The 115343-nt window shown below is 57.1% G+C and carries 96 protein-coding genes and 1 tRNA gene (1 of these 97 cut by a window edge); 36 read left to right on the forward strand and 61 right to left on the reverse strand.

Annotated elements, in window-relative coordinates:
* The first annotated feature begins 22 nt into the window (after positions 1-22).
* Positions 23-98: transfer RNA gene (locus IPZ49_RS01700), tRNA-Lys, on the forward strand.
* A gap of 137 nt (positions 99-235) precedes the next feature.
* Positions 236-577: a FlxA-like family protein gene (locus IPZ49_RS01705; protein ID WP_017383471.1), complete on the forward strand. Its 342-nt coding sequence runs from the start codon at positions 236-238 to the stop codon at positions 575-577.
* Here the strand turns inward: IPZ49_RS01705 and IPZ49_RS01710 are convergent.
* The gene (locus IPZ49_RS01710; protein WP_058689120.1) at positions 568-1509 is read right to left on the reverse strand and encodes a LysR family transcriptional regulator; all 942 of its coding nucleotides are present in this window, start codon (positions 1507-1509) and stop codon (positions 568-570) included. The genes IPZ49_RS01705 and IPZ49_RS01710 overlap by 10 nt on opposite strands.
* An 89-nt stretch (positions 1510-1598) precedes the next feature.
* On the opposite strand from IPZ49_RS01710, the gene IPZ49_RS01715 reads away from it, so the two are divergent.
* Positions 1599-2594: a bile acid:sodium symporter family protein gene (locus IPZ49_RS01715; protein WP_015572227.1), complete on the forward strand. Its 996-nt coding sequence runs from the start codon at positions 1599-1601 to the stop codon at positions 2592-2594.
* Here the strand turns inward: IPZ49_RS01715 and IPZ49_RS01720 are convergent.
* From IPZ49_RS01720 to zipA, 3 genes are all read right to left on the reverse strand, one after another.
* Positions 2591-2806 (reverse strand): DUF3820 family protein, encoded by a 216-nt coding sequence (locus tag IPZ49_RS01720; RefSeq protein ID WP_003861328.1) that lies wholly within the window; start codon positions 2804-2806, stop codon positions 2591-2593. The two genes, IPZ49_RS01715 and IPZ49_RS01720, sit on opposite strands and share 4 nt — an antisense overlap.
* A gap of 1 nt (position 2807) precedes the next feature.
* Entirely contained in the window at positions 2808-4823 is a 2016-nt protein-coding gene (gene ligA, locus IPZ49_RS01725) for an NAD-dependent DNA ligase LigA (protein ID WP_017383473.1), read from the reverse strand.
* 68 nt (positions 4824-4891) lie between these two features.
* Positions 4892-5887 (reverse strand): cell division protein ZipA, encoded by a 996-nt coding sequence (gene zipA, locus IPZ49_RS01730; RefSeq protein ID WP_015572226.1) that lies wholly within the window; start codon positions 5885-5887, stop codon positions 4892-4894.
* A gap of 229 nt (positions 5888-6116) precedes the next feature.
* Here zipA and cysZ point away from each other — a divergent pair, with 229 nt between their 5' ends.
* The 5 genes from cysZ to crr all read left to right on the forward strand — a co-directional run bounded on the left by cysZ (position 6117) and on the right by crr (position 10911).
* Positions 6117-6878, forward strand: a complete 762-nt coding sequence (cysZ, locus tag IPZ49_RS01735; protein ID WP_006811452.1) for a sulfate transporter CysZ — start codon at positions 6117-6119, stop codon at positions 6876-6878.
* A gap of 163 nt (positions 6879-7041) precedes the next feature.
* Positions 7042-8013 (forward strand): cysteine synthase A, encoded by a 972-nt coding sequence (gene cysK, locus IPZ49_RS01740; protein ID WP_006811453.1) that lies wholly within the window; start codon positions 7042-7044, stop codon positions 8011-8013.
* Between the two features lie 317 nt (positions 8014-8330).
* Positions 8331-8588: a phosphocarrier protein Hpr gene (ptsH, locus tag IPZ49_RS01745; RefSeq protein WP_000487600.1), complete on the forward strand. Its 258-nt coding sequence runs from the start codon at positions 8331-8333 to the stop codon at positions 8586-8588.
* A 45-nt stretch (positions 8589-8633) separates the two neighbouring features.
* On the forward strand, positions 8634-10361 hold the full coding sequence (gene ptsI / locus IPZ49_RS01750; protein ID WP_006811455.1) for a phosphoenolpyruvate-protein phosphotransferase PtsI: 1728 nt from the start codon (positions 8634-8636) through the stop codon (positions 10359-10361).
* A gap of 40 nt (positions 10362-10401) precedes the next feature.
* Entirely contained in the window at positions 10402-10911 is a 510-nt protein-coding gene (gene crr, locus IPZ49_RS01755) for a PTS glucose transporter subunit IIA (protein ID WP_003861316.1), read from the forward strand.
* 44 nt (positions 10912-10955) lie between these two features.
* On the opposite strand, the gene pdxK is transcribed toward crr, so the two are convergent.
* The 10 genes from pdxK to IPZ49_RS01805 all read right to left on the reverse strand — a co-directional run bounded on the left by pdxK (position 10956) and on the right by IPZ49_RS01805 (position 19302).
* Positions 10956-11792: a pyridoxine/pyridoxal/pyridoxamine kinase gene (pdxK, locus tag IPZ49_RS01760; protein WP_015572224.1), complete on the reverse strand. Its 837-nt coding sequence runs from the start codon at positions 11790-11792 to the stop codon at positions 10956-10958.
* 5 nt (positions 11793-11797) lie between these two features.
* Entirely contained in the window at positions 11798-12709 is a 912-nt protein-coding gene (gene cysM / locus IPZ49_RS01765; protein WP_032671795.1) for a cysteine synthase CysM, read from the reverse strand.
* Positions 12710-12827: 118 nt separating this feature from the next.
* On the reverse strand, positions 12828-13922 hold the full coding sequence (gene cysA / locus IPZ49_RS01770; RefSeq protein ID WP_017383477.1) for a sulfate/thiosulfate ABC transporter ATP-binding protein CysA: 1095 nt from the start codon (positions 13920-13922) through the stop codon (positions 12828-12830).
* Positions 13912-14787, reverse strand: a complete 876-nt coding sequence (cysW, locus tag IPZ49_RS01775; protein WP_003861305.1) for a sulfate/thiosulfate ABC transporter permease CysW — start codon at positions 14785-14787, stop codon at positions 13912-13914. The genes cysA and cysW overlap by 11 nt, the downstream gene beginning before the upstream one ends.
* Positions 14787-15620 (reverse strand): sulfate/thiosulfate ABC transporter permease CysT, encoded by an 834-nt coding sequence (gene cysT, locus IPZ49_RS01780; protein WP_017383478.1) that lies wholly within the window; start codon positions 15618-15620, stop codon positions 14787-14789. Before cysT ends, cysW begins: the two co-directional genes overlap by 1 nt.
* Positions 15620-16633, reverse strand: a complete 1014-nt coding sequence (locus IPZ49_RS01785) for a sulfate ABC transporter substrate-binding protein (RefSeq protein WP_032649009.1) — start codon at positions 16631-16633, stop codon at positions 15620-15622. Before IPZ49_RS01785 ends, cysT begins: the two co-directional genes overlap by 1 nt.
* Positions 16634-16809: 176 nt before the next feature.
* Positions 16810-17709, reverse strand: a complete 900-nt coding sequence (locus tag IPZ49_RS01790; RefSeq protein ID WP_017383480.1) for a Dyp-type peroxidase — start codon at positions 17707-17709, stop codon at positions 16810-16812.
* 92 nt (positions 17710-17801) lie between these two features.
* Entirely contained in the window at positions 17802-18377 is a 576-nt protein-coding gene (locus IPZ49_RS01795; protein WP_058689123.1) for an RpoE-regulated lipoprotein, read from the reverse strand.
* 63 nt (positions 18378-18440) lie between these two features.
* The gene (locus tag IPZ49_RS01800) at positions 18441-18890 is read right to left on the reverse strand and encodes a DUF2919 domain-containing protein (RefSeq protein ID WP_058689124.1); all 450 of its coding nucleotides are present in this window, start codon (positions 18888-18890) and stop codon (positions 18441-18443) included.
* Positions 18877-19302 carry a GNAT family acetyltransferase gene (locus tag IPZ49_RS01805; RefSeq protein ID WP_003861292.1) on the reverse strand — a complete coding sequence of 142 codons (426 nt, stop codon included), beginning with the start codon at positions 19300-19302 and terminating at the stop codon, positions 18877-18879. Before IPZ49_RS01805 ends, IPZ49_RS01800 begins: the two co-directional genes overlap by 14 nt.
* A 212-nt stretch (positions 19303-19514) precedes the next feature.
* Between IPZ49_RS01805 and amiA the strand changes: the two genes are divergently transcribed.
* Together amiA and hemF are read left to right on the forward strand one after the other, a co-directional pair.
* Positions 19515-20390, forward strand: coding sequence for an N-acetylmuramoyl-L-alanine amidase AmiA (gene amiA / locus IPZ49_RS01810; protein ID WP_058689125.1), 876 nt, complete (start codon positions 19515-19517; stop codon positions 20388-20390).
* Positions 20390-21289 (forward strand): oxygen-dependent coproporphyrinogen oxidase, encoded by a 900-nt coding sequence (gene hemF, locus IPZ49_RS01815; protein WP_033487426.1) that lies wholly within the window; start codon positions 20390-20392, stop codon positions 21287-21289. Before amiA ends, hemF begins: the two co-directional genes overlap by 1 nt.
* 84 nt (positions 21290-21373) lie before the next feature.
* Here hemF and maeB read toward each other — a convergent pair whose 3' ends face one another.
* Positions 21374-23653: an NADP-dependent oxaloacetate-decarboxylating malate dehydrogenase gene (gene maeB, locus IPZ49_RS01820; protein ID WP_063932830.1), complete on the reverse strand. Its 2280-nt coding sequence runs from the start codon at positions 23651-23653 to the stop codon at positions 21374-21376.
* A 286-nt stretch (positions 23654-23939) separates the two neighbouring features.
* Here maeB and tal point away from each other — a divergent pair, with 286 nt between their 5' ends.
* Together tal and tkt are read left to right on the forward strand one after the other, a co-directional pair.
* Positions 23940-24890 (forward strand): transaldolase, encoded by a 951-nt coding sequence (gene tal / locus IPZ49_RS01825; RefSeq protein WP_015572217.1) that lies wholly within the window; start codon positions 23940-23942, stop codon positions 24888-24890.
* Between the two features lie 19 nt (positions 24891-24909).
* Positions 24910-26898, forward strand: a complete 1989-nt coding sequence (gene tkt / locus IPZ49_RS01830) for a transketolase (protein WP_023295116.1) — start codon at positions 24910-24912, stop codon at positions 26896-26898.
* 93 nt (positions 26899-26991) lie between these two features.
* On the opposite strand, the gene IPZ49_RS01835 is transcribed toward tkt, so the two are convergent.
* The 3 genes from IPZ49_RS01835 to aegA form a co-directional block, all read right to left on the reverse strand.
* The gene (locus tag IPZ49_RS01835) at positions 26992-28035 is read right to left on the reverse strand and encodes a DUF1176 domain-containing protein (protein ID WP_032671798.1); all 1044 of its coding nucleotides are present in this window, start codon (positions 28033-28035) and stop codon (positions 26992-26994) included.
* 106 nt (positions 28036-28141) lie between these two features.
* On the reverse strand, positions 28142-28735 hold the full coding sequence (nudK, locus tag IPZ49_RS01840) for a GDP-mannose pyrophosphatase NudK (protein ID WP_063932831.1): 594 nt from the start codon (positions 28733-28735) through the stop codon (positions 28142-28144).
* A 67-nt stretch (positions 28736-28802) separates the two neighbouring features.
* The gene (aegA, locus tag IPZ49_RS01845) at positions 28803-30779 is read right to left on the reverse strand and encodes a formate-dependent uric acid utilization protein AegA (RefSeq protein WP_072204071.1); all 1977 of its coding nucleotides are present in this window, start codon (positions 30777-30779) and stop codon (positions 28803-28805) included.
* A 152-nt stretch (positions 30780-30931) separates the two neighbouring features.
* Here aegA and narQ point away from each other — a divergent pair, with 152 nt between their 5' ends.
* A complete protein-coding gene (narQ, locus tag IPZ49_RS01850) occupies positions 30932-32626 on the forward strand; it encodes a nitrate/nitrite two-component system sensor histidine kinase NarQ (protein ID WP_058689130.1) in 1695 nt (564 codons plus the stop codon).
* 141 nt (positions 32627-32767) lie between these two features.
* Positions 32768-35881 carry a multidrug efflux RND transporter permease AcrD gene (gene acrD / locus IPZ49_RS01855; protein ID WP_058689131.1) on the forward strand — a complete coding sequence of 1038 codons (3114 nt, stop codon included), beginning with the start codon at positions 32768-32770 and terminating at the stop codon, positions 35879-35881.
* Between the two features lie 109 nt (positions 35882-35990).
* Here acrD and ypfM read toward each other — a convergent pair whose 3' ends face one another.
* On the reverse strand, positions 35991-36050 hold the full coding sequence (ypfM, locus tag IPZ49_RS01860) for a protein YpfM (RefSeq protein ID WP_015572204.1): 60 nt from the start codon (positions 36048-36050) through the stop codon (positions 35991-35993).
* 387 nt (positions 36051-36437) lie between these two features.
* Here ypfM and IPZ49_RS01865 point away from each other — a divergent pair, with 387 nt between their 5' ends.
* From IPZ49_RS01865 to IPZ49_RS01875, 3 genes are read left to right on the forward strand one after another with little or no spacing between them, the layout of a single operon-like run.
* Entirely contained in the window at positions 36438-36794 is a 357-nt protein-coding gene (locus IPZ49_RS01865; protein WP_015572203.1) for an ArsC family reductase, read from the forward strand.
* 3 nt (positions 36795-36797) lie between these two features.
* Positions 36798-37925 carry a succinyl-diaminopimelate desuccinylase gene (dapE, locus tag IPZ49_RS01870; protein WP_017383496.1) on the forward strand — a complete coding sequence of 376 codons (1128 nt, stop codon included), beginning with the start codon at positions 36798-36800 and terminating at the stop codon, positions 37923-37925.
* A 24-nt stretch (positions 37926-37949) separates the two neighbouring features.
* Entirely contained in the window at positions 37950-38147 is a 198-nt protein-coding gene (locus IPZ49_RS01875; RefSeq protein ID WP_000383991.1) for a YpfN family protein, read from the forward strand.
* Positions 38148-38186: 39 nt separating this feature from the next.
* On the opposite strand, the gene ypfH is transcribed toward IPZ49_RS01875, so the two are convergent.
* From ypfH to dapA, 6 genes are all read right to left on the reverse strand, one after another.
* A complete protein-coding gene (gene ypfH, locus IPZ49_RS01880) occupies positions 38187-38882 on the reverse strand; it encodes an esterase (protein ID WP_023295120.1) in 696 nt (231 codons plus the stop codon).
* Positions 38883-38955: 73 nt separating this feature from the next.
* A complete protein-coding gene (locus IPZ49_RS01885) occupies positions 38956-40902 on the reverse strand; it encodes a tRNA(Met) cytidine acetyltransferase TmcA (protein WP_063932832.1) in 1947 nt (648 codons plus the stop codon).
* Entirely contained in the window at positions 40902-41771 is an 870-nt protein-coding gene (locus tag IPZ49_RS01890) for a neutral zinc metallopeptidase (protein ID WP_001303362.1), read from the reverse strand. Before IPZ49_RS01890 ends, IPZ49_RS01885 begins: the two co-directional genes overlap by 1 nt.
* Before the next feature lie 120 nt (positions 41772-41891).
* On the reverse strand, positions 41892-42605 hold the full coding sequence (gene purC, locus IPZ49_RS01895) for a phosphoribosylaminoimidazolesuccinocarboxamide synthase (RefSeq protein WP_001171626.1): 714 nt from the start codon (positions 42603-42605) through the stop codon (positions 41892-41894).
* Positions 42606-42714: 109 nt separating this feature from the next.
* The gene (gene bamC / locus IPZ49_RS01900) at positions 42715-43749 is read right to left on the reverse strand and encodes an outer membrane protein assembly factor BamC (protein WP_017383500.1); all 1035 of its coding nucleotides are present in this window, start codon (positions 43747-43749) and stop codon (positions 42715-42717) included.
* Between the two features lie 16 nt (positions 43750-43765).
* Positions 43766-44644, reverse strand: a complete 879-nt coding sequence (dapA, locus tag IPZ49_RS01905) for a 4-hydroxy-tetrahydrodipicolinate synthase (protein WP_003860542.1) — start codon at positions 44642-44644, stop codon at positions 43766-43768.
* 145 nt (positions 44645-44789) lie between these two features.
* Between dapA and IPZ49_RS01910 the strand changes: the two genes are divergently transcribed.
* Together IPZ49_RS01910 and bcp are read left to right on the forward strand one after the other, a co-directional pair.
* Positions 44790-45359 (forward strand): glycine cleavage system transcriptional repressor, encoded by a 570-nt coding sequence (locus IPZ49_RS01910; RefSeq protein WP_000213743.1) that lies wholly within the window; start codon positions 44790-44792, stop codon positions 45357-45359.
* Positions 45359-45829 carry a thioredoxin-dependent thiol peroxidase gene (gene bcp, locus IPZ49_RS01915; protein ID WP_015572198.1) on the forward strand — a complete coding sequence of 157 codons (471 nt, stop codon included), beginning with the start codon at positions 45359-45361 and terminating at the stop codon, positions 45827-45829. The genes IPZ49_RS01910 and bcp overlap by 1 nt, the downstream gene beginning before the upstream one ends.
* A gap of 139 nt (positions 45830-45968) precedes the next feature.
* On the opposite strand, the gene IPZ49_RS01920 is transcribed toward bcp, so the two are convergent.
* Complete coding sequence (locus IPZ49_RS01920; RefSeq protein ID WP_003860546.1) at positions 45969-47033, reverse strand: AI-2E family transporter; 1065 nt, start codon at positions 47031-47033, stop codon at positions 45969-45971.
* A gap of 220 nt (positions 47034-47253) precedes the next feature.
* Here IPZ49_RS01920 and bepA point away from each other — a divergent pair, with 220 nt between their 5' ends.
* Both bepA and arsC read left to right on the forward strand, forming a co-directional pair.
* A complete protein-coding gene (bepA, locus tag IPZ49_RS01925; protein ID WP_015572197.1) occupies positions 47254-48717 on the forward strand; it encodes a beta-barrel assembly-enhancing protease in 1464 nt (487 codons plus the stop codon).
* Positions 48718-48730: 13 nt separating this feature from the next.
* Positions 48731-49087 (forward strand): arsenate reductase (glutaredoxin), encoded by a 357-nt coding sequence (gene arsC / locus IPZ49_RS01930; RefSeq protein WP_017383503.1) that lies wholly within the window; start codon positions 48731-48733, stop codon positions 49085-49087.
* Here the strand turns inward: arsC and IPZ49_RS01935 are convergent.
* Entirely contained in the window at positions 49084-49908 is an 825-nt protein-coding gene (locus IPZ49_RS01935; protein WP_063932833.1) for a hypothetical protein, read from the reverse strand. The two genes, arsC and IPZ49_RS01935, sit on opposite strands and share 4 nt — an antisense overlap.
* Positions 49909-50053: 145 nt before the next feature.
* On the opposite strand from IPZ49_RS01935, the gene celB reads away from it, so the two are divergent.
* From celB to IPZ49_RS01950, 3 genes are read left to right on the forward strand one after another with little or no spacing between them, the layout of a single operon-like run.
* The gene (celB, locus tag IPZ49_RS01940; RefSeq protein ID WP_063932834.1) at positions 50054-51373 is read left to right on the forward strand and encodes a PTS cellobiose transporter subunit IIC; all 1320 of its coding nucleotides are present in this window, start codon (positions 50054-50056) and stop codon (positions 51371-51373) included.
* Between the two features lie 3 nt (positions 51374-51376).
* A complete protein-coding gene (locus tag IPZ49_RS01945) occupies positions 51377-52333 on the forward strand; it encodes a N(4)-(beta-N-acetylglucosaminyl)-L-asparaginase (RefSeq protein ID WP_063134558.1) in 957 nt (318 codons plus the stop codon).
* Complete coding sequence (locus IPZ49_RS01950; protein WP_063932835.1) at positions 52333-53751, forward strand: M17 family metallopeptidase; 1419 nt, start codon at positions 52333-52335, stop codon at positions 53749-53751. The genes IPZ49_RS01945 and IPZ49_RS01950 overlap by 1 nt, the downstream gene beginning before the upstream one ends.
* Before the next feature lie 86 nt (positions 53752-53837).
* Here the strand turns inward: IPZ49_RS01950 and IPZ49_RS01955 are convergent, their stop codons facing one another.
* The 4 genes from IPZ49_RS01955 to IPZ49_RS01970 all read right to left on the reverse strand — a co-directional run bounded on the left by IPZ49_RS01955 (position 53838) and on the right by IPZ49_RS01970 (position 58281).
* Positions 53838-54539: a DnaA inactivator Hda gene (locus tag IPZ49_RS01955; protein ID WP_211482948.1), complete on the reverse strand. Its 702-nt coding sequence runs from the start codon at positions 54537-54539 to the stop codon at positions 53838-53840.
* Between the two features lie 96 nt (positions 54540-54635).
* Positions 54636-55925, reverse strand: a complete 1290-nt coding sequence (gene uraA / locus IPZ49_RS01960) for a uracil permease (protein WP_017692944.1) — start codon at positions 55923-55925, stop codon at positions 54636-54638.
* Between the two features lie 82 nt (positions 55926-56007).
* Positions 56008-56634, reverse strand: a complete 627-nt coding sequence (upp, locus tag IPZ49_RS01965; protein WP_063932836.1) for a uracil phosphoribosyltransferase — start codon at positions 56632-56634, stop codon at positions 56008-56010.
* Between the two features lie 216 nt (positions 56635-56850).
* Positions 56851-58281: a 6-phospho-beta-glucosidase gene (locus IPZ49_RS01970; protein WP_058689135.1), complete on the reverse strand. Its 1431-nt coding sequence runs from the start codon at positions 58279-58281 to the stop codon at positions 56851-56853.
* 266 nt (positions 58282-58547) lie between these two features.
* Between IPZ49_RS01970 and purM the strand changes: the two genes are divergently transcribed.
* From purM to ppx, 4 genes are all read left to right on the forward strand, one after another.
* Complete coding sequence (gene purM, locus IPZ49_RS01975) at positions 58548-59585, forward strand: phosphoribosylformylglycinamidine cyclo-ligase (RefSeq protein WP_017383509.1); 1038 nt, start codon at positions 58548-58550, stop codon at positions 59583-59585.
* Entirely contained in the window at positions 59582-60223 is a 642-nt protein-coding gene (purN, locus tag IPZ49_RS01980; RefSeq protein ID WP_006811493.1) for a phosphoribosylglycinamide formyltransferase, read from the forward strand. Before purM ends, purN begins: the two co-directional genes overlap by 4 nt.
* A gap of 228 nt (positions 60224-60451) precedes the next feature.
* Complete coding sequence (gene ppk1 / locus IPZ49_RS01985; protein ID WP_032669402.1) at positions 60452-62512, forward strand: polyphosphate kinase 1; 2061 nt, start codon at positions 60452-60454, stop codon at positions 62510-62512.
* A gap of 3 nt (positions 62513-62515) precedes the next feature.
* Positions 62516-64054 (forward strand): exopolyphosphatase, encoded by a 1539-nt coding sequence (gene ppx / locus IPZ49_RS01990; RefSeq protein WP_063932837.1) that lies wholly within the window; start codon positions 62516-62518, stop codon positions 64052-64054.
* Between the two features lie 4 nt (positions 64055-64058).
* Here ppx and IPZ49_RS01995 read toward each other — a convergent pair whose 3' ends face one another.
* Complete coding sequence (locus tag IPZ49_RS01995) at positions 64059-66299, reverse strand: EAL domain-containing protein (RefSeq protein WP_063932838.1); 2241 nt, start codon at positions 66297-66299, stop codon at positions 64059-64061.
* Positions 66300-66649: 350 nt separating this feature from the next.
* Between IPZ49_RS01995 and IPZ49_RS02000 the strand changes: the two genes are divergently transcribed.
* The gene (locus tag IPZ49_RS02000; RefSeq protein ID WP_032654440.1) at positions 66650-66838 is read left to right on the forward strand and encodes a YfgG family protein; all 189 of its coding nucleotides are present in this window, start codon (positions 66650-66652) and stop codon (positions 66836-66838) included.
* Positions 66839-67178: 340 nt separating this feature from the next.
* On the opposite strand, the gene iolB is transcribed toward IPZ49_RS02000, so the two are convergent.
* From iolB to IPZ49_RS02050, 10 genes are all read right to left on the reverse strand, one after another.
* Positions 67179-68003, reverse strand: a complete 825-nt coding sequence (iolB, locus tag IPZ49_RS02005) for a 5-deoxy-glucuronate isomerase (protein ID WP_032654443.1) — start codon at positions 68001-68003, stop codon at positions 67179-67181.
* Positions 68004-68012: 9 nt separating this feature from the next.
* Entirely contained in the window at positions 68013-68903 is an 891-nt protein-coding gene (gene iolE, locus IPZ49_RS02010; protein ID WP_058700737.1) for a myo-inosose-2 dehydratase, read from the reverse strand.
* A gap of 11 nt (positions 68904-68914) precedes the next feature.
* On the reverse strand, positions 68915-70819 hold the full coding sequence (iolC, locus tag IPZ49_RS02015; RefSeq protein ID WP_063932839.1) for a 5-dehydro-2-deoxygluconokinase: 1905 nt from the start codon (positions 70817-70819) through the stop codon (positions 68915-68917).
* Between the two features lie 12 nt (positions 70820-70831).
* Positions 70832-71965, reverse strand: a complete 1134-nt coding sequence (locus IPZ49_RS02020; protein WP_063932840.1) for a Gfo/Idh/MocA family protein — start codon at positions 71963-71965, stop codon at positions 70832-70834.
* Between the two features lie 8 nt (positions 71966-71973).
* The gene (locus IPZ49_RS02025) at positions 71974-73002 is read right to left on the reverse strand and encodes an ABC transporter permease (protein WP_032669397.1); all 1029 of its coding nucleotides are present in this window, start codon (positions 73000-73002) and stop codon (positions 71974-71976) included.
* An 11-nt stretch (positions 73003-73013) separates the two neighbouring features.
* Positions 73014-74561: a sugar ABC transporter ATP-binding protein gene (locus IPZ49_RS02030; RefSeq protein WP_063932841.1), complete on the reverse strand. Its 1548-nt coding sequence runs from the start codon at positions 74559-74561 to the stop codon at positions 73014-73016.
* Positions 74562-74609: 48 nt separating this feature from the next.
* On the reverse strand, positions 74610-75539 hold the full coding sequence (locus IPZ49_RS02035) for a substrate-binding domain-containing protein (RefSeq protein ID WP_032654457.1): 930 nt from the start codon (positions 75537-75539) through the stop codon (positions 74610-74612).
* Between the two features lie 31 nt (positions 75540-75570).
* Entirely contained in the window at positions 75571-76557 is a 987-nt protein-coding gene (gene iolG, locus IPZ49_RS02040) for an inositol 2-dehydrogenase (RefSeq protein WP_032669395.1), read from the reverse strand.
* Between the two features lie 300 nt (positions 76558-76857).
* Positions 76858-78783 (reverse strand): 3D-(3,5/4)-trihydroxycyclohexane-1,2-dione acylhydrolase (decyclizing), encoded by a 1926-nt coding sequence (gene iolD, locus IPZ49_RS02045; protein WP_063932842.1) that lies wholly within the window; start codon positions 78781-78783, stop codon positions 76858-76860.
* 11 nt (positions 78784-78794) lie between these two features.
* Positions 78795-80300, reverse strand: coding sequence for a CoA-acylating methylmalonate-semialdehyde dehydrogenase (locus IPZ49_RS02050; protein ID WP_058686518.1), 1506 nt, complete (start codon positions 80298-80300; stop codon positions 78795-78797).
* A gap of 291 nt (positions 80301-80591) precedes the next feature.
* On the opposite strand from IPZ49_RS02050, the gene IPZ49_RS02055 reads away from it, so the two are divergent.
* On the forward strand, positions 80592-81422 hold the full coding sequence (locus tag IPZ49_RS02055; RefSeq protein ID WP_032654464.1) for a MurR/RpiR family transcriptional regulator: 831 nt from the start codon (positions 80592-80594) through the stop codon (positions 81420-81422).
* Positions 81423-81477: 55 nt separating this feature from the next.
* Here the strand turns inward: IPZ49_RS02055 and guaA are convergent, their stop codons facing one another.
* Together guaA and guaB are read right to left on the reverse strand one after the other, a co-directional pair.
* On the reverse strand, positions 81478-83055 hold the full coding sequence (gene guaA / locus IPZ49_RS02060; RefSeq protein WP_006811514.1) for a glutamine-hydrolyzing GMP synthase: 1578 nt from the start codon (positions 83053-83055) through the stop codon (positions 81478-81480).
* A gap of 67 nt (positions 83056-83122) precedes the next feature.
* The gene (guaB, locus tag IPZ49_RS02065) at positions 83123-84589 is read right to left on the reverse strand and encodes an IMP dehydrogenase (protein WP_003860601.1); all 1467 of its coding nucleotides are present in this window, start codon (positions 84587-84589) and stop codon (positions 83123-83125) included.
* Positions 84590-84748: 159 nt separating this feature from the next.
* On the opposite strand from guaB, the gene xseA reads away from it, so the two are divergent.
* The 3 genes from xseA to IPZ49_RS02080 are packed head-to-tail and all read left to right on the forward strand — an operon-like array spanning position 84749 to position 87550.
* On the forward strand, positions 84749-86122 hold the full coding sequence (gene xseA / locus IPZ49_RS02070; RefSeq protein ID WP_032654466.1) for an exodeoxyribonuclease VII large subunit: 1374 nt from the start codon (positions 84749-84751) through the stop codon (positions 86120-86122).
* Between the two features lie 58 nt (positions 86123-86180).
* Positions 86181-87200 carry a M4 family metallopeptidase gene (locus IPZ49_RS02075; protein WP_032654468.1) on the forward strand — a complete coding sequence of 340 codons (1020 nt, stop codon included), beginning with the start codon at positions 86181-86183 and terminating at the stop codon, positions 87198-87200.
* Positions 87200-87550 (forward strand): protealysin inhibitor emfourin, encoded by a 351-nt coding sequence (locus tag IPZ49_RS02080; protein ID WP_006811517.1) that lies wholly within the window; start codon positions 87200-87202, stop codon positions 87548-87550. Before IPZ49_RS02075 ends, IPZ49_RS02080 begins: the two co-directional genes overlap by 1 nt.
* On the opposite strand, the gene IPZ49_RS02085 is transcribed toward IPZ49_RS02080, so the two are convergent.
* The 17 genes from IPZ49_RS02085 to IPZ49_RS02165 form a co-directional block, all read right to left on the reverse strand.
* The gene (locus IPZ49_RS02085; protein WP_015572176.1) at positions 87547-87768 is read right to left on the reverse strand and encodes a zinc ribbon domain-containing protein; all 222 of its coding nucleotides are present in this window, start codon (positions 87766-87768) and stop codon (positions 87547-87549) included. The genes IPZ49_RS02080 and IPZ49_RS02085 overlap by 4 nt on opposite strands.
* 50 nt (positions 87769-87818) lie before the next feature.
* Complete coding sequence (locus IPZ49_RS02090; protein WP_063932843.1) at positions 87819-88853, reverse strand: Gfo/Idh/MocA family oxidoreductase; 1035 nt, start codon at positions 88851-88853, stop codon at positions 87819-87821.
* A 61-nt stretch (positions 88854-88914) separates the two neighbouring features.
* Positions 88915-90456, reverse strand: coding sequence for a peptide MFS transporter (locus IPZ49_RS02095; RefSeq protein WP_015572174.1), 1542 nt, complete (start codon positions 90454-90456; stop codon positions 88915-88917).
* 299 nt (positions 90457-90755) lie between these two features.
* Positions 90756-92228, reverse strand: coding sequence for a ribosome biogenesis GTPase Der (der, locus tag IPZ49_RS02100; protein ID WP_022648998.1), 1473 nt, complete (start codon positions 92226-92228; stop codon positions 90756-90758).
* A gap of 112 nt (positions 92229-92340) precedes the next feature.
* Positions 92341-93519 carry an outer membrane protein assembly factor BamB gene (gene bamB / locus IPZ49_RS02105; protein ID WP_017383525.1) on the reverse strand — a complete coding sequence of 393 codons (1179 nt, stop codon included), beginning with the start codon at positions 93517-93519 and terminating at the stop codon, positions 92341-92343.
* A gap of 10 nt (positions 93520-93529) precedes the next feature.
* On the reverse strand, positions 93530-94150 hold the full coding sequence (locus tag IPZ49_RS02110) for a YfgM family protein (protein WP_017383526.1): 621 nt from the start codon (positions 94148-94150) through the stop codon (positions 93530-93532).
* Positions 94151-94163: 13 nt separating this feature from the next.
* Positions 94164-95438, reverse strand: a complete 1275-nt coding sequence (gene hisS / locus IPZ49_RS02115; RefSeq protein ID WP_017383527.1) for a histidine--tRNA ligase — start codon at positions 95436-95438, stop codon at positions 94164-94166.
* A gap of 81 nt (positions 95439-95519) precedes the next feature.
* Entirely contained in the window at positions 95520-96638 is a 1119-nt protein-coding gene (gene ispG / locus IPZ49_RS02120; RefSeq protein ID WP_017383528.1) for a flavodoxin-dependent (E)-4-hydroxy-3-methylbut-2-enyl-diphosphate synthase, read from the reverse strand.
* Positions 96639-96664: 26 nt separating this feature from the next.
* A complete protein-coding gene (gene rodZ / locus IPZ49_RS02125) occupies positions 96665-97675 on the reverse strand; it encodes a cytoskeleton protein RodZ (protein ID WP_063932844.1) in 1011 nt (336 codons plus the stop codon).
* A gap of 291 nt (positions 97676-97966) precedes the next feature.
* Entirely contained in the window at positions 97967-99133 is a 1167-nt protein-coding gene (locus IPZ49_RS02130; RefSeq protein WP_003860623.1) for a bifunctional tRNA (adenosine(37)-C2)-methyltransferase TrmG/ribosomal RNA large subunit methyltransferase RlmN, read from the reverse strand.
* Between the two features lie 147 nt (positions 99134-99280).
* Entirely contained in the window at positions 99281-99712 is a 432-nt protein-coding gene (ndk, locus tag IPZ49_RS02135; RefSeq protein ID WP_003860625.1) for a nucleoside-diphosphate kinase, read from the reverse strand.
* 124 nt (positions 99713-99836) lie between these two features.
* Positions 99837-100712 carry a 4Fe-4S binding protein gene (locus IPZ49_RS02140; RefSeq protein WP_047741450.1) on the reverse strand — a complete coding sequence of 292 codons (876 nt, stop codon included), beginning with the start codon at positions 100710-100712 and terminating at the stop codon, positions 99837-99839.
* Positions 100712-101491 (reverse strand): DmsC/YnfH family molybdoenzyme membrane anchor subunit, encoded by a 780-nt coding sequence (locus IPZ49_RS02145; RefSeq protein WP_047741451.1) that lies wholly within the window; start codon positions 101489-101491, stop codon positions 100712-100714. Before IPZ49_RS02145 ends, IPZ49_RS02140 begins: the two co-directional genes overlap by 1 nt.
* Positions 101484-102113, reverse strand: coding sequence for a DMSO/selenate family reductase complex B subunit (locus tag IPZ49_RS02150; protein WP_015572168.1), 630 nt, complete (start codon positions 102111-102113; stop codon positions 101484-101486). The genes IPZ49_RS02145 and IPZ49_RS02150 overlap by 8 nt, the downstream gene beginning before the upstream one ends.
* Entirely contained in the window at positions 102110-104488 is a 2379-nt protein-coding gene (locus IPZ49_RS02155; RefSeq protein WP_058689175.1) for a DMSO/selenate family reductase complex A subunit, read from the reverse strand. The genes IPZ49_RS02150 and IPZ49_RS02155 overlap by 4 nt, the downstream gene beginning before the upstream one ends.
* A gap of 88 nt (positions 104489-104576) precedes the next feature.
* On the reverse strand, positions 104577-106904 hold the full coding sequence (pbpC, locus tag IPZ49_RS02160; protein WP_063932845.1) for a peptidoglycan glycosyltransferase PbpC: 2328 nt from the start codon (positions 106902-106904) through the stop codon (positions 104577-104579).
* A gap of 1 nt (position 106905) precedes the next feature.
* On the reverse strand, positions 106906-111858 hold the full coding sequence (locus IPZ49_RS02165) for an alpha-2-macroglobulin (RefSeq protein WP_063932846.1): 4953 nt from the start codon (positions 111856-111858) through the stop codon (positions 106906-106908).
* Positions 111859-112144: 286 nt separating this feature from the next.
* Here IPZ49_RS02165 and IPZ49_RS02170 point away from each other — a divergent pair, with 286 nt between their 5' ends.
* The 3 genes from IPZ49_RS02170 to sseA all read left to right on the forward strand — a co-directional run.
* Positions 112145-113689 carry a PTS transporter subunit EIIC gene (locus IPZ49_RS02170; protein ID WP_017692920.1) on the forward strand — a complete coding sequence of 515 codons (1545 nt, stop codon included), beginning with the start codon at positions 112145-112147 and terminating at the stop codon, positions 113687-113689.
* A gap of 12 nt (positions 113690-113701) precedes the next feature.
* Complete coding sequence (locus IPZ49_RS02175; protein WP_063932847.1) at positions 113702-115069, forward strand: 6-phospho-alpha-glucosidase; 1368 nt, start codon at positions 113702-113704, stop codon at positions 115067-115069.
* An 89-nt stretch (positions 115070-115158) separates the two neighbouring features.
* A protein-coding gene (sseA, locus tag IPZ49_RS02180; protein ID WP_063932848.1) for a 3-mercaptopyruvate sulfurtransferase crosses the window boundary here: on the forward strand, positions 115159-115343 show its 5' portion. The gene runs 661 nt beyond the window's last position; only the first 185 of its 846 coding nucleotides appear in the window; the start codon lies at positions 115159-115161; its stop codon lies beyond the right edge, outside the window.

Here is a 115343-nt window from a genome sequence, read left to right on the forward strand (position 1 = left end):
GCCCGTCATCGCCCACCATTTCGGGTCGTTAGCTCAGTTGGTAGAGCAGTTGACTTTTAATCAATTGGTCGCAGGTTCGAATCCTGCACGACCCACCAATGTAAAAAAGCGCCCTAAAGGCGCTTTTTTGCTATCTGCGATATAGCACATCCCCATTGCAGCCAGATCGCTTGTTTTACTCAAGCTCACGCCTTCTTTGCCGATACCTCTATTTTATGGCGAAAAGGATCTCAATATGACAACTCTTAAGCCCGTTTCTCTGTCGGCGATGGAAATCGGCAGCGTAGATAACAGCTCCGGCGGAAACGACATTGCTTCTCAAATCACCCGTCTGACCAAACAGATAACGAAAGTCACTCAGCAGCTCAAAGAAGTGGCCATGGGTGATGCCACAGCAGAAGAGAAGCAAAAGCAGCAGGAATTACTCGAATCTCAGCTGGCTATGTTGCAGGCACAACTGGCGCAATTGCAGCGTCAGCAGGCAGAAGAGGCGATGCCAAAACAGGAAAAAGGTCAGGCAGTCGCGGAAGGCATCAATAAGCCCTCCGCGGAGCATCAGATTAATATCTACATCTGATTATTGGTTTCGTTAAAAAGTGGATCGCGTGTGCGGGCCTCCATCAAACGTTCGGCCTGCATACGCACCACATCCCAGCAGGCATGCGCCGCGCCGGAAAGTGACCTGTTTTTACGGCGTACCAGCATCAGCTGGCGTTCGACACAGGGTACGAAACGCTTCACCGTTAAACGACTCCCCTGCGGAAGTGGCAGCGCCAGCGCCGGCAGAACGCTGATGCCAATCCCCGCTTCGACCATCGGGAAGAGCGTGGCAGGATGCCCGATCTCCTGCACAATGGTTGCCTTAACGCCCTGCGCGGCCAGTGCGGCATCTATCAGCGGACGGCTGCCTGATGCATAATCCTGTAACACCAGGTTCGCCCCCTGCAAGGCCAGCCAGGCCACCTGTGGCAGCGATGCCAGCGGATCATCATCGCGGCAGAGCAATAAAAAGGGCTCCGAGAGCACCACTTCACATTCCAGGTCGCTTACCGCTCCGGGATCAATAACGATGCCAAAATCTACATCCCCCTGACGGATACTCTCCAGTACCCACTGCTGCGGCCTGTCGTGCAAAACAAAATCGATATCCGGATAGCGGTGATTACTTTCAGCGATACACTGGGGAATAAGATGCGCTGAAATCGTCTGGCTCGCCGCCACTCTCACGGTGCCGGAAAGCTGTTGTCCGATCCGGCCGACATCCCTGAGCGTACTGTTCAGTTCATCCAGCAGCCTCTCCAGACGCATTGCCAGTTGCTGTCCCGCTTCGGTGAGTACCACTTCTCGCGTCGTACGGTCGAGCAGCTTCACTCCCGTTTGCGTTTCAAGCTCCTTAACGCTATGGCTCACCGCCGACTGGCTGAGGCCAATGATCTCCCCTGCCCGGCTAAAGCTGCGGGCCTGCGCGACGGTGACGAAAACGCGAAGCTGACGTAACGAATAATTCATCTGTTTAATTCATGAATGGATGCAATAAATCAATTTTATTTCTCAAAGGGAAGAAAGCACAATAGCGGCATCTGTTTTCAGGAGTGATTATGAAACTTTTTCGTATCCTTGATCCGTTTACGCTGACCCTGATTGGTGTCGTCTTGCTGGCCTCGTTCTTCCCGGCGCGGGGCAGTTTCGTTCCGGTTATTGAAGGACTGACCACGGCAGCCATTGCCCTGCTGTTCTTTATGCATGGCGCCAAACTCTCACGGGAAGCCATTATTGCAGGCGGTAGCCACTGGCGACTGCACCTGTGGGTAATGTGCAGCACCTTTATCCTCTTCCCGGTTTTGGGCGTGCTGTTCGCCTGGTGGGCGCCGGTGAATGTCGATCCGGCGCTGTATACCGGTTTCCTTTATCTGTGCATTTTGCCGGCCACCGTGCAGTCCGCTATTGCCTTTACCTCGCTGGCGGGCGGTAACGTCGCGGCGGCGGTTTGTTCTGCTTCCGCTTCCAGCCTGCTGGGGATCTTTGTTTCACCGCTGCTGGTCGGTCTGCTGATGAATATGCACGGGGCGGAAGGTAATCTGGAGCAGGTGGGTAAAATTTGTCTGCAACTGCTGCTGCCGTTTGTGCTCGGACACTTATCCCGTCCCTGGATTGGGGCGTTTGTGGCAAAACATAAAAAATGGATCGGGAAAACGGACCAAAGCTCAATTCTGCTGGTGGTTTACACGGCCTTCAGCGAAGCCGTGGTGAACGGCATCTGGCACAGGGTGGGCGCTGGATCGCTGCTGTTTATTGTGGTGGTAAGCATCGTTTTGCTGGCCATTGTCATCGCGGTTAACGTCTTTGTGGCCCGCAAATGCGGCTTCAACAAGGCCGATGAAATCACCATTGTATTTTGCGGATCGAAAAAGAGCCTGGCCAACGGGATCCCGATGGCCAATATTCTGTTCCCGACGTCCGTCATTGGGATGATGGTGTTGCCGCTGATGATTTTCCATCAGATCCAGCTGATGGTGTGTGCGGTACTGGCGCGGCGTTACAAGGCGCAGACAGAAAAGCTGGCGCAGGAAGAGACCCGCGCCGCGAAAGTTTAAGGACGTTTCAGGGGCTGAACCAGCTGGGTCAGCCCCTCTGTTTTGATCAGTAACGTGATAGCCATCAGCTCGCCCAGACGCCCGGCGGGGAACTCATCCTTACGGGCAAACCACAGCAGATACTCTTCCGGTAAATCAATCAGCCTGCGACCCTTATATTTACCGAACGGCATCTCCGTATTGGCGATCTCAACGAGCTGCTCTTTTTCCACGTCACTCTCCTAACAGGCGCATCATTTCCGCTTCGTCGATTACCTCGATGCCAAGCTCCTGCGCTTTTGCCAGCTTCGAACCGGCCGCTTCCCCGGCAATCACCAGGTCGGTTTTCTTCGATACGCTGCCCGCCACTTTTGCCCCCAGTGCCACCAGGCGCGCTTTCGCGTCATCGCGCGAAAGCTGGCTCAGGCTGCCGGTCAGCACCACCGTTTTACCGGCAAACGGGCTGTCGATCTCTTCGGCATTAACCACTACCGGTGCAGGCCAGTGAATGCCCTGTTCCAGTAATTTACCGATCACTTCACGGTTGCTCTCTTCGGCGAAGAAGTTGAAAACGTGGGTGGCGACCACAATGCCGACATCAGGGACTTTCTGTAGCTCGTCGATGGTGGCTTTCTCCAGCGCGTCCAGCGTGCCGAAATACGCCGCCAGCCCTGCCGCTGTCGCCTCTCCGACTTCACGAATGCCAAGCGCGTAAAGGAAACGGGCAAAGGTGGTGTTTTTGGCCGCCTCGAGCGCGTTAACGATGTTCTGGGCAGATTTTGGCCCCATACGATCAAGACCGGTCAGCTTACCTGCCGTCAGGGTAAAGAGGTCCGCTGGCGTATGGACGTACTCTTTCTCAACTAACTGGTCGATAATCTTGTCACCCATTCCGTCGACGTCCATCGCCCGGCGGGAGACAAAGTGCTTCAGGGACTCTTTACGCTGCGCGCCGCAGATTAACCCGCCCGTACAGCGCGTTACCGCTTCACCTTCCACGCGCTCAACGTCCGAACCACATACCGGACAGTGGGCTGGAAACTCGATGGCACGGGTATCGGCAGGACGTTCAGACTCAACAACGTTAACCACCTGTGGGATCACGTCGCCCGCGCGGCGAATCACCACTTTGTCACCAATGCGCAGGCCCAGGCGGGCAATTTCATCGGCGTTATGCAGCGTGGCGTTACTTACCAGCACGCCAGCCACCTGCACAGGCTCCAGACGCGCCACAGGCGTAATCGCCCCCGTACGCCCTACCTGAAACTCCACGTCGCGAACGAAGGTCATCTGCTCCTGCGCCGGGAACTTAAAGGCTACCGCCCAGCGCGGCGCACGGGCCACAAATCCTAACTGTTCCTGCAACGCCAGCGAGTTAACCTTGATCACCACGCCATCAATATCAAACCCGAGCGTGGGACGATCCTCTTCAACCTTGTGATAGAACGCCAGCACCGCCTCCGGAGAGTCGCAGAGCTGCACACGGTTGCTAACCGGTAACCCCCACTCTTTGAACTGCATTAAACGACCCAGGTGGGTATCTGGCAGGTCACCGCCTTCCAGGATCCCGACGCCGTAGCAGAAGAAAGTAAGCGGTCGCTTCGCGGTGATTCGCGGATCGAGCTGACGCAGCGAACCTGCCGCCGCGTTACGCGGGTTTGCAAACACTTTCCCACCCGTACGACGCGCTTCTTCGTTGATCTTCTCGAAGCCCGCCTGCGGAAGGAACACTTCCCCGCGCACTTCCAGCCGGGCGGGAATGTTATCGCCACGCAGTTTCAGCGGGATCGCACGAATAGTGCGCACATTAGTGGTGATGTCTTCCCCGGTAGTGCCGTCGCCGCGCGTTGCGGCACGCACCATCACGCCGTTCTCATAAAGAATGCTAACGGCCAGACCATCCAGCTTTAGCTCGCAGCACCAGCTCAGATTGTCGATGCTCTTCAGGCGATCCTGCACACGCTTGTTGAAAGCCAGAAAACTCTCTTCATCAAACACGTTATCCAGCGACAGCATCGGCACTTCATGGCGCACCTGGCTGAAAGCGCCCAGCGGTTCCGCGCCGACGCGCTGCGTTGGGGAATCGGGCGTAATCAGTTCGGGGTGCTGCGCTTCCAGCTCGCGCAGTTCACGCATCAGGCGGTCATATTCCGCATCCGGCACTTCCGGTGCGTCCATAACATGATAGAGATATTCATGATGGCGAAGCGTGGTTCGCAGTTCAGTAAGTTGTTGTTCGATTGAGTCCATATCGCACCATCAATGAGAAAAACCCCCGACAGGCGGGGGTTGAGGAGGAGGTGAAGTTAACGCGACGATTACGCGTTCGCTTCCTTAACTTCGCGGATGCGGTCCTGATACTCGCGCAGTTTCTGCGGCGTCATCATTCGACGCTGATCGTCGAGCACCACACCGCCCACTTCGTCGGCGATGTGCTGAGCGGACTGTAGCATCAGCTTAAAGTTTTGCAGCTCGTCACCGTAGGACGGCACCTGCATAAAGATCGTAACCCCCGGCGTGACGAAATCACCGGTCATTTCCGGGTCAAACGTGCCTGGATTGACCATATTGGCCAGGCTAAACAGCGCCGGACCGCTACCGTCAGGACTCAGGTGGCGATGGAAAATATTCATGTCGCCGAACTTGAAGCCTGCCTGTTGGATGCTGTTAAGCAGCACGTCACCGTTCAGATGGGTGCCATGATGAGCAGCCACGTTCATGATGATCACCGCTTCTTTACGCTGCGGCTTTTCAACAACCGGTTCTGGCTCTGCGACCGGCTCTGGCTCAACGCGCGGAGCGGGCTGTGGCGCAGGCGGTTCAGGCTGCGGCTGCGGTTGTTGTACCGGCTGCGGCTGCTGAACAGGCTGTGGCTGATGCACTGGCTGTGCAGGCTGTTGCACAGGTTGCGGCTGTACAGGCTGTGGCGCAACGGGCTGCTGTTGCACAGGCTGCTGCGGCGGATGACGAACAGGTTCTTCCACTGGCGGCGGCGCTGGCTGGCGCGGCTGGGCAGAGGCATACGGTGGTTGATACTGGTGCTGCGGAGCGCGGGGGGCTTCATGCTCTCCATGCGCTGCGCCGGGCGCAGTATTGACCCGATGAACACGAACTTCACCCACGCCGTCGTCGTCAGGACCGTCGATGTCGTCTTCAACGTCATCGTCGTCACGACTGGACTTCATGCGCTTCAGTGGACGATCGCGAAACATAGAGGAACGCTCTTTACGGCTGGTCCAGAAACCATGTACCAGTAAAGCGATTATGGCGATCGCGCCAACAATGATTAATATCAGACGCAAATCCTGCATCATTATATTCTCTGTTGTTCTAACACCTTGCCACCACGGCAAACATTTACTCACTAAGAGTATTTGCCGTTTACGTCAAGTGCAAGTGTATGCAGAGCATTCACAGCATAAAGATGAACTAAATCGTGCTTTTTGCTGGTTTTTCGAACATTTCCGAACTGGTCATTGGCCCGTAACTGGATAATATAGGCGGGCAATTCCACTGGTTGTGTAAAAAGGAGTACAGCCTGGTATGGTTTCAACATCTTCTTCTGCCCCACGCAGCGGGGTCTGGTACTTTTCTCAGGGCTGGAAACTGGTCTCCCTGCCGGGCATTCGACGCTTCGTTATTTTGCCGTTACTGATCAACATTATTCTGATGGGCGGGGCCTTCTGGTGGCTGTTCACCAGACTGGAAAGCTGGATCCCTTCCCTGATGAGCTATGTGCCGGACTGGTTACAGTGGCTAGACTACCTGCTCTGGCCGATTGCGGTTATCTCCGTGCTGCTGGTTTTCGGCTATTTCTTTTCGACGATAGCAAACTGGATAGCCGCGCCGTTCAACGGTCTGCTGGCCGAACAGCTGGAAGCGCGCCTTACCGGTGCGACGCCACCTGACACGGGCGTACTCGGGATCGTGAAAGATCTCCCCCGCATCATGAAGCGTGAATGGCAGAAGTTCGCCTGGTACCTGCCGCGGGCGATTGTGCTGCTTATTCTTTATTTTGTACCCGGGATTGGCCAGACGGTCGCGCCCGTGCTGTGGTTCCTGTTCAGCGCCTGGATGCTCGCTATCCAGTACTGTGATTATCCGTTCGATAACCACAAAGTGCCGTTTAAAGAGATGCGCACTGCCCTGCGCACTCAGAAGGTTGCCAACATGCAATTTGGCGCGCTGACCAGCCTGTTCACCATGATCCCTTTCCTGAATTTGTTCATCATGCCCGTTGCCGTTTGCGGCGCGACGGCGATGTGGGTGGACTGTTACCGTGCTAAGCACGCGTTATGGAAGTAATGCAAAAATGTGTAAAAGAGGGGTGGCTTATGCCGCCCCTTATTCCATACTGATCCCCATTATTTCCTTGCAGCATATAGATATGCGATTTCCTTACTTCCCCATACCTGTTCAACAGGTATGCTGGGTCGGTATCCCAATTTCATACAGTTAAGGACAGGCCATGAGTAAGATTTATGAAGACAACTCGCTGACTATCGGTCATACGCCCCTGGTTCGACTGAACCGTATCGGTAATGGACGCATTCTGGCGAAGGTCGAATCTCGTAACCCAAGCTTCAGCGTTAAATGCCGTATCGGTGCGAATATGATTTGGGATGCTGAAAAGCGTGGCGTGCTGAAACCTGGCGTTGAGCTGGTTGAACCCACCAGCGGCAATACCGGTATCGCTCTGGCCTATGTTGCGGCGGCGCGTGGCTACAAGCTGACGCTGACTATGCCTGAAACCATGAGCATTGAGCGTCGTAAGCTGCTGAAAGCGCTGGGTGCGAACCTGGTCCTGACCGAAGGCGCAAAAGGCATGAAGGGCGCGATTCAGAAGGCCGAAGAAATTGTTGCCAGCGATCCGGCAAAGTATCTGCTGCTCCAGCAGTTCAGCAACCCGGCCAACCCGGAAATTCATGAGAAAACCACCGGCCCGGAAATCTGGGAAGATACCGACGGTCAGGTTGATGTGTTTATCTCCGGCGTAGGCACCGGCGGTACGCTGACCGGTGTGTCTCGCTATATTAAAGGCACGAAAGGTAAAAAAGATCTGATTACCGTTGCCGTTGAGCCAACCGACTCACCGGTTATCGCTCAGGCGCTGGCAGGCGAAGAGATCAAACCTGGCCCACACAAAATCCAGGGTATCGGCGCTGGCTTTATTCCAGGCAACCTGGATCTGAAGCTGATCGATAAAGTCGTCGCCATTACCAATGAAGAAGCCATCTCCACGGCGCGTCGCCTGATGGACGAGGAAGGCATTCTGGCGGGTATCTCTTCCGGTGCGGCGGTTGCGGCAGCCCTCAAACTGCTGGAAGATGAAACCTTTACCAATAAGAACATTGTGGTTATCCTACCGTCTTCGGGTGAGCGTTACTTAAGCACAGCACTGTTTGCCGATCTCTTCACAGAGAAAGAACTGCAACAGTGATGCCAGCATGTTAAAAACGCGTAAAAAAGCACCTTTTCAGGTGCTTTTTTGTGGCCTGCTTCAAAGTTTTACCCCTCCTGGCATTGCTTCACCCCGTTGGGTCTGGTATTTAAACCAGCAATTATTTTGATGCGCGAAATTAATCGGTGAACGAAATAGCGCTGCTGAATCGATTTTATGATTTGGTTCAAGTCTTGCTTTCACTGCATAATGTTTAATGACGATTGAAACGTCAGCGCTAACTATACAGGCTAAAGTTAAGTCGCCAGGCTAGACTTTAGTTCCACAACACTAAACTTATAAGTTGGGGAAATACAATGTTCCAGCAAGAAGTTACCATTACCGCTCCGAACGGTCTGCACACCCGCCCTGCTGCTCAGTTTGTTAAAGAAGCGAAAGGCTTCACTTCTGAAATCACTGTGACTTCCAACGGCAAAAGCGCTAGCGCAAAAAGCCTGTTCAAGCTGCAAACTCTGGGCCTGACTCAGGGTACCGTTGTTACCATCTCCGCTGAAGGTGAAGACGAGCAGAAAGCAGTTGAGCATCTGGTTAAGCTGATGGCTGAACTCGAGTAAGTTTACCGGGTTCTTTTCAATATCAGTCACAAGTAAGGTAGGGTTATGATTTCAGGCATTTTAGCATCCCCGGGTATCGCTTTCGGCAAAGCATTGCTGCTGAAAGAAGACGAAATCGTCATTGACCGGAAAAAAATTTCTGCCGACAAGGTTGATCAGGAAGTTGAACGTTTTCTGAGCGGTCGTGCCAAGGCATCTGCGCAACTGGAAGCGATTAAAACTAAAGCTGGCGAAACTTTCGGTGAAGAAAAAGAAGCCATCTTCGAAGGGCACATTATGCTGCTCGAAGATGAGGAGCTGGAGCAGGAAATCATAGCCCTGATTAAAGATAAAGGCATGACGGCCGACGCGGCTGCGCATGAAGTTATCGAAGGTCAGGCATCTGCCCTGGAAGAGCTGGACGATGAATACCTGAAAGAACGTGCGGCTGACGTACGTGACATCGGTAAGCGCCTGCTGCGCAACATCCTGGGTCTGGCCATCATCGATCTGAGCGCGATTCAGGACGAAGTCATCCTGGTTGCCGCTGACCTGACCCCGTCTGAAACCGCACAGCTGAACCTGAACAAGGTGCTGGGTTTCATTACTGATGCAGGTGGACGTACCTCCCACACCTCAATCATGGCGCGTTCTCTGGAGCTGCCAGCCATTGTGGGTACCGGTAGCGTTACCTCCCAGGTTAAAAACGACGACTATCTGATTCTGGATGCCGTAAACAATGTGGTTTACGTCAACCCAACTAACGATGTGATCGAGCAGCTGCGTTCCGTTCAGGAGCAGGTTGCTACCGAGAAAGCGGAACTCGCTAAACTGAAAGATCTGCCAGCTATCACGCTGGACGGCCATCAGGTTGAAGTGTGCGCTAACATCGGTACCGTACGTGACGTTGACGGCGCTGAGCGCAACGGCGCGGAAGGTGTAGGTCTGTATCGTACTGAATTCCTGTTCATGGATCGCGACGCTCTGCCAACGGAAGAAGAGCAGTTTGCAGCGTACAAAGCGGTTGCGGAAGCGTGCGGCTCGCAGGCTGTAATCGTCCGTACCATGGACATCGGTGGCGACAAAGAGCTGCCGTACATGAACTTCCCGAAAGAAGAGAACCCGTTCCTGGGCTGGCGTGCCGTGCGTATCGCCATGGATCGCAAAGAGATCCTGCGTGACCAGGTTCGCGCTATTCTGCGTGCCTCCGCTTTCGGTAAACTGCGCATCATGTTCCCGATGATCATCTCTGTTGAAGAAGTGCGTGCACTGAAGAAAGAGATCGAAATCTACAAACAGGAACTGCGCGACGAAGGTAAAGCATTTGACGAATCCATTGAGATCGGCGTGATGGTGGAAACACCGGCAGCCGCGACCATTGCGCGTCATTTAGCCAAAGAAGTTGATTTCTTTAGTATCGGTACCAATGATTTAACGCAGTACACCCTGGCAGTTGACCGTGGTAATGATATGATTTCACATCTCTACCAGCCAATGTCACCGTCCGTACTGAATTTGATCAAGCAAGTTATTGATGCTTCTCATGCAGAAGGTAAATGGACTGGCATGTGTGGTGAGCTTGCAGGCGACGAACGTGCTACACTTCTGTTGCTGGGTATGGGTCTGGACGAATTCTCTATGAGCGCCATTTCCATCCCGCGCATTAAGAAGATTATCCGTAACACGAACTTCGAAGATGCGAAGGTGTTAGCAGAGCAGGCTCTTGCTCAACCGACAACGGACGAGTTAATGACGCTGGTTAACAAGTTCATTGAAGAAAAAACAATCTGCTAATCCACGAGATGCGGCCCAATTTACTGCTTAGGAGAAGATCATGGGTTTGTTCGATAAACTGAAATCTCTGGTTTCTGATGACAAGAAAGACTCCGGAACTATTGAGATTGTTGCTCCGCTCTCCGGCGAGATCGTCAACATCGAAGACGTGCCGGATGTAGTGTTTGCTGAGAAAATCGTTGGTGATGGCATTGCTATCAAACCAACTGGCAACAAAATGGTTGCTCCAGTTGACGGCACCATCGGTAAAATTTTTGAAACCAACCATGCGTTCTCTATCGAATCCGATAGCGGTATCGAACTGTTCGTTCACTTCGGTATCGACACCGTTGAACTGAAAGGTGAAGGCTTCAAGCGTATCGCAGAAGAAGGCCAGCGCGTTAAAGTTGGCGACCCGGTAATTGAATTCGATCTGCCGCTGCTGGAAGAAAAAGCGAAGTCTACCCTGACTCCGGTTGTTATCTCCAACATGGACGAAATCAAAGAACTGATCAAACTGTCTGGCAGCGTCACCGTGGGTGAAACCCCGGTTATCCGCATCAAGAAGTAATTCTTGCCGCACAGAAAAATGGCGCCTTCGGGCGCCATTTTTGTTTATGCCGGCAGGATAAGCTCGTCATAGCCTTTCGACTGCGTATAGATCATAACGTCAGTCACCCGATCGCCCGCCATGCGAATGGCATCGGCAACGGTTTTCCCTCCCACAATGCCGCTGACCAGCTCCGAACAGAACAGATCGCCCGTTCCTTTCAGATCCGTCTCTACGCGCGGGTGCGCGCTTACGGTAACACCTTCTTCGCTCACCAGCACAACGTGGATATTCTGCGGATCGTCAGACACTGGCGCACTGGTGATCGCTACCCATTTCAGCGAGTCGGACAGCAGCCCCTGCGCGGCGGCAATGGCGCTCTCCGGCGTACGGCACGGTTTGCCGCTCAGCACTTCAAGTTCATACACGTTGGGCGTAATGCCCTGGGCCAGCGGGAGCAGATGCTCACGGTAGGCTTCAGGAATATCCGGCTTCACGTACATCCCGCTATCGATATCCCCAATTACCGGGTCGACCAGCACCAGCAGATCGGGATGTTGCACTTTGATTGCCTTCAGCCACTGCGCCAGCAGCGCGATCTGGCTGGCGCTGCCCATATAGCCGGTGGTGACCGCTTTAAGCTCGCGCAGGATCTCGCGCTCTTCCAGCGCCTTAAGGTAGCCGCTGAACCACTCGTCCGGGATCACCCCGCCGTAGAAGGTGTCGTAGTGAGGCGTATTGCTGAACAGCACCGTTGGCACGGCGGTAACGTTCAGCCGGTGGGTGCGAATATTCGGCACCGCGATGCTGTTTCCCACGCTGCCGTACACCACCTGCGACTGTACGGCGACAATATCGGTTTGCTGCGCCCGGGTGTTATCCCGGAATAAAATCATCTCCATGACGCTTAAATCCCCGCCCCCTGCGAATAACTCTCTTCACCAAAGACGCCGGTAGACAGATAACGGTCGCCGCGATCGCAAATAATCGCTACGACCACCGCCCCCGGCGTGGACTCAGCCACCCGGATCGCACCCGCTACGGCACCGCCAGAGCTGACGCCGCAGAAGATACCTTCACGCACGGCCAGCTCACGCATGGTATTTTCCGCCTCGCGCTGATGAATATCCAGCACCTGGTCCACAAGCTGCGCATTAAAGATGCCCGGCATATACTCCGCCGGCCAGCGGCGGATGCCCGGAATGCTGCTCCCCTCTTCCGGTTGCAGGCCGACAATCGTCACCGGCTTCTCCTGTTCGCGCAGAAAGCGTGACACACCGGTGATCGTGCCCGTGGTCCCCATGCTGGAGACAAAGTGGGTGATGCGCTCGTCGGTTTGCTGCCAGATTTCCGGGCCGGTGGTGGTGTAGTGCGCGTACGGGTTGTCCGGGTTGTTGAACTGGTCGAGAAGCTTGCCTTCCCCGCGCTCCGACATCGCTAACGCTAAATCTCGCGCCCCTTCCATCCCCTGCTCTTTGCTCACCAGAATCAGCTCGGCTCCATAGGCGCGCATGGCGGCCCGGCGCTCCTGGCTCATGTTATCCGGCATCAGCAGCTTCATGCGGTAGCCTTTCAGGGCGGCAATCATCGCCAGCGCAATTCCGGTATTTCCGCTGGTGGCCTCAATGAGCACGTCGCCTGGCTTAATTTCACCGCGCTTCTCGGCCTGGACAATCATCGACAGTGCCGCCCGGTCTTTCACCGACCCCGCCGGGTTATTGCCTTCGAGTTTGACCCAGATTTCGCTGCCGTTATCAGGCCCCATGCGCTGAAGTTTGACCAGAGGGGTGTTGCCGATGGTGTGTTCGAGTGTATTCACGATTTTTACTCAATAAAAAAGCCGGGTGGCGCTTAGCTTACCCGGCCTACAAGACGCAGTGATAACTGTAGGCCCGGTCAGCGCAGCGCCACCGGGCGATAAACATACTAATAACCTATCAGGCTGACTCCGCCAGAGCAATATCCTCGCGCGTTTCAATGCGCTCGTTACCGTGATAAATGCGCGCGTGTTGCAGCCCGACAAACAGGCGCTCCCCCCGGTGCGGCGGCACGTCGTCACGCATAACCACGGTCAGCGGCTCGGTGTACCAGCCCAGGGGCTGTACCACCAATTGGGTGTAGTGCCCTTTAGGGCTAGCTTCCAGCACCTGCACCGGAAGCGGTGAATCCAGGCTGGTACGGCGGCTGACGTCCACTTCCCACGGACGCAGGAACAGATCCACCGGCCCCTGATGCGCGGAGGTATACCCCAGCGGCCAGCGGTGCGCGCCAACGTGGAACTGACCGCCGCGAATGGTGCCCTGAAGGCGGTTTACTTCCCCCATAAACTCCAGCACAAAGCGGGTCGCCGGTTCACGCCAGAGCTGCTCTGGCTCGTCAACCTGCTCAATGTTGCCCTGACTCATTACCACCACGCGATCGGCCACTTCCATCGCCTCTTCCTGATCGTGGGTCACGAAAACGCTGGTGAACTGGAGTTCCTCATGCAGCTGACGCAGCCAGCGGCGCAGCTCTTTTCGCACCTGCGCATCCAGCGCGCCAAACGGTTCGTCCAGCAGCAGGATTTGCGGTTCAACGGCTAACGCACGCGCCAGCGCCACGCGCTGCTTCTGCCCGCCGGAAAGTTGAGCCGGGAAGCGGTCCGCCAGATGCGCAAGCTGCACCATCTCCAGCAGTTTGGTCACTTTCGCTTTGATGGCGGCGGCATCTGGACGTTCACGACGCGGCAGCACGGTCAGGCCAAACGCGATGTTGTCGAATACCGTCATGTGGCGGAACAGCGCATAATGCTGAAATACAAAGCCCACTTTACGGTCGCGGGCGTGCAGGCGGCTAACGTCCGTACCGTGGAAGCGAATATGTCCGCTGGTCTGGTGTTCAAGCCCGGCGATAATACGCAGCAGCGTGGTTTTACCGGAGCCAGACGGCCCCAGCAGCGCCACCATTTGTCCGGAAGGGATATCCAGCGAGATATCATTCAGCACCTGGGTGCGACCAAAAGACTTCTTAATATTGGCAATCTCAATGCTCATGATTTCCCTCCTGATGCTGACGTTTTTCCTGATTCTCTAAACGCCACTGCACCACACTCTTCAAAAACAGGGTCAAAATCGCCATCAGCGTCAGCAACGCTGCGGCAGTAAAGGAACCGACGGTGTTGTAGTCCTGTTCCAGTAATTCAATCTGTAACGGCAGCGACAGGGTTTCGCCGCGAATCGAGCCGGATACCACCGACACCGCGCCAAACTCACCGATCGCACGGGCGTTGGTCAGCACCACGCCGTAAAGCAGTGCCCAGCGGATATTCGGCAGCGTGACGCGGCGGAACATCTGCCAGCCGGAAGCGCCGAGCAGCACCGCGGCTTCATCTTCATGGCTGCCCTGGCTGAGCATCACCGGCACCAGCTCGCGCACCACGAACGGACAGGTGACAAAGACGGTCACCAGCACCATCCCCGGCCAGGCGAACATGATTTGCAGGTCGTGCTCATCCAGCCAGCCGCCCAGCGGGCCATTGGAGCCGTAGAAGAGCAGATAAACCAGACCCGCCACCACCGGAGACACCGCAAACGGGATATCCAGCAGGGTCAGCAGCAGCTGACGCCCCGGGAAGTTAAAGCGCGTTACCAGCCAGGCCAGCAATACGCCAAACACCAGATTCACCGGGACGGTGATCAGGGCAATCATCACCGTCAGCCAGATGGCGTGGAGCATGTCCGGATCGGCCAGGTTTTGCAGCGCGGGCATAATCCCTTTGCTGAAGGCCTGCACGAAGATGTACACCATCGGCACGACGAGAATGAATGCGGAGACCAGCACGCCGGTACCAATCAGAAACCATTTGCCCCAGTTGATGCGGGGCGCGTCATAGCGCTTCAATTGCGTAACTTCCGCCATCAGTGACCTACCACACGTCGACCAAAGCGACTTTGCAGAGTGTTAATCGAAAACAGTAGCAGCAGCGACGCGGCAAGGATCACCGAGGCAATCGCGCTCGCGGCCGGATAATCAAACTCCTGCAAACGGACAAAAATCATCAGCGAGGTCACTTCGGTTTTCCACGCGATGTTCCCGGCAATAAAAATGACCGCGCCAAATTCACCGAGGCTGCGGGTAAAGGAAAGCGCCACCCCCGCCAGCAAGGCCGGAGAAAGTTCCGGCAGCACAACCTTACGGAAACTCTGCCAGCGCGTGGCGCCCAGGGTCTCCGCAGCCTCTTCGTATTCGGGGCCTAACTCTTCCAGCACCGGCTGCACGGTACGTACCACAAACGGGATGCTGGTGAAGGCCATCGCCACCGCGATACCGATCCAGGTATAGGTCACTTTAATATCAAACTTCGCCAGCCATTCGCCGTAAAAGCCGTTCACGGAGAACAGCGACGCCAGCGTCAGACCGGCCACCGCCGTCGGCAGGGCAAACGGCAGATCCATCAGGGCGTCGAGCAGCGTGCGGCCCGGGAAGCGATAGCGGGTTAAGATCCATGCCATCAGCAGGCCAAACACGCCGTTAAAAATCGAGGCCACGAATGCAGACAGCAGCGTGACCTTGTAGGCCGCCACCACCTGCGGGTTGGTGACCACTTCCCAGTACTGGGACCAGCTCATCTCAGCGAGCTGCATCACCAGAGCGCTGAGCGGTAACAATAAAATCAGACAGACGAACAGCAGGCTGGTCCCGAGGCTTAAGGTAAAACCCGGCAGCACACGTCTTGTTGATCCTGCAAACATTACTTACGCCCCGCCGCCAGCAATTTGTCTAACTCACCGCCGCTGGCAAAATGCGTTTTCATCACCTCAGGCCAGGCGCCGAAATGATCTTCCACGCGGAACAGCTCGGTCTGCGGGAATTTGTCTTTCAGCTTGTTCATCACGTCCGGATTATTAACGCGGTAGTAATAGTCAGTAATCACCGTCTGCGCCTGCGGGCTGTACAGATAGTTGAGATAGGCTTTTGCCGCTTTCTCTGTGCCGTTGGCTTTGACGTTTTTATCCACCCACGCCACCGGGAACTCGGCCAGAACGTTGGTTTTCGGGATAACCACTTCGAAGCCCTGCGCTTCGTACTGTTTACGAATATTGTTCACTTCGGATTCAAAGCTGATCAGCACATCGCCCAGCCCGCGCTCGGCGAAAGTGGTGGTTGCGCCCCGGCCGCCGGTGTCAAACACTTCGACATTTTTCAGGAACTGGGTCATAAACTGTTCGGTTTTCGCTTTATCGTTACCGTCAGCTTTGTCCGCCGCGCCCCACGCCGCCAGATAGGTATAACGCGCGTTGCCGGAGGTTTTCGGATTCGGGAAAATCAGCTTGACGTCAGAACGCACCAGGTCGTTCCAGTCGTGAATGTTTTTCGGGTTGCCCTTGCGCACCAGGAAGCCCATGGTGGAGTAGAACGGCGAACTGTTGTTCGGCAGGCGGCTTTGCCAGTCCGCCGGGATCAGCTTGCCTTTGTCGTGCAGGATCTGCACGTCCGTGACCTGGTTGTAGGTCACCACATCCGCTTTCAGCCCCTGCAAAATGGCCAGCGCCTGCTTGGATGAGCCAGCGTGCGACTGTTTGATGGTCAGCTTGTCGCCGTTGTTCTCTTTCGCCCACTGCTGTTCAAATGCGGGATTAAGGGCGGCAAACAGCTCGCGCGAAACATCATAAGAACTGTTCAGCAACTCGGTTGCCTGCGCCTGCGCCACCAGCAGTAAACCTGCCAGTGCCAGCGATCCTTTTTTCAGTACAGTAACGGCCATTGCGCACCCTTATAAATGTGATGACTATCTTATAGTCATAATATTTATAACGGAGTCTAAAGGAGTAACGGTTTTATATACCGTTTGGTGATTTAGAAGCAGAAAAGGGAATAAGGGGTGCGGGAGAAATTGCCGGGTGGCGCTAACGCTTACCCGGCCTACGAATGGAGAGCGATTTACAGCGCCAGCAGGCGCTCAACGGACGGCGCAAAGTAGTAGCCGCCGGTCACGGGACGGGTGAAGCGCAGCATGGCGTCACGCTTGCCGTCGGTATCGCCAAACATGCTCAGCAGCTGCTGTTCGATGTTGTAGAGGCGCGCACAGTAAGCGCAGAAGTACAGGCCGTGCGTACCGCTCGCGGTGCCGTACGGCAGGCTCTGGCGAACAATCTTCAGCCCCTTACCGTCTTCTTTAAGGTCAACGCGGGTCAGGTGGGACGTGACCGGACGCGCATCGCCGTCAATCTCTTCATTGGCGTCTTTGGTGCGGCCAATCATCATCTCCTGGTCATGCACGCTCATGCGGTTGAGCTGCCTGAGGTTATGCTCCCAGCGCTGGACGAACACGTAGCTGCCGCCCGCGTCCACGCCATCCTTGATTACAGCCACCTCGCGACGCGTCTCTTCCCCGGCCGGGTTTTCGGTGCCGTCGACGAAGCCGCTCAAATCGCGCTCTTCCACCCAGCGGAAACCGTGGATCTCTTCCTGCACGTCGATGCTGTCACCAAAGGCCTCAATCGCTGCCTGAGCGACGGAGAAATTCACGTCATGGCGCAGGGAGAGGATATGGATCAGGACGTCATACTGGGTGGCGGGCGCAAGACCTTTGCCATAAGGAATAAAGTCTTTCAGCTCTTCTGCGCCTTCGCCGCCGCTCAGCTGACGCCAGACGGTGTTGCCAAAGGCAACCACCGCGCCCAGATGGGCTTCGGGGAATTTGGCCTGAAAGGTGGCCAGTTTATCAACGAAAATTTTGCTGGCCGCGCGCAGGGCATCCACGTCCCCTTTGACGTTGGCTTCAATCCAAATCGCCGCGCGGCAATGTTCTGGCAAAATGCCACTCTGAACCTGAGACATCGCTCCTCCTGAAAAAAAGATGCCACGACAGCGTGGCATTGATGGCGGCTATTATACCTGGATTACAGCGAGGCGGCTTGCTCAGGCGCAAATTACTGCTTCCAGATAATTTTGCTCACTTTCCACTTTTTCAGGGTGTCGTCAGAGGGCATTAACCCTTCCGGACCGTTCCAGGTGCCGCTGAATACATAGCTAATGTGCTGGCTGCCGTCGGCCTTACACTCGACCGCCACGCTATCATCCGACGGCACGCTGGCGCAGTGGCCAAACGCTTTCTGGTAGAGCTCGCCAAACGGCGTACCTACCTTCACGCCACCTGAGGTCGGGATCTCTTCATCCATCACCGCAATGCGGTTGACCGTACCTTTATCGCCGTTGATGATCATCGCCACCTTGTCGTCTTTCAACGCTTCGAAATAGCGCACGATGTTGCCGTTCTCGGTTTTCATGCCGCTGCGCAGGCGATAATCACTGCCGATGGCCTCCTGAATGGCATCCTGATCCAGCGCCGTCGAGGCGGTGATTTTGCCCACGCCCTGCTCGGTCACTTCCGTTAAGGAGCCAAACCAGTTCCACGGATAGGCCGCAGACCAGTTGATGGATGAGAGCGTGGAACAGCCGGTTAACGCCAGCGGGAGAGCGCATAAAAGTAAACGCAGCGATTTCATTGAGACGTCCTTACGTAGTAAATCAACGCTTGTTGGAGTGCAGTATCGGCAAAAAGTGCCGTTTTAATCTGACTCTTGCGTAAAACAGGCGCGTAAACGGGGATTCGTGACCAGCCACAGCAGCGCGACAATATCCGCCACCACCAGCGCAATCCCGATACCGGAAAGCGGCTCGCCGTACAGCCAGAGCACGGGCTGCCAGACCAGGAGCACAACCTGCGCCAGAATCAACAGCCAGCGAAGTGCGCGCCAGAAGCGCGGGAGGAACTGCCGCCGACCGCTGCACAGGAACGCCAGCACCGCCGGTACACCGGGCAGTAACCCCAGCCAGAACGCATCGTGATCGGGATAAAAGAGATTCAGTAGCGTATCGCCCTGCCCGCGTGACGCGCCAGCCATCACGAACAGCACCCAGGTGCGGGCCTGCAACAGCAGAACGCACCAGAATAAAAAAGGCAGACGCAGACGACCGTGAGCATCATAGTCGCCAGGGTGGAACTCAGTACTCTTCATCTTCGATCAGGCGCTTACCCAGCGTCAGTACATCCGCGTGCTCGTAGCCCAGACGTTCATACATGCCCAGCACCACGTCGTTATCTTCCCGCACCATAATCTGGATTTTCGGGCAGCCACGGGCGATCAGTTTCTTTTCCAGACGGTTAAGCAGCGCGTTGGCGATGCCGCGCGCGCGATATTCCGGGTGCACGCCCAGATAGTAGGCCGACCCGCGGTGGCCGTCGTACCCGCCCATTACCGTCCCGACCACCTCGCCGTTGACCTCAGCGACCAGAAACAGACTGACGTCGTGATTCACCTTCCGTTCGATGTCCATTTCCGGATCGTTCCACGGACGCAGCAGATCGCAGCGCTCCCAAAGGGTGATCACCTCTTCGAAATCTTCCTGGCGAAAAACGCGTATCTCCATGGTATTAACCGCCTTTTCGGGTTTAAAAACAGTGATTATGGCGTGAACAGGGCATTTAGCCAATAACCGGGGAAAAACTCGCCAAAATTTGGCATAATGTCACTTTGTCACGTATTGAAATGAAAAGTAAAACAATTCTCAATAAGGAATGTCGTCACGCAAAACGCGATACGATATAACACCAGGACCCCAATTTTTACAATTCAGGCCGCATGAGCACATTCAAACCATTAAAAGCACTCACATCGCGTCGTCAGGTTCTCAAAGCGGGGCTGGCGGCCTTAACGTTAACAGGCATCGCAAAGCAGGTTCAGGCAAAAGAAGAGAGCTCGCTTAAAACCAGTAACGGACACAGCAAGCCGAAAACCAAAAAAGCCGGCGCAAAGCGTCTGGTCATGCTCGATCCGGGCCACGGCGGGATCGACACCGGCGCCATTGGCGGAAACGGGTCGAAAGAAAAACACGTCGTGCTGGCAATTGCAAAAAATGTGCGCGCAATTTTACGCAGCAACGGCATTGACGCCCGCCTGACGCGCACGGGCGACACGTTTATCCCGCTGTACGATCGCGTGGAAATTGCCCATAAGCACGGCGCCGACCTGTTTATGTCCATTCACGCGGATGGCTTCACAAACCCTTCCGCCGCAGGCGCATCGGTGTTCGCCCTCTCCAACCGTGGCGCCAGTAGCGCCATGGCGAAATACCTCTCCGATCGCGAAAACCGGGCGGATGAAGTGGCCGGGAAAAAAGCCACCGACAAAGACCATCTGTTGCAGCAGGTTCTGTTTGATCTCGTGCAGACCGATACCATCAAAAACAGCCTGACGCTCGGCTCGCATATCCTTAAACGGATTAAGCCCGTGCACCGTCTGCACAGTAAAAGCACCGAGCAGGCCGCGTTTGTGGTGCTGAAGTCCCCGTCCATTCCGTCCGTGCTGGTTGAAACCTCGTTCATTACCAACCCGGAAGAGGAGCGTTTACTCGGCACCACGGCGTTTCGTCAGAAGATCGCGAACGCTATCGCCTCCGGGGTCATCAGTTATTTCAACTGGTTCGATAATCAAAAAGCGCACTCCAGGAAACGTTGATGAAACCGAATGCACAACTGGTCAAAACTTTCCTGATGCAGTTACAGGACGCGATTTGCCAGAAACTGGCCGCCGCAGACGGCGGTGAATTTCAGGAAGATGCCTGGCAGCGCGAAGCGGGCGGCGGTGGACGCAGCCGCGTGCTGCGTAACGGTGGCATTTTTGAACAGGCCGGGGTCAACTTCTCCCACGTCCACGGTGATGCAATGCCGGCGTCCGCCACGGCGCATCGGCCTGAACTGGCGGGCCGCAGCTTCGAGGCGATGGGCGTCTCGCTGGTGGTGCATCCGCATAACCCGTTTGTGCCAACCAGCCACGCCAACGTGCGCTTTTTCATCGCGGAAAAACCGGGGGCCGATCCGGTCTGGTGGTTTGGCGGCGGTTTCGACTTAACGCCTTACTATGGCTTCGAAGAGGACGCCGTGCACTGGCACACCACCGCGCGCGACCTCTGCCTGCCGTTTGGCGAAGACGTTTACCCGAAATACAAAAAGTGGTGCGATGATTATTTCTATCTGAAGCATCGCGACGAGCAACGCGGCATCGGCGGGCTGTTCTTTGACGATCTCAACACGCCGGATTTTGATACCGCGTTCAGCTTTATGCGCGCAGTGGGTAAAGGCTTTACCGATGCCTATCTGCCGATTGTCGAACGCCGCAAAAACACCGACTACGGCGTTCGCGAGCGTGAGTTCCAGCTGTACCGCCGCGGGCGTTACGTGGAGTTTAACCTGGTATGGGATCGCGGGACGCTGTTTGGCCTGCAAACCGGTGGGCGCACGGAGTCCATTCTGATGTCGATGCCGCCGCTGGTGCGCTGGGAATACAGCTTTGAACCCAAAGAAGGCAGCCCGGAGGCTGCCTTGCGTGAGTTTATTCGGGTTCGGAACTGGGTGTAACCCCCTCACCCCTGCCCTCTCCCAAAGGGAGAGGGAGTATAAATTCCCTCTCCCTTTGGGAGAGGGTTAGGGTGAGGGTAAAAATTACAGCGGCTGCGTCTGTGCCTCAACCACCGCCAGCGCTACCATGTTGACGATACGACGCACGGAGGCAATCGGCGTTAATACATGTACCGGTTTTGACACCCCCATCAGCACTGGCCCTACGGTCACCCCTTCAGAACTCGACACGCGCAGCAGGTTATAGCTGATACGCGCCGCTTCTACGTTCGGCATAATCAGCACATTCGCGGAGCCTTTCAGCGGGCTGTCCGGCATACGTTCATTACGAATGCTCTCCACCAGCGCGGCGTCGCCGTGCATCTCGCCGTCGATCATCAGTTCCGGCGCACGCTCGCGCACCAGGTCCAGCGTCTGGCGCATTTTGCACGCCGCCGCGGATTTGGATGACCCGAAGTTAGAGTGCGACAGCAGCGCCACTTTCGGCTCGATACCAAAGCGGCGCACGGTTTCCGCCGCCATCACGGTGATTTCCGCCAGTTCGTCCGGGGTTGGATCGTCGTTAACGTAGGTATCGGCGATAAAGGTGTTACCGCTTGGCAGCAGCAGCGCGTTCATTGCGCCGGCAGTATGGACCCCCTCGCGATAGCCGAAGATCTCCTGCACCACGCTGAAATGCTCATGATACTCGCCGATGGTGCCGCAGATCAGCGCATCCGCCTCACCGCGATGAACCATGATCGCGCCGATCACCGTGGTGTTGCTGATCACCGCCCGCTGCGCCTGCTCCTGGGTGATCCCCCGACGCTTCATGATCGAATAGTATTCGTTCCAGTACTCTTTGAAGCGCGGATCGGATTCGTTATTGACGATCTCAAAGTCGACGCCCGGCTTAATTTGCAGGCCCAGCTTCTGGATACGCATCTCGATCACGCTCGGACGACCAATCAGGATCGGTTTCGCCAGCCCTAAGGTGATCAGCTCCTGCGTGGCGTGCAGCACGCGCGCCTCTTCCCCTTCCGCCAGCACCACGCGCTTCGCGTCAGCGCGCGCCTGGGAGAAGATCGGCTTCATAAACAGGTTGGTTTTGTAGACGAACTCGGTGAGTTTATCGACGTAGGCATCGAAATCTTCAATCGGCCGCGTCGCCACGCCAGAGTCCATCGCCGCTTTGGCCACCGCTGGCGCGATCTTCACGATCAGACGCGGGTCAAATGGTTTAGGGATAATGTAGTCCGGGCCGAAGCTCAGATCCTGATCGCCGTAGGCGGAGGCCACCACTTCGCTCTGCTCGGCGTGCGCCAGCTCTGCGATAGCATGAACGGCGGCGAGCTTCATCTCTTCGTTGATTGCCGTAGCGCCGACGTCCAGCGCACCGCGGAAGATGAACGGGAAGCAGAGCACGTTGTTCACCTGGTTCGGGTAGTCCGAACGTCCGGTACAGATGATCGCGTCTTCACGCACTGCCTTCGCCAGCGGCGGCAGAATTTCCGGCTCCGGGTTCGCCAGGGCCAGGATCATTGGCGCGCGCGCCATCTTCTGCACCATCTCCTGGGTCAGTACTTTCGGGCCTGAACAGCCGAGGAAAATGTCGGCACCTTCAATGACGTCTTCTAGCGTGCGCTTGCCGTCGTCTGCCACCGCATAGGCCGCCTTGGTTTCCGCCATGTTTGGCTCGCGGTCTTTGTAAATCACGCCTTTGGAGTCGCAGACCACGATGTTGTGTTTCTGCATGCCCAGCGCCACCAGCAGGTTCATACAGGCGATGGCCGCGGCGCCAGCGCCGGAGACCACCATGCGCACGTCGGAGAGGTTTTTCTCCACCACACGCAGACCGTTCAGAATGGCGGCGGTACTGATAATCGCCGTGCCGTGCTGGTCGTCATGGAACACGGGAATGTTCATACGCTCGCGCAGCTTCTGCTCGATATAGAAACATTCCGGCGCTTTGATGTCTTCCAGGTTGATGCCGCCGAAGGTCGGCTCCAGCGCCGCCACCACGTTGATGAATTTATCCGGGTCCAGTTCGTCCACTTCGATATCGAAGACGTCGATACCGGCAAATTTCTTAAACAGAACGCCCTTCCCTTCCATCACCGGCTTACCGGCCAGCGCGCCAATGTTCCCTAACCCCAGTACCGCCGTACCGTTAGAGATAACGGCCACCAGGTTGCCACGGGCGGTGTATTTGTACGCTGCCAGCGGATCTTTTTCGATTTCAAGGCACGGGGCAGCTACGCCTGGCGAGTAGGCCAGCGCCAGATCGCGCTGGGTCGCCAGCGGTTTGGTCGGGGATACCTGGATTTTACCCGGAACAGGAAACTCGTGAAAATCGAGAGCGCTTTGTTTTAACTGATCATCCATCTTGTTATTCCTTTCACGTTTCGGTCAAAAAGGGTGATGTTGACGTTCCTATGCACACCCTGGTGTGCCGCATAGTATCGCCGCAGGCAGGCTCCTAAACTTTGAAGGCTGCCAAACTCTCACCATTGCAGAATAAAAATTGTTATCAATTTATAACAGCCATGTTACCCGTCTCAGACAGCAATGCCTCCCCCGTCTGCTATGCTTTTTTGTTAAGTCCATCATGATTTTCTCAGAAGTGTGACCTGACGCACTCGACTAACTCTTTTATTTCCAAGGAGTAATTATGAACCAGCTAGACGGCATCAAACAATTTACCACCGTGGTTGCAGACAGCGGCGACATCGAATCGATTCGTCACTACCAGCCGGAAGACGCGACCACCAACCCCTCGCTGCTGCTCAAGGCGGCCGGTCTTGCGCACTTTAGTCATCTGATTGATGACGCCCTTGCCTACGGCAAACAGCGCGGTAAAACGCAGGAGCAGCAGGTCGCCGAAGCCAGTGACAAGCTGGCGGTCAATATCGGTGCGGAAATTCTTAAAAGCATACCGGGACGCGTCTCCACCGAAGTGGATGCCCGCCTCTCATTCGACCAGGAAAAGAGCATTAGCAAGGCTCGCCGCCTGGTGGAACTCTACCAGGAGCAGGGGATCGATAAATCACGCATCCTGATCAAGCTTGCCTCCACCTGGGAAGGCATCCGCGCGGCGGAAGTGCTGGAGAAAGAGGGGATCAACTGTAACCTGACGCTGCTGTTCTCCTTCGCCCAGGCGCGTGCCTGCGCCGAAGCGGGCGTGTTCCTGATTTCACCGTTTGTCGGACGTATCTACGACTGGTATCAGGCGAAACAGCCGATGGATCCGTATGTGGTGGACGAAGATCCCGGCGTGAAATCGGTGCGTAATATCTACGATTATTACAAGCAGCACCGCTACGAGACCATCGTGATGGGGGCCAGCTTCCGCCGCACCGAGCAGATCCTCGCGCTCGCGGGCTGCGACCGGCTGACCATCTCCCCTGACCTGCTGAAAAAGCTTCAGGAGAGTGAAGAGACGGTGATCCGCAAGCTGGTGCCAACCTCCACCGTTCTGCCAAAACCAAAACCCATGACCGAAGCGGAATTCCGCTGGGAGCACAATCAGGACCCAATGGCCGTGGAAAAACTGGCGGACGGCATCCGCCAGTTCGCCGTCGACCAGCGCAAACTCGAAGATCTTCTCGCCGCCAAACTTTAACCTTGCCACGGAGTGAACTATGTCCCGTAAAGAGCTCGCCAACGCCATTCGCGCCCTCAGCATGGATGCCGTACAAAAAGCCAATTCCGGCCACCCTGGCGCCCCCATGGGTATGGCTGATATCGCCGAAGTGCTGTGGAACGACTTCCTGAAGCACAACCCGACCGACCCGACCTGGTACGACCGCGACCGTTTTATTCTTTCCAACGGGCACGCCTCGATGCTCCTCTACAGCCTGCTGCACCTTTCCGGCTACGATCTGCCGCTTGAGGAATTAAAAAACTTCCGCCAGCTGCACTCCAAAACGCCGGGCCACCCGGAGATCGGCTATACGCCGGGCGTTGAAACCACTACCGGCCCGCTGGGCCAGGGGCTGGCGAATGCCGTTGGCCTGGCGATTGCCGAACGTACGCTGGCCGCGCAGTTCAACCAGCCCGACCACGAGATTGTCGATCACTACACCTATGTCTTTATGGGCGACGGCTGTCTGATGGAGGGGATCTCCCACGAGGTCTGTTCTCTGGCGGGCACCCTGGGGCTGGGCAAGCTGATTGGCTTCTACGATCACAACGGCATCTCCATTGACGGGGAAACCGAGGGCTGGTTTACCGACGATACGGCGAAACGCTTTGAAGCCTATCACTGGCACGTGGTGCACGAGATCGACGGTCACGATCCTGAGGCGGTGAAAAAAGCGATTCAGGAAGCGCAGAGCGTGAAGGACAAACCGTCCCTGATCATCTGCCGCACCACCATCGGCTTCGGCTCGCCGAACAAAGCGGGCAAAGAGGAGGCGCACGGCGCGGCGCTGGGTGAAGAGGAAGTGGCGCTGACCCGCCAGAAACTGGGCTGGAAACACCCGGCCTTTGAGATCCCAAAAGAGATCTACAAGGCCTGGGATGCTCGCGAAACAGGTGAAAAAGCGCAGCAGGCCTGGAACGAGAAGTTTGCCGCCTACAAAAAAGCGTATCCGGAGCTGGCGGCTGAGTTTACCCGCCGCATGAGCGGCGGCCTGCCGGAAGACTGGGAAGAGAAAACTCATGCGCTGATTGAGAACCTGCAATCCAACCCGGCGAAAATTGCCACCCGTAAGGCATCACAAAACACCCTGAACGCGATTGGCCCAATCCTGCCCGAACTGCTGGGCGGCTCGGCGGATCTGGCGCCAAGTAACCTTACCATCTGGTCCGGCTCTAAATCCCTGAAGGAGGACATTGCCGGGAACTACATCCACTACGGCGTGCGCGAGTTTGGGATGACCGCCATTGCCAACGGCATCGCCCACCATGGCGGCTTCGTGCCGTACACCGCCACCTTCCTGATGTTTGTCGAATATGCCCGTAACGCGGCGCGTATGGCGGCCCTGATGAAGGCGCGGCAAATCATGGTGTACACCCACGACTCTATCGGGCTGGGTGAAGATGGGCCGACGCACCAGGCGGTAGAGCAGCTGGCGAGCCTGCGCTTAACGCCAAACTTCAGCACCTGGCGTCCTTGCGATCAGGTGGAAGCGGCAGTGGGCTGGAAGCTGGCCGTAGAGCGTCATAACGGACCCACGGCGCTGATCCTGTCGCGCCAGAACCTGGCGCAGATCGAGCGCACGCCGGAGCAGGTGAAAAATATCGCCCGCGGCGGGTACATCCTGAAAGACAGCGGCGGTAAGCCAGACGTGATCCTGATCGCCACCGGTTCCGAGGTGGAAATCACAGTAAAAGCGGCGGAGAAACTGACCGCCGAGGGTCACGCGGTGCGCGTGGTTTCCCTGCCTTCAACGGATATCTTTGATGCCCAGGATGAGGCGTACCGCGAATCGGTGCTGCCTTCAAACGTCGCGGCGCGCGTGGCGGTTGAAGCTGGCATTGCCGACTACTGGTACAAATACGTGGGTCTGAAAGGGGCAATTGTCGGGATGCATGGTTACGGTGAATCCGCCCCGGCCGACAAGCTGTTCCCGTATTTCGGCTTTACCGTTGAGAACGTGGTGGAGAAGGCGCTAAGCGTGCTGTAGTGCGATCTGCGTTGCCCGGTGGCGGCTACGCCTTACCGGGCCTACGGTTCTAAAAAGTAGGCCGGGTAAGCGACAGCGCCACCCGGCAAAACCCTACCTTGTGATCCACAGCGTGGGCCAGGCATCTGGCCCATTCCAGTTATCACAGCTTGGCTCTTCCGCGTAGCGTACCAGGCGGAAGCGCTGGCCGTTAAAACGCCAGCGGGTCTGGATCCCACAGTCGCCAATCCCGCGTCCCAGCGCCAGCGTGGTCAGCTCGCGCGTTTTTTCGTCGAAGCTGGCATTCATCAGCTCCATGTCGCTACTCTGGCTGGAAGGGGTAAACGGCAGGCGCAATCTCACGCTCCTGGCCGAAAATGGTTTTTTACGCGACACCAGCCACGCCAGGTCGACGGTGTTGTACGCCCCCGCCTCACAGCTGATGATCATCAGCGCTTTGTCATCGGTCAGCGCGGTCACGCGCACTTCACGCCGGTTCGGATCGAGAGAGCACTGGCTGTGGTTCATGCGCCAGGTACCGTAATCCAGCAGATCGTTGAGTTCGTTATGCGTCAGCGGCGTTGGCGTGGGGTTCACCACCGCCACCTTTTTTAATGCCGGCGCAGGCGGCACGCTCAGCGGTGGACTATCCCCTTTTTTAATCCACGCCGTTTCACTTCCGACGCGTTTTTGCTGGGCATCGATAAACAGCAGCGCCGCTTTCAGACCGGCCAGAGAAATTGTCTGCTTCCCCCCGCGCAGGGTCAGCGCCTGCCCTTCCTGAATGGTTTTCAGAAACGTGGTGATGGTGGCCGTATCGTCTGTTTTAAGATGCCAGGGGGCTAACTGCCAGTGTTGCGACGTGAACGTAAGCGGCACATTGTCGAGCAGCAGGCGCGGGGCGATGTCAGGCTCTTTCACCGGTGGCGCCGAAAGCCCGCCGAGATCGATGCGCAGGCTGGCGTCCGTTTTTGCCCCCGCACTGCGGCTCAGCGTCATGACCAGACCGCGATGCTCGCCGGTATTGCGCGCTACGCAGAAGTTCTGGTTATTGCAGGTCACCTGCCAGTCTGAAAAAGACTGCTGCGCAGGCGCAGCCCACACCAAAGGCGCGGGAAGCACGCAAATGAAGAAGAGAAGATAAACGCAGTAGCGCATGAACGGCACAGCCCCGGAAACGAATAGGTCAATCTGGGGCGTATCTTCGTGCCCATGGCGGGCTGGCTCAATCGGATTTATCGGATAGATTTATCTGAAATACAACTTATCGCGCTTCCGCCGCCGCATTCATCAGCCCGCTGGTTTGCAGATACTGCAACAGGATCACCGCTTTACCGTCGCGGATCTCGCCGCGTTTCACCATGTCGACAGCCTGAGCGAAAGGCATTTCCAGCACTTCAATGTCTTCATCGTCCACGCCGCCGCCCCGGTGCGTGCGCTGAGCATCGGTATATTCCGCAATGAAGAAGTGAACCAGCTCGGTAACCCCGCCAGGTGACATAAACAGCTCATAGACTTTCTGCACCGCACCCACTTCAAAACCCGTCTCCTCAATGGCTTCTTTGCGGATACACACTTCCGGCTCATCGTCATCAAGCAGACCTGCACAGGTTTCAATCAGACGTCCGTCCGCGTTGCCATTGACCCATGTCGCGATGCGAAACTGGCGGATCAGCACCACGCTTTGCTTTTCACGGTTATACAGCAGGATGGTTGCACCATTGCCCCGGTCGTAGACTTCGCGTTTATGGCGAATGACGTCCCCGTTCTTACGGGTGAGATCGTAAGTGATGTTACGCAGGACAAAGTAATTTTCAGAAAGGATTTTGTCTTTAATAACGGTAATGTTCAGGGACATACGGGCTCCACGGCAAAATGAGTCTGTTTATACTACGCCGTGAAGCCCGCTTTGTCGCCCGTCTGCATTAATGCATGTTGCGCGGCGGCACGCCAAGCCAGTCCATGATCCCCTGCGCGGCATGACGCCCTTCCGCCATCGCGGTGACCACCAGATCCGCACCGCGTACCGCATCACCGCCAGCAAAAATCTGCGGATTCGAGGTCTGGTAGCGATAACGGCTCTCCACGGAGGCCCTGATGCGCCCCCAGTCGTCGGTGTCGACGCCCTGCGCCTGAAGCCACGGCATGGCGTGCGGATTAAAACCAAACGCCATGATCACCGCATCCGCTGGCATGACAAACTCACTGCCCGCCACCGGGACAGGACGCCGCCGCCCCTGCGCATCCGGCTCGCCCAGCCTGGTGCGCAGCATCCGGATACCGTTAACCTTCCCGTCGGTATCCAGCGTGAGCTCAACCGGCTGGACATTAAATTCAAACGCTGCGCCCTCTTCTTTCGCGTTTTTAACCTCTTTCTTTGAGCCCGGCATGTTGGCCTCGTCCCGCCGATAGGCGCAGGTGACTTTCGCCGCGCCATGCCGCAGCGCGGTGCGCACGCAGTCCATCGCCGTATCGCCCCCGCCGAGCACCACCACGTTTAAACCCTGTGTGTCGATAAACGGTTCGTCTGCGGCAGGATCAAGGCCCATCACGTTCCGCGTGTTTGCCACTAAAAACGGCAGCGCGTCGTACACGCCCGGCGCGTCTTCGTGAGGGATACCCGCTTTCATGGAACGATAGGTCCCTACGCCGATGAACAGGGCATCGTAGTCGTTTTGCAGTTGGGCCATCGACACGTCTTTTCCCACCTCGCAGTTCAGCTCGAAGCGGATGCCCATCGCGCTGAATATCTCTCTGCGCCGCGCTAACAGGGATTTATCCAGCTTGAAGGCCGGAATACCAAAGGTCAGCAATCCGCCGATTTCCGGATGGCGGTCGTAGACCGTCACGCCGACGCCGCTGCGCACCAGCACGTCGGCGCAGGCCAGCCCTGCCGGACCGGCGCCGATGATGGCGACGCGCTTACCGACCGGCTTAACGTGGCTGACGTCCGGCGTCCAGCCCATCGCCAGCGCCCGATCCGAGATATACCGTTCGATATTACCGATGGTTACTGCTCCTGACGCATCCCGCAGGGTGCAGGCGCCTTCACATAATCGATCCTGTGGGCAGACGCGGCCGGTAATTTCCGGTAAACAGTTAGTCTGGTGAGAAAGCTCAGCCGCACCGACGATATCCCCCGCCCCGATCCGCTCAATCCACTGGGGAATGTGGTTATGCAGCGGGCAGGTCCACTCGCAAATGCTGTGCTCGCCACATTTCAGGCACCGGGAAGCCTCGCGCTGCGCCTGTTCCGGGCGAAACGGCAGGTAGATCTCGTTAAAATGGTATGCGCGTGCTTCGGGGCTGAGCTTATCCGGCTCACCGCGCGCCGGGGTGTTTTGCATCTGTTGCCGTTTGGTTTGCGGAGGGACTGACTGAACCGCCTCGCTGTGCCACGGCAGCGCGTCCAGCCTTGCGCTGCGCTGTCGGCGCTGTTTAACCAGCTTATCCAGTACGGCTGGGGTGGCGAGCGTAAGCACCGCCGCCGGGCAGTTTTCCACGCAGGCCGGGCCTTGCGGCCTTTCCAGGCAGAGGTCGCATTTGTGCGCCGAGGCCTTTACGCTGTCGTTTTGCAGCGGGGCGATCAGCATGTCCATCGTGCCAAACGGACAGGCCACCACGCAGGCTTTACAGCCAATGCATTTTTGTTGATTGACCTGTACGCTGTCGCTGTGTTGCGTGATGGCTCCGTTCGGGCAGCTTTGCGCGCAGGGCGCGTTTTCACAGTGGTGGCAGGTCACGGGGCTTTTTCGCAAGCCTGAGGTAAGGACCGTAATGCGGGGATGAAAATGGCGCTCGCTCAGCGCGTGCTGCTCCCCGTTGTGCGCCATCACACAGGCAACTTCGCAGGCGCGACAACCGATACACTGCTGAGCATTGGCCATAATAAAACGATTCATAACAACACCTGTTTTTGGTTCAATAACCTTATTCTTTCTATTGTTATCGTATTTACCCACAGCGGCATGGCGACGCAATGTTCAAATGCCCAGGAAGCCGAACTATTTCCAGTGAACCTGTGGCAGATCAATTTAATTCAGGAAGCTGATGAGTGACCGTTAAACGCCCCGTATCGGGAAGCCTGGCTCGGGCTTTCTTTTCGATGATTGTCTTGTCCGTTCTGATCAGCGCCATTGCGCTGGTCACACTCGCCAGCAGCCAGCGCGACGCCGAGGCGATTAACATCGCCGGCTCGCTGCGTATGCAGAGCTACCGCCTGGGCTACGAAATGCAGCGCGCCGGCCCATCGCTGGCAGAGCACCGCGCGGTCTGGCAAAAAACGCTGAGCGCGCCTGCGTTGCAGAAGCTAAACCGCTGGTATGTGCCAGAGGACGTCAAACAGCGTTACCAGCAGTTGCACCTTGGCTGGCAGGAGATGGACACGCGCATCGCCAGCGGCGATACCGGATGGTATCAGAACCACATAGAGGATTTCGTGGGCCGGATAGATGCCTTTGTGCTGGCGCTACAGCACTACACCGAACATAAAATTCAGCTGGTGATTTTCATGTCGCTGACGGGCGGCCTGGGCATCCTGCTGCTGGCGGTGGTGACCCTGCGGCGCATCCGCCGTCAGGTTGTGCTGCCGCTGAATAATCTGGTGGCGGCGAGCGAGCGTATCGAACAGGGGCAATTCGACACTCCCGCGCCGGATACTACGCTTCCCAACGAGCTGGGCCAGCTTTCCCGCGCCTTCAACCATATGTCGGCGGAATTACACACCCTGTACCGTTCACTTGAGCGCTCCGTTGCTGAAAAAACCCGCCACCTGAATGAAGCGCATCAGCAGCTCGAAATGCTGTTTAAATGCTCACAGGCGTTGAATACCGGGCAGATAGACAGCCACTGTTTCCGGCATATTTTGCAGATTGTGCATGACTATACGCAGATGAATTACCTGCAATTGCGCACCAGCGACGACTGGCAGCTTTACGAAGGACAGGAGTCCCCGGGCGAGAAAATGCACAATTTACCGGTGTTAATGCAGGACACCCTGTACGGCGAACTGCGCTGGCAAAGCGCGACCGGGGATGTTCCGCTGCCGCTCATGGAAAGCGTGGCGACGATGCTGGGCCGGGGGATCTATTTCAATCAGGCGCAGAAACATTATCAGCAGCTGCTGCTGATGGAGGAGCGCGCCACCATCGCGCGCGAGCTGCATGATTCGCTGGCGCAGGTGCTCTCCTATTTGCGTATTCAGCTTACGCTGCTGAAGCATGCCGTGCCCGGCGACAATGCTCCGGCGCAGACCATCATTACGGACTTCTCCCGCGAGCTGAATAATGCCTGGCATCAGCTACGCGAGCTGCTCACCACCTTCCGCCTGACGCTCAATCACGCCAATCTTCCTGCCGCGCTACAGGAGTCTCTCGACGGGTTGCAAAGCCAGACCCGCGCGAAGCTGGTGCTCGACTGCCGTCTCTCATCGCTGGCGCTGGACGCACAAAAACAGGTGCACCTCTTACAGATTGTGCGTGAGGCAGTGCTGAATGCGATTAAACATGCCGACGCGAGCGAGATTGTGGTCAGCTGCGTCACCACCGCGGACGGCACTCACACGGTCACGATCCGGGACAACGGCATTGGTATCGGCGACGCCAGTGAACCGCCGGGGCATTACGGGCTGAATATCATGCGCGAACGCGCGGGACGGCTCGGCGGGACATTACATTTTTCTCAGCCGCCACAGGGCGGGACACAGGTCAGCGTAACGTTCCGGACGCCTGCGGCCCAGGCTGAAAAATAGCGAGAAAGAAGGCGCGCTGAAAAAAGCGCATGATAATTTACATTATCTCCTTTATTTCTCCACGTTTGACCTGGGCCTTACCGCTAAAGTTAGGCGGGCAATAAACAATAATGACGTGCAGCAAAACGAGGTCACACTTTAATGGCGAATTTTTTCATCGATCGCCCCATTTTTGCCTGGGTGCTTGCAATCCTGTTGTGTCTGACGGGTGTCCTGGCGATTACGTCCCTTCCTGTTGAGCAATACCCTGACCTCGCGCCCCCCAACGTGCGTATCACGGCGAACTACCCTGGCGCCTCGGCACAGACGCTGGAAAATACCGTCACCCAGGTTATCGAGCAGAACATGACGGGTCTCGATAACCTGATGTACATGTCCTCACAGAGCAGCGCCACGGGCCAGGCGACCGTAACACTGAGCTTTACGGCGGGCACGGATCCGGATGAAGCGGTGCAGCAGGTGCAAAATCAGCTGCAATCGGCCCTGCGTAAACTGCCTCAGGCGGTGCAGAACCAGGGGGTGACCGTGCGTAAAACCGGTGACACCAATATTTTGACCATCGCGTTTGTTTCAACCGATGGCTCAATGGATAAGCAGGACATCGCGGACTACGTCGCCAGTAATATTCAGGACCCGCTCAGCCGTATCAACGGCGTGGGTGATATCGACGCCTACGGCTCGCAGTACTCCATGCGTATCTGGCTGGATCCCAACAAGCTGAACAGCGTGCAGATGACCGCCAAAGATGTCACCGACGCTATCGAATCGCAGAACGCCCAGATTGCCGTGGGGCAGCTCGGCGGTACCCCGTCCGTGGATAACCAGGCGCTTAACGCCACCATCAACTCCCAGTCGCTGCTCCAGACACCTGAACAGTTCCGCAATATCACGCTACGCGTGAATCAGGACGGTTCGGAAGTGCGTCTGGGGGATGTCGCCACCGTGGAAATGGGGGCGGAAAAATATGACTACCTGAGCCGCTTTAACGGCAATGCCGCTTCCGGGCTGGGGGTGAAACTGGCCTCCGGCGCCAACGAAATGGCGACCGCGCAGCGGGTGCTAGAGCGTCTGGATGAGCTGTCGCATTTCTTCCCGCACGGACTGGAGTACAAAGTCGCCTACGAAACCACCTCGTTCGTAAAAGCCTCCATCGAAGATGTGGTGAAAACCCTGCTCGAAGCTATCGCGCTGGTGTTCCTCGTGATGTACCTGTTCCTGCAAAACTTCCGCGCCACGCTGATCCCCACTATTGCGGTGCCGGTGGTGCTGCTGGGTACCTTTGCAGTGCTGTATGCCTTCGGTTACAGCATCAACACCCTGACCATGTTCGCCATGGTGCTGGCCATCGGCCTGCTGGTGGATGATGCCATCGTGGTGGTGGAAAACGTTGAGCGCATCATGAGCGAGGAAGGGCTTTCGCCCCGCGAGGCCACGCGCAAATCGATGGGACAGATTCAGGGCGCGCTGGTCGGTATCGCCATGGTGCTGTCGGCGGTATTTATCCCGATGGCGTTTTTTGGCGGCACCACGGGCGCGATTTATCGCCAGTTCTCGATCACCATCGTCTCTGCAATGGTGCTCTCCGTACTGGTGGCGATGATCCTTACCCCTGCCCTGTGCGCGACGCTGCTGAAACCGCTGCATAAGGGCGAACACCACGGTCAAAAAGGCTTCTTCGGCTGGTTTAACCGCATGTTTAACCGCAATGCGGCGCGCTATGAAGCGGGCGTGGGTAAAGTTCTGCACCGCAGCGTACGCTGGATGGTGGTTTATGTTCTGCTGCTCGGCGGCATGGTCTTCCTGTTCCTGCGGCTGCCAACCTCGTTCCTGCCGCTGGAAGATCGCGGCATGTTTATCACCTCCGTACAATTACCCAGCGGCTCGACCCAGCAGCAGACCCTGAAAGTGGTGCAGAAGGTTGAGAACTACTTCCATACTCAGGAGAAAGATAACGTGATCTCCGTCTTCTCCACCGTCGGCTCTGGCCCTGGCGGTAACGGGCAGAACGTGGCGCGTATGTTTGTGCGCCTGAAAGACTGGGACCAGCGCGACAGCGATACCGGCTCCTCCTTTGCCATCATTGAGCGTGCAACCAAAGCGTTCAACAAAATCAAGGAAGCGCGCGTTTTCGCCAGCAGCCCGCCCGCCATCAGCGGCCTGGGCAGCTCAGCCGGGTTTGATATGGAGCTTCAGGATCACGCTGGTGCCGGGCATGACGCGTTGATGGCTGCTCGCGACAAGCTGCTGGAGCTGGCCGGGAAAGATCCGCAGCTTACCCGCGTTCGTCATAACGGTCTGGATGACAGCCCTCAGCTACAGGTGGATATTGACCAGCGTAAAGCGCAGGCGCTGGGCGTCTCCATCGACGACATTAACGACACCCTGCAAACGGCGTGGGGCTCAAGCTACGTGAATGACTTTATGGATCGCGGCCGCGTGAAGAAGGTCTACGTTCAGTCTGCCGCCAAATACCGCATGCTGCCGGACGATATCAACCGCTGGTATGTGCGCAATAACACCGGCGGCATGGTGCCGTTCTCGGCGTTTGCGACGTCACGCTGGGAGACCGGTTCACCGCGTCTGGAGCGTTACAACGGCTATTCGGCGCTGGAGATTGTTGGTGAAGCCGCGCCGGGCGTCAGTACCGGTACCGCAATGGACATTATGGAAAAACTGGTTCAGCAGTTACCGACCGGCTTTGGCCTGGAGTGGACAGCGATGTCCTACCAGGAACGGCTTTCCGGCGCTCAGGCGCCTGCCCTGTATGCCCTTTCGCTGCTGGTGGTGTTCCTCTGTCTGGCGGCGCTGTATGAAAGCTGGTCAGTGCCGTTCTCGGTGATGCTGGTGGTGCCTCTCGGGGTCATCGGCGCGCTGCTGGCAACCTGGATGCGCGGCCTGGAAAATGATGTCTATTTCCAGGTCGGACTCCTCACCGTAATCGGATTGTCGGCGAAAAACGCCATTCTGATCGTCGAATTTGCCAATGAGATGAATGCCAAAGGTCACGAACTGATGGCCGCCACGCTGCACGCCTGTCGTCAGCGCCTGCGTCCGATCCTGATGACCTCTCTGGCGTTTGTGTTTGGCGTCCTGCCGATGGCCACCAGCTCCGGCGCAGGCTCCAGCAGCCAGCACGCGGTGGGAACGGGCGTTATGGGGGGAATGATTTCGGCGACGATTCTGGCTATCTATTTCGTACCGCTGTTCTTTGTGCTGGTACGCCGTCGTTTCCCGCTGAAGGATAAGCCGGAATAACACGTTGAAATAAAAAAGGCGGCTTTACAGGCCGCCTTTTTATTGTGTGATTCTTTCACACTATGGTTATTTTAGTTAATTAAGTGCTCTTGCATTTCTTACCGGAAATTCATTTACGAAGCATGCCTTCGATAAAATCTTTCCAGTTCCCCAGTTCACGTTCAATCATAACAACCTCTCTTATTATTATGTGCATTCTACGAAAACGTATCATCATTGTGAAGCCACTTTAACCGATTGCTGTGATTGAGCCCCGCTGTGCTGGTAGGTTTAGGATCACTATGAGCGTTGTCGGGTAAATTTTATGTGACCTACAGCAATATTTTGAAATAGTCGGAAAAATAACAGCATTTTTAATTTCCCCCTGAGTTTATTGGCAATTTAAACAGGGTGGACAACTATGCTTAAAAGATGAAAGACTATTCAGCTTACAGCTGTTCGTTGAATTATGGAGAATTGTAAATCCCGAAAAATTCCGAATGTGTTATATTCCACTTAAGGATATATCTTCGAAAATATTGAACATTTAATCCACAAAAGAACAAAAGGATTCACTATGGTTGTGATGTACGGCATTAAGAATTGCGACACGATTAAAAAAGCCCGCCGCTGGCTGGAAGCACACAACATCGACTATCGCTTCCACGATTACCGTGCCGACGGGCTTGACCCCGCGTTTCTCCATTCCGCCATCAACGAACTGGGGTGGGAAGCGCTACTGAATACCCGCGGGACCACCTGGCGAAAACTGGATGAATCTCTCCGGGCCACGATCAACGACGCCGACAGCGCAGCCAAACTGATGCTTGAAATGCCGGCAATCATCAAACGCCCATTGCTCTGCAAGCCAGGTCAGCCTATGCTGCTGGGTTTCAGTGAAACCCTTTATTCAGATTTATTCGTTGAGGTGTAGTCTATGTCATGCCCGGTCATTGAGCTGACTCAGCAGCTTATTCGCCGTCCTTCCCTTAGCCCGGACGACGCAGGTTGTCAGGCATTAATGATTGAGCGCCTGCGTGCCATCGGTTTTACCGTGGAGCACATGGATTTTGGCGATACGCAGAACTTCTGGGCATGGCGCGGTCAGGGAGAGACGCTGGCGTTTGCCGGACATACTGACGTAGTTCCCGCAGGCGACGCAGACCGCTGGATCAACCCGCCTTTTGAGCCGACCATCCGCGACGGCATGCTTTTCGGACGCGGCGCTGCGGACATGAAAGGTTCTCTGGCTGCGATGGTCGTGGCGGCAGAGCGTTTCGTCGCCCAGCATCCGAACCATAAAAACCGTCTTGCGTTTTTGATTACCTCCGATGAAGAAGCCAGCGCCCACAACGGCACCGTGAAGGTCGTTGAGGCCCTGATGGCGCGCAATGAACGTCTGGACTACTGTCTGGTGGGCGAACCGTCCAGCACCGAAGTGGTGGGCGATGTGGTGAAAAATGGCCGCCGTGGATCCCTGACCTGTAATTTGACTATTCATGGCGTGCAGGGCCACGTTGCCTATCCGCACCTGGCGGATAACCCGGTACACCGCGCCGCGCCGATGCTGAACGAACTGGTAGGCATTGAATGGGATAAAGGCAACGAATTTTTCCCGCCAACCAGCATGCAGATAGCCAACATCAAGGCCGGCACCGGCAGCAACAACGTCATTCCCGGCGATCTCTTCGTCCAGTTTAACTTCCGCTTCAGCACCGAACTGACCGACGAGATGATCAAAGCGCGCGTGATTGCGCTGCTCGAGAAATATCAGCTGCGCTATACCCTCGACTGGTGGCTGTCTGGCCAGCCGTTCCTGACGCAGCGCGGTAAACTGGTGGATGCGGTGGTGAACGCCATTGCGCACTATAATGAAATTAAGCCACAGCTGCTGACAACGGGCGGCACGTCTGACGGACGCTTTATCGCCCGCATGGGCGCACAGGTTGTCGAACTGGGTCCGGTTAACGCGACGATTCACAAAATCAATGAATGCGTGAACGCTGCCGATTTACAACTGCTGGCCCGCATGTATCAACGTATTATGGAGCAGCTCGTCGCCTGACGGGTGCTTAAAGAGGATTAGCGAATGGACTGGCTTTCAAAGTACTGGTGGATTCTGGTGTTGGTATTTCTGGTAGGCGTGCTGCTTAACGTGATTAAAGATCTCAAGCGCGTTGACCATAAAAAGTTCCTTGCCAACAAACCGGATCTTCCGCCGCACCGTGATTTTAACGACAAGTGGGACGATGAAGACGACTGGCCGAAGAAGGACCAGAAGAAGTAATCGCTCTGTTTCCCCTCTCCCTAAAAAGAGGGGGACACCTCACATAAACTCGACGATATCATCGTCATTCGGCTTACCGCCGCTGAGCGCTTCATCAAAGTAGTGCTTCGGTACGGTATAACGCAGATGATCGAGCGCGAACTGCATGCTGCGATCGTCAATGGCATGCCCCAGATCGTCTACGATATCCAGCGTCACATCTCCGCCCTCGCGCATCAGCGTCTCCTGGGCAGCAACCGCATGCGAAAGCTCAATTACCCGGTCTTCCCCCCCATGAATGAGATGGATCGTGGTCTGCGTGGTCGCGCTTTGCGGTAACGTCGCAAAACGCCCGTTAAAAGCAATCACGCGGGACACCAGTCCGGGCTGCGCTTTTACGCTTTCCAGCGACATGATTGAGCCCTGAGAGAAGCCAATCAGCGCCGTTGCGTCGGCGCCTACGCCGCTCTGCTGCTGCCAGTAACGCACGGTATCGATAAAGGCTGGCATAGCGGCATCAATACGCGCCTGACGATTCTCCTCCGTCACGCCCTCGACGGAAAACCACTGCCGCCCGTCCGGACCGCACGGCTCCACGCCGCCGATGCTGACGATCAGCGCGTGTGGGAAAACGGGTGCAAACCAGCTGCCAATCTGTCCCATATTGACGGCATTGTCGCCCACGCCATGAAACAGAAGCAGGAGCTGTTTAGCAGGTGTATCCGGGCTTTGCACAACAAAATGGTCATGTTTCATGGCGATCTCCTTAATTGGTAAGCAGGATTTTACGCCTCTGCGGGGTAATGACCATGCCACTTTACTGAAGAACTCATTGAAAAAATTGCCATTGCAAAATGTCGGCTTTCAGCTGCTGGCTACGGGAGTAATCAAGCCTTTCAAGCGCGTGAGCGGTTTCCTCGCGTAGCTTCGCCAGCAACGCTTTGCGCCCGAAATCGTGCGTATTCCCTTCCATTTTCCCCCGCAGCGCCGGAAGTGGCATGTCCACGGCTAACAACAACCGCGTCAGCGCCGCAACCGAAGTTGAAAACGCCCGGTGAGCAAAGGCAAACCCCGCCAGCTCCAGCCAGTCGTCACTATTAAGGGTAGCTTCCCATGCATCCGTCACCGGGATCTTTTCGCCATTCCAGGCCGACAGGACGCGCATATCACGACATAACCGCTGATGCGCCTGTTCGCAGAGCTGATGCCCCGCCTCGCTCAGCGGCAGCAATGCCATCGCCGTATAGCACCCGCTGCTGGCTTCCCGGTGGCTGCCCATTCGCACCAGCACAAACCCGCACTGCCGCCAGAAACGCCACAGCTCGTCGGTATAGCCAAAGCTGACCGAGAGATAATCTTCTCCGCTGGCACTGCGGATCAGCCGCTGGCCGATGCCTTCCCGCTGGCGATGGGGATGAACCGCAATGCGGCTGACGCGTCGGCCTTTCAGCGTCGCCGCGAGCGGCGAGCCGCCGTGCGCTGCCAGCGACTGCGCCACCAGATTTCCACGCGGCCGACGAAAGCCCGCCCAGACTGCGCGGCTAAGTTCAGGGGGTAATCCCCCCTCCTCCACCAGCCAGAGCGCGCCCGCGATCTCCGCGCCCGCCTGAGCAACAGCAAAGTGCTGGCCGGGGGCGTCCATCATCCGGCGTAAATCGAGGGGTGACGTCCGGTAGTGCGCGGCACACAGCAGTTCATACACGCCTGCCCCGCGCGCCGGATCGCTCTCCCACATCCCGGGCTCCAGCGACGTTAAACGTACCTCGCCTTCCGGTTTGCGATCGATAAGCGCATCGTCGAACAGCAGCGCGTTCGCCACTATCCGCTCAAGGGGACATCCGGCAGCCCAGCGAACAGGCGTGGATAAGGTATAACGCCGCAGCCCGCTGAACCGGGCGCAGAACTTCAGCAGGAATCCCCTGCCCGTGCCTTCATAACCCTGCACCGTGGTGGTCAGCAACACGCGGGGAAAGCGCGACGCCAGCTTCTCCAGCAGCGGGCCGGGGATGGCGGCCGCCTCATCGACAATCAGCCAGTCAGCTTCTGTTGTGGAGGCCAGCAGCGCATCCGGGGCCATAAAGTGAAAATGTTCCCCGGCGAAACGCGCGATGACATCCGTCGCCCCTTTTGCCGGTGCCGTCACGACTGCACTCCCCTGAATGCCGTTGAGCAACATGCCCGCCAGGGCGGACTTTCCGCGTCCGCGCGGTGCCGTCACGGCGGCCACGCCCGCAGGCATGGTCAGAAGAGCGTCGAGGATCTCAGCTTGCTCGCGCTGCGGTTCACCGCTGGCAGGCTGCCAGGCGGGTAAATCTGACGTAACGGGAAGGCACAGAGGACGATGTTGATGCCAGACGATGGCATCTGAATCGGCGGCAAGCGTCCGGCAAAAGTGGTGAACAAAGTGCGGGGTGGCGATCGGCTCGGCGCTGTCGCTCCAGCGTAGAGAATCCGCGTCGGGCCTGTTAGCCCAGACGGAGAACGGCGGCACCAGCAGCATCAGAAGGCTTCCGGCGCGCAGGGTCCCGCTGAGGGCGGCGAAGGCCGAGACGTCAAACCCGCGACGCGCGTCAAAAACGGCGTGCAGGTATTCACGTCCCAGCAGGCCGCTGATGGTCTTAGAGGGGTTTTCCTCCAGCCACAGCCAGTCTCCTGGTAACGTATCGCGCAGAATGGTCGCCTGGCTCAACGTCCACGCTTCATCGCCGCTGAGCACCACCAGCCGGCGGTGCCCGGTACGCTGAAGCTGGTTGACCAGCTGTTCAAACCCCAACATCACATAGCTTTGCCGAAGGTATTACACTGCGACGGGTTGCCGCTGTCGAAGCCACGCTTAAACCAACTGTAGCGCTGCTCTGAGGTGCCATGGGTAAAGCTGTCCGGCACAACGCGCCCCTGGCTCTGCTGCTGCAAGCGATCGTCACCAATCGCCTGTGCGGCATTCAGGGCCTCTTCCAGATCGCCTGTTTCCAGCACGCCCTGCTGCTGCATGCTGTGTCCCCAGACGCCAGCGAAGCAGTCGGCCTGAAGCTCCATGCGTACGGACAGACGATTCACCTCCGCCTGAGAAGCATTCTGCTGCATCTGACGCACTTTAGGCTCAATGCCGAGGAGCTTCTGCACGTGGTGGCCGACTTCATGCGCGATCACGTAGCCCTGGGCAAAATCGCCGTCGGCGCCCAGCTTGCTTTTCATGTCGTCATAGAAGGAGAGATCGATATAGACGGTGCTGTCCGCCGGGCAGTAGAACGGCCCCATAACGGACTGCCCGGTGCCGCAGCCGGTGCGGGTTGCGCCCCGGTACATCACCAGTTTTGGCGGCTGATAAGTCCGCCCCATTTTCTCGAACTGCTGACCCCAGGTATCTTCGGTCGTCGCGAGAATAACGGAAGTAAATTTCGCCGCTTCATCTTCATTCGGGCTGATGGAGCGCTGAGAATACTGCTGCTGTTGCCCGGTTTCACCGGTCATCAAACCGGTCAGGTCGACGCCGTAGTAGCCCGCCACCAGCACGACGACCAGCAGAATAATGCCGCCCTTGCCGCTGGGTAACCGGAAACCTGGCCCGCCCATAGACGGACCACCGCCACCACTGCTGCGTCTGTCTTCTACGTTGTCACTTTCACGACGCCCTTGCCAGCGCATAAACACCTCGAACTATTCCATTTATAATAGCTATGATCGTAGGCGGTTAATGAAAGGATTACCATAGTAAACAAGGATAAGACGCCAAAGGATGCCAACATCCTTTGGCAAATGCGCAGTTTAGTCGAGCTTAACGCCTAAACGGTGAGCAACCGCTTCGTACGCTTCGACCACGCCACCCAGACTCTGGCGGAAACGGTCTTTGTCCATTTTATCCAGCGTCTCTTTGTCCCACAGGCGGCTGCCGTCCGGCGAGAATTCGTCGCCCAGCACCACTTCACCCTTGTACAGACCGAACTCCAGCTTGAAGTCGACCAGGATCAGGCCCGCGTCATCAAACAGCTTTTTCAGCACGTCATTGGCTTTGTAGGTCAGTTCCTGCATGCGCGCCAGGTTCTCTTTGCTTACCCAGCCGAAGGTTTCGCAGTAGGATTCGTTAACCATCGGGTCGTGCATGGCGTCGTTTTTCAGGAACAGATCGAACAGCGGTGGATTCAGTTCGATACCCTCTTCAATGCCCAGACGCTTCACCAGGGAGCCTGCGGCACGGTTACGGATCACGCACTCAACCGGCACCATATCCAGCTTTTTTACCAGACATTCCGTATCGGACAGCAACGCTTCCATCTGAGTCGGGATACCGGCTTCGGCCAGTTTGGTCATAATGAAGTGGTTGAACTTGTTGTTCACCATGCCCTTACGATCGAACTGCTCAATGCGTGCGCCGTCTCCTGCTGACGTATCATTGCGGAATTCGAGCACCAACAGATCCGGGTTTTCCGTGCTGTATACGGTTTTCGCTTTGCCACGATACAACTCAGCTTGCTTCTGCATCTTCATTACTCCTGGTGTGATGATTTGTATTCAAAACTGGCCATATTATGCCACGCACACGTTTGCGTAGCACGAAAATAAAAAGGGCTGGATTAACCAGCCCTCACTATTATTTGCTGAATGCGGCCTGGAAGGCAGCGACCAGCGCATCGTTCTGCGCCTGGGTCAGCGTGTGTCCTTTCGGATCGATAAATTGCAGGCTGCTGCGGTTATCGAGGTCGCCAACCTGGATTTTGTAGTCACCGGAAGGCAGCTGTGGATCGCTTGCCCCCAGCTCCTGCCAGGCGCTATCAGACAGCGGCTTATAGGTCGCTGTGATGCTGCCCGTTGAACGGGTGCTGTCGGTCACCTTCATGCCCACTTTTTCAAGCGTTGCTGGCAGGCGCTGCCAGGTCTGGTTAAACGGCGCACGCACCACCAGCATTGGCAGGCCGGTATCGTCTGCACCGCTCTGCACATCAAACGTTGAACCGTTACGGTTCTGCGCGGCGTTTGCGGCATCGGTAGCGTTCTTATCCAGACCAGCGGCAATCACGTTCAGCATTTCAGTGCTGTAGCGCTGCATGGCGGCCGGATCGGCAACCGGTTTACCTGCCTGCTCAAGATTCAACAGCTTAACGGTAACCGCCTGCTGATAACCCTGCGGCTTAACGGAGACTTGATAACGACCACGATACTGCTGGTCTTCATCGAGACGGTTCCACTCAATCCAGTCGGTGGTTAAGGTCTGGCTGGCGTCGTCGCGTTTATCAATCGTATAGTTTTTCGACTGAATAACGCTCACAACCTGCGGCCACAGCGTGGCACCGCGTGCGCTTTCCACCAGCAGAGAGGCCGTATCACCGGTAAACTGCGTGCGCGCGCCACTCACCAGCGCCAGAGGCTGAGCCGGCGGACGAATATCAAGCGCTTTACCCACCAGGCCACTGCCGTTGGTAACCGGAATATTATAATCACCGTTCTGGATCGGCAGGATCATGCCGGCAGGCGCGTGAAGTTCAGCAAGCGGCGGCGCATCCAGATAGGATTCATCACCGCTCACCTGGCGCTTGTAGCGCGAGTCTGAACTACAGGCAGCGAGGAGCATAACAAGCGAAACACCCGCAACCTTCGCCAGGCGCGACTTCTGTACTGAATAAGCCATCAAATCTCCCTAAACTTTACAGCAAACCGGCATGCTTCAGCGCGCCAGCGACAATTTCACGACCGTGGTCGGTAATCGGTGTCATTGGCAGACGCAGCGTGTCGGTTGCTACAAGCCCCAACTCCTTACATGCCCATTTCACTGGGATCGGATTGGGTTCGACAAATAATTTATTGTGCAACGGCATCAGACGCTGATTAATCACGCGAGCTTCATCAAAGTGACCGGCTGCGGCCAGTTTGCACATGTCAGCCATATCACGCGCCGCCACGTTCGCCGTAACGGAAATCACGCCATTACCACCGAGCTGCATAAAGTCCAGCGCGGTCGCATCATCACCGCTCAACAGGATAAAGTCGTCTGAAACCAGCTCTTTGATCTGATGAACGCGGCTTAAGTTCCCTGTCGCCTCTTTAATCCCGATAATATTTTTTACTTTCGAGAGACGGCCAACGGTTTCCGGCAGCATATCGCAACCGGTACGGGACGGCACATTATACAGAATTTGTGGCAAGTCAGTATGTTCAGCGATGGCTTTGAAATGCTGGAACAAACCTTCCTGAGTAGGACGGTTGTAATAAGGGGTCACCGTCAGGCAGCCGACAATGCCGCTGTCGTTAAAACGCTGAGTCAGGCTAATCGCTTCTGCCGTTGCGTTTGCGCCCGTCCCCGCGATGACCGGAATACGCCCGTCCGCCAGTTCCAGGGTCAGCATCACAACGTCGCCGTGCTCTTCGTGGCTCAGCGTAGCGGATTCACCGGTAGTCCCTACCGAAACGATCGCCGAGGTTCCATTGGCGACATGGTAATCAATGAGCTTCTTCATGCTTGACCGGCAGACATTACCTTTTTCATCCATCGGTGTAACAAGCGCGACAATACTTCCCGTGAACATGAGCCATCCTCTGTGCGAACAAGAGCCTCAATGTTACGTTTGGAACTGTAATAAAAGCAAGCGACCTGAGGCTCTCAGGCGGTTGTATGCATGTTTTTTTTATGCTTTCCTTAGGAAGACTTAACCACGCAAAGGAAGAACAGGTTTGACAACCTCATCACAACATTACCTGGTTATCACTGCGCTGGGTGCTGACAGGCCGGGTATCGTGAATACCATCACTCGCCACGTGAGCAGCTGCGGCTGCAACATCGAAGATAGCCGGCTGGCTATGCTTGGCGAAGAGTTCACGTTCATCATGCTGCTTTCCGGAACATGGAATGCCATTACCCTCATCGAATCTACCTTGCCGCTGAAAGGCGCAGAGCTGGATTTACTGATTGTGATGAAGCGCACCACCGCGCGCCCGCGTCCGGCTCTGCCTGCCACGGTCTGGGTACAGGTTGAAGTGCCTGATTCACCTCATCTGATTGAACGTTTTACGGCGCTGTTTGACAGCCATCAGATGAACATTGCCGAACTGGTTTCCCGCACGCAGCCGGGCGATGAAAACGCAATCCCGACGCTGTTTATTCAAATTACCGCACACAGCCCTGCCTCGCAGGATGCGTCAAATATCGAGCAAGCGTTCAAAGCCCTCTGTACAGAATTACATGCGCAAGGCAGTATAAGCGTCGTCGATTATTCGCAGCACGAACAGGATGGAGTTGAGTAATGAACCCACTGAAAGCCGGTGATATCGCACCGAAATTTAGCTTACCGGATCAAGACGGCGAGCAAGTAAATTTGACCGACTTCCAGGGACAGCGTGTTCTGGTCTATTTCTACCCGAAAGCCATGACCCCGGGCTGTACCGTACAGGCCTGCGGTCTACGCGACAACATGGATGAGTTGAAAAAGGTCGGTGTGGAAGTGCTGGGCATCAGCACCGATAAGCCAGAGAAGCTGTCACGCTTTGCGGAAAAAGAGCTGCTGAACTTCACGCTGCTTTCCGATGAAGACCACCAGGTTTGCGAGCAGTTTGGCGTCTGGGGTGAGAAGTCCTTTATGGGCAAAACGTACGACGGTATTCACCGCATCAGTTTCCTGATTGACGCTGACGGTAAAGTTGAGCACGTGTTTGATGATTTCAAAACCAGCAACCACCACGACGTGGTGTTGAAGTGGCTGAAAGAGAACGCGTGATCATTTTAGTGCCGGGTGGCGCTGCGCTTACCCGGCCTACAAGGTAAATGCAAAACGGTAGCATGCGCTACCGTTTTTAGTGTTTGCCCCCTCTCCCCGCGGGAGAGGGTTGGGGTGAGGGCATCAGCCCGCACTAAATCTACTTCTCTTCCACCGCTGGCACATCCGGCCACGCGTGGACCACGGCTTTAATCAGCGTCGCCAGCGGAATGGCGAAGAATACCCCCCAGAATCCCCACAGCCCGCCGAAAATCACCACTGACAGGATAATCACCAGCGGATGCAGGTTAACTGCTTCTGAGAACAGCACCGGTACCAGCAGGTTCCCGTCCAGTCCCTGAATAATCAGGTATACGGCGAAACAGCTCCAGAACTCCGTACCCAGACCAAACTGGAACAGCGCCACACCGACTACCGGAATGGTCACCACAAACGCGCCGATATACGGGATCAGAACCGAGAATCCGACCAGCACCGCCAGCAGCAGCGAGTAGTTCAGTCCGAAGATCACGAAGCCAATCCAGGTCGCCACGCCCACCACAATCATCTCCAGCACTTTGCCGCGAATGTAGTTGGTGATCTGCTGGTTCATCTCCTGCCAGACCTGACCGGCGAGACCGCGATTGCGCGGCAGCACGCGGCGCACCGCGTTCAGCATCTGCTCTTTATCTTTGACCAGGAAGAACACCATTAGCGGCACGAGAACAAGGTAAACCGCCAGCGTCAGCAGGCCTACCAGCGAGGCCAGAGAGTATTTCACCACCGAGTCACCCATGGTCATGATGCGGGCGCGCATGTTTTCGGCCATCGCATCGATGATCCCGGCGTCCATCAGCGCAGGATAGCGGCGCGGCAGCGTGGCGGCAAAATCAGACAGTTTATTCAGCATGCCGGGCATATCGCGGATCAGGTAGATCCCCTGTTGCCAGGCGATGGGCATCACCACGAAGGACATCAGCAGCAGAATGCCGACAAACAGCACCAGAACAATGCTGGTCGCCCAGCGGCGGGAACAGCCGATATGTTCCAGACGCGCGGTGGGCCACTCCAGCAGATACGCCAGCACAATCGCCACCAGTAGCGGCGCCAGCAGGCCACTAAAGAAGAACAGGATACCGAATCCGGCAACCAGAATGACCAGCAAAGCAATGGCTTCCGGGTCGCTAAACCGACGCCGATACCACTGCATTAACATTTCGAGCATACAACCCTTCCCTGAATCGAATGGCGGGAGTGAGACGGTGAATTGTATCTAACTGTCACAAAAAAGACTTTCCTTTTTGTTTCACTGTCAGGTTTCGCAAAACCCTGATGAATGGGATTTTCTTCATCTCTTAACACGGCTACACTCGCAGAGCAGCGGAGATGAACGTTATGCGGGTTCATCGGTCAAATTAGCACATCCAACATACAGGACAGTGGTTATGTTCAGGCAGTTGAGAAAAACACTGGTTGCGACACTGATTGCCGCCGTGACGGTGGGTCAGGTGTTGCCCGCTTTCGCTGACTCGTCCGATTCATTGCCGGACATGGGCACCACGGCAGGAAGCACGCTCTCCATCGGGCAGGAGATGCAGATGGGTGATTATTACGTACGCCAGCTGCGCGGCAGTGCTCCGCTGATTAACGACCCTTTGCTGGTGCAATACATTAACGGCCTGGGGATGCGTCTGGTGGCGCACGCCGACTCGGTAAAAACGCCCTTCCACTTCTATTTAATCAATAACGACGAAATCAACGCCTTCGCTTTCTTTGGCGGGAACGTGGTGCTGCATTCGGCGTTGTTCCGTTATTCCGATAACGAAAGCCAGCTGGCGTCCGTCATGGCGCACGAAATTTCGCACGTCACCCAGCGCCATCTGGCGCGTGCGATGGAAGATCAGAAGCGTAACGCCCCGCTAACCTGGGTGGGCGCGCTGGGCTCTATTCTGCTGGCGATGGCCAGCCCGCAGGCCGGGATGGCGGCGCTTACCGGGACGCTGGCGGGGACGCGTCAGGGGATGATCAGCTTTACCCAGCAGAACGAGCAGGAAGCAGACCGCATCGGCATTCAGGTTTTACAGCGTTCCGGCTTTGACCCGCAGGCCATGCCGAGCTTCCTGGAAAAACTGCTCGACCAGGCACGCTACTCGTCGCGCCCGCCTGAAATTCTGTTGACCCACCCGCTGCCGGAAAGCCGCCTCTCGGATGCGCGTAACCGAGCCAACCAGATGCGTCCGGTCGTGGTGCAGTCTTCGCAGGATTTCTACATGGCCAAAGTGAGAACGCTTGGCATGTACAACTCCGGACGTAATCAGCTCACCAGCGATCTGCTGGACGCGCTGGCGAAAGGCAACGTGCGCGAGAAAAACGCGGCGCAGTATGGTCAGGCGCTCCAGGCGATGGAGGCCAGCAAATACGATGAAGCGCGAAAAGCGCTACAGCCGCTGCTGGCGGCGGCGCCTGACAATCCGTGGTATCTCGACCTCGCCACCGATATCGATCTGGGGCAGAAAAAAGCGACCGATGCGATTAATCGCCTGAAAGGGGCGAAAGATCTTCGTAATAATCCAGTATTGCAGCTTAACCTGGCGAACGCCTACCTACAGGGCGGCCAGCCCGGCGAGGCGGTGACCATTCTGAACCGCTACACCTTTAACAATAAAGATGACCAGAACGGCTGGGAGCTGCTCGCCCAGGCCCAGGGGCAACTGGGTAACCGCGATCAGGAGCTGGCCGCGCGTGCGGAAGGTCTGGCGCTGGCGGGTCGTCTCGATCAGGCCATTTCCCTGCTGAGCAGCGCCAGCTCGCAGGTGAAGCTTGGCAGCCTGCAACAGGCCCGCTACGATGCGCGAATCGACCAGCTGCGCGGCCTGCAACAACGCTTTAAGCCGTACGAGAAGATGTAATAAAGGAGAAGTCATGACAGACGCGGTAAAAATTTACCATAACCCTCGCTGCTCCAAGAGCCGAGACACCCTCAGCCTGCTGAAGTCTAACGGCATCGAACCGGAAGTGGTGCTGTACCTGGAGACGCCGCCGGACGCGCAGACTATCCGCCAGCTGCTGAAGATGCTGAACATGGGCAGCGCACGCGACCTGATGCGTCAGAAAGAAGATCTGTATAAGTCGCTCAATCTGAACGATACCAGTCTCACTGAAGATCGGCTGATTCAGGCGATGGTCGACAATCCAAAGCTGATTGAGCGCCCGATTGTGGTGGCAAATGGCAAGGCGCGTATCGGCCGTCCGCCGGAAGACGTGCTCGAGATCGTCTAATCGTTACGCCGCAGCGCTTCCAGAAACGCCTGCGGCGTACGCTCTCCCAGCTTTTTCTGCGCTTTTCCCCGGTTGTAAAACTCACACAGTTGGATCAACAGCTCTCCCATCGGTTCACTGTTCACCCGCGGAATGATTTCGCGTAACGGCACGGTGACCTGAAGGGCGAGATAATACTGTGAATGCACTTTTACGGTGACGTTATGCTCTGGCAAGTTCACTTCCAGCCCAAAAGTCTCAACAGATTGAATATCAGCCGGACAGGCAGCCAGCACCTCGTTCGTCCAGCGGGTCAGCAACTGCGGCGATACGCCAGCATAAAGCCGGGCGTAACACCAGCCGCTGACGGGTTCACGCGCCCAGAGCAGGTGTTGCTCGCCATCGTCGTCCATATGTAGCGACAGCGGCTGATGATGCAGGAGTAGCTTCTGCGGCATGATCCCGGCCTCCAGCGCCTTTTTGCCCTGCAACGACGCCCCCTTTTGTTTTAGCGAGGCTGGTTTGAGGTAGCGGTTCAGGGTCGCGCGGGAAACGGCGATCCCGAGTCCGTCATTCACCAGCAGCAGCAGTTCATCCAGCGGTGCCCCTGTGATATCCCGCAGGGCATTTATCAGTGCCGCCTGCTCTTGTCTCAGCGCTTTGTGTATCACTTTTGGCGTTGTGTGGTTATCCGAAACCTGGTCGCGGTTGCGCCAGCGCCTGACGGTGGTGACCGAGATCCCCAGCTCAACGGCAAGTTCCCTGTCGCTTTTATCTGACTGCTGAAGATAGCGACGGATACGCGGCGTAGTGGTGGCGTTGGCATGCAGTTTGATTTCCATCGCGTCTCTCCGGAACTAATCTTATGAGATTTATATCAGAGCGGCGAATGCTTTGTGACCGATTTCACCTTTCGCTCGCCACGCTTCACTGATAATCCACAGACATAACATAAACAACACCTCTCAATCTTGTACGGAGTTCACAATGAACAATGTTCTGGGATTTCTTGAAGCAAAACTGATGCCGCTGGCGGCGAAAACGGCCCAGCAGCGTCATCTTGGGGCCATTCGCGGCGCCTACGTGTCATTCATGCCGTTTATTATCGTCGGCTCCATTCTGCTGGTGATCTCCTCCTTCCCGAATCAGGCCTATCAGCAGTTTATGTCTCAGGCCTTTGGTGAGAGCTGGAGTGCAATTATAGAGATCCCGTTTAACGCGGTGTTCTCAACCATGTCGCTGTTTATCAGCTTCCTGGTGGCCTACCGCCTGGCTGAGCATTATGGCGAGGACCGCATCTCCTGCGGCATCCTGGCGCTGGTCGCGTTTCTGATCCTGACGCCTTTTATCAAAGTGGCGGAAAACGGCGGCATTACCGTGATGCCGGTGGAGTGGATTGGCAGCAAAGGGCTGTTCGTGGCGATGATCGGTTCCCTGCTGTGGACGGAACTGTTCTGCTGGCTGAAGCGCAAAAAGCTGGTCATCAAAATGCCGGACGGCGTGCCTCCGGCGGTGCAGGAGTCATTCGCGGCCCTGATCCCGGCCCTGCTGGTAATGATTCTGGTGCTGCTTATCCGCATCATCTTTGAAAACACCCACTACCACACCATCCACCAGTTTATTTATGAAGTGGTTGCCACCCCGGTACGCCACTACGGCACCTCTTATTTCGGGGCGCTGATGACCGTATTCAGCATCACCATTCTGTGGTCAGTGGGCATTAACTCCGGTTCGATGATCAACGGGATTATTCGCCCGCTGTGGATGGAGAACCAGACCGACAACATCGCCGCGATCCAGGCGGGAACGACGCCGCCGCACATCATCACCGAACAGTTTTTTGACATGATCTGGATGGGCGGCGCGGGCGCCACGCTGTCGCTGGTGATTGCGATGCTGATTTTTGCCCGCAGCAAAAACATGCGCGAAGTAGCGCGCCTCGGTGCGGGCGCGTCGGTGTTTAACATCAACGAACCGATCCTGTTTGGCCTGCCGGTGATCATGAACCCGATCATGCTCATCCCGTTCAATCTGGTGCCGCTGGTGCTGGTCACCGTGCAGTATGCGGCGATGAAAATTGGTGCGGTCGCCGTCACCACCGGGGTGTTTATCCCCTGGACGCTGCCGCCGGTTATCAGCGGCTTTATCGTCACCGGGCACCTGAGCGGCAGCGTGATGCAGCTGATCAACCTGCTGATTGGCGCCATGCTGTACCTGCCTTTCATGCGTATCCTGGATAAACAGTACCGCGTGGCGGAAATGGCCAGCGTTACGCAACCCGACACCACCCTTGCAAAACAGGAGTAAAGCATGTGGGGAATTATCGCAACCTGGCGAATGGCGCTTGAAGGCGTCACGGAATCTGCGTCTGCGCTGGCTGCGGGCAAACCTGTCGCTCCGGCGGTGGTGGATGCCGTCGCCGCCGTCGAGGACTTTCCGTTTTATAAATCCGTCGGCTACGGCGGGCTGCCGACCGAGAACGGCGAGGTAGAGCTGGACGCGGCCTATATGGACGGCGACACGCTGGCGTTCGGCGCCGTGGGCAATCTGGTGGATATCGCCAACCCGGTACGCGTGGCGCACGCGCTCAGCCGCCAGCGCTATAACAGCCTGCTGGTCGGCCAGGGCGCGCGCGAATGGGCGCTGAGCCAGGGCTTTGCCGACAAAACCATGCTCACGGATCGCGCCATGCAACACTACCGTAAGCGCTGCCGCGAAACGCTGGATAAGGGGTTAAGCCCCTACGACGGACATGACACCGTCGGCATCATCGGCCTCGATAAACAGGGATCGATGAGCGTCGCCACTTCCACCAGCGGCCTGTTTATGAAAAAACGCGGTCGCCTCGGTGACTCACCCATCATCGGCTCCGGCTTTTACTGCGACAGCGAAACCGGCGCGGCCACCGCCACGGGCGTCGGTGAAGATCTGATGAAGGGCTGTACCAGCTACGAAATCGTTCGCCGGATGGCGCAAGGGATGACGCCGCAGCAGGCGGCGGATTCGGTGGTGTTCGAACTGGAAGACAAGCTGATGTCGCGCTTTGGCCGCGCGGGCGATCTCTCCGTGGTGTGCATGAACAGCAAAGGAGAATTTGGCGCCGCGACCAACATCAAAACCTTCTCGTTTGTGGTGGCGACGGCTCGCCAGCCCCTCACCGTTTTCCGTACTGAACGCCTGCGGGAGAAAACGCACTATCACGCGGTAGATGAGAAGTGGATGCAGGCCTATGCCGCGCGGATCCGCGCACCGATTGAGGAGTCATGATGATCACATACCAGTTTATCAACGCGCTTTCAGACGCGAAGCCGCAAAGCCATTTGATTGCGCGCGCTGACAGTTCCCTGTTACCGGAAAGCGCTCTTGTCGCTGAAATGCGCCAGCAGAGCACCGTCGCGGACGCGCGCTTTGGCTGCGCGCCGTTTGCCCGCATCACCCTTTTGCCGGATGCGCTCTGGCATGACGCCCTGACCGAAGGGTTGCTCACCGCTCTGCGACCGCTGCTTGCCGCCCCCGCCAGCGCCGAACTCGTGCTGGACGTGACGGATATTGACGATGTGGTGCTGGCGCAAGTACTGCGTTTTCTCTTTAATCAGGCGCACAGGCTCAGTGACCTGAAGCTGAAGAAGACGGACGAAGCGCTGCGTCTTACCTGCATCACTGCCCTCTGCTTGCCGGAACAGCAGGCGAAGCTGGAGACGACCTTCCGCCAGCAGCAGGCCATTGCGCTCGGCATGGTCGCGGCGCGACGTCTGGCGGATATGCCGTCCGACCGCTGCACGCCGCAGTTTGTGGTGGAAGAGGCGCAAAAACTGTGTGCCGCCAGCCCTGCCCTGCGCTGCGAGGTGTTGGATGAAACGCAAATCGTTGAGCAGGGGCTGGGGCTACTGCACGCCGTTGGCAAAGGGGCGACCTGCCCACCGCGTCTGCTGGCTATTCACTATAACGGCGTGTCTGATGGCCCGGTGCGCTGCTACGTGGGAAAAGGCATTACCTTTGACACCGGCGGCCTGTGGCTGAAGGAAGGCGCGGGCATGTACACCATGAAATATGACATGTGCGGCGCGGCTAACGTGCTCGGGCTGATGCTGACCGTTGCGGAGCTGAAATTACCCGTGCGCATCATGGGCGTGCTGGCGCTGGCGGAAAACGCCATCGGCCCCGACGCCATGCAGCCCGGCACGGTGGCGATGGCCTGCAACGGCACCACCGTTGAAATCAACAATACCGATGCCGAGGGCCGGCTGGTGCTGGCAGACGCTATCGCCTGGGCGAGTCAGCGCCATCCGCAGGCGCACTATATCATCGATATGGCGACCTTAACCGGAGCGGTGGTGAAAGCGCTGGGGTATGAGCTGAGCGGGCTGATGACCCAGGATGAGCCGTTGCGTCAGGCACTGACGCTCGCGGGCAAACGGAGCGGCGACGAGGTGTGGTCCCTGCCGCTGGATGCGCGGCTGAGAAAGCAAACCGACAGCGCGATTGCCGATCTGTGCAACACGCCGACCAACAATGCGGCGATCAGCGCGTCGGCGGCGTGGCTGCTGCACCATTTCTGCCCGCCGACCATTCCGTGGGCGCATCTGGATATCAGCGGGACGGCGCTGTGGCGTGAAAGCGGACGAAGCGTGGCGTCGGGAAGGCCGATTCCTCTGCTGGTGGAGCACTTGTTGGGGGATCTTTAGCCGGGTGGCGGCTGCGCCTTACCCGGCCTACAAGGTATGACGGGTTTTCGTAGGCCCGGTAAGCGCAGCGCCACCGGGCAAAAAACTCAAAGCTTAAGAATATCTTTCACAAACGGAATGGTCAGCTTGCGCTGGGCGGTGATGGAGGCGCGATCGAGCTGATCGAGCGTATCAAAGAGCGTGCGCATCTCCCGATCCAGACGTTTGAGCAGGAAGCGCCCTACGTCTTCCGGCAGTTCAAATCCGCGCAGTCTGGCGCGCAACTGAAGCGCCTGGAGTTTGTCTTCATCCGACAGCGGTTGCAGCTTGTAGATTTGCCCCCAGTCCAGACGAGACGCCAGATCCGGCAGTCCCAGATTGAGCTGGCGCGGCGGACGATCGCCGGTGATCAGCAGCCGGGTTTTGCCCGACTCCAGAATGCGGTTGTAGAGGTTAAAGATCGCCATTTCCCACGGTTCGTCCCCCGCCACGCATTCGATATTATCGATGCAGACCAGGGAGAGATGTTCCATGCCCTCCAGCACCTCAGGCACAAACCAGGTGCGTTTATCCAGCGGCACATAGCCTACCGCGTCACCGCGCGCCGAAAGCTCCGCACAGGCGGCATGCAGCAGGTGGCTGCGTCCCGCGCCTTCGCGTGACCAGATATAGATGTATCCGCTGTGTTCCTGGCGCAGCACGTTTTGCAGTGCAGCCAGTAAAGAGGGGTTATCACCCGGCCAGAAACTCGCGAAAGTTTCGTCGTCAGGGAGATAAAGTGGCAGAGAGAGCTGTGCCGGTCCGTTCAGAAATACCTCAACCAGAGATCTTACATAAAATCGGAATGGAGTTTAACACGGAACCTGCAAGGAGAGAACCGGGCGATCCTTCGCCCGGCATGACGATCAATGTGGCGCTTTTTCGCTTTCGTCTGCGTCCAGCACCACCTCTTCCGGGCGGATCACCGAGATCAGCTTGAAAATCAGGCTCAGGCCGACGCCGACGATGGTCGCCAGCGCCATCCCCTTCAGCTCTGCCGCGCCGATGTGCACCTTCGCGCCGCTCACGCCGATAATCAGGATAACGGAGGTCAGGATCAGGTTCTGCGCCTTGCTGTAATCCACTTTGGATTCAATCAGCACGCGAATACCGGAGGCACCGATCACCCCGTACAGCAGCAGGGAAACGCCGCCCATCACCGGAACCGGGATAATCTGGATCGCCGCCGCCAGTTTACCAACGCAGGAGAGCAGAATGGCGATGATCGCCGCGCCGCCGATAACCCAGGTGCTGTAGACGCGGGTGATCGCCATTACGCCGATATTCTCACCGTAAGTCGTGTTTGGCGTGGAGCCGAAGAAACCGGAGATAATGGTCGAGAAGCCGTTCGCAAACATGGAGCGGTGCAGGCCCGGATCGCGGATCAGGTCGCGCTTCACGATGTTCGCCGTCACCACCAGGTGGCCGACGTGCTCAGCAATCACCACCAGCGCGGCAGGCAGAATGGTGAAAATGGCGAACCATTCAAAGCGCGGGGTGTAGAAGGTTGGCAGCGCGAACCAGTGCGCCTCGGCAATCGGGGTGGTATCCACAACGCCCATCACGAAGGAGAGCGCGTAACCCGCCAGCACGCCGATCAGGATCGGGATAATCGCCATAAAGCCGCGGAACAGGACGGAACCGAATACCGTCACGCCCAGCGTCACCAGCGAAATAATAATGGTTTTGGAATCCGGTGACTGACCGTCCGCAGGCAGCAGCCCGGCCATGTTCGCCGCCACGCCCGCCAGCTCCAGGCCGATGACGGCAACGATGGCCCCCATTGCCGCAGGCGGGAACATCACGTCCAGCCAGCCGGTACCGGCTTTCTTCACAATGAAGGAGACCAGGCAGAACAGCACGCCGCACATGATAAAGCCGCCCAGCGCGACCTCATAACCCAGCGGCAGCAACAGCAGAACCGGGGAGATAAACGCGAAGCTCGACCCGAGATAGGCCGGGATTTTGCCTTTACAGATGAAGAGGTAAAGCAGCGTACCGATGCCGTTGAACAGCAGCACGGTAGCCGGGTTAATGTGAAACAGGATTGGCACCAGCACGGTTGCGCCAAACATGGCGAACAGGTGCTGCAAACTAAGCGGGATTGTCTGTAAAAGCGGCGGTCTTTCACTCACCCCGATAGCACGGCGCGTCATAGTGTTTTCCTCTGAGTGTCATTGTTGGTTTTTATTCAAAAAAAAGCCGACTATCAAAGTCGGCTTCTTTATCGTTATTCGATTATTTAGTACCAAAAATCTTATCGCCGGCATCGCCGAGCCCCGGGATGATGTACCCGTGCTCGTTCAGTCCCTGGTCGACAGACGCGGTATAGAGTTCAACGTCCGAGTGCGCTTTTTCCAGTGCCGCGATACCTTCCGGCGCCGCAACCAGCACCAGCACTTTGATGCTGCTGCATCCCGCTTTTTTCAGCAGGTCGATGGTGGCGATCATCGAACCGCCGGTCGCCAGCATCGGGTCAACCACCAGCGCCATACGCTCGTCGATGTTAGAGACCAGCTTCTGGAAGTACGGGACCGGCTCAAGCGTCTCTTCGTTACGGTAGATACCCACCACGCTGATACGCGCGCTTGGGACGTGCTCCAGCACGCCTTCCATCATGCCCAGACCCGCACGCAGGATTGGCACCACGGTAATTTTTTTACCTTTGATCTGCTCAACCTGTACCGGACCGTTCCAGCCTTCGATGGTCACTTTTTCCGTTTCCAGATCAGAGGTCGCTTCGTAGGTCAGCAGGCTACCCACTTCAGAAGCCAGTTCGCGAAAACGCTTCGTGCTGATGTCATGCTCACGCATCAGGCCCAACTTGTGTTTAACGAGTGGGTGTTTCACTTCCACAATCTTCATTCTCTTTCTCCTCTGAGGTGGCATCCGCAAAAAAATCGCGGGATTATACCGCTTTTTTCGGATTGCGCCATACCCATCTTGCTTGACGTATATCAATCAAAAACAAAAAAGCCGGAGGCTGGGCTCCGGCTTGGGGGCGGGATTCTGCCGGGTGGCGCTAACGCTTACCCGGCCTACACATCCCGTAGGCCCGGTAAGCGCAGCGCCACCGGGCAATTATAGCTGCTCGCCGTTGCTGGCAATCAACTGCTTATACCAGTCGAACGATTTCTTCTTGCTGCGGTTCAGCGTGCCGTTACCTTCGTTATCTTTATCGACAAAGATAAAGCCGTAGCGTTTTTTCATCTCGCCGGTGCCGGCAGAGACCAGGTCGATACAGCCCCACGGGGTATAGCCCATCAGGTCTACGCCATCCTCCACCACCGCTTTTTTCATCTCGCGGATATGCGCGGAAAGGTAGTCGATGCGGTACTGGTCGTTCACCGTGCCGTCGCTCTCCTGCACGTCGATCGCGCCAAAGCCGTTCTCAACGATAAACAGCGGCAGCTGGTAGTGATCCCAGAACCAGTTGAGGGAGTAGCGAAGCCCCACCGGGTCAATCTGCCAGCCCCAGTCCGATTTCTGCACGTACGGGTTAGAGACCAGGCTCTTGCTCTCGTCGTAGTCCAGCTGCGGGTTGTCCGCGGTCGCTTTGGTGGCGAAAGACATGTAGTAGCTGAACCCGATGTAATCCACGCAGCCCTGCGTCAGCGCCACTTTATCTTCTTCGGTGATATCCAGCGCGAAGCCGCGACGTTCAAAGTAGTTGAGCAGATGCTGCGGATACTTGCCGCGCACGTGAACGTCGGTGAACCAGTAGCGACGATGCATGGCGTTCATCGCCATCATCATATCGTCCGGGGCACAGGTCAGCGGATAGATGGGGCACATGGCAATCATGCAGCCGATTTGCAGCGACGGGTTGATCTCGCGCCCCGCCTTCACCGCCAGGGCACTGGCCACCAGCTCATAGTGCGCCGCCTGGAACATCACCGGCTCGCGATCTTCTCCCGGCGCATATTTCAGCCCGGAGTTGGTAAACGGCGCAAAGTCTTCGTGGAAGTTGGCCTGGTTGTTGATCTCGTTAAAGGTCATCCAGTACTTCACTTTATGCTGGTAGCGCTCAAAAACGACCTTCGCGAAGCGAACAAAGAAGTCGATCAGCTTACGGTTGCGCCAGCCGCCGTATTCCGTCACCAGGTGGAAAGGCATCTCGAAGTGGGAAAGCGTGATCACCGGCTCGATGCCGTGCTTCAGGCACTCGTCAAAAAGATCGTCATAGAATTTGAGTCCCGCTTCGTTCGGCTCCAGCTCGTCGCCTTTCGGGAAGATACGCGTCCAGGCGATGGAGGTGCGGAAGCATTTGAACCCCATCTCGGCAAAGAGTTTGATGTCTTCTTTATAGCGGTGATAGAAGTCGATGGCTTCGTGGTTTGGGTAATTTTTCCCCTCCAGCACGCCGTTGGTGATTTCACGCGGTACCCCGTGGGCGCCTGCCGTCATGACATCGGCAACGCTCACGCCCTTGCCGCCCTCTTTCCAGCCGCCTTCGAGCTGGTGCGCCGCAACGGCCCCACCCCACAGAAAACCTGCTTTAAATCCTGACATTCGCTATCCCTCATTCTGCGTTATTTTCTGCAAAAACAGTTACAGAAACCGGTTTCAGTTTGATGATGTGCAAAGGGGATAGCCGTTGCAAGCAGATCGCCGAAACCGGTTTCATTTTCGTGAACAGAGTCAAGTTTGTTGCCCTGGACAGCCCGCACAGAAAAAAAGATCCTCGCGCCGAGAATAGGCTCGCAAACGTTTGCCTGGACTGTTAGAATTGCGCCGATTTTTCTTACTAGCTATGCAATCGCGTGGGGATTTAAGCCGTGACCAACAAAACTTCTCTCAGCTACAAAGATGCCGGTGTTGATATTGACGCAGGTAATGCGCTGGTTGACCGAATCAAAGGTGTGGTGAAAAAAACCCGCCGCCCGGAAGTGATGGGTGGCCTGGGTGGATTCGGCGCACTGTGCGCGCTGCCGCAAAAATATCGTGAACCTGTGCTGGTCTCGGGTACGGATGGTGTCGGTACAAAGCTGCGCCTGGCGATGGATCTTAAGCGTCACGATACGATTGGTATCGATCTGGTGGCGATGTGCGTCAACGACCTGGTGGTACAGGGCGCCGAGCCGCTGTTCTTCCTCGATTACTACGCGACCGGCAAGCTGGACGTAGATACCGCAGCCAGCGTCATTAACGGTATCGCCGAAGGCTGCCTGCAATCCGGCTGTGCGCTGGTCGGCGGTGAAACCGCGGAAATGCCTGGCATGTATCACGGGGAAGATTATGACGTCGCAGGCTTCTGCGTCGGCGTGGTAGAAAAATCAGAAATTATCGACGGCAGCAAAGTGGCTGACGGCGATGTGCTGGTTGCGCTGGCCTCCAGCGGTCCGCACTCCAACGGCTACTCTCTGGTGCGTAAAATCCTCGAAGTGAGCGGTTGCGACCCGCTGACCACCGAGCTGGACGGCAAACCGCTGGCCGATCACCTGCTGGCCCCGACGCGCATCTACGTGAAAAACGTGCTGGAGCTGATTGAGAACGTTGACGTGCACGCCATCGCTCACCTCACCGGCGGCGGCTTCTGGGAAAACATTCCGCGCGTGCTGCCGGACAATACCCAGGCGGTGATCGACGCATCCTCATGGCAGTGGCCGTCCGTCTTCAACTGGCTGCAAACCGCAGGCAACGTGAGCTCTCACGAAATGTACCGCACCTTTAACTGCGGCGTGGGCATGGTTATCGCCCTGCCCGCCAGCGAAGCGGATAAAGCTGTTAAGCTGCTGACAGAAAAAGGTGAAAACGCGTGGAAAATCGGTACGATTAAAGCTTCCGATTCCGAACAGCGTGTGGTCATTGAATGAAAAACATCGTGGTGCTCATTTCCGGCAACGGAAGCAATTTGCAGGCAATCATAGACGCCTGCAAACAGAAGAAAATCAATGGCACCATTCGGGCAGTATTCAGCAACAAGGCCGATGCATTCGGCCTTGAGCGCGCGCGGGAAGCGAACATTCCTGCGCACGCGCTGGAAGCCAGCCAGTTCGCCGGGCGTGAAGCCTTTGACCGTGAGCTGGTGCAGGAGATTGACGCCTACGCGCCTGACGTGGTGGTGCTGGCAGGCTACATGCGCATCCTGAGCCCGGCTTTTGTTGCACACTACGCCGGACGACTGCTCAATATCCACCCTTCCCTGCTGCCAAAATACCCCGGTCTGCACACCCATCGTCAGGTGCTGGAGAACGGCGATGAGGAGCATGGTACCTCCGTGCATTTCGTCACCGACGAGCTGGACGGCGGTCCGGTCATTTTGCAGGCAAAAGTACCGGTCTTTGACGGCGACAACGAAGACGACGTGACCGAACGTGTGCAGACGCAGGAACACGCCATTTATCCGCTGGTGGTAAGCTGGTTTGTCGATGGACGTCTGGAGATGCGCAACGGCGCAGCCTGGCTGGACGGCGTGAAGTTGCCCCCGCAGGGTTATGCGGCTGAAGAGTAGTCTGTTTGAATTGCCCGGCGGCGCTTCGCTTGCACGGGCCTACGGTCCCGTAGGTCGTGGTAAGCGCAGCGCCACCCGACACCCCCTCCCCCAACCCTCTAAATTCCCCAACAAAAAAATAACTGTCATACTTTTCTGGCACTGTTGGACATATCGTGGAAATGCTCGCCATAATAAGGACGAGACGGATTTACCACGTCCTGTGATTGAACTGGAGTGTGAGCTGTAATGGGTCAGGAAAAGTTATACATCGAGAAAGAGCTAAGCTGGTTAGCATTCAACGAACGTGTACTTCAGGAAGCGGCCGATAAAAGCAACCCGCTGATTGAACGTATGCGTTTTTTAGGCATCTATTCCAACAATTTGGATGAGTTCTACAAGGTTCGCTTCGCCGAACTGAAACGCCGAATCATCATCAGCGAAGAACAGGGCTTAAACTCCCACTCGCGGCATCTGCTTGGAAAAATCCAGTCTCGCGTCATGAAAGCCGATCAGGAATTTGATGGCCTCTATAACGAGCTGCTGCTGGAAATGGCACGCAACCAAATCTTCCTGATCAACGAACGCCAGCTCTCCGCGAATCAGCAAAACTGGCTGCGCCACTATTTCAAACATTATCTGCGCCAGCACATTACCCCGATTCTGATCAACCGTGAAACCGATCTGGTGCAGTTCCTGAAAGATGATTACACCTATCTGGCGGTAGAAATCATTCGTGGTGAGACCATTAACTACGCGTTGCTGGAAATACCGTCTGATAAAGTCCCACGCTTTGTAAACCTGCCGCCGGAAACCCCGCGCCGGCGTAAGCCGATGATCCTGCTGGATAACATCCTGCGCTACTGCCTGGACGATATCTTCAAAGGCTTCTTCGATTACGACGCGCTCAACGCCTACTCGATGAAGATGACCCGTGACGCCGAGTACGATCTGGTGCATGAGATGGAGGCCAGCATGATGGAGCTGATGTCTTCCAGCCTCAAGCAGCGCCTGACGGCGGAGCCGGTGCGGTTTGTCTATCAACGCGATATGCCGGACGCGATGGTGGAGATGCTGCGCGATAAGCTGACCATCTCCCGCTACGACTCCATTATCCCCGGTGGGCGTTACCACAACTTTAAAGATTTCATTGGCTTCCCGAACGTCGGCAAGGCCAATCTGGTGAACAAACCGCTGCCGCGCCTGCGCCATATCTGGTTCGATAAGTTCCGCAACGGGTTCGACGCCATCCGCGAACGGGATGTGCTGCTCTACTATCCGTATCACACCTTTGAACACGTGCTGGAATTGCTGCGTCAGGCCTCGTTCGATCCGAACGTGCTGGCGATCAAAATAAACATTTATCGCGTGGCGAAAGATTCCCGTATCATCGATGCGATGATCCACGCGGCGCACAACGGCAAGAAAGTGACCGTGGTGGTTGAGCTCCAGGCTCGCTTCGACGAGGAGGCCAACATCCACTGGGCGCGCCGACTGACGGAAGCGGGCGTACACGTCATCTTCTCCGCGCCAGGGCTGAAAATTCACGCCAAGCTGTTCCTGATCTCCCGTAAAGAGGGCGAGGACGTGGTGCGCTACGCCCATATCGGTACCGGGAACTTTAACGAGAAAACCGCGAGAATCTACACCGACTATTCGCTGCTGACTGCCGATGCCCGCATCACCAACGAAGTGCGTCGGGTGTTCAACTTCATTGAGAACCCGTACCGCCCGGTGAGCTTCGATTATCTGCTGGTGTCACCGCAGAACTCACGACGCCTGCTGTACGATATGATCGATAAAGAGATTGCCAATGCGCAGAACGGCTTGTCGTCCGGCATCACGCTGAAGCTCAACAATCTGGTGGACAAAGGGCTGGTGGACCGCCTGTACGCGGCCTCTAGCTCCGGCGTTCCGGTAAATCTGCTCATTCGCGGCATGTGCTCGCTCATTCCGGAACTGGAAGGCATCAGCGACAATATCCGCGTGATCAGCATTGTGGATCGCTATCTTGAACACGATCGCGTCTATATTTTCGATAACGCCGGTGATAAGCGCGTATACCTCTCGTCCGCCGACTGGATGACGCGTAACATTGATTACCGTATTGAAGTGGCGGCACCGCTGCTGGATCCTCGCCTTAAGCAGCGTATCCTGGACATTATCGAGATCCTGTTCAGCGATACGGTGAAAGCACGTTATATCGACAAAGAACTCAGTAATCGCTATGTACCGCGCGGCAACCGCCGTAAAGTGCGCTCGCAGCTGGCGATTTACGATTACATTAAATCACTTGAGCAATCCGATTAACCTATGCCAATAAACGATAATACCCCACGCCCGCAGGAGTTCGCCGCGGTCGATCTTGGCTCAAACAGTTTCCATATGGTCATCGCCCGCGAGGTGGACGGCGCGATGCAGATCATCGGTCGTCTGAAGCAGCGTGTGCATCTGGCCGATGGACTCGACGCGCGTAACATGCTGAGCGAAGAGGCCATGGAGCGCGGGCTGAACTGTCTGTCGCTGTTCGCAGAACGTTTGCAAGGCTTTTCGCCGTCCAGCGTCTGCATCGTCGGGACGCATACGCTACGCCAGGCGCTGAACGCGCCGGAGTTTCTTAAGCGCGCGGAAAAGGTTATCCCCTACCCGATTGAGATCATCTCCGGTAACGAAGAAGCGCGCCTGATTTTTATGGGCGTGGAGCATACGCAGCCGGAAAAAGGCCGCAAGCTGGTGATTGATATCGGCGGTGGTTCCACGGAACTGGTGATTGGCGAAGACTTCGAGCCGCGTCTGGTGGAAAGCCGCCGTATGGGCTGCGTCAGCTTCGCGCAGATGTATTTCCCTAGCGGCGTCATCACCCGCGAAAACTTCCAGCGCGCGCGCATGGCCGCCGTACAAAAACTGGAAAATCTGGCCTGGCAATACCGTATTCAGGGCTGGAACGTGGCGCTGGGCGCATCGGGTTCGATTAAAGCGGCCCATGAAGTGCTGCTGGCAATGGGTGAAAAAGACGGGTTTATTACGCCTGAGCGCCTGGTGAAACTCACCGAAGAGGTGCTTAAGCATAAGAGCTTCGACGCCCTGAGTCTGCCGGGTCTGTCCGACGAACGTAAAGCCGTGTTCGTACCGGGGCTGGCGATCCTCTGCGGCGTGTTTGACGCGCTGGCGATCAAAGAGCTGCGCCTCTCTGACGGCGCCCTGCGTGAAGGCGTGCTGTATGAGATGGAAGGCCGTTTCCGTCATCAGGATATTCGCAGCCGCACCGCGCAGAGCCTGGCCAATCAGTACAACATTGACCGCGAACAGGCGAAACGGGTGCTCGAAACCACGGTTCAGATGTACGAGCAGTGGGAGGAGCAGAATCCGAAGCTGGCGCATCCGCAGCTGGCCGCGCTGTTGAAATGGGCCGCCATGTTGCACGAGGTGGGGCTGAACATTAACCACAGCGGAATGCATCGCCATTCAGCCTATATTCTGCAAAACAGCGATCTGCCTGGTTTCAACCAGGAGCAGCAAACCATGATGGCGACGCTGGTGCGCTATCACCGCAAAGCCATCAAGCTCGACGATCTACCGCGCTTTACGTTATTTAAGAAAAAGCAGTTCCTGCCGCTCATTCAGCTGTTGCGCCTGGGCGTGTTGCTCAATAATCAGCGACAGGCAACCACCACGCCGCCGACGCTGAAGCTAAAAACGGATGACTATCACTGGACGCTGAGCTTCCCGCACGACTGGTTTAGCCAGAACGCGCTGGTGCTGCTGGATCTGGAAAAAGAGCAGCAGTACTGGGAAGCGGTCACCGGCTGGCTGCTGAAGATTGAAGAAGAGAGTTCTGAGGCGGCAGCGTAACGGCTCAGGCGGTCTCCTGAGAAGGCTGCGTGTTGAGCAACGTATCAAGCTCAGCCGGCAACCCAATCAAATAGCCCTGCACATAATCGATACCTAGCGCGTGCACCGCGCTACGTATCTCTTCCGTTTCCACATATTCCGCCACCACCAGCATTTTCTTCATCCGGGCCAGATGGCAAATGGAAGCCACAATCTGGTAATCCAGGCTGTTGCTGACAATATTGCGAATAAAGCCGCCGTCGATTTTGAGAATGTCTGCGTCCACGCTTTTTAACCGCGCATAGCTGGCGTAGCCCGTGCCAAAATCATCAATGGCGATCCGGATGCCCATTTTTTGTAATTTCCTGAGGGTCGACGCCGCCAGATCCGCATGACCAAAGGCGCTGCTTTCGGTCACTTCAAAGATCAGCTGCCACGCTTCAACGGCGTATTTGGCTAACAGGCGGCTCACTTCAAGCGGGAACTGCGCCCGGTAGGCGGTAGAAGGTGCGAGGTTGATCGCAAAGCGCTGGCCCGGCAAACGCTGGCGGTGCTGTGCCAGAAAACTCAACGTATGCTCCAGTACCCATAAATCAACACGCGACGATAAACCAAACTCCTGTGCAATGGGCAGGAACTGCTCGGGAAAGATCAGCGCCCCGTTATCATCACGCATTCGCAGCAGCACCTCGTGATAACAATCACCGCGCAGCCCGCGAACAGGCTGAACCAGCAGGGTAAAAGCGTCCTGCTCCAGCGCGGCCTGCAAACGACTCATCATCGCGACCTTATCTTTCAGGCTACGCTGCAAATGAACAGCCCCGCGCTGCTGAAGATTTTCCGGGTGGTTGGTAGAAAGGGAGAGATCGGCCACGATACCCAGTTCCCCCAGCACCAGATAGAGATGATTGACGGGTGAGCGTACATAGCAATAGCTCACGCCGACCTGAGGCTGTACCGGCATACCATCCCAGATAAAAACAAACTGCTTGATATGCTCGTCCAGCGTTTCAATGCGCTGTTGATGCGACTCCGCCTCCAGACGCACCGCCATATCATACCCGGTGAGGTGATAGACTCGCTCATTGGGCTGAAGGGTGCCGTTTATCCATTGCGCCAGCTGCTGTTTATACTGGATCCGCAGCATCACGCCGTAATTGCGTCCCAGCACCTCCAGCTCGGGCACGCGCAGTAAACAGAGCGCTGACCACGGATGACTGGCCAGCTCGCGCGACAGCGCCCGCAGGTTGGGCATATGCACCACCGGATCGAGAAAAGCCTGACTGCGGGAGCGAATATTGATGGCCCGCTGGCGTGTCGCCAGCATCGACATGTACGTCACAACGAAGGAAAAGACCAGATAGCTGGATGAGGTGATCGCCAGCTGAATGCCATACCCCTCTTGCACCGGAATGTAGTGATAAAAAAAGTGAATCGACACCAGCAGGACCGGCGTCCAGATGAGTGACATCAGCTTGTAGCCAAAGCGCATCGCCCCCCAGAGCATCACGGGCATCAGCAGGGACAAGGTGTAGTTGGTACTGAAAATGGAACTGTTTGCATTCATAGGCAGCAGCAGCATGACCAGCAACCCGCCCAGGGCTATAAACCACACCACAAACTCAAAGGCCGTCACCTTTTTGTCTATTTGCGCGCGGAGCTGGGACACCAGTCCCTTGATATAGCGCGGATGACGTATCAGACGGATCAGCAGGTAGCTTAGCGGCACGCCCGTCAGCCCGCTCACCAGCAGCCCCTGATAGTTAATAAGGGTCCGAATATTGAGGGGATTCAGTCCTGCGAGGCTCTGGCGGCTCTCATAGACGCCGAGATAGACCGCAAACTGAAACAGCAGCAGAAATAGCGTTGCCGGGCAAAACACCTGCCAGAAAATACGCTGCCCCATCAGGCGTATGTCACCGTAAGCGGTCATATTGCGCCGGGGCGCAAACACGCGATAACCGCCCCAGCTGAGCACCAGAGGAACGATAAAATGCAGAATGCCGGCCATGGCTTCAAATAACCCAACGGAGGGGTAATAACGTAAAAACAGCGACACCACCACCCCGGGGAGGGCTTCCAGGCCAAAGAATAACATCAGCGTCAGCAAAAAGGAGAGCGGGAGATAATAGAGCGCAACGATACCGTCGCCCAACTGCGTTAAGGTATTAGCCACACTAAGCACCGGGAGTAACACGACGGGTAAAATAAGAGGAAGTGCCCACCAGCGGTCTTTATTTTGCTTCAGGATGTGGTGAATATTCATAGATGCTCGTTTACAACCCTTGCGCTCCAGAGGGTAAATGAAGACAGGCATCCAACCTGACGTACACGTTGCCTGGAAAATTCCTGGCAAGCACAGTGGAGGAGGGATTTTAAATATCAACGACGGGATGCGGTTGACCTAAATCAAATTAATTTATCTGAATAAACCTTTCTTACGTTTTTTTTGAGTATTTTTCCTGTAATTATCAATGCGATAAATAAAAGCGTTGTTTTTAATAACATAAATTAATGTAAGCATTGACGCTATTTTACATTTCGCCGAATTGACCCTGACTTGCGGCTGTGCCTTAATAGCCGTATCGCCCAAAAGGGTATACTCAGGAAAAGAAAGTGAGTCAGGCTACGCGTATGCGAAAACGACATCGATTTAACACCCGGATGACCCGCATCATACTGCTTATCAGTTTCCTGTTTTTCTTTGGCCGCTTTGTTTATTCCTCCATTGGCGCCTGGTATCACCATCAGGACAAAATTCAGTCGCAGCAAACCAGTCTTAGCGTTGAAACGCCCGAGCGCTAACGTACCGGGTGTTTTTGCACTATTCGAATAATGCCTGCAATCCTTTTGTACGAGCGATTTCATCCGACCGGGTATGGTCATCACCGCAGATTTACCTCGGGTTGACGCGGGTCTTTTCCGGACTGGCGATAGCCGCCAACTATCTCCGATACCTAAAAATGATTATCTGTCAGATGGCGGGTCGGGTCGGGAAAAAGTAACTCACGTGGCGTGGGATAACAAACCAGGATGGCTCGTGGTTAGTAAGACTGAGCGGATGAATGATCCTGAACCTGAGCGCGCGATGGCAAAGTTTCGCAGGTCGGGTAGGCTCAGCGCCACCCGACAAGAAAAGCCGATTTCAGCGCCTGTTATCTACAGGATAACTCCTGTTAATCCATGCGTGGTCCTTCTCCCACGTAAACATCCATTTGCGCACCGGGCCGGCCATCACGTTGAGGTAATAACTGTCATACCCGGCCATCGTTGCCACAGGATGGTACCCCCTGGGCACCATCACCACGTCACGGTTATAGACCGCCATACACTCATCCAGCGTTCTGTCGTCGGTGTAGACGCGCTGCATGCAGAAACCCTGCGCAGGGTTAAGACGATGGTAGTAGGTTTCTTCCAGGTACGTCTCCTGCGACGGGTTATCGGTGTCGTGCTTATGACTGGGATACGAGCTGGTGCAGCCCTCACTGGTCCACACTTCCACCACCAGCAGGCTGTCGGCAGGTTTGTCTTCTGGCAGGATGTTGTGCACGTAGCGCTGGTTGTGGCCCATACCGCGCGCTTCGCCGTCGATATCCTGTGGGGCAATCAGCCGCGTCGGATACGCTCCTGTGCCCGGCGCAGCGCAGACGGCCAGCTCCAGCTTAGTCAGCGCTTTCACCTCTACAGTCTCCTGTGGGGTCACGTAAACCGCCCAGGGCTTAATGCGCTCGAACGGACTCATCCGCTCGCCGATGTCGTTAAACCGGGCGGAAGGGGTGCTGATGGAAGCGCGACCGGCAACCAGCACCAGACAGCGCTCTTCGCTGACAGCAGGCAGCGTCAGCTGCTGCCCCTCCTGCAACTCATAAGCTTCAAAGCCGACATACCCCCAGTCAGCGCTTTCTGGCGTAACGGACTGCGTGCGCCCCTCCGCGTTCGGCTGTTGCCAGCGTGATAACAGACGTGACATGTCACCTCCTCAAATAAGTCCGGCATTGCGCGCCAGGCGGTGCAGGTTGTTATACCCCAGTCGGGCATAGGTAAGCGGATGGGCGATTGCCGGGTCCTGCTCGGCCTCCACCACCAGCCAGCCGTGATAATTCTGCGCTTTCAGCAGCCGCATGATGGGCGAGTAATTCACACAGCCGTCGCCCGGCACGGTAAACACGCCGCTCAGCACCGCATCAAGGAAGCTGGTTTTGCGGTTTTTGACCTCCGCCAGCACGTCGGCGCGCACGTCTTTGCAGTGAACGTGGTTGATGCGCGACGCCCAGCGCTGCGCCACCGCCAGCGGATCGGCCCCGGCAAAGGTCAGATGTCCGGTATCCAGCAGCAAACCGACCGCCTCCCCGGTGTGGATCATCAGGTTGTCCACGTCCTCAGCGGACTCAATTACCGTGCCCATATGGTGATGGTAGGCAATCTGCACGCCCTGCTGCTGGGTGTAGCGGGCAAATTCGGTGAGCTTCTCGCCATACTCTTTCCAGCGTTCCTGCGGGAAGCGCGGGCGCAGATGCACCGAGGTCTGCTGCTCGCCATGAATGCAGCCGCTCACCTCCGCAAAGACCAGCACCTTCGCCCCCAGCTCGCGCAGCAGCGTCAGGTGCGGCTGCACGGCGGCGATCTCCTCCTCCACGCTGCGCTCCAGCAGGCGGCCGGAGTACCAGCCGGAGACCAGTTGCAGGTCGTGGCGCTGTAGAACAGGGCCGAGCAGGTGCGCTTCGCGCGGGAATTTGTTCCCCAGCTCGAAACCGGCAAAGCCTGCCGCTTTGCCTTCGCTCAGACAGGTCTCCAGCGAGGTTTCCGCCCCGAGAGAAGGCAGATCGTCGTTCGTCCACGTCAGCGGGTTAATGCCTAATTGCACACTCATTGTCGTCTCCATTATGCGTGTCCGCGCTCGCGCCACCAGGCGATAAGCTGTAGGTAGTTGTCCCGGATGCGCGCCACCAGCTGCGCATCGTCAATATCATGTTTCAGCCACGCGCGGGAAGCATCGCCAAACAGCGTGCGTCCCACGGCGAAACCTTTCACCAGCGGCTGCCCCGCCGCGGCTCTGAAGTCGGCCCGGAGCTGTTCTGCCGGAGCATCCAGCCCGAGGATCACCACCCCACGGCAGTACGGGTCCCGGCGTTCGATAATCTCGCTCAACGTCGTCCAGCCCTCTGCGGAGAGCGGTGGCAGTTTCCACCAGTCGGGGTAAATCCCCAGGTTGTAGAAGCGAGAAATGGCCCGCAGGTAAAGTTCGTCGCTGCGCGGCATGCTGGCGGGCAAAATCACTTCCAGCAGCAGCTCGTGCCCGGACTGGCAACAGGCGTGGTAGACCTCGGCGATTTTCTGCTCCTGCTCCAGGCGCAGGCCGTGGGCATCTTCCGGGTGGAAGAAGACCAGGCACTTCACCACGTGCTCCTGCGGCCAGCTGATAAGCTGGGTGCCGATGTTGCCGTGCTCCATCTCCAGAGGCCGGGAGCCAGGCAGCTCGATGGGGCGGCCAATCCACCACCCTTCCCCGGTGATGGCGTTCAGCGCGTCCTGACCAAAGGTGCCGTCGCACAGCAGACCAGCTTTACCTTCCAGCCCGGCGCGGCTCGCCGCCTCGCGGCTGGCCTGCAGGATCAGTTGCTTCAGCGCCGGAATGCGCTTAAGCGACGCGCCGCACTGCATCGCCATATCCTCAAGCTGGCTGCGGTGATCGAACGCCATCACGCACAGCTCCGGCCACTCGCGGCGACGGGTGGTCACCCGGTGGAGATGGTTAAGACGCGGGTCGAGATCCGGGCGCGGCACATCCGCAGCGCGGGAGAGATAGTCATCCAGCTCGATTTTGCTCGGCATCGCCGGGGCGCAGCCGTGGCGCGACACCACCAGCGCGCCGCAGGCGTTGGCATAGCGGCACGCCTGCTCCCAGCCCTCGTCGTTCAGGTAGCCGCGCAGCAGGCCGGACATAAATGCGTCCCCCGCGCCGAGGACGTTTAGCACCTCCACGCGCACGCCGGTCACCGTCAGGCCGTCGTCCAGACGAGGCGGAATAGCGTCTGTATAGACCGAGCAGCCCAGCGCGCCGCGCTTGCAGACCAGCGTCGCCTGACTCACGCCACGCACCTGAGCCAGCGCCTGTAGCGTATCCGTACTGCCACCCGCAATGTGAAACTCCTCTTCGGTGCCGACAATGACGTCGAAGAGGTGCAGCACCTCCTGTAGCTCACGGGTGACCTTGTCGGCGGCGATAAATCGCGTTTCACCGTCGCCTAAGGAGGTCAGCCCCCACAGCACCGGACGGAAGTCGATGTCCAGCACCGTGCGCACGCCGTGACGGCGGGCATAGCCCAGCGCCGTCAGCACCGCCTCGCGGGTCTTCGGATGAGAAAGATGCGTCCCGGTGATGGCAAGACAACGGGCGGAGGCAATGTAGCTTTCGTCCACATCGCTGGCCGTAATAGCCATATCCGCGCAGTTATCGCGATAAAAAATCAGAGGAAAAGTGTCCCGGTCTTTAATGCCGAGTAGCACCAGCGCCGTGAGGCGTTCTTTATCAATAATCAGATGGCGGGTATCGCAGCCAACCTGGTTGAGCTCTTCGCGCAGGAAGCGGCCCATATGTTCATCGCCAACGCGCGCCAGCATCGACGAGCGTAAACCCTGGCGCGCGGTGCCGTACGCCACGTTGCCGGAAGACCCGCCGAGATATTTGGCGAAGCTCGACGCGTCCTCCAGACGGGCACCAACCTGCTGGCTGTAGAGGTCTACCGCCACGCGGCCCATGCATATCACATCAAACTGCTTTTCCACGTTGATACCTCATCAGACAATATCGTTCACGTTCAGCCAGCGGCCTTCCAGGTGTGAGAGCGCGATCGCGTCCAGCACGCGCGACACCTTCCAGCCCTCTTCGAAGTCCGGCCACATTGGCGCGTCGGCGGCAATCCCGTCCACCAGGTCGCGCACCTCCACCGTTTTTTGATCGTTAAAGCCAATACCATGGCCCGCGCCCATGCAGAACGCGGCGTAGTCCGGGTGCGCCGGGCCAACGAGCAGCGTGCGGAACCCCTGACGGTTCACCGGATCGTCATGCAGATAGAGCTTCAGCTCCGCCATGCGCTCCTGGGTGAAGCTGATGGCGCCTTTCGTCCCGGTGATGACGTACGACAGCCCCATCTTGCGGCCGCAGGCGACGCGGGAGGTTTCAATGACGCCCTGCGCCCCGCTCGCGAAGCGCACCATCGCGTGGGCCTGATCCTCGTTTTCGACGGCAATCATCTCCGACGATCCGGCCTTCGCCGGGCGCTCCGGGACCACGATCTTCAGGTCGCCGCAGACCTGCTCGATATCCCCCACCAGGTACTGGGCCATATTGACGATGTGAGCCGCAAGGTCGCCCAGCGCGCCCAGCCCGGCGGTCTCTTTAAAGCAGTGCCAGTGAATGGGCGACAGCGGGTCGGCCATGTAGTCTTCGTTGTGGGTGCCGTAGAAGTGGATCACCTCGCCAATCTCGCCGCGGGCGATAATCTCCTTCGCCAGCTGCGCGGTCGGGTTCTTCATGTAGTTGAACCCCACCAGCGTTTTCACCCCGGCCCGCTTCGCGGCATCGACCATCTCGCGCGCGTCGTGGGCGTTGAGCGCCAGCGGCTTCTCCGAGTAGACGTGCTTGCCGTGGCGGATCGCCTCCAGCGCCATCTCTTTATGCAGGTGGTTGGGTGAGCAAATATCCACCACGTCAATGGCCGGGTCGGCCACCAGCGCCCGCCAGTCTCCCGTTGAACGGTTAAAGCCAAACGCCCGCGCGCGCTCTGTCGCCAGCTCCGGCGTGACTTCCGCCACCATCTCGCGCACCAGACTGCCGCGCAGGTTGAACACCGTCGGGGCCTGGGCATAGGCGATAGCGTGCGCCTTGCCGATATAACCGGTGCCGATCAATCCAATACGAACCTCTTTCATCACTATCCTCACAGTGCGCCGCGACGGCTCTTGGCGTAGGTATCAAACGCCACCGCCAGAACGATAATTAATCCGGTGATAATTTGCTGGTAGTAGGCCGAGACGTTCATCAGCACCAGGCCGTTAATCAGAATGCCCATGATGATGGAGCCGATAACGGTGCCGCCGATGCGCCCGTAGCCGCCCATCAGCGAGGTGCCGCCAATCACCACCGAGGCGATAACGCGCAGCTCAAAGGAAATTCCGGCCACCGCCTCAGCACTGCCCAGACGCGCGCTCAGGATGAAGCCTGCCAGCCCCGCCAGACAGCCAATCAGCACGTAGACGCTGACCAGCACGCGCTTGACGTTGACGCCCGCCAGGCGCGCCGCCTCCGGGTTGCCGCCGATGGCGTAGACGAAGCGGCCCCAGCGGGTTTTATGCAGCGCCAGATAGCCGCCGACGGCGACGATGGCGAAGATCCAGATCGGAATGGATATGCCGAGCAACTCCCCGCGCCCCCACCAGCGGTAGCCTGGGTCGAAACCGGCGATCGGCGCGCCATCGTTAATCACCAGCGTCAGGCCGCGCCAGATGGTCATCCCGCCGAGGGTGACGATAAACGGCGGCAGGCGCAGGCGGGTGACGCCCAGGCCATGGAGAAATCCAATCGCCGTGCCCATCGCCAGACAAATCCCCAGGCCGATCAGCCAGCTCATGCCGCCCCAGGCGTTCGGGTCAACGGTGGTAAAGTTGTCGCCCTTAATCACGTACGCCGCGGTCATGGCGCACACCGCCAGAATGGAGCCGACGGAGAGGTCGATCCCGGCGGTGAGAATAACGAAGGTCATCCCCACGGCCATGATCCCGTAGATGGAGACTTCGGTCAGAATGTTGAAAATATTGCGTTCAGAGAAAAAGTTGCTGTTCTGCGACTGGAAGAAGATCAGCAGCAGGATCATGAAAATCAGCACCCCAAAGCGCTCGAAGAAGGCGATGGGATCGATGCGTCCGGCGCGTTTGACCGGGGCCTGCGTTTTAGAAATCATCTGCGTCATGAGAAACTCCGTTATGCCGCGTTCAGGGCGTTGTGGTTGATGGCCATCATCGTCATCAGCCGCTCTTCGTTGGCATCATCGCCGTGGATCTCGCCGGTTACCCGGCCTTCGCTCAGGGTGATGATCCGGTCGGACACCGCCATCACTTCAGGCAGATCGGAGGAGATCACAATCACCGCCACGCCCTTTTTCGCCATGTCAAACAGCACCTGGTGCACTTCTGATTTGGTCCCCACGTCGATGCCACGCGTTGGCTCATCGACAATCAGCACCCGTGGGTTGAGCGCCATGCATCGCGCGAGGATGACTTTTTGCTGGTTACCGCCGGAGAGCTTGCGCACCTCCTGCGCACTGTTGACCATTTTGATCTGCAGCGCCTGGCGGTAGGACTCAATCAGATCGTCCTCTTTGCGGGTATTGACGAACCAGCGCCAGTGCAGCAGTGACGAAAGGCAGGAGAGCGACAGGTTGTCGCGAATCGACAGCCCCAGCACCGCCCCCTCTTTTTTGCGATCTTCCGGCACCAGCGCCACGCCCTGATCGAGGGCATACAGCGGGTCGCGCGGCTGGTACGGCACGCCGTCAAGCTCAAAGCTGCCCGAGGTAAACGCGTCTGCGCCAAACAGGCAGCGGGCCACTTCGGTGCGTCCTGCACCCACCAGTCCGGCGATGCCCAGCACCTCCCCGGCGTGGACGTGGAAGCTGATGTCGTGCAGGGCAATACCGTGCGGATCCAGCGGCGGCTTCTCGCGGCTCAGCCCCTTCACTGCCAGGCGGACGGGTTTGTCTTCATGATGCGTTTCGCTGGCAGGACGACGGTTAAAGGCTACGTCGCGCCCGACCATCAGGCGGATCAGCTGCTCTACGTTGGTCTCCACCACCGCGCCGGTGCCGGTGAAGCGGCCGTCCTGGAAAACGGTGAAGCGATCGCAGAGCTGGAAAACTTCGTGCAGGCGGTGAGTTACATAGATAATACTCACGCCACGGTTTTTAAGCTCCCGCACCACGCGGTGCAGGCTTTCTACTTCGCTGTCGCTCAGCGCGGCGGAAGGTTCATCCATGATGATCAGCCGAGCGTTAAGGGTCAGCGCTCTCGCGATCTCCACCATCTGCTGCTGGGCCACACTCAGGCGGGCAACCGGTGTGGTCGGCGCAACATTCAGTTGCAGGTAATCCAGAATGACCTGCGCCTCCTGGTTTACTGCTTTTTCGTCAACGATCAGGTTGCGCCTGCGCGGTTCGCGCCCGAGAAACATGTTTTCCGCAACGGTCATGTTGGGCAGCAGGTTGAACTCCTGATAGATGGTGATAATGCCCTTGTTCTGGCGTTCCACTGGAGAGTCATCTACCGGCAGCGTTTCGTCGTTAAACCAGATATCCCCGCGGGTTTGCGGCTGCGCGCCCGCGAGCGCTTTCAGCAATGTAGATTTTCCCGCCCCGTTTTCCCCCAGCAGGGCGTGGATTTCTCCGCTACCGACGGTCAGCTGAGCGCTGCTCAGCGCCCAGACGCCGGAAAAGCTTTTTGCCAGGTCGGTCACTTTCAGTAAGGGTTGCGACATCGGTCTGCTCCTCCTCATGTTGAGCCGCCAGAGGCGGCTCGGGACATATCAGTTACCGGCCTCACCGATACGCTCGGCCTGCTGTAGGTTCTCTTTGGTGATCAGCGTCGGCGGGTAGTCGGCTCCGGTGATGGCTTTCTTCTCGCGCACGTTGGCCACCAGCTGGCTCATCGCCGTCTGCACCGCAAAGCCCGGACGCTGATCAGCCGTCACCGCCAGCCAGCCGTCGCGCACGCGAGCCAGCGCTTCCGGTACCGCATCAAAGCCGGTGACCAGAATTTCTCCCGGCTTTACGCCCTGGCCTTGCAGCGCTTCAATAGCCCCCAGCGCCATATCGTCGTTGGCGGAGAGGATCACCTGCGGGCGTTTCGGCAGCGAAGGCAGAACGCTTTCCACAATGCGCATCCCTTCGGAACGCATCCAGTTGCCGGTCTGATCGGCGACGATCTTGTACTTATCCCCGCCCGCCTTCAGACTGTCGCGGATCCCTTTGGTGCGTTCGATATTGGAGGAAGAGCCCGGCTGACCGGTGAGGAGAATGATGTCCGCGCCGTTGGGGAATTTGGTTTTGACGAAATCGCCAATCGCCTGGCCGCCCTTATAGTTGTTGGCGCCGAAGTGCGGCACTTTCTTCTGGCTGTCGACGGAGCGGTCGAGCGTGACCACCGGCAGCTTCGCATCCTGAATTTCATCCACCGCGCTGGAGACCGCGTTTACGTCGTTCGGGGAGACGATAAAGCCCTGCGCCCCGCGGGTGATGGCGTTTTCCAGGTCAGCTACCTGTTTCGGTGAACTGCCCTGCCCGTCCAGCACCTGAAGCTTCACGCCCATCTCTTTTGCGGCTTTCACCGCCGTGCGCTGCATGTGAACTTCAAACGGCATGGCCAGGTTTGGCGTACTGAAAACTATTTGCTCGTTTTCGGCGAGGGCGGCCCCGGACGTCATGGCGATGAGGGCGGCTACGATCAGTTTTTTCATTATTATGTCTCTCTGTGTAGGGTTGTGGTGTTTAGAGGACGATCTCGCGCTGGCTACGCAGCGACTCCAGCGCTTTATCCGCAAGGTACAGCGCACGTTCACCATCATCGCCGCTGCAGTCAGGTACCGCTTCGCCACGCAGGACCGCAACAAAGTGTTCCCATTCCGCGGCGTAAGCGGATTTGTAGCGCTGCAGGAAGAAATGTTCCGGCAGCGCGCTGGTGCAGCCCTGTTTACCGTAGTGTTGCACCTGGTTTTCAAGGATGTTGCCCGCGCACAGCAGCCCTTCGGAGCCGTGCAACTCCAGGCGCTGGTCGTAGCCGTAAGATGAACGGCGGCTGTTAACGATGGTCGCCATCGCGCCGGAGGCGTATTTCAGAACGATAAACGCGGTATCGATATCCCCCGCCTCGCCAATCGCCGGATCCACCAGGTTGCTGCCCTGGGCATACACCGACACCGGCTCTTCGCCCATGATGAAGCGTGCCATGTCAAAATCGTGGATAGTCATATCGCGGAACATGCCGCCGGAGACGCGCACGTATTCCACAGGCGGCGGAGATGGATCGCGGGAGATAATCAGCAGCGATTCCGGCTTGCCGATGCACCCGGCCTGCACGTCGGTTTTAACGCGACGGAACTGCGGGTCAAAGCGGCGGTTAAAGCCGATAAACAGCGGCACATCGTACTCTTTGACCACTTTCAGGCAGTCGCGCACGCGGGCGAGGTCGAGGTGTACCGGCTTTTCACAAAAGATGGCTTTGCCGTGGCGGGCGGCCATTTCAATCAGGTCCGCGTGGGTATCAGTCGCGGAGGCGATCAGCACGGCGTGCACGTTAGGGTCGGTCATCGCATCAATCAAGCTCTGCTGGCGGGCCTGATACTGCGCGGCGAGACGGGTTGCAAATTCCTGATTCGGGTCAACCACGGACCAGAGCGTGGTCGCGCCGTGGCTGGCGATGTTAGCTGCATGAACCTGGCCAATTCGGCCAGCGCCCAGTAAAGCAATGTTAAACATAACGGCTCCCGGTGTTGGTGAATGCTGTGAACTAACGACCCTATAAATAAAACATTTATTTCATTTTTATAAATAGTGAAAATTATGTTTTTGAGTGTGAGTTAACACTTTTGAGATGAATGAGATAAATTTTGTTATCAATCTCACAACATGGAAGGACGTGCGGCAACTCCCCTCACCCCGGCCCTCTCCCCAAAGGGGCGAGGGAGAAAAGAGCGCACCAAACTATCCCCTCTCCCTTTGGGGGAGAAGGTAGGGTGAGGGGAAAATGAAATGAAAATTTCGTTAAGGCGAAAAAACTTAATACTGCCGGGCTTTTTTCAGCTGCGCCTGCGTTTGCTCCGCGGCTTTGCGCACGGCAGACGACGCCGCCACCTGCGCGTCACCGGTACGCCACCACGACGCATAGTCATGGGTCATGGTCTTCGGCAGCACTTTAATGTCCAGCAGCGTCGGGCCAGGGTGCGCGCGTGACGCCTCAAGCGCCGCCAGCAGGCTTTGCTCATCGTTCACACGCCACGCACGGCAGCCGTAGCTTTCCGCATTTTGCGCAAAGTCGACCTTCACCAGCGGCCCGTCAAGCCGCCCGGTTTCCGGGTTGCGCCTGCGGTTTTCCGTGCCAAAACTGCCCATTCCGTGCCCCATCTGTAGGTTGTTAATGCAGCCAAAGCCGGCGTTATCAAATAACAGAATGGTGACTTTGATCCCCTCCTGTACGGCGGTTTGCAGCTCGGAATGGAGCATCATGTACGAACCATCCCCCACCATGGCATAAACCGGTAGCTGCGGTTTCGCGAGCTTCGCGCCAATAGCTGCCGCGATCTCATAGCCCATGCACGAGTAGCCGTACTCCAGATGATAACTGTCCGGCGTTTTGACCTGCCAGAGACGCTGTAAATCGCCCGGCAGCGAACCGGCCGCGCCCACCATGATGGCGTTATCCTCAATATGCTGGTTGATCAGCCCCAGCACCCGCGTCTGGGTCAGCCGGGTGTTGAGCGTCTCGCCGTATTCCGCCAGCTGCGCATCCAGGTGTCCAGCCACTTCGGGTGCGTCATCAGGACGCCACTGGCGATCCCACAGGCGGCAGCACTCGTCGCGCCAGGCGGACTTCGCCACGGCAATCGCTTCTCCCCAGGCGCTGCGATACCCGGCGAGCGCGTGGGTCAAGCCTCTCAGCCCGGTTTGGGCATCGGCAATCAGCGCGGTGGCGTCCAGCTTCAGGGCATCAAACTCGGCCACGTTCAGCAGCAGGAACTCAACGTCAGGGTGGGAAAAGAGCGCCTTGGAGCCGGTGGTAAAGTCGGTAAGACGCGTGCCGATGCCAATCACTAAGTCAGCCTGTGGCGCAAGCTGGTTGGCGGCCATACCACCGGTTACCCCCACGCCGCCCAGGTTAAGTGGGTGGTCACTTACCAGCGCCCCCTTTCCGGCCTGGGTTTCGGCAAACGGCAGCCGCAGCGTCTCGACAAATTCGCGAAACGCTTCATGCGCGCCGGAATAGCGCACGCCGCCGCCGCAAACCACCAGCGGACGGAGCTTGCGGGCGATCAGCGCCCGCGCCTGCTCCAGGCGCTCCGGATCTGGCGGGCGGCGCTCGATGTGGTGCACGCGACGCGCGAAGAAGCTCAGCGGGTAGTCCCAGGCTTCTCCCTGCACGTCCTGCGGCAGGCAAATGGTCACCGCGCCGGTATCGGCGGGGTCAGTGAGCGTTCGCATCGCGCTTAGCATCGCGCTCATCAGCTGTTCCGGCCGGTTGATGCGGTCCCAGTAGCGGGAGACCGGACGGAAGCAGTCATTAGTGCTGATGCTAAGATCGTGATACTGCTCGATCTGCTGCAGTACGGGGTCCGGCTGGCGGCTGGCGTAGATATCTCCCGGCAGTAGTAGCAGCGGGATGCGGTTCGCCGTCGCCGTTGCCGCTGCGGTAATCATATTGGCAGCGCCTGGCCCGACGGAGGAAGTGACGGCAAAAATGCGCTGACGGCGATGCTGTTTGGCGAACCCCGTCGCCATGTGGGCAATCCCCTGCTCGTTGCACCCCTGCATGATTTTCAGATGACCGGGATCCTGCTCCAGCGCCTGGCCGATACCGAGCACGTTGCCGTGACCAAAGATGGTGGCGACGCCCTCCACGAAGGGCGTTTCAATGCCATCAATGCTGACGTACTGTTGATTAAGGAACCGGACCAGCGCCTGGGCCATGGTCATACGTTCGGTTTGCATAAAACCTCCTGTCAGCCCAGCGTCGGCATGGAGAACGCAGCGCCTGTCTCCTGCTGCATTTCCGGCCAGCGTGCGGTGACGGTTTTCATTCGGGTGTAGAAACGCACGCCGTCGTTACCATGGACGTTGAGCGCACCGAAGATGGAACGCTTCCAGCCACCGAAACTGTGAAATGCCATCGGCACCGGAATCGGCACGTTGACGCCCACCATGCCCGCCTGCACCTCCTCGCAGAAGCGGCGGGCGCAGCCGCCATCACGGGTGAAAATCGCCGTACCATTACCATATTCGTGGCGATTAATCAGGTCCACCGCGCTGCTGTAATCTGCTACGCGAACCACAGAAAGCACCGGGCCAAAAATTTCTTCTTTATAGATGGTCATCTCCGGGGTGACGGTATCGAACAGCGTCGGCCCGACGAAGTAGCCCTGCTCGTGGCCCTTCACGCTGAAGCCGCGACCGTCCACGCGAAGTTTCGCTCCCTGCGCTTCCCCGCTGTCGATGTAGCCCAGCACCTTGCTGCGGTGCGCGGAGGAGATGAGCGGCCCCATTTCGTTTTCTGGCGTCTGGTCCAGCCCTGGCCCAACGCGCAGCGCGGCAATCTGTTTTTCCAGACGGGCGCAGAGGTCATCGGCGGTTTTATCGCCCACCGCCAGTACCACTGAAAGCGCCATACAGCGTTCCCCCGCCGCGCCGTAGGCCGCGCCCATAATGGCGTTGGTTGCCATCTCCATGTCGGCATCCGGCATTAAAATGCAGTGGTTTTTCGCCCCACCCAGCGCCTGACAGCGTTTGCCGTGGGCGGACGCGGTCTGGTAAATGTATTCCGCAATCGGCGTAGAGCCAACAAAGCTCACCGCCTGCACGCGCGGATCGGTCAGTAGCACGTCAACGGACTCTTTATCACCCTGCACCACGTTGAAGACGCCATCCGGCAGGCCGGCCTCTTTCAGGAGCTGCGCCAGCGCGAGCGCGAGAGAAGGATCTTTTTCCGAGGGTTTCAGCACGAAGGTATTCCCTGTCGCCAGCGCAATCGGGAACATCCACATCGGCACCATCGCCGGGAAGTTAAACGGTGTGATCCCAACGCAGACCCCGAGCGGCTGCATCAGCGAGTGGCTGTCGACGCCGGTGCCGACGTTCGCAGAGTGCTCACCCTTTTGCAAATGCGGAATACCGCAGGCAAATTCCACCACTTCCAGGCCACGGGTCAATTCGCCCACCGCGTCGGAGAAGACCTTGCCGTGCTCTTCGCTGATGATGCGGGCCAGGCGCGTCATGTTCTCCTCCAGCAGCGACTTGAAGCGGAACATCACGCGCGCGCGCTTAAGCGGAGCCTGGCGCGCCCACGCAGGAAACGCCTGCTGCGCGGCGGCAATCGCCTGCCCGGTTTCCTGCGCCGTACTCATTACCACCTGGCGGATCTGCTCGCCCGTGGCTGGGTTGAAGATCGCCTGAACGCGCTGGCCTGAACCGGTGACACATTCGCCGTGAATAAAATTCGCTACCGTCTCCATCCTTAACCTCTCGCTGTTGATACGTGACTGTTGACTGAACACTGTGTACAAACACTATATATGAAACAAACGTTCCATTTTAAGTTGAAATAAAATAAATGATGATTATTGTGATCAAGGATGGATTTTTATGTTTACAGCCAGTAACACTGGCTCAGCGTGCGCTATTAAGAAATTTCGGGCGAGGAAATGACTGAAGTTTCTGTTTCATTTTTGCTGCCAGATGGATGGCCGACATTTAAAAGACGCGGTTTTGCGTTTAGAATCATGAGACTGTATTTGGGGGATAAGATGACGACAGCAACCAGCCTGAACGAACTGCAGCAGCAAATCCGCGAGCGATACGATAACCTGAGTAAGAGGTTGCAGCAGGTCTCCCGCTATGTACTGGATAACACCAACAGCGTGGCCTTTGATACGGTTGCCGTTATTGCCGAGCGCGCCGACGTGCCGCCCTCGACGCTGATCCGCTTCGCCAACGCCTTTGACTTCACCGGCTTTAACGAAATGAAACAGCTGTTTCGCATGAACCTGGTGGAAGAGACCGCCAGCTACAGCGACCGCGCGCGGCTGTTCCGTGAAATGGAGAGCGAGGCCGTGCCGGAGACGCCGCTCGATATTCTGCACGAGTTCGCCCGCTCGAACGCGCAGGCGCTCCAGCAGCTGGCCGCCCGCGCGGAACCGGAAATGCTGGAGCGCGCAGTGCAGCTGCTGGCTGACGCCGACACCATCTACATCGCCGGACTGCGCCGCTCCTTTAGCGTCGCGGCTTACCTGACCTATGCCCTGAGTCATCTGGAGTGCCGCCCTATTCTGCTCGACGGCATGGGCGGAATGCTGCGCGAACAGATCAGCCGCATTAAAGCGCGCGACATTGTGGTGTCGATCAGCTTCTCGCCGTACGCCGAAGAGACAGTGATGGTCAGTGAAACTGCCGCCAGCGTCGGCGCGCGGCAGATCGTGATTACGGACAGCCAGATAAGCCCCCTGGCGACGTTTAGCGATCTTTGCTTTGTGGTGAAAGAGGCGCAGGTGGATGCGTTTCGGTCTCAGTCGGCAACGCTATGCCTGGTGCAGTCGCTGGTAGTGGCCCTGGCGTATAGGTTGGGTGAAGGGAAGTGAGGAAATAAAAACCCCCTGCACAGGCAGAGGGTTTGGGTGTTAATTCAGAGGGAGATTATTCCCACTCAATCGTAGCCGGTGGCTTACCGCTGATGTCATACACGACGCGGGAAATACCGTTAACTTCGTTGATGATGCGGTTAGACACGCGGCCTAAGAAGTCATACGGCAGGTGCGCCCAGTGCGCGGTCATGAAGTCGATGGTTTCCACCGCACGCAGGGAAACAACCCAGTCGTACTTGCGGCCATCGCCCATGACGCCAACGGAGCGAACCGGCAGGAACACGGTGAACGCCTGGCTCACTTTGTTGTACAGGTCAGCTTTGTGCAGCTCTTCGATGAAGATAGCGTCCGCGCGACGCAGCAGGTCGCAGTACTCTTTCTTCACTTCGCCCAGCACGCGCACGCCCAGACCCGGGCCCGGGAACGGATGACGGTAGAGCATGTCGTACGGCAGACCCAGCTCCAGGCCGATCTTACGCACTTCGTCTTTGAACAGCTCACGCAGCGGTTCAACCAGGCCCATCTTCATCTCTTTCGGCAGGCCGCCCACGTTGTGGTGAGATTTGATGACGTGCGCTTTACCGGTGGCGGAGGCCGCAGACTCGATCACGTCAGGGTAGATGGTGCCCTGCGCCAGCCATTTCACATCTTCCAGCTTCAGCGCTTCTTCGTCGAACACTTCCACGAACACGCGACCGATGATTTTACGTTTCGCTTCCGGATCGTTCTCGCCTTTCAGCGCGTCCAGGAAGCGCTGCTCGCCTTCCACGTGAACGATGTTCAGACCGAAGTGGTCGCCAAACATGTCCATAACCTGCTGGGCTTCGTTCAGACGCAGCAGACCGTTGTCCACGAAGACGCAGGTCAGGTTTTTACCGATGGCGCGGTGCAGCAGCATCGCGGTCACGGAGGAGTCCACGCCGCCGGAGAGGCCGAGGATCACTTTGTCATCGCCAACCTGCTGGCGGATACGCTCCACGGCGTCGTCGATGATTTTTGCCGGGGTCCACAGGGCTTCGCACTGGCAGATGTCACGCACGAAGCGCTCCAGCATGCGCATACCCTGACGGGTGTGGGTCACTTCCGGGTGGAACTGCACGCCGTAGAAACGTTTTTCTTCGTTCGCCATGATGGCGAACGGGCAGCTTTCAGTGCTGGCAACGGTCACGAAGTCAGACGGGATAGCGGTGACTTTGTCGCCGTGGCTCATCCACACGTCCAGCAGCGGTTTGCCGTCTGCGGTCAGGGAGTCTTCGATACCGCGCACCAGCGCGCTGTCGGTGACGACTTCAACCTGTGCGTAGCCGAACTCACGCTCGTTAGAGCCTTCTACGTGGCCGCCCAGCTGCATCGCCATGGTCTGCATGCCGTAGCAAACGCCGAACACCGGTACGCCCGCTTCGAACACGTACTGCGGCGCACGCGGGCTGTTCTCTTCGGTGGTGCTTTCCGGGCCGCCGGACAGGATGATGCCGCTTGGATTGAACTCGCGAATCTGTGCTTCCGTGACATCCCACGCCCACAGCTCACAGTAAACGCCCAGTTCACGCACGCGGCGCGCCACCAGCTGAGTGTACTGAGAACCAAAGTCCAGGATGAGAATGCGATGTTTATGAATGTTTTCCGTCATTGACGCTAATTCCGAGGCAAGTGAAACAAAACAAAGCGCCCGGCATTGAGCCGGGCGCGGAAATTTATCAGGAGCCCAGACGGTAGTTCGGGGACTCTTTGGTGATCGTCACGTCGTGAACGTGGCTCTCCTGGATACCCGCACCGCTGATGCGTACGAATTCCGCTTTGGTACGCAGCAGGTCAATGGTACCACAGCCGGTCAGACCCATACAGGAGCGCAGGCCGCCCATCTGCTGGTGAATGATCTCTTTCAGTCGGCCTTTATACGCCACACGGCCTTCAATACCTTCCGGCACCAGTTTGTCTGCCGCGTTATCGGTCTGGAAGTAACGGTCAGAGGAACCTTTAGACATCGCGCCCAGGGAGCCCATACCGCGGTAGGATTTATAAGAACGCCCCTGGTAGAGTTCGATTTCACCCGGGGATTCTTCGGTACCGGCCAGCATGGAGCCCACCATCACGGCTGCGGCACCTGCGGCGATCGCTTTGGCGATGTCGCCAGAGAAACGGATACCGCCGTCCGCGATGACCGGAATACCGGTACCTTCCAGCGCTTCAACCGCGTCAGAAACCGCCGTGATCTGCGGCACGCCTACGCCGGTGACGATACGAGTGGTACAGATAGAGCCAGGGCCGATACCCACTTTCACCGCGCTGCAACCCGCTTCCGCCAGCGCGCGAGCGCCTGCGCCGGTTGCTACGTTACCGCCGATGATCTGGAGATCCGGGTATTTAGCACGGGTTTCACGAATACGTTGCAGAACGCCTTCGGAGTGGCCGTGGGAGGAGTCAATCAGCAGCACGTCAACGCCCGCAGCAACCAGCGCGTCAACGCGCTCTTCGTTACCCGCACCTGCGCCAACCGCAGCGCCGACGCGCAGACGGCCATGCTCGTCTTTACAGGCGTTCGGTTTACGTTCTGCTTTCTGGAAATCTTTAACGGTGATCATGCCGCGCAGGTGGAAGTTCGCGTCCACTACCAGCGCTTTCTCAACGCGTTTTTCGTGCATTTTCGCCAGCACCACGTCGCGGGTTTCGCCTTCACGCACGGTCACCAGACGCTCTTTTGGCGTCATGTAGACGCTGACAGGCTGGTTCAGGTCAGTCACGAAACGCACGTCACGACCGGTAATGATACCCACCAGTTCGTTGTCTTCAGTGACTACCGGATAGCCTGCAAAGCCGTTACGCTCGGTCAGGGCTTTCACTTCGTGCAGCGTGGTGGTTGGCAGAACGGTCTGAGGATCGGACACGATACCGGATTCATGCTTCTTCACGCGGCGAACTTCTTCCGCCTGACGCTCGATAGACATGTTTTTGTGGATAAAGCCAATGCCGCCTTCCTGTGCCAGGGCGATAGCCAGACGCGCTTCAGTCACGGTGTCCATTGCTGCGGAGAGCATAGGAATGTTCAGACGAATGGTTTTCGTCAACTGCGTGCTGAGGTCGGCAGTATTCGGCAGAACGGTGGAGTGAGCGGGAACGAGGAGGACGTCGTCAAACGTCAGTGCTTCTTTAGCGATACGTAGCATGGGCAATATCTCTGACCTGGATGGTTAAATATTGCCGTGGCATTATACAGAGCGTAACCGATTGCATCCACACTTTTTTGAAAAAAATGCTTGCGCTCACCTCTCAGCAGGTTACTATCGACTGAATAACTTGCTGATTTAGAATTTGATCCCGCTCACATGTTATCCTCTCAATCCCCCTCAATTTATACTGTCAGCCGCCTTAATCAGACGGTACGTTTGCTGCTTGAGCAGGAAATGGGACAGGTCTGGATCAGCGGTGAAATCTCTAACTTCACGCAGCCTGCTTCCGGTCACTGGTACTTTACGCTGAAAGACGACACCGCTCAGGTGCGCTGCGCGATGTTCCGCAACAGCAACCGTCGCGTGACGTTCCGTCCTCAGCATGGCCAGCAGGTTCTGGTTCGCGCCAACATTACCCTGTATGAGCCGCGCGGCGATTATCAGATTATCGTCGAGAGCATGCAGCCCGCCGGTGAAGGCTTGCTGCAACAGAAGTACGAGCAGCTCAAAGCCATGCTTTCGGCTGAGGGATTGTTCGACCAGCAGTTTAAAAAGCCCCTGCCCTCACCCGCTCACTGCGTTGGGGTCATTACCTCGAAAACCGGTGCGGCCCTGCACGATATTTTGCACGTCCTGAAGCGCCGTGACCCTTCCCTGCCCGTCATTATTTACCCAACTGCCGTTCAGGGTGACGATGCGCCGGGGCAGATCGTGCGCGCGATTGAACTGGCAAATGCCCGTCAGGAGTGTGATGTCCTGATCGTCGGGCGCGGCGGCGGCTCGCTGGAAGACCTTTGGAGCTTTAACGACGAGCGCGTGGCGCGGGCAATCTTTGCCAGCCTTATCCCGGTGGTAAGCGCCGTCGGCCATGAAACGGATGTGACGATAGCCGATTTTGTCGCGGATTTACGCGCGCCCACGCCGTCCGCGGCGGCAGAGGTAGTCAGCCGTAACCAGCTGGAGCTGCTGCGTCAGATCCAGAACGGGCAGCAGCGCCTGGAGATGGCGATGGATTACTTCCTCGCCAACCGTACCCGCCGCTTTACCCAGCTTCACCATCGTCTGCAACAGCAGCATCCGCAATTGCGTCTGGCGCGTCAGCAAACCGTGCTGGAACGTCTGCGTCAGCGGATGAACTTCGCGCTGGATAACCAGCTTAAGCGGGCGGTATCTCGCCAGCAGCGCGTCACGCAGCGTCTGAACCAGCAAAACCCGCAGCCGAAGATTTATCGCGCACAAACGCGTATCCAGCAGCTTGAGTTCCGCCTCGCGGAAAATATCCGCTCACGCCTGAGCACCACGCGCGAGCGTTTCGGCAATGCGGTCACCCATCTGGAAGCCGTCAGCCCGCTCTCCACGCTGGCTCGCGGCTATAGTGTGACCACCGCGACGGACGGCAAAGTGCTGAAACAAACGAAACAGGTTAAAGCCGGGGATGTGCTCACCACCCGGCTTTCTGACGGCTGGGTCGAGAGTGAGGTGAAAGAGATCAAACCGGTGAAAAAAACGCGCCAGCGTAAAAGCGGATAAATCTTCGCCGGTTACAAACTATACTGCTGCTATTGCCTTTTTTAATAAGGAGAGCAGCATGCCCCATTTTCATAGCGTCATCCCTCCGTATATTCTTCGCCGTATTATCGAAAGCGGTTCTGAGCCGCAGCAGCGCTGCGCCCGTCAGACCTTAACCCACGTCCAGACGCTGATGGCCCATATGCCGGGCAAACCCGCCGCGCCGCATGTGAATAAAGCCGGTCAGCTTGAGCGTGACATCTACGATGCGAAACAGACCCAGGAGCTGCCGGGTACCCAGGTGCGCTATGAAGGCCAGCCCTCCAACGGCGATGTGGCGGTGGATGAAGCGTACGATTATCTGGGTATCACCCATGATTTCTTCTGGAAAGAATATCAGCGCGATTCACTCGATAACAAAGGACTGATCCTCACCGGCACCGTGCATTATGGTCGGGAATATCAGAACGCCTTCTGGAACGGCCAGCAGATGGTCTTTGGCGACGGTGACGGAGAAATCTTCAACCGCTTCACCATTGCCATCGACGTGGTGGCGCATGAGCTGAGCCACGGCGTGACCGAGACCGAAGCCGGGCTGATCTATTTTGAACAGTCGGGCGCGCTGAACGAGTCGTTATCCGACGTGTTTGGCTCGCTGGTGAAGCAGTATCATCTGAAGCAAACCGCCGATAAAGCAGACTGGCTGATTGGTGAAGGGCTGCTGGCAGCGGGGATTAACGGCAAAGGGCTACGTTCCATGTCTGAACCCGGTACCGCCTACGACGATCCGCTGCTCGGCAAAGACCCGCAGCCCGCGCACATGAAAGATTTCATCAAAACGCGCGAGGATAACGGCGGCGTGCATCTTAACTCCGGCATCCCCAACCGCGCGTTTTACCTGGCCGCAACGGCGATCGGTGGCTACGCCTGGGAAAAAGCGGGTTATGCCTGGTACGACACGGTTTGCGATCGCAACCTGGCGCAGGATGCGGATTTTGACGCTTTCGCAAAACTGACGATAGCGCACGGCGAGAAACGATCCGGTAGCGACGTTGGGGCGGCCATTAAACAAGCCTGGGAACAGGTGGGAGTACTGTAATGCAGGTTCCGGAACTGACGGATGACGCCGTGGTTGAGCTGGCCCGGGAAGGCGGCGTCGCCTTTATCCCTAAGCTGAGCGGCCAGCGCACCATTGCGCTCTCCTCGCTTAATGAGGCCCAGCGCCAGCGCCTGGTGAGCATTCTTGAGCAGGCTTTCCCGCGCGGCCAGCCGCCCGGGCAAGCCTCTTCCCCCGGCAGCGGTGACCAGCGCTATTTCCGCATCCAGATTATCTGGACCGGCCAAAATCAGGCGCACTACGCCGATATCATCGTGCTGGTACCCGAGCAGGAAGCACCCGAGTCGCTGGTGGAACTGTGGCAGAAAGGTGAAGGCTGCGTGTGCGATTAACCTTCGGCCCGAACAAACTCCACGCGTTTTTTAGAGATAAGACCGTGGCCGTTCTGGCAAAAATAGTCCACCGCACCGCAGGCTTTTAGTACCTGGAGTGGCTGATGACACTCCGGGCAGCGGGCTTCGAGCGCGATATCTTTATTACAACTTTCGCAGTGCGCTACCCCGTTCAGGGGCTCCAGCGGTGTCTGGCAATCCGGGCAGGTAATCGTCATGGTGACTCCTTCAAAGCGTTCAGGTCTGCGATAATTTTACCACGTCGCGTTCAGTGCGGGCCACGCAACTGTTGCTGTAAGGTTAGCAGCAGCGTCACCTCCTCGACCCTCCGGCGCGTCGTGCGGCTCACCTGGTGCGGATCCCGTTCAAAGAGACTTTTTGCCCCCAGAATATGCTCCGCAAGGCAATGCTCGTAGATCGTACCGGGAATATGCCAGCGCTGAATTTCTTTACCCTTAATCAGCTCCAGCACATCTTCTGCGCCGCGTCGGTCGTGGCTGACGATGCGCCCGTCGCGCAAATGGAAGCGTAATCCCTTTTGCCCGCCCGCAGGCCCCGCGTATTTGTTAAGCCAGATGTCCACCGGCACGCCGCTGATGCTTCCCTGCAAATGCGCCTCGCCTTCCGCCGTGGTCAGATCGCCCATTGCGATTTCGCGGCCCAGGCGGTCTTTTGCTGTCACCACCTGCAACGTCATATCGTCACTGCCGTCCAGGTAACGCACCGTTTCACGCAGCATCGCCAGCACGTGCGTACCGATATCCAGAATCACACCATCTGGATGGCGAAGCGTTCGCGCGTCTGGCTCGCCGGTGGCGAAGTTGAGCGCAATGGGCTCTCCTTCGGCGTTATACCCGCTTGGCTCCTGCAAAAAACCTTCGATTTTGACGATGTCAGAAACATGAGCGACCAGTGATTGCTTTACGCTATCGAGACGCGCCATCCAGTGATCGAGCGCCAGCACGCGGTCGGCGGCTCCCGGTTGAGCCAGCAGCGCTTTCAGTTTTTCAATTTGGGGCTGCGTGGCGACAATCGGTTTTTCTACCACAATACGCGACGCGGGTGAGGCCAGCGCCTGCTCAAGTACCTCGAGGTGGTACAGGGAGGAAGTGGTGATAAACAGGGTATCCAGCGGGTGGGAAAGAAGTTCACCGAGCGACGCGCAACGTGTGACCCCTTCAGGCTGCTTCTCGGGATGAATATCAAAACCTAAACAGCGCGGAGTATCAGGAAAAAGATTTCGTATTGCCGGTAAGTAAGCCGTTTCAACCACAGCACCAAGCCCAACAAACCCTAACAGCATGTTCTTACCTCGTTAAGTCAATTGCCGGGGCATAACGCCACCCCGGCAAGGTCGAGGTTTATCAGGCGTTAGCGGCCGGTTTAGTCTGCGCATTTTCCAGCATGCGGCGCACCGGAACAATGAGGACGATCAGCACCGCAGCACAAATCAGCAGCGCAATGGAGCAACGGGCAAAGAGGTCTGGCAGCATATCCAGCTGGTCGGCCTTCACGTGACCACCAATCAGCCCCGCAGCCAGGTTACCCAGCGCACTGGCGCAGAACCACAGGCCCATCATCTGGCCGCGCATTCTCTCCGGCGCCAGCAGGGTCATGGTCGCAAGACCAATCGGACTCAGGCACAGTTCCCCGAGCGTCAGCATCAGGATACTGCCCACCAGCCAGAACGGAGAAACCCCTGCCCCACCGTTGCTCAGCACGTTCTGCGCCGCCAGCATCATCAGGCCAAAGCCCGCCGCCGCGCACAGAATGCCGATCACGAACTTGGTGATGCTGCTCGGACGAATGTTTTTGCTCGCCAGCTTCGGCCATGCCCAGCTAAATACCGGGGCCAGCAGAATGATGAACAGGGCATTGATCGACTGGAACCACACCGCCGGGATCTCAAAATCACCGATCATGCGGTTAGTGTAGTCGTTGGCGAACAGGTTGAAGGAGGTTGGCTTCTGCTCGAACGCGGACCAGAAGAACGCGGCGGAGACCAGCAGAATAAAGCACACCAGCAGCCTTGCGCGCTCTTTGCGATTCAGCCCGGCGAAGATGAACAGATAGATGAAGTAGAGCGCGACGGAGGCGGCAATCACATACACCAGCACGCTGGCGACCGCGACCGGATTAATCACAATCACGCCCTGGGCAATCAACGTTACGATGATTGCAACACCCACAGCCAGCGCCAGCAGCCAGGCACCCACGCCGTTACGTTTCACTACCGGACTGTTCCAGGTGGAGTCCAGACCGACTTCACTGTCGTAGCGCTTCATGGCCGGAACGGCAAACACGCGGAAGATAATCAGGGCGACCAGCATCCCGATACCACCGATACCAAAGCCCCAGTGCCAGCCGTGGGTTTTAATCAGCCAGCCGGAAATCAGAGGGGCAATGAACGAGCCCATGTTGATGCCCATATAGAACAGCGAGAAACCGCCGTCACGACGCGCATCGCCCTTTTTGTACAGTGTCCCCACCATGACCGAGATACAGGTCTTGAACAGGCCGGAGCCGAGCACGATAAACATCAGGCCAATGAAGAACAGGTTGTCGCCCATGATGGCCGACAGGGCGATCGACAGGTGCCCGAGCGCAATCAAAATCGAACCGTACCAGACGGCCCGCTGCTGGCCGAGCCAGTTATCCGCCAGCCAGCCGCCCGGCAGCGCAGCGAGGTACATGGTGCCGGCAAAGATTCCGACAATCGCCGAGGCGTTTTCACGCGCCAGGCCCATCCCGCCGTCATAGACGGTGGCGGCCATAAACAGAATCAGTAGCGGGCGAATACCGTAAAACGAAAAACGCTCCCACATCTCGGTGAAGAACAGCGAACCGAGCGGATAAGGATGGCCGAAGAAGGTTCGGCTCTCTTTTTGATTAACAGAGGATTGCATAATTCTCCCGAAAAGGTATGTGTCGTGCTTGTAAACACCAGCATGTACGCCGAACGGTTACGTATCCGATCGATTTTTTACATGCGGCGAAATGTTGGTTAACCATTTGATAACCAGGCGCTAGTTTTGTCTAGTACCGAACCCTGGACTTTAAGACGAAAATTCGATGATTGTCTACTTTCTTAGATATAAACATGGTTAAAAGCGAATAGTGATTGACATCACACAGGGAAGGCAGGTCTTTTGAATGGGCGAAAAAAACCCGCGACAGGCGCGGGTTTTAGTGAGTTCGGTAAGAATTATTTGCTTTTCTTAATGTGCTTAATCAAACGCTTACGCTTACGCATCTGGTTCGGCGTCAGGGTGTTGCGTTTATTCGCAAACGGGTTCTCCCCTTCCTTGAACTGAATACGGATAGGCGTACCCATCACGTCCAGCGACTTGCGGAAGTAGTTCATCAGGTAGCGTTTGTAGGAGTCCGGCAGATCCTTCACCTGGTTACCGTGGATCACCACGATAGGCGGGTTATACCCCCCGGCGTGAGCATATTTCAGCTTCACGCGACGACCGCGCACCAGCGGCGGCTGGTGGTCTTCAGCAGCCATGTTCATGATACGGGTCAGCATCGCCGTGCTCTGACGGCGGGTAGAGCTGTCATAGGCTTCACGAACGGATTCGAACAGGTTGCCAACACCACTCCCGTGCAGGGCAGAGATGAAGTGAACGCGGGCAAAGTCGATAAAGCCCAGACGGAAGTCCAGCGTCTCTTTCACCTGCTCGCGCACTTCATTGCTCAGGCCGTCCCACTTGTTGACGACGATAACCAGTGAGCGCCCACTATTGAGGATAAAGCCAAGCAGAGAGAGATCCTGATCGGAGATACCTTCACGTGCGTCGATGACCAGCAGCACCACGTTGGCGTCTTCAATCGCCTGAAGGGTTTTGATCACCGAGAATTTTTCTACCACATCGGTGATTTTCCCGCGCTTACGCACCCCTGCGGTGTCGATAAGTACGTACTCACGTTCATCGCGCTGCATTGGAATGTAAATGCTGTCACGCGTTGTGCCTGGCATGTCGTAAACCACCACGCGCTCTTCACCGAGAATACGGTTAGTAAGCGTAGACTTACCTACGTTTGGGCGACCCACGATAGCCAGCTTGATAGGCAGATCCTGCGGGTTGAAGTCGTCTTCCGGCTCTTCCTCGCCTTCCTCTCCGGCTTCAAACTGCGCCCAGTATTCAGCGTCCTCGTCCACCTCTTCCGGCGGGTTCACTTCATCCACCCACGGCAGCAGAACGGTTTCCAGCAGGCTGGTGACGCCACGACCATGCGAGGCCGCGATAGGATAAATATCGCCCAGGCCTAAAGACCAGAAATCCGCAACAGCCTGATCGGCATCGATGCCGTCAGTTTTGTTCGCCACCAGGAAGGTAGGCTTTTCGCGTGAACGCAGATGTTTAGCAATAGCAGAATCCGCGGGCATCAGGCCAGCGCGAGCATCCACCATAAACAGAACCACATCCGCTTCTTCGATAGCCAGCAGAGATTGCTCTGCCATGCGGGTTTCTACGCCGTCTTCCGTACCGTCAATACCCCCGGTATCGATACAGATGAACTCGCGTCCTTCCACCTCTGCACGACCGTACTTACGGTCACGCGTCAGCCCCGGGAAATCCGCAACCAGCGCATCACGGGTGCGTGTTAAACGGTTAAAAAGAGTGGATTTTCCAACGTTAGGGCGCCCGACAAGCGCGACCACAGGTACCATGTTTGAAGCCTCATAAAATTCAAAATAACGTCGCTTTCGCAGCGTTTTTAAAAATGTCAAAACGGCTCCTGAGTGAACAGGAGCCGTTTAGTATACTACAACCGCCGTGTAATTAACGCGTGATCGCGTACAGCGTGCCGTCTTTTGCCTGAATCAGCAGTTTGCCGTCAGCCACAACGGGCTCCGTCAGGAAGCCTGAGCTATCCACTTTCTGCTGTGCCACGAAGCGACCATTCTCTGGATCGATCCAGTGCATATAGCCTTCGCTGTCGCCCACCACCAGGCTGCCGTTATACAGTGCCGGTGCGGTCAGCAGACGGTGCAGCAGATCGCTCTGCGTCCACAGCGTCACGCCACCTTCGGTGCTCAGCGCCAGCAGACGGTCGTTCTGATCCACCATATAAATACGGTTGCCGTCGACGATGAAATCGTTCACGGAACCCAGCTCACGTTTCCACATGATCTGGCCGCTACGCAGGTCCAGCGCCGTCAGGTTGCCGTTGTATGCCAGCGCGTAAACCACACCGTCGACGATAACTGGCGTGGTGTCCACGTCACTCAGACGGTCAATTTCAGTTGAACCGGTCGCCTGGGAAATACGCTGCTGCCAGATCATCTGGCCCTGCTGCATCAGTACCGCGCTGACACGGCCGTTGTCACCGCCCACAATGGCGGCGCCAAAGGCGGTCGCCGGAGCAGATTCGCCACGCAGAGACAGCGCTGGCATATCCAGGTTAACCGTCCATTTTACCAGACCATCGGCTTCGTTCAGCGCCTGCAACTGGCCGTTGCTGGTATGGATCAGCACCAGGCCGTCGCTGACAACCGGACGCGACAAGGATTCACCGGCAACGGTGGTCTGCCATGCAACCGAACCGTCGCTGGCATTCAGCGCGTAAACCTGCGCTTTTTCGCTGCCCACATACACGTGACCGCCAGCAACGGTCAGGCCGCCAGAAAGCAGTGCAGGTTTACGGGAGAACCAGCCGTCTTTTTCCGCCAGGTTAATGGACCACACTTCTTTTCCGTCATCAGCGTTCAGCGCTTTAACGGTGCCTTTGCGATCGGCCGCATAGACAACGCCGTCAGCAAATGCCGGGTGCAGGTTGGAATAAAAATCGCCAATACCATCTCCCACGGAGGTGTCCCAGGCGGTGGATGGGGTGAACTGGTTTTCAACCGTCGGCAGCGGGGACATTTTAACAACGTCTTCTTCGCCACTGAACAGTGAACAACCACTCAATAACGTAACAGAAAGCAGTCCTGGCAGAAGTAATTTACGCAATTGCATTGGGTCCCTCTCAGACGGACAAATTATTTATTTTCATCTGCATCATTTCGCTCAGCGCAGGTGAAGCTTTACTATCCACGCCAGCTTGCCACGCTTTACGCGCGCCCGCTTTATCACCTTTACTCAGCAGTGCTTCACCGCGAAGATCGGCAACAATAGCGGCAAAGCCTTCGCCTTTGATGGTATCAAGCGTTTTCAGCGCGTCGTCGGCTTTTTTCTGCTGAACCTGGATACGCGCCAGACGCAGATTGATCACCGCTTTCAGATTTTCGTCACTGGCAGCAGCAAGCCCCTGAGACAGTTGCGCAGCGGCTTTGTCCAGTTCGTTCTTATCAACATACTGCTGAGCCACTTCCAGCGCAGCCAGCGCGCCGTAGGTGTTTTTGTTGTCAGCGGCAAATTTCTCCGCAGCCGTCAGCGTTTGCGGCTGATCGGCACGGATTGCGCTAACGGTATTTTCGTAGTTCAGGGACGAACCGCGAGCAGAGTCAGCCTGATGATTGTTCCAGTAACGCCAGCCTACCAGCGCACCAACACCTAAAATAACCCCTACAACCAGTGCCTTGCCGTTTTCAGCAAAGAAGCGCTTAACCGCATCAACCTGGTCGTGTTCGTTCTCGTAAATTTCCACGCAGCCCTTCTCCTTAGCCCAATAGAGTGCGCAAGTGCGCCGCAACGCCATCCTGCGTTACCGTAGTTTGCTCACCAGAGCGCAGGTCTTTAACCACCACTTCGCCGTTGGCCACTTCGGACTCACCCAGCACCAGTGCGATACTTGCGCCCCACTTATCGGCACGAGCAAACTGTTTTTTAAAGTTGCCGCCGCCGTGGTTGGTCATCAGCTTAACGTCCGGCAGCGCATCGCGCACGCGTTCGGCAAGCTGCATCGCCGCAGACTGCGTATCCGCACCTGAGGCCACCAGGTATATATCGACAACAGGATCGGCTTTAAATTCCGGATTAACTGCCTGAACCAGCAAAACAAGTCGCTCAAGGCCCATCGCGAAGCCTACAGCCGGTGCTGCGCGACCACCCAGTTGTTCGACCAGACCGTCATAACGACCGCCGGCACAGACGGTGCCCTGCGAACCGAGGCTGGTGGTGACCCACTCAAATACGGTGCGGTTGTAGTAGTCCAGACCGCGCACCAGACGCTGGTTAACGGTATAAGCAATGCCCGCCGCTTCAAGCAGTTTGCACAGGCCAGCAAAGTGTTCGCGGGAATCCTCATCCAGGTAGTCACCCAGCGCTGGCGCATCGTTCAGCAGCGCCTGTACGTCAGGATTTTTGGAATCGAGTACGCGCAGCGGGTTGCTGTACATACGACGCTTACAGTCTTCGTCAAGCTTCTCTTTGTGCTGTTCCAGGAACGCCACCAGCGCATCGCGGTAGTTCGCACGCGCTTCCAGAGAACCGATAGAGTTCAGCTCCAGGGACACGTGCTGAGAAATACCGAGCGCACGCCACCAGCGGGCAGTCAGCATAATCAGTTCAGCATCGATATCTGGTCCTTGCAGACCAAACACTTCCACGCCAAGCTGGTTGAACTGACGGTAGCGGCCTTTTTGCGGACGTTCGTGGCGGAACATCGGGCCGATATACCACAGGCGCTGCTCCTGATTGTACAGGAGACCATGTTCGATGCCGGCGCGTACGCAACCCGCCGTCCCCTCAGGACGCAGGGTCAGGCTGTCGCCGTTGCGGTCCTCAAAGGTGTACATCTCTTTTTCAACCACGTCGGTTACTTCGCCGATCGCGCGTTTGAATAACGGGGTCTGCTCTACAATCGGCAAACGAATTTCGCTGTAACCGTAGCTGCCGAGCACCTGCTTCAGTGTGCCTTCAATGCGCTGCCAGATGGCGGTTTCGCCAGGCAGATAATCGTTCATGCCGCGGATGGCTTGAATGTTTTTTGCCACGTTTATTCTCTTTCTATATACAAAAAAGAACCCAAAGAATGGGTTCAATCATACATGGGAAGCAGCCTGCTTCCCATCACGTTATTTTTCAACCTGCTGAACGCTGATGCGCTTCGCTTCGTCCATCATCGTCGCTTTCGCGCGAATCCGGGCTTCGAGCTGGTCGATCATATCACTATTATCCAGACGATCTTTACGAACGCCATCTTCATAGAGACCACTTTTCTTGTTACCGCCGGTAACGCCCAGCGTGGACACCAGCGCTTCACCCGGACCGTTCACCACGCAGCCGATGATGGAAACGTCCATCGGGGTAATGATGTCTTCCAGGCGCTGCTCCAGAGCATTCACGGTGCCGATCACGTCAAACTCCTGACGTGAACAGGTTGGGCAGGCAATGAAGTTGATCCCACGCGCGCGGATACGCAGTGATTTCAGGATGTCGAAACCGACTTTGATCTCTTCCACCGGATCGGCGGCCAGGGAGACGCGTAACGTGTCGCCGATGCCTTCAGAGAGCAGCAGGCCGAGACCAATCGCCGATTTTACCGAACCGCTGCGCAGACCGCCCGCCTCGGTGATCCCAAGGTGGAGCGGCTGATCGATCTGTTTTGCCAGCAGACGATACGATTCAACGGCCAGGAAGACGTCAGACGCTTTCACGCTCACTTTAAACTGATCGAAGTTAAGGCGATCCAGATGATCGACGTGACGCATTGCGGATTCGAGCAGCGCCTGCGGCGTCGGCTCACCGTACTTTTCCTGGAGATCTTTTTCCAGAGAGCCAGCGTTCACGCCGATACGGATTGGAATGTTTTTGTCGCGGGCGCAGTCAACCACCATGCGAATGCGCTCTTCGTTGCCGATGTTGCCTGGGTTAATACGCAGGCAATCGACACCATATTCAGCGACTTTCAGCGCGATACGGTAATCGAAGTGAATATCGGCAACCAGCGGAACGCTCACCTGCTGCTTGATCAGTTTGAACGCCTCGGCGGCATCCATGGTCGGTACAGAGACGCGAACAATGTCCGCGCCTACGCGTTCTAATGCTTTGATTTGATTGACCGTCGCTTCTACATCCGTAGTACGCGTATTGGTCATCGACTGGACGGCGATAGGCGCCCCATCGCCGACTGGCACGTTCCCAACGTAAATCCGTTTCGATTTTCTACGTTGAATAGGAGCCTGGTTATGCATGTAAAATCTCCCGCATTGCCCGTCTGTTACTGTGCTGCTGATTGTTCGGTATTAACGGTAAGACGCGCAACCTGGTTAGTTCTGATAAAGCGGCTCAGATCGACAGGTTTTCCTTGATACTGGATCTGTACCGCTGCCGGTGCGCCGATTTTAAGCTTGTAAGGTGCCTGGCCCGTTAGATTTAACATGCCATCTTTACGTTGCAGGCCGCTGAACAGCTTTTTACCTGTCGCATCAGTCACTTCCAGCCAGCAATCCGCCGTGAAATTCATCACCAGCGCATTCGGGTCAACGGCAGGTGCCGCCGTACCCGCCGGGTCAGTTGGCAGTGAGGCCGCGGTGTTATCTGCCGGTGCCGTTGCCGCAGGGGCGGTATCAACATTGGCCTGTGAAGGTGATACGACCGCGTTTTGATCCTGGGCCTGGGTGGCTGGTGCGGTATTCGCCGTCGCTTCTGGCGTCGTCGCTGGCTCGGTTGCAGGCGTGCTGCTTGCTGCCGCCTGAGGTTCGCTGGAGGTCGCTGCTCCTTCGGTGCTCAGCGGCACGCTTTGCGCGCCGTTATTACCAGACTGATTGAGCTCAGCGGAGGACTGATCGGCCATCGTCGTGATCTCTTCCTGCTGCGCTTTGTGGTTTTGCCACCACCATGCGCCCGTCAGGCCGACAACCACGAACAGGACCAGCCAGGTAAAGCTCATCAGCCAGCCATCGCGTTTTTTACGACGTTTACCCAGAGAGAAGCTCTGCATCGGCGCAACTTTTGCCGCACGCACAGGCGCCTGCTTCTCCATCATCGGCAGTAATTCGTCTTCAGGGATATGAACCAGTTTGGCGTAAGAACGGATATAACCGCGCAGAAATGTTGAAGCCAGATCGGCGGGTGCCTTATCTTCTTCAATATCGCGAACGGTGGAAACCTTCAGGCACAGGCGTTCTGCAACGGCTTGCTGGCTGAGTCCGAGTTGTTCACGGGCGTTGCGAAGACGAACGCCAGTGGAGAGTGCTGCATTTTGATCGTGAGTGGCTTCAGTATTCATTCGCTACAACTACTGGTACGTGAAAATAAGGGTTCAGGTGCCGGTGAGTCACAATGCCACCCGCACCGCGAAACTTTAGGTCAGTTAACCTGGAACAAACAGTATAAGACTGTCGGGCCGCAGATGACAGCGCTGGCAGGCCTTCACGCTAAACTGTTGTTACGTCGTTACATACTGCCCGAAAGTCGTATGAAACGCACCGTAATTATTAATCAGTCATAAGGATTGTGACTGAATATTCAGTAAATTAATGCTTCACGGCGCAAAAAACGCGCCGTGTCTGCATAATAATCAAACGGTTTTGACCGCGATTGACTCACCCTGCATGCGCTTACGCAGCGTACGTTTGGTACGGTCAATAACGTCACCCGCCAGCTGACCACAGGCTGCGTCGATATCATCGCCACGCGTTTTACGAACGATGGTGGTGAAACCATACTCCATCAGCACTTTTGAGAAGCGATCGATACGGCTGTTCGAGCTACGGCCATACGGCGCGCCCGGGAACGGGTTCCATGGGATCAGGTTGATCTTACATGGCGTATCTTTCAGCAGTTCAGCCAGCTCATGTGCATGTTCGGTACCGTCGTTAACATGATCCAGCATCACGTATTCAATGGTCACGCGGCCCTGGTTGGCATTGGATTTCTCCAGGTAACGGCGCACGCCAGCCAGGAAGGTTTCGATATTGTACTTTTTGTTGATCGGCACAATTTCGTCACGGATGGCGTCGTTTGGCGCGTGAAGGGAGATGGCCAGCGCAACGTCAATCATGTCGCCCAGTTTGTCCAGCGCAGGCACAACGCCGGAAGTAGAGAGCGTAACGCGGCGCTTGGACAGACCAAAACCGAAATCGTCGAGCATAATTTCCATCGCCGGAACGACGTTGGTCAGGTTGAGCAGCGGTTCACCCATCCCCATCATCACCACGTTGGTGATTGGACGTGTACCGGTGACTTTCGCCGCGCCCACGATTTTCGCGGCACGCCAGACCTGGCCAATGATTTCCGACACGCGCAGGTTACGGTTAAAGCCCTGCTGCGCCGTAGAGCAGAATTTGCACTCCAGCGCACAGCCCACCTGAGAAGAGACGCACAGCGTGGCGCGATCGTCTTCCGGGATATACACGGTTTCAACGCGCTGATCGCCAACGGCAATGGCCCACTTGATGGTGCCATCTGAAGAGCGCTGCTCTTCCACCACTTCCGGTGCGCGGATTTCCGCCACTTCTTTAAGCTTATTGCGCAGCACTTTGTTGATGTCCGTCATGTCATCAAAGTTGTCGCTGCAATAGTGGTACATCCATTTCATGACCTGATCGGCACGAAATGGCTTCTCGCCCATCTCTTTAAAGAACTCGCGCATCTGCTGACGGTTCAGGTCCAGCAGGTTAATTTTTCCATTTTTATTGGGAACCGCAGGAATGGCGACTTCGGAGGTATTCACTAATTCAGACATAATTTTTTCCGGCCTCGTTGTTACACGTTGTGGCCCTTGGTGGGTTGAAAAGAAACGCCCCGGTAAGCAGTCTGCTCGTCCGGGGCGTTGCATTGTACAAAGTCTGGCGCAGGGATGCCACGTTTGCACGCGGCATTTACGAAATTATTAGCGAGTGCGCGGGCACACTTCGCCTTCAGCGAAGAAGAACGCGATTTCGCGCGCAGCAGATTCAACAGAGTCGGAACCGTGGGTGCCGTTCTCGGTGAAGCTGTCTGCATAGTCGGCGCGCAGAGTACCTGCCAGCGCGTTGTCCGGGTTGGTTGCACCCAGCAGATCGCGGTGACGCTGTACCGCGTTTTCGCCTTCCAGTACGGATACCACGATTGGGCCAGAGGTCATGAACTCGACCAGACCATCAAAGAATGGGCGACCTTCGTGCTCAGCGTAGAAACCGCGAGCCTGCTCAACGGTCAGGTGCAGCATTTTGGTGCCAACGATCTTAAACCCTGCTGATTCAAAGCGAGCGAAGATGCTGCCAATAACGTTTTTTGCCACCGCGTTTGGTTTGATGATGGAAAAAGTACGTTCAATAGCCATTGATAACCTCTGTAAAATGTTCTGTTGTTTTTGCATACCTGAGTATGGTGTGGCGCGGATTATAAAGAGCAATAGCGCCATTGCCTATGGTTATGCATAACATTTTTTTAAAATGAGACGAAGATTAGCAACAGCTCGTATTTCGCATACCGTGTTGATGATGAAAACAGAGCGGACACTGCTTTTCATCAGACGTAAATGACCAGAAATGACGGTGGCACGTCAGGCAAACGGCTTCATATGCCGGTATGGCCACGCTTTTCCCTACCCCGTCTGTTTGCGTCACGTTTATCGCCGCATGCTGGCATACTGCTTCGCAGCCGCCGCACCCCGTACAGCGTCCGGTTTCCACGATCAGTTCAGCGTTCTCAAACTGAATCGCGTTTTCCGTACAACTTCGCCAGCACGCGCCGCACAGTACGCAGGATTCGGCATCGAGAGTTATCTCTGCCTCGCTAAACGTAGAAAACGCCCTGCGCAGTTCACGCTGACCGGGCACGACGCTACAGGCCCGGACATCCTCACGGGGAACGTGCATCAGCGCACGCCGGGCGGTATTAACCTCGTTGACGGGTATATGTTTAAACGCCCACGCCGCTTCACCGCGTCGACGAAGCGCCAGATTCAGCCGGGCAATCGCCAGCAACCAGTCAGGATTCTGCTCCGCGTCGATACTGATAAAACGAACGTGGTGCTGCGCGTGCCACAGCAGAAGCTCATTCACCCCTGGCGCACGGTCAGTAAACGGCCCAACAAGCGTATCGCCACACAGAAAGCGTTTTCGCGGCGTGATGCCGGTGATGGCCTCAGCAGGGCAGACGAACAGGCAGTCACCGCATTCAATACAGCGGCTGTCATCAACCGTGACGCCTGAGTCGGTAAAAGAAAAAGCCTGCACAGGACAGACGTCCGCGCAGGCGAGGCAGGAAGCGTGGCGAAAACGGCGACGGACGCACGCATGCGTCACGTCCATCGCCGGGGCAAAGGTCAATCCGCCCATCAGCCAATACTGAAGAAAACGAAGCGCAGCATCAGCTCACCGACAATCAGCAATGCGCTTCCCAGCAGCATGGGAGATCGCGCCGCTTTCAGACCGCCCGCAGCAAAGCACAGCATACCCGCAACGGATACGCACCAGCTCAGCAGATGCACGGTTCGAAGTTGCTCCAGCATCTGTAGCGGTGCGTGAGGGAACGTCACCACGGTGTTGTCCAAAGCCGTAATATCTGCCAGCCAGACGGGCTGCATCACCAGACGCACAAGCACCAGGAGCGTGATAATGACAACCGCCGCACGCACGGTAGTCTGGGAACGCGTCCCAACGGCCATGCAGGCTGAACCGATAATCCCCACCGAACCGAAAAACAGCACCAGCGTGTTAACGTGCTGCCATGTCACCACGGATGCGTGCATGTAGATCTGCGCCATGCAGAACACATCGACTAAACCAACCAGACCTGCCACAACCAACAGTGGCTTCCAGCCTGGCTTTTTGACAAACATCAGCAGCGTTGCGAAGCCAAGTGCCGCAAGATAAAGACTGGCAAAGATAATCTCACGACTCAGCCAGGAGCTGGATACGTGGCGCAGCGCGTTAAGAGCATTAAGCGGATAGCCCATGTGCAGCGCGGAGGCGAGCAGCCCCAGGCTCGCCAGCACAAACGCTCCGGCTGCCGGCAGCAGCGCGCTGCGTTGCGTGCTTCCGAACGCCAGCCACAGCGTAACGCCAACCGATCCTTGCAGGAACAGCGTAAAAATCAGCAGCGGTAACTCATGCATGACGTTTCCCCTCTTTCTCTGCGCCCTGATGCGCTTTGATCACCAGGTTTGGTTTGGTGATGGAGGAATCAGGCAAGCCTTTCACATCACAGACCGCACCATACTTCGCCCGCAGTTCATCAATCGGCCCGAATTTAATCGCTTCAAGTGGACAGGTTGCCACACAGACGGGCTGCTCTCCCTTCGCCTGGAGATCCACGCAGAAATCACATTTGGACATCTGCCCGGTCTGCTCGTTGAGCTGTGGCGCGCCGTAAGGGCAAGACCATGCGCAGTAGCCGCAGCCGACGCACTTATCAGTATCAACGCGCACAATGCCGTCCCCCGGACGCTTATGCATCGCGGTGGTTGGACAGTTTTTGGTGCAGACAGGGTCTGCGCAGTGGTTACAGGAAATAGAGAGCGTGTAGGCAAAAACGTTGTTGCTGACGCCGCCCTGCCCGGTCGGGATAAAACTCCCGCCGTTGACTTCATAAACGCGACGGAAACGACGTCCGACCTCAAGGTTGTTTTTATCTTTGCACGCCACCTGGCATGCCTTGCAGCCCGAGCAGCGAGAAGAGTCGATATAAAAACCCAGCTGTTTGTCGCTCACCGGCGCGTAATGTTTAAACTGACTCATGCTTTAGCTACCTCCACCAGCATGGTTTGATGGGAATTCCCTTTCGCAAGCGCGGTAATACGGGCGGAACTGAGCACGTTCGCGCAGCCGCCTTTATCGATACCCTGCTCGTCCGGCTGCCACCAGGCGCCTGCCTGCATGGCCACCACGCCTGGAATGATGCGCGGCGTGACCTCCGCCGGGATCTCGCAAATGCCGCGCGCGTTATGAATACGCACGGTATCCCCCTGCGCAATGCCGCGCTTTTGCGCATCCTGCGGGTTGATCCACAGCTTTTGCTGCTGCGCCTCAATTAACCACGGGTTGGCGTACTGGGTGGAGTTAGCGCGGTTTTTTCCTTTCCAGGTGATCAGCTGGAGCGGGAAGGTTTTCGCCAGCTCGTCTTCCGGCCCTTCATGGGCAGGCACGTAGTGCGACAGCGCCGGAATTTCCGGGTGCTGCATGTCGTACAGACGCTTCGAGAAAATCTCAATTTTACCGGACGGCGTCGGGAACGGATGATTCTGCGGATCGCGAATGTTGTCTTCAAAGGCAACGTACGGCGCGCTTTTGAAAAGATGCTGACGCGTCTTCTGTAGCGTCGCGAAGTCCGGCAGGTTTTCATCCGGCATGGACAGCCGCGTCTGCTCCCAGATGTGCTCAATCCACGCTTTTTCGTCACGGCCCTCGCTGAACGCTGGCTCGACGCCAAGCTTAGCAGCGACCTCCCGCAGCCAGTCGTAGTCTGAACGGCGTTCAAATTCAGGTTCAATCAGCTTTTCTGACAGGATCAGATAGCTTGCCGTGCCCCAGGTTTCGCCGATATTCCAGCGTTCCATGAAGCTGGTTTCCGGCAAAAGCAGGTCGGCGTATCTGGCGCTCGGCGTCATAAACAGATCGCTTGCGACGATAAACTCGATTTTCGACTCGTCTTCCAGGACACGGGTTGCCTGATGAAGGTCCGGGTTCTGGTTAGCCAGATAATTGCCCGCCAGCGAGAACAGGATGCGGATATTGCTGTCCAGCTTCTCAGCGTCTTTCAGGCCATCTTCCGCGGTTACCTTAGAAGCATCATCCGCGGCCTGCACCCAGTTCATGACCGAAATTTTGGCGTTGACCGGGTTGTCCGGCATCTCTGGCCCGGCCGCAAATTTGCGGTTTGCGCAGCCGCCATAGCCTGCTGCCCAGCCGCCTTTCACCCCGACGTTACCCGTTAGCGTGGCCAGTATTGTCGAGCCTCGCGCGGTGCGCTCGCCGCAGTTATGACGCTGCGGTCCCCAGCCCTGAATCAGCGCGGCGGGCTTGGTGGTTGCGTAGTCGCGCGCCAGCTGACGAATAGTTTGTGCAGGCACGTGGGTGATTTTCTCTGCCCACTCGGGCGTTTTCGCCACGCCATCCTTTGCACCGCTCAGGTAAGCCATCAGGGATTCATTGGCCGGAACGCCCTCTGGCATGGCGTCTTCGTCAAAGCCAAGGGTGTAGCGCTGAATAAAGTCGCGATCGTGCAGATTCTCCGTGACGATCACATACATCATCGCGTCCATCAGGGCGTTGTCCGTGGCAGGAAGCAATGGGATCCACTGATCGGCAAGGGAGGAAACCGTATCGGAATAGCGTGGGTCGACAACAATGAAGCGCGTGCCGTTTTGCTTCATCTTCTGGTAGAAGTGGTTGCTGTGCCCGAAGATGGTTTCCGTCGGGTTATGCCCCCAGAGAATGACCAGTTTGGTGTCCAGCAGCGTGTCCAGAGAGCTGCCGCTGGCGGCGGTGCCATAGGTATACGGCGTTGCCGCCGCCGTGTTACCCATACTGACCGAGTGATAGCTTTCGAGATAGCCGCCGGTTAAGTTGAGCAGACGACGAACCATTTTATCGCCGGAAAAGGTCCCGCCGGACACCGCGGTGCCCACATGAACATAGCGTGACGCAGCACCGTATTTTTGCGTAATAGTTTTTAATTGATTCGCAATAAGGGTAGTGGCTTCATCCCAGGTAATACGCTCAAATTTTCCTTCGCCACGTTTACCTACACGTTTCATTGGATATTTCAGTCGATCGGGGTGATAAACAAATTTCCGATAAGCCCGACCACGAACGCAGGCGCGCATTACTGGCATCTGCGGATCCAGCGCGTTATCCGGACGCGTTGAAATTCGGGTCACAACGCCATCACTGACGTGAGCACGAATATCACACTTCCCGCCGCAGTCAAACGTACTACAGGTTTGCACCACTTTTTCTTCAGGCGTAGCGTCTGAAACCGCCGCGCCCTGTGCCTGTACTTTGCCGGTTTTGACGACAAACGGCAGGGCGGCGAGCGCCGACCCTGCCTGAATAAACTGACGCCGGGATATGGCGGGAATAAGCCCTTCTCCCTGATGTTTATTTTTTTTCATTGCTCGTTCCTTCAAATAAAAACGCATTCTCGTTTTTTTTCAGGAACGAATATTGATAATTATCAAGCTAACTCTTGAGGGGTAATACTTAGCGATCTAATACAAAATTCACTGTCGCCGTTTGTCCTGTTTCATCTAATACAATTAATTGATATTTACCCGGCAAATATAATTGCAGTGAATAATTCTTCTGATGCCCGTCCAGCGGTTCGCCATTCAAAAACCACCATCGTTGTCCCTCCCCGCCGCTGGTTGAAACGTTAAGGGTCATATTTTTCTCACCCGGAAGACGTTTAATTACCGCCCCTTCTCTGACGCCTGACAACATCATCGGCGCCGCATTATGGTTATCCAGCGGAGGGCAAATAGCTGAACGGGCGGGAAGACGAGCAGCCCGTTTTTCAGCAGCAGGCAGCCAGGGCTCCAGCGGTAGCGGCCAGACATCCAGCACTTTCTCTGTCGCATCAGGACAATCCGCCGCAACGCGTTTGCCTTCTTTATCCAGCCAGACCGGGAAACGGATCCCGCGAATACCTTCCTGTTCCGGCAGCAACAGCGTAGGCGGTTCACTGCCTTCCAGCAGCCAGGTTGACAGCCGACGCCGACAGTTTTCGCTCCCTTCAGGCAGGGACTGGCCCCCCGGCCAGCAAATCACGCCCCGTCCTACGCTTGCAGGACGCGGATCGCGCGGCAGGCGCGCTTCATCCACCATCGAGCGGGACTGAAGCATGTTATTGACCTGATTCAGGAGCGGTACCGCGCTGGCGAAACCAAACTGCCCGGCAACGGGCGTGCCGTCCGGGCGTCCGGTCCAGATTCCAATGACATACCGGGCATTCAGGCCGATGGCCCAGGCATCCCGGTAGCCATAGCTGGTGCCCGTTTTCCACGCCAGCGGCGCAACCTGGGGCAACGCACTGTCCGGCAGGGGCTGTGCTTCATTAGCGAGAATGCGTCGAATGATCCACGCCGCCCCCTGCGACAGCAGCGGACGTTCGATCAGCGGATCGCCCGGCTGTAAACGCAGCCGGCCCGCCTTACCCTGACGCGCAAAGGCGCTATAGGCGGCAGCGATATCAGCCAGGCGTGCGCCTGCGCCCCCCAGGATCAGAGAGAGGTTGGGCTGTGCCCCCGCAGGCAGAATGAGCGGTAATCCCGCGTTGCTCAGCATTCCGGCAAAACGTTTTGGGCCGTACGCTTCCAGAACCTGCACCGCAGGCAGGTTGAGGGAACGCACCAGGGCTTCGCTCATACTGACCGGCCCATGGAAGCCGCTGTCAAAGTTGCCGGGACGATAATCCCCCGTTTTTCTTGGCACATCCTGTAATAACGAAGCGGGATGGATCAGACCATCGTCCAGCGCCATGCCATAGATGAATGGCTTGAGGACCGATCCCGGCGATCGGATCGCATTGACCATATCCACGTGGCTGAAACGGCTGTCATCATTGATATCTACCGAGCCTACCCAGCCACGCACTTTCATGGATGTATGATCCACGACGATCATCGCCAGCGAACTGCGGGCAGGCAGGCGTGATTTCCAGTTCATTGCCAGCTCTTCAAGCTGTCGTTGCAAAGCTGCATCCAGCGTGGTGACTATTTTTGTGTCACGACTTTTACTCAGCATCATGCGGGAAAAGAGCGGCGCCAGCTGCGGCATCTGCCGGGGAGCCAGCCAGACCGGCTCTTCACGGGACTCTTTCACCTGCTTCTCAGACCAGACACCCTGAGTCAGCATACGGTCGAGCACTTTGTTCCGCGCCGCTTCGGCACGTTCCGGCCAGCGATCCGGGCGCAGACGGCTGGGTGCCTGCGGCAGCACTGCCAGCAGCGCCGCGTCGGAATAGCTCAGCTGAGACGGCGGTTTGCCAAGGTAAGTCCAGCTTGCCGCGCCCACGCCCTGCAACGTGCCGCCAAACGGGGCACGGTTGAGATACAGCGTCAGGATTTCACGCTTGGAGAGATGCCACTCCAGCTGCATCGCCCGCCACAGCTGACGAATTTTACCGCCAAAGGTACGCGGATGCGGATCCAGAAGACGTGCCACCTGCATGGTAAGCGTGCTCCCGCCAGAAACCACTCTCCCGGCGGTGAGATCCTGCCAGGCGGCACGCAGTACAGAAAGCGGATTGACGCCAGGGTGATCCCAGAACCAGCGATCTTCATACTGGATCAGCGCCTCAAGATAGCGTGGGGAAACCTCTTCAATGGTAACCGGATAGCGCCAGATGCCTTCGCTGTCGGCAAAACGCCACAACGGAACACCCTGCTCATCCACCACCACTCGCGCAGGGTTGACCTCTTTCAGGGGCAACGGCCACACGCGGTCAGCGGCGACAATCAGCCCCCCTAAAAAGAGAAGCGCTCCCGCAAGCCACAGCCAGCGGGAGCGAATCAGGCGTGCTATCTGCATCTTACGGAACAACGATCAGCGGGCCACTGGCCGCCCCCGTTGCCCGCCACTGCGGAACATACATGGACTCGACCATAGGAACAGGCACCTGGTAGGTTCCCGGCGTAACGGCACGGGCCAGGTAAACCAGCGTGACCGGCTGACCTTCATTGACCGGCACGGCGGCCACAAAGCGATCGTCGCGGAATTCCATGTGCTGAATATCAGACTGTTGCATCTGATTCAGCAGGTTTTGCACTTCACTGCCGCTGTCCTGCAAGCTGGCGCTGCTGCTCGCCAGATTCTGGTTTTCCAGCTCCAGACCTGCCGGGAGCAGATCCACCACCAGCGCATCCGGTACGTTCTGGCTTGCCTTCACTTCCAGCCACACCAGAACCAGCTCACCGCTCTTAAGTGAAGAGAGCGACTTGCTGCTGCCGTCTGTCGACAGGATATGACGTTCAATCTGCAAGACGTGAGAAGATGGCTGGGGCGCATACTCCGGATAGCCAGTAGTGTCCAGTCGTACCCACAGCGGCGTCGTGCCGGTATTCGTCACCTGCAAGGCACCAGGCTGGTCGCCGTTCAGGTTTTCTACCTGCGCTTTATCACTGCTCTGGGTCTGTTCAGAGAGGGTGGTCGTTGCCTGCCACGCGCCTGACAAGGTTTGCAGTGAACGTCCAGCCAGGAACAGCGCATTGCTCTCCTGGGTTGACAGCCAGCGCTGGCTGAACGCGTCTTCAGATAACGCGTTCAACAGCCTGTTTTGCGCATCCGGCAGCAGCTTGTACTCTTCCAGCAGGGAGAGCATCAGGGCATTATCACGCAGCTGGCTGCCGTAATCCGCCATCCAGTTTCGGCTGTCGTTACGGGGTGTTTTGAGAGCCAGATCCAGCGCCTGCTGGCTGCGCGGTGTATCCCCCATCAGTTTGAGTGCCATGCCCAGCTGCATCAAAGGAAGCCCGGAAGCGGCCTGAGCGTGGCGATCCCAGATTTCACGCAATGCACCGAGCGGCGCTTTTTGCTGACGAGCCAGCACCAGCGAAGCATACGCCTGGACAGCAAATTTGCTGGCCTGGGTGTCGTCGCTATAGCGGATGGACATCATCCCCGGATCCTGTAAATAGCGCAGCAGTCGGCTGTTGGCGTTATTCACCGCCTCGGCAGGCACGCTGTAACCCTGCTCCCCTGCCCGCACCAGGAAGTCCGTAACATAGGCGGTCAGCCAGTACTCTTCCGGGCCGTTTTTATCCCACAAGGCAAAACCGCCATCGTCACGCTGCATTTGCAGCAGACGGGAGATGCCGATATCAATGGCCGCACGGCGTTTATCGTCGGTGTCGCCTTTAATGCCCAACGCCGTAAGCTGTGCCGCGTTGGTGTAGAGGGACGGGAACAGGCCGCTGGTGGTCTGCTCAAGACATCCGTATGGATAGGCCTGAAGTTCACGAATGTAGCGCGCCAGGTTCAAAGGTGGTTTACCGCTGAGCAACAGCTGTCCCTGTAGCGTGGCAGGCGAGAAACCGTCGATATGCTGTGCTGGCGCGCTCCAGGATTCGCCAGGGTTCAGCATCGTGCCCGTATTCACCGTTTGCGCCGGGAATGCGGGGCGTACACCAATTTTCCAGCTCTTCTGCTGCGGCACAAACGTCTCACCAGGGAGCTGAAGCCCCGTCACCTGAGCAGTTACTTCACCATCGCCATAGCCTTCCAGCGCGCGCACCGGAATAAACAGAGTGCTACGAGCGCCAAGCGGCAGCTTAACCGGATCTGGCTGAGCACCTTCGAGCGACACCTTACCGGTTGCGGTTAACGCAATGTTCAGCGTTTGCGACTGGTCAGTAAGGTTGGTCAGGTCCAGCGTCAGGCGAGAGGTATCGCCACTTGCGAGGAATCGCGGCGTGTTAAGCTCGGTGATAATCGGAGCCGCCACAATGATTTTGCTTTCGCTGCTGCCGAAATCGTCTTCCGTCCAGGCCTGCGCCATCAGACGCAGTTCGCCGTTGAAATCGCCAATCGGCAGCGTGATGGTGCCTTCGCCGTTGGCATCAAGCGTAACCGGCTGCGCCTGCTGGGCAATTATGGTGACATGGTTCACCGGTGGCTTACCGCCGCGTTTCAGTTCATCGCCGTCTCCGCCAAAGCGCAGTGCGGCCAGACGTCCCTGACCTTCAATCACCTGGCCGTAAACATCATAGATGTCCGCGCCATAGCGCTTCTGACCGAAGAAAGCTTCCCACGGATCCGGCGTGACGTAGTCGGTAATGTTCAGCACGCCGCTATCGACAGCCGAGACCAGCACGTTCACCTTCTGTGGCACAGCCCCCTCTTTTACGCTGGCTTTCACTTTCACAGAAAGCGTCTGGTTCGGACGCATTTTTTGCGGGTTATCCAGTGCGATGGCCAGGCGACGATTTTCGTCCCCCATTGGCAGATGCAGCAGGCCAACCGCCCGTTTTGGCGTGGCGGATTTGGATTTATCGCCAGGACGAACCACCAGCGTGCTGAGGTAGAGATCGTGACGTTTCCAGTCCTTGTCCACCGGAATGGCGAGATCCAGACCGTTTGCTGGCACGTCGATCTCTTTCCACCACAGCGGTCCTTCGCTGGATTCGATCATTGCATAGCCCTTGCCTGCGGCCGGCGCTGCAATATGCAGGTTGATGGTATCGCCTGGCTGATAGGATGGCTTGTCCAGTTTCAGCGTCACACGATCCGGGCGAGCAGCGCCCGTGCCATCGCTGTTATCCTGCCAGCTGTACCCCGCCCAGAAGCGCACGCTGCTGACCATGCTATCAGGGGCTTTCACTTCCAGACGGTATGAGCCCCACTCCACCGGGAAGGTGACTTTACCGGTTTCATCGGCCTTGAGGTTTAGCTCCTGCTCGCCCTCAACCAGATCTTTTTGATCAAACTGAGACTGCCAGCCCTCACTCTCGGACCAGTTCCAGAAGTAGTCGCGACGCTCACGGATCAGACGCACCTGCAAACCGGATACCGCTTTTTTCGCCCCGCTGGCATCGGCATAGACGATGTCAAAGCTGGCGTTGCCGTTTTCATCGACAATCGGCTGATTGACGGTGGTATCGGTACGGTAGTCGTAAACGGCCTTGCTGGCGAACTGTGGGCGGATCCCCGGAAGTTCAGCCGCAGGCCAGATAGCCTGCTCGGCGCGTCGCGTTACCGGACGCCCACCTGATTCCAGCAGGCTGGCCTGCAAAATCAGTTGCAGCGGCGAGTGCACCTCTTTCCACTGGCTTTCGGTGGTAACCTGCCCACGCCCCTGTTCGTCCAGCGTAAGCTGCACTTCATCCAGACTGCGGCTCAGGTTCTCCTCGGCAATATCACCAAACTGGAAGCCAGGCAGCGCAGGCACCGCGTCACGTAGCGGACGCAGGAAAAGCTGGCCTTGCAGAGAATTGCCGTTAGCCGGCGCGCCATACAGGTAATAGCCCACAACGTTAAAGTCGACATTATCCTGCGGGGAAACTGGCGTTTTTTGCCCGGTCAGATTCAGCGCCATACGCTCAGGCATAAAATCTTCGACGTGGAAATCCCACATGCGCTGCTGGTTATCGCCCGTATTCGCGCGAATATGCCACATGCCGGTCTGGGCGCCGCTATCGAGCGGATAGTTGAAGCGATAAAGGCCGTTCTCAGGTTGCACAACGACCGTACGCGCCACCTGTCCGTCCGGGCGCAGCACGTCAAGTTTTACCGGCTGATCGGGAAGCGGTTTGCCATCGCTGTCGCGAAGCAGGCCGTTCAGGATCACCGTTTCACCCGGACGATAGAGATCGCGCGGGCCAAACATAAAGAACTGTTTGCTGTAACCCGGGTTACCGGCGATATCAAACTCCGCCAGATCGAGCGCCGGAAGTTTGAGGTCGAGAAGCGTCGTCTGGCCATCTTTACTGGCCAGGATCAGCGCGGCTTCTTTATCGGTTTCCAGTTTCGCATGACCATCGGCGTCGCTGTTCGCCTCGGCCAGGGTCTGCCCTTTATCGTTCAGAAGGGTAATGGCCACACCTGACTGCGCCGCACCGTTTTCAAGACTCTGGGTGAAGATGTCCAGGCGGTTATGATAACGGTGAGCGGACAGCCCAATATCACTTAAGGTAAAGAGCGTCGCGGCGTTACTGTAGTTATAGTGACCAGCCTGATTCATCACGGCGATATACACGCCAGACTGCTGGAGCGGCTTAATATCTTTGAGCGGCAGGAGCAGTTTTTCACGCGTATTGCGCGCCGGGTTGAGGTCGAAACGGCCGGTGTAGACCAGTTCCGCCATCTTCAGCAGGTTGTCAGATTCCCAGTTGGTCAGCGAGTTACGGTACTCCCACTGGCTGACAAACGAGGCCAGCGACTCCGGCTTCACGCGATAGAAGTTCACATCCACATTGTTGACGTTGAGCGCCATCACCGGCAATCCTTCCACCACCTTACCCGGCAGCAGCGATCCGCGGCTGGCGAATCCGACCGTCGGTTCAACATCCCGGGTGGTGATCGCTTTTTCATAGTCGATGCCGAATGTCGCTTTGTTCAGCGCCAGCAAATTACGTTCGACGGTGACGACCAGATTACGATTCGGCTCCAGATGGCGCAGGCGCAGCTCTTTCAGATTGGGGGCCAGTTCCCAGGCGCCGTCCACTTTGCCGCTTTTTTTATCCACCACATGCACCGTTTTCGCAAAATCCTGGCTGGGATCCAGCGGTACAGAGAAGGTCAGAACCAGCGTCGCAGCGCCGTCGAGTTGCACTTCAGAGGCATCCAGCAGCGTCAACGCCTTGCCCTGACTCTGCGCGGCCAGCTTAGCCAGCTTTTCAGGATCCGGTTTTGCCGGGGTTTTCTGTTCTGATGCAGTAGACGCTGCGGGGGCAGCGGCCTGAGGTTTGTCGTCGCTGTTATCACAGCCGACAAGCGTAAAGGTGGTGAGCAGCGCGAGAGAGATCGCAGCTAAGCGAAACGGTTTCATCCTGTGTCCCTGGCCTGAGGGGCCTGTTGGTCATCGTCCGGATAAGTATTATCCGCAAGTTTCGTTAATACAAAAAGTCCAATTTTATAATCTGGAAAGCACCTCGCAGAATGGCATCACGCAGCCAAACCGTGATGGAACGGCGATCACAGCGCATAACGTAACATGTTACCTTTCGCGTCATTTGTTTTTAAAACAAGAAGATAGCTGGATAAGCTCGCATCAGGCCTGCTAGTTTTATGACCATGACGCACCCCGAGTGCGCGGTTCAATAAGAGAGAAAGCCATGAAACGAGCCGTGAACGCCCTACAAAATTTCGGAAAATCATTGTACGGACCTGTACTTATCTTACCCATCGTCGGCCTGTTTATCGCCTTCGGGAATGTACTGGGTAACGGCAATCTGGCCGAGTACCTGCCGTTTCTCGGCCACCCGCTGATCCAGAGTGTCGGCCAGCTGATCGCCAAATCTGCCGTGTCGGTGCTGGTCAACCTGGCGCTGGTGTTTGCCGTCGGGATCCCCATTGGACTGGCAACACGAGACAAAGGCTACGCGGCGCTGATTGGGCTGGTGACCTTTATCGTATTCATTAACGCGATGAACGTGACGTTACAGCTTCAGGGAGAACTGGCCCCTGCGGAACAGATGAAAGCCGCCGGACAAAGCATGGTGCTGGGCGTCCAGGTGCTGGAGATGGGCGTTTTCGCCGGGATCCTGACCGGGGCGCTCTCCGGTTATCTGTACAACAAATATTCCGGTGTCCAGTTTAACGGCGCGATGGCGATTTACTCCGGCCACTGCTTTGTCGCGATTGTGATGCTGCCTGTCTCTATGCTGCTCGGCGTGGTCATGAGCGAACTCTGGCCGTACGCACAGCATGGAATAAGCGCTTTGGCGCTGGCGATCAAAGGGTCCGGTCCGTTTGGCGTGGCGATCTACGGTTTCCTTGAACGCATTCTGGTGCCGACGGGCCTGCATCATCTGGTCTATACGCCGTTCCTGTATACCGAACTGGGCGGTACGCAGGAGGTGTGTGGCGCAACCTATCAGGGCGCGCGCAATATCTACTTCGCCGAGATGGCCTGCCCGGACGTGAAGCAGCTCAGCAGTACCGTGGTGTGGGATGCGCGCGGCATCAGCAAGATGTTCGGCCTTCCTGCCGCCGCGCTGGCGATGTACATGACCGCGAAGCCAGAGCGTAAAGCGATTGCGAAAGCGATTCTGATCCCGGCGGCGCTGACCTCGCTGCTGGTCGGCGTAACCGAGCCGATTGAATTCTCCTTCCTGTTCGTCGCCCCGCTGCTGTTCGTGGTGCATGCGGTGCTGACCGGCATCGGCATGATGCTGTTCTCGCTGTTTGGCGTTCACGCCATCGGCGCCAACGGGATTATCGATTTCATCCTCTACAACCTGCCGCTCGGCACGGAGAAGTCCAACTGGCCCATGTACATCGTGGTCGGGCTGATCATGTTCGCCCTTTATTTCGTGGTATTCCGCTTCCTGATCCTGCGCTTCAACATGAAAACGCCGGGCCGTGAAGATGAGGACCAGGAGACACGCCTTTACAGCAAGCAGGAGTACCAGGCGAAGGGCAATAACGACGAGCTGGGCGAATCCATCGTGGTGGGTCTGGGCGGTCGGGAAAATATAGAGGTAGTGGATAACTGCTACACCCGCTTACGCGTCACGGTGAAGGACGTCGCTATCATCGATGAACCGCGCCTGAAAGCGACCGGCGCGAAAGGGATAATCAAACAAGGTAACAACGTTCAGGTGGTCTACGGGCTGCATGTCAAAAAAATGCGAGAAGCCGTTGAGACGTTTCTCTGAAAGGAGCTAAAGATGTTTACACCCCCATTTATTCTGTCGATTGCCGGCGGCGGTAGCACCTACACGCCAGGTATTGTGAAAAGCCTGATGGTACGTCTGCATGATTTCCCTCTGGCAGAGATCCGCCTGTATGACATTGACGAGGCTCGCCAGAACACCATTGCGCCCGTGGTGGAGAAGATTATTCGCGACCACAGCCAGAGCATCAAATTCACCGTCACCAGCGACCCAGAAGTGGCCTTCAGCGGCGCGCATTTTGTTTTTGCCCAGATGCGCGTCGGACAATACAAAATGCGCGAGCAGGATGAAAAGATCCCGCTGCGCCACGGGGTGGTCGGCCAGGAAACCTGCGGACCCGGCGGGCTGGCATATGGCCTGCGTACTATCCTGCCGATGGTAGAGCTGATCGATCGGGTGGAACGCTACGCGCACGAAAAGGCGTGGATCGTGAACTACTCCAACCCGGCGGCGATTGTCGCTGAGGGCGTGCGTCGCCTGCGCCCCAACGCACGCGTGCTGAACATCTGCGATATGCCGGTTGCCGCGATGCGCAATATGGGCGCCATTCTGGGCGTGGATCGCCATCAACTGGAGGTGGACTATTTTGGCCTCAACCATTTCGGCTGGTTTACCCGCGTGCGGGTGGACGGCGAGGACAAGCTGCCGGAGCTGCGTAAACATATCGCGAAGTTTGGCCTGCTGACGGAAGATGCCGCGAAAACCGACCCGCAGCACTCGGATCCGTCGTGGGTGAAAACCTGGCGCAACATCAAGCCGATTATGGATAACTTCCCGGAGTACCTGCCGAATCCGTATCTACAGTACTACCTGATGCCAAACCAGATTGTGGAGCATCAGAACCCTGACTATACCCGCGCCAACGAAGTGATGAACGGGCGTGAGAAAAAGCTGTTTGCCGCCGCCGAAGAGTACCAGCGCACCGGAATTTTACCGGACGCCTTCCACGTAGGTGTTCACGGCGAATTTATCGTCGATGTCGCCTGCTCACTGGCGTTCAACCTGCGCCAACGCCATCTGGTGATGGTGGAAAACCGCGGGGCGATTACCAACCTGCCGTACGATGCGGTGGTGGAAGTGCCTGCCTATATCACCTCCGAAGGGCCGGAGCCTGTCCGCGTGGGTCAGGTGCCGCTGTTCCACCAGACGCTCCTGCAACAGCAGCTGGCCTCTGAACAGCTGCTGGTTGAGGCAACCATCGAAGGCAGCTACGAGAAAGCGTTGCAGGCGTTTACTCTGAACCGCACCGTGCCGACCATGGAGCACGCGAAAGCGATTCTGGATGAGATGATCGAAGCCAACCGCGACTACTGGCCTGCGCTGCAAAAGGCCTGGCAGGACGGTGAAGCGGTGAAAAAATAGGGGCTTGCTCGCGAGTTGAACGTGGTTAGCTTGTCGGTGTCAGAAAAAACACCGACAATCCTTTTTTACGGAAAAGAATGGAGGCAACCATGTCCACCTCATATTTTGTCGCTGCCGACTGGCTGATTGAGCACGGCGACGACCCGGAAGTTCAGATTATCGACGCGCGCATGGCCCCTCCGGGCCAGGAGCATCGTGACGTTCCCGCTGAATACCGTGCAGGGCACCTGCCTGGCGCGGTATTTTTTGATATCGAAGCCCTCTCCGATCACAC

Origin of the sequence: Enterobacter cloacae complex sp. S2, assembly GCF_015159675.1 — a bacterium.
Lineage (GTDB): Bacteria > Pseudomonadota > Gammaproteobacteria > Enterobacterales > Enterobacteriaceae > Enterobacter > Enterobacter intestinihominis.

Excerpts from the sequence above, each read along its gene's own strand:
- tal (WP_015572217.1), top strand. The coding sequence starts at position 23,940 with ATGAACCAGCTAGACGGCATCAAACAATTTACCACCGTGGTTGCAGAC.
- IPZ49_RS02170 (WP_017692920.1), top strand. The coding sequence starts at position 112,145 with ATGAAACGAGCCGTGAACGCCCTACAAAATTTCGGAAAATCATTGTAC.
- xseA (WP_032654466.1), top strand. The coding sequence starts at position 84,749 with ATGTTATCCTCTCAATCCCCCTCAATTTATACTGTCAGCCGCCTTAAT.
- amiA (WP_058689125.1), top strand. The coding sequence starts at position 19,515 with ATGAGCACATTCAAACCATTAAAAGCACTCACATCGCGTCGTCAGGTT.
- pbpC (WP_063932845.1), bottom strand. The coding sequence starts at position 106,904 with ATGCAGATAGCACGCCTGATTCGCTCCCGCTGGCTGTGGCTTGCGGGA.
- pdxK (WP_015572224.1), bottom strand. The coding sequence starts at position 11,792 with ATGGAGATGATTTTATTCCGGGATAACACCCGGGCGCAGCAAACCGAT.
- hemF (WP_033487426.1), top strand. The coding sequence starts at position 20,390 with ATGAAACCGAATGCACAACTGGTCAAAACTTTCCTGATGCAGTTACAG.
- IPZ49_RS01865 (WP_015572203.1), top strand. The coding sequence starts at position 36,438 with ATGGTTGTGATGTACGGCATTAAGAATTGCGACACGATTAAAAAAGCC.
- IPZ49_RS02130 (WP_003860623.1), bottom strand. The coding sequence starts at position 99,133 with ATGTCTGAATTAGTGAATACCTCCGAAGTCGCCATTCCTGCGGTTCCC.
- ispG (WP_017383528.1), bottom strand. The coding sequence starts at position 96,638 with ATGCATAACCAGGCTCCTATTCAACGTAGAAAATCGAAACGGATTTAC.
- ppx (WP_063932837.1), top strand. The coding sequence starts at position 62,516 with ATGCCAATAAACGATAATACCCCACGCCCGCAGGAGTTCGCCGCGGTC.
- IPZ49_RS01885 (WP_063932832.1), bottom strand. The coding sequence starts at position 40,902 with ATGTTGGGGTTTGAACAGCTGGTCAACCAGCTTCAGCGTACCGGGCAC.
- rodZ (WP_063932844.1), bottom strand. The coding sequence starts at position 97,675 with ATGAATACTGAAGCCACTCACGATCAAAATGCAGCACTCTCCACTGGC.
- celB (WP_063932834.1), top strand. The coding sequence starts at position 50,054 with ATGAACAATGTTCTGGGATTTCTTGAAGCAAAACTGATGCCGCTGGCG.
- tkt (WP_023295116.1), top strand. The coding sequence starts at position 24,910 with ATGTCCCGTAAAGAGCTCGCCAACGCCATTCGCGCCCTCAGCATGGAT.
- ppk1 (WP_032669402.1), top strand. The coding sequence starts at position 60,452 with ATGGGTCAGGAAAAGTTATACATCGAGAAAGAGCTAAGCTGGTTAGCA.
- IPZ49_RS02035 (WP_032654457.1), bottom strand. The coding sequence starts at position 75,539 with ATGAAAAAACTGATCGTAGCCGCCCTCATCGCCATGACGTCCGGGGCC.
- purC (WP_001171626.1), bottom strand. The coding sequence starts at position 42,605 with ATGCAGAAGCAAGCTGAGTTGTATCGTGGCAAAGCGAAAACCGTATAC.
- IPZ49_RS02050 (WP_058686518.1), bottom strand. The coding sequence starts at position 80,300 with ATGGAGACGGTAGCGAATTTTATTCACGGCGAATGTGTCACCGGTTCA.
- ptsI (WP_006811455.1), top strand. The coding sequence starts at position 8,634 with ATGATTTCAGGCATTTTAGCATCCCCGGGTATCGCTTTCGGCAAAGCA.
- cysZ (WP_006811452.1), top strand. The coding sequence starts at position 6,117 with ATGGTTTCAACATCTTCTTCTGCCCCACGCAGCGGGGTCTGGTACTTT.
- acrD (WP_058689131.1), top strand. The coding sequence starts at position 32,768 with ATGGCGAATTTTTTCATCGATCGCCCCATTTTTGCCTGGGTGCTTGCA.
- iolD (WP_063932842.1), bottom strand. The coding sequence starts at position 78,783 with ATGCAAACCGAACGTATGACCATGGCCCAGGCGCTGGTCCGGTTCCTT.
- IPZ49_RS01950 (WP_063932835.1), top strand. The coding sequence starts at position 52,333 with ATGATCACATACCAGTTTATCAACGCGCTTTCAGACGCGAAGCCGCAA.
- iolE (WP_058700737.1), bottom strand. The coding sequence starts at position 68,903 with ATGAGTGTGCAATTAGGCATTAACCCGCTGACGTGGACGAACGACGAT.
- zipA (WP_015572226.1), bottom strand. The coding sequence starts at position 5,887 with ATGATGCAGGATTTGCGTCTGATATTAATCATTGTTGGCGCGATCGCC.
- IPZ49_RS01835 (WP_032671798.1), bottom strand. The coding sequence starts at position 28,035 with ATGCGCTACTGCGTTTATCTTCTCTTCTTCATTTGCGTGCTTCCCGCG.
- guaB (WP_003860601.1), bottom strand. The coding sequence starts at position 84,589 with ATGCTACGTATCGCTAAAGAAGCACTGACGTTTGACGACGTCCTCCTC.
- bepA (WP_015572197.1), top strand. The coding sequence starts at position 47,254 with ATGTTCAGGCAGTTGAGAAAAACACTGGTTGCGACACTGATTGCCGCC.
- IPZ49_RS01875 (WP_000383991.1), top strand. The coding sequence starts at position 37,950 with ATGGACTGGCTTTCAAAGTACTGGTGGATTCTGGTGTTGGTATTTCTG.
- ligA (WP_017383473.1), bottom strand. The coding sequence starts at position 4,823 with ATGGACTCAATCGAACAACAACTTACTGAACTGCGAACCACGCTTCGC.
- cysK (WP_006811453.1), top strand. The coding sequence starts at position 7,042 with ATGAGTAAGATTTATGAAGACAACTCGCTGACTATCGGTCATACGCCC.
- IPZ49_RS02055 (WP_032654464.1), top strand. The coding sequence starts at position 80,592 with ATGACGACAGCAACCAGCCTGAACGAACTGCAGCAGCAAATCCGCGAG.
- cysT (WP_017383478.1), bottom strand. The coding sequence starts at position 15,620 with ATGTTTGCAGGATCAACAAGACGTGTGCTGCCGGGTTTTACCTTAAGC.
- IPZ49_RS01705 (WP_017383471.1), top strand. The coding sequence starts at position 236 with ATGACAACTCTTAAGCCCGTTTCTCTGTCGGCGATGGAAATCGGCAGC.
- bamB (WP_017383525.1), bottom strand. The coding sequence starts at position 93,519 with ATGCAATTGCGTAAATTACTTCTGCCAGGACTGCTTTCTGTTACGTTA.
- uraA (WP_017692944.1), bottom strand. The coding sequence starts at position 55,925 with ATGACGCGCCGTGCTATCGGGGTGAGTGAAAGACCGCCGCTTTTACAG.
- crr (WP_003861316.1), top strand. The coding sequence starts at position 10,402 with ATGGGTTTGTTCGATAAACTGAAATCTCTGGTTTCTGATGACAAGAAA.
- bcp (WP_015572198.1), top strand. The coding sequence starts at position 45,359 with ATGAACCCACTGAAAGCCGGTGATATCGCACCGAAATTTAGCTTACCG.
- IPZ49_RS02150 (WP_015572168.1), bottom strand. The coding sequence starts at position 102,113 with ATGAGTCAGTTTAAACATTACGCGCCGGTGAGCGACAAACAGCTGGGT.
- ptsH (WP_000487600.1), top strand. The coding sequence starts at position 8,331 with ATGTTCCAGCAAGAAGTTACCATTACCGCTCCGAACGGTCTGCACACC.
- cysW (WP_003861305.1), bottom strand. The coding sequence starts at position 14,787 with ATGGCGGAAGTTACGCAATTGAAGCGCTATGACGCGCCCCGCATCAAC.
- IPZ49_RS02145 (WP_047741451.1), bottom strand. The coding sequence starts at position 101,491 with ATGCATGAGTTACCGCTGCTGATTTTTACGCTGTTCCTGCAAGGATCG.
- IPZ49_RS01710 (WP_058689120.1), bottom strand. The coding sequence starts at position 1,509 with ATGAATTATTCGTTACGTCAGCTTCGCGTTTTCGTCACCGTCGCGCAG.
- aegA (WP_072204071.1), bottom strand. The coding sequence starts at position 30,779 with ATGAATCGTTTTATTATGGCCAATGCTCAGCAGTGTATCGGTTGTCGC.
- maeB (WP_063932830.1), bottom strand. The coding sequence starts at position 23,653 with ATGGATGATCAGTTAAAACAAAGCGCTCTCGATTTTCACGAGTTTCCT.
- IPZ49_RS01970 (WP_058689135.1), bottom strand. The coding sequence starts at position 58,281 with ATGTCAGGATTTAAAGCAGGTTTTCTGTGGGGTGGGGCCGTTGCGGCG.
- cysA (WP_017383477.1), bottom strand. The coding sequence starts at position 13,922 with ATGAGCATTGAGATTGCCAATATTAAGAAGTCTTTTGGTCGCACCCAG.
- iolB (WP_032654443.1), bottom strand. The coding sequence starts at position 68,003 with ATGTCACGTCTGTTATCACGCTGGCAACAGCCGAACGCGGAGGGGCGC.
- IPZ49_RS01920 (WP_003860546.1), bottom strand. The coding sequence starts at position 47,033 with ATGCTCGAAATGTTAATGCAGTGGTATCGGCGTCGGTTTAGCGACCCG.
- IPZ49_RS01800 (WP_058689124.1), bottom strand. The coding sequence starts at position 18,890 with ATGAAGAGTACTGAGTTCCACCCTGGCGACTATGATGCTCACGGTCGT.
- IPZ49_RS02025 (WP_032669397.1), bottom strand. The coding sequence starts at position 73,002 with ATGACGCAGATGATTTCTAAAACGCAGGCCCCGGTCAAACGCGCCGGA.
- IPZ49_RS01890 (WP_001303362.1), bottom strand. The coding sequence starts at position 41,771 with ATGCGCTGGCAAGGGCGTCGTGAAAGTGACAACGTAGAAGACAGACGC.
- IPZ49_RS02165 (WP_063932846.1), bottom strand. The coding sequence starts at position 111,858 with ATGAAACCGTTTCGCTTAGCTGCGATCTCTCTCGCGCTGCTCACCACC.
- IPZ49_RS02080 (WP_006811517.1), top strand. The coding sequence starts at position 87,200 with ATGCAGGTTCCGGAACTGACGGATGACGCCGTGGTTGAGCTGGCCCGG.
- arsC (WP_017383503.1), top strand. The coding sequence starts at position 48,731 with ATGACAGACGCGGTAAAAATTTACCATAACCCTCGCTGCTCCAAGAGC.
- IPZ49_RS01785 (WP_032649009.1), bottom strand. The coding sequence starts at position 16,633 with ATGGCCGTTACTGTACTGAAAAAAGGATCGCTGGCACTGGCAGGTTTA.
- ndk (WP_003860625.1), bottom strand. The coding sequence starts at position 99,712 with ATGGCTATTGAACGTACTTTTTCCATCATCAAACCAAACGCGGTGGCA.
- bamC (WP_017383500.1), bottom strand. The coding sequence starts at position 43,749 with ATGGCTTATTCAGTACAGAAGTCGCGCCTGGCGAAGGTTGCGGGTGTT.
- guaA (WP_006811514.1), bottom strand. The coding sequence starts at position 83,055 with ATGACGGAAAACATTCATAAACATCGCATTCTCATCCTGGACTTTGGT.
- IPZ49_RS01935 (WP_063932833.1), bottom strand. The coding sequence starts at position 49,908 with ATGGAAATCAAACTGCATGCCAACGCCACCACTACGCCGCGTATCCGT.
- dapE (WP_017383496.1), top strand. The coding sequence starts at position 36,798 with ATGTCATGCCCGGTCATTGAGCTGACTCAGCAGCTTATTCGCCGTCCT.
- IPZ49_RS01945 (WP_063134558.1), top strand. The coding sequence starts at position 51,377 with ATGTGGGGAATTATCGCAACCTGGCGAATGGCGCTTGAAGGCGTCACG.
- IPZ49_RS02075 (WP_032654468.1), top strand. The coding sequence starts at position 86,181 with ATGCCCCATTTTCATAGCGTCATCCCTCCGTATATTCTTCGCCGTATT.
- purN (WP_006811493.1), top strand. The coding sequence starts at position 59,582 with ATGAAAAACATCGTGGTGCTCATTTCCGGCAACGGAAGCAATTTGCAG.
- IPZ49_RS02020 (WP_063932840.1), bottom strand. The coding sequence starts at position 71,965 with ATGAAAGAGGTTCGTATTGGATTGATCGGCACCGGTTATATCGGCAAG.
- iolG (WP_032669395.1), bottom strand. The coding sequence starts at position 76,557 with ATGTTTAACATTGCTTTACTGGGCGCTGGCCGAATTGGCCAGGTTCAT.
- IPZ49_RS02095 (WP_015572174.1), bottom strand. The coding sequence starts at position 90,456 with ATGCAATCCTCTGTTAATCAAAAAGAGAGCCGAACCTTCTTCGGCCAT.
- der (WP_022648998.1), bottom strand. The coding sequence starts at position 92,228 with ATGGTACCTGTGGTCGCGCTTGTCGGGCGCCCTAACGTTGGAAAATCC.
- IPZ49_RS02030 (WP_063932841.1), bottom strand. The coding sequence starts at position 74,561 with ATGTCGCAACCCTTACTGAAAGTGACCGACCTGGCAAAAAGCTTTTCC.
- IPZ49_RS02090 (WP_063932843.1), bottom strand. The coding sequence starts at position 88,853 with ATGCTGTTAGGGTTTGTTGGGCTTGGTGCTGTGGTTGAAACGGCTTAC.
- IPZ49_RS01795 (WP_058689123.1), bottom strand. The coding sequence starts at position 18,377 with ATGAAATCGCTGCGTTTACTTTTATGCGCTCTCCCGCTGGCGTTAACC.
- IPZ49_RS02175 (WP_063932847.1), top strand. The coding sequence starts at position 113,702 with ATGTTTACACCCCCATTTATTCTGTCGATTGCCGGCGGCGGTAGCACC.
- IPZ49_RS01790 (WP_017383480.1), bottom strand. The coding sequence starts at position 17,709 with ATGTCTCAGGTTCAGAGTGGCATTTTGCCAGAACATTGCCGCGCGGCG.
- upp (WP_063932836.1), bottom strand. The coding sequence starts at position 56,634 with ATGAAGATTGTGGAAGTGAAACACCCACTCGTTAAACACAAGTTGGGC.
- dapA (WP_003860542.1), bottom strand. The coding sequence starts at position 44,644 with ATGTTCACGGGAAGTATTGTCGCGCTTGTTACACCGATGGATGAAAAA.
- IPZ49_RS02155 (WP_058689175.1), bottom strand. The coding sequence starts at position 104,488 with ATGAAAAAAAATAAACATCAGGGAGAAGGGCTTATTCCCGCCATATCC.
- IPZ49_RS01805 (WP_003861292.1), bottom strand. The coding sequence starts at position 19,302 with ATGGAGATACGCGTTTTTCGCCAGGAAGATTTCGAAGAGGTGATCACC.
- IPZ49_RS02085 (WP_015572176.1), bottom strand. The coding sequence starts at position 87,768 with ATGACGATTACCTGCCCGGATTGCCAGACACCGCTGGAGCCCCTGAAC.
- IPZ49_RS01995 (WP_063932838.1), bottom strand. The coding sequence starts at position 66,299 with ATGAATATTCACCACATCCTGAAGCAAAATAAAGACCGCTGGTGGGCA.
- IPZ49_RS01715 (WP_015572227.1), top strand. The coding sequence starts at position 1,599 with ATGAAACTTTTTCGTATCCTTGATCCGTTTACGCTGACCCTGATTGGT.
- IPZ49_RS02140 (WP_047741450.1), bottom strand. The coding sequence starts at position 100,712 with ATGGGCGGATTGACCTTTGCCCCGGCGATGGACGTGACGCATGCGTGC.
- nudK (WP_063932831.1), bottom strand. The coding sequence starts at position 28,735 with ATGTCCCTGAACATTACCGTTATTAAAGACAAAATCCTTTCTGAAAAT.
- ypfH (WP_023295120.1), bottom strand. The coding sequence starts at position 38,882 with ATGAAACATGACCATTTTGTTGTGCAAAGCCCGGATACACCTGCTAAA.